Source organism: Blautia sp. HCN-1074 (assembly GCF_037890165.1).
GTDB lineage: Bacteria > Bacillota > Clostridia > Lachnospirales > Lachnospiraceae > Blautia_A.
On sequence record NZ_JBBKBP010000003.1, the window covers coordinates 115343 to 230685 of the forward strand.

Here is a 115343-nt window from a genome sequence, read left to right on the forward strand (position 1 = left end):
CAATCCGCCATCTTCCATATACACTCCTGATGGCAGTCATCACACTTATACCTTTTGCAGTATTTTTTGTTCCGAATGTCCGCGCCCAGTCCCTGCTGTTTATGGTTCTGATCCTGTTTGGAATTTCACTGGAAGCATTTATCAACGGACATTTTCTGGTAAAGATTTTTGATAACTATATTACAGAAGATACAGATTCCGAAAACACTGATTCACTGGATACTTTTAGTTCAGTTGAATCTGCTGCTACACCTGGAGAAAACATTTCCACAGAATCTGTAACTGCAACAACAGAAAATTCAACTACTGACACAAACAAAACTCTTACTACGGGAGATACTCACACAGTATGAGAAAGTGGGGAGAAAAGCCATATCACTCCCTGGACTATATGCTCAGGGAACGGTTTGGTGAGAAAGTTTATAAAGTTACATTAAACGGTGGCATGTCCTGCCCTAACCGCGATGGCAAAATTGGAACGAGAGGCTGTATCTTCTGCAGCGCAGGAGGCAGCGGTGATTTCGCCGCTGATGCTGCTCTTTCCATCACCGACCAGATTGAAGGTCAGATTGCTATTCTGTCACAGAAACGGCCGATTCACAAATATATCGCGTATTTTCAGGCGTATACAAACACCTATGCTCCTGTAGAATATCTGGAGAAAATTTTTACAGAAGCGATTACGCATCCAAAAGTCGTGGCTCTTTCTATCGGCACGCGTCCTGACTGTCTCAGCCCTGAGATTGTAGAACTCTTATCACGGCTTAACAGACAGAAACCGGTATGGGTGGAACTTGGTCTCCAGACAATACATGAAACAACAGCTCAGTATATCCGCCGGGGATATCCGCTTTCTGTTTTCAATGATGCTGTACAGCGCCTGCGAAAAGAAGGCATTGAAGTAATCGTCCATACAATTCTCGGACTGCCCAGAGAAAGTAATGAAGATATTCTTGCAACCATGGAATATCTGAATCAGATGGACATCCAGGGAATCAAGCTACAATTACTTCACGTGCTTCGCGGAACCGATCTGGCAGCTGATTATGAGGAAGGAATGTTTCAGACTTATGAAAGAGATGAGTATCTGTCACTGCTTATCGAATGCTTGGAGCATTTACGCCCGGATATCGTCATCCACCGTATTACCGGAGATGGTCCTAAGGATTTGCTGATCGCACCATTATGGGCAAGCCGTAAACGTGAAGTATTGAATCTCCTGCACCATCGGATGAAGGAACAACAGAGTTTTCAGGGCAGGCTATATAAAACCGCTCCAGACTCCAACAAACAGTAACTTCCGGGAAATTTTAGACAAGATATCAAATTCTCTGCAACTTTACAAAAGGAGGGAAACATGTCAACACCATTTACTATTTACAAACTGATCGTATTATATATGCTTCAGAACACTGATGATACGCTGACTAACTCACAGATTTCAGAGTTCATCCTGGATCGGGAGTATACAAACTATTTCCACCTCCAACAGGCAATCTCCGAGCTGGTGGAAGCAGAATTGATCACCATGGACACCCGTTCCAATACTTCCCATTATCGTATCACCGAAGATGGCAGAAAAACCCTCTCCTTTTTCCAGAAAGATGTCTCTCCTGAAATCAAACAGGAAGTCAGAGAATATCTGAAATCCACCGGATTCAAAGCCCAGGAACGCATCGTCACCCCGGCCGACTATTATATTACCAAGCATGGAACCTACTCCGTAAGATGTCAGCTTATTGAGAAAGGAAACTCCCTTATCGACTTAAACATCGCCGCCCCAAATCTCGAGGCCGCACAGTCGATCTGTAAGAAATGGTCTACGCACTATCAGGAAATATATGCAAAAATAATGGAGGAGCTTTTATAAAAGTTCCTCCATCTTTATAGAATTCTCATGTTATCATATAATCATTACAAGATTTATTATCTGATTTACTATAGGAGAACAAGCTATGGATTTATTTGAATATGCAAAATCAAAAACTCTGGATCAGGAGTCTCCTCTTGCTTCCAGGCTGCGCCCTACTACCCTGGATGAAGTAGTAGGCCAACAACACATTATCGGAAAAAACACCTTGCTCTACAGAGCAATAAAGGCAGACAAACTGACATCAGTTATCTTCTACGGCCCTCCGGGAACAGGCAAAACCACTCTGGCAAAAGTAATCGCCAACACCACAAGCGCTGAATTTACCCAGATCAACGCCACCGTAGCCGGCAAAAAAGATATGGAAACTGTTGTCAAAGAAGCACAGCAGAATCTCGGAATGTACGGAAAGAAAACCATCCTCTTCATCGACGAGATTCACCGTTTCAACAAAGGCCAACAGGATTATCTCCTTCCATTTGTAGAAGACGGAACCATCATTCTTATCGGCGCAACAACAGAAAATCCATACTTCGAAGTCAATGCGGCTCTTATCTCCCGCTCCATCATCTTCGAACTGAAATCTCTGGAAATTCCTGAGGTAAAAGAACTCATCCTCAGAGCCGTAAACGATAAGAAAAAAGGAATGGGAAACTATAAAGCCCAGATAGATGAAGACGCACTCGATTTCCTCGCAGACATGGCAGGCGGAGATGCCAGAAATGCTCTCAACGCCATCGAACTTGGTATCCTTACTACACCAAGAAGTGAAGACGGAATCATTCACATCACCCTTGATGTCGCTTCCCAGTGCATCCAGAAACGAGTAGTCCGCTACGACAAAAACGGAGACAATCATTACGATATCATCTCCGCTTTCATCAAAAGTATGAGGGGGTCAGACCCCGACGCTGCAGTCTATTACCTTGCCAAAATGCTCTACGCCGGAGAAGACGTCAAATTTATCGCCCGCAGAATCATGATTCTTGCCTCCGAAGACATCGGAAACGCCGACCCTCAAGCTCTCTGCGTAGCAGTAGCAGCCGCCCAGGCAGTAGAACGTGTAGGAATGCCAGAAGCCCAGATCATCCTCTCCCAGGCAGTCACCTACATGGCCTGCGCTCCAAAGAGCAATTCCGCCGTCAATGCCATCTTCGCAGCCATGGACTCCGTCAAGCGCACAAAAACCACCGTCCCGCCTCACCTCCAGGACGCACACTACGGCGGTCACGAAAAACTAGGTCATGGAATCGGCTACAAATACGCCCACGACTACCCCAACCATTACGTAGACCAACAATACCTCCCAACCGAAATCCAGGGAGAACACTTCTACAAACTATCCGAAATGGGCTACGAGAAAACCCTAAAAGAATACCAAACAAAAATCAAATCCCAATCTTAAACTAAAAAAGGGCAGCCTCCAAAGAGAGACTGCCCTTTTCATCATTTAATTCCCATAACCTCCATCTGCGCCAGAATCGCATCCACACACTTCTCAAATCCCAGTTTTCCTGAATTCAGGCACAGATCATAATTTGTCGCATCACTCCAGTCCCCGCCTGCAAATTTACGATAATAATCCTGTTTTCTCTTATCATCTTTGCGAAGGAACTTCTCAATTTCCTCATCACCACCGCTAATCTTCTCTCTGGACTTCTCAACACGGAATTCCCATGGTGCATGAATAAATACTCTCAGTGTATTCGGTCTGTCTCTGAACACATAATTCACGCATCGTCCCACGATTACGCATGGCTCCTTCTCAGCCAGATCATTCGCAACCTTTGCCTGATAATTAAAAATATTCTCATCAGAAATAAATCCCTTCTGATCCGGTGCTATCAGTGCCCCTTTATAAAGACCGGTCTTATTAAACAGTGACGCTTTTACTTTTGTCCCTTCTTCAACCTGACCAAATAACTTCACATCAATACCGCTCTCATCTGAAGCCATCTGAATGATCTCTTTACCATAAAAAGGAACTCCCAATCTCTTAGCCAACATCTGGCCAACTGTACGTCCACCGCTTCCATACTGTCTCGCAATGGTAATTACAAAATTCTCCATAAAACCCCTCCTGTTTATTCTCCAAGATAAGCCTTCTGAACAGACTCATCATGAAGAAGATCACTTGCCTTACCTTCCAGTGTAATCCTTCCGGTCTCAAGAACATAAGCTCTGTCAGCAATAGAAAGAGCCTTCTTCGCATTCTGCTCAACCAGAAGAACCGTTGTTCCACTCTCACTTACCTCTTTAATAATATCAAAGATCTCATTTACAAAGATTGGTGAAAGACCCATGGACGGCTCGTCCATCAGAATGATCTTTGGCTGACTCATCAGCGCACGTCCCATAGCGAGCATCTGCTGCTCACCACCACTTAAGGTACCTGCTGTCTGATTCTGACGTTCCTTCAAACGTGGAAAACGTTTATACACTTTCTCAATGGTCGCATCAATCTCATTTTTATCAGATCTTGTAAAAGCACCCATCTTCAGATTCTGAAGAACAGTCATATTTGCAAACACACGTCTTCCTTCCGGAACATGTGCCATACCCATTGTTACGATTTTGTGAGGCGGAACCTTTGTGATATCCTGTCCGTCATAAATAATATGTCCTGATTTTGCACGAAGAAGCCCGGTCACTGTATGCAGAGTAGTAGTCTTGCCTGCACCATTGGCACCGATCAGCGCAATAACCTCACCTTCATTTACAGAGAAAGAAACACCCTTCAATGCCTGAATCATTCCATAATAAACCTGTATGTCCTGTACTTCCAGTAATGCCATCTGTCTCTCCTCCTATTCTCCAAGATATGCCTTGATAACTTCCGGATCATGGAGCACATCTGAAGTCTTGCCCTGTCTCAGAACATGACCAAAGTTCAGCACAGTCAGTTCCTCACAGATACCTGAAACCAGCTTCATATCATGCTCGATCAGAAGAATGGTCATATCAAAGTTATCACGAACAAAACGGATGGTATCCATCAGTTCCTCAGTTTCATTAGGGTTCATACCAGCAGCCGGCTCATCCAGAAGAAGAAGCTTCGGCTTTGTTGCCAGTGCTCTAGCAATCTCCAACTTTCTCTGTTTACCATAAGGAAGGTTGGATGCAAGGATATCTGCCTCTTTGTCCAGATCAAACACCTTCAGAAGTTTCATGGCTTCCTCATTCATGGTCTTCTCAACCTTAAAGTATTTCGGAGTATGTACAATACTTGTAAAAAGGCTGTATTTATCATGATTGTGAAGTCCTGCCTTTACATTGTCCAGCACACTCATCTGATGGAACAGACGGATATTCTGGAATGTTCTGGCAATTCCCGCTTTGTTGATATCAATGGTACTCTTTCCGGTGATATCCTGTCCGTCCAGATTGATAATTCCCTCATCCGGCTTATACACACCTGTAAGAAGATTAAAGATTGTAGTCTTACCGGCACCGTTCGGACCGATCAGACCATAAAGCTGTCCTTTCTCGATGGAGACATGGAAATCATCCACTGCATGAAGACCGCCGAATGAAATATTTAAATGATTTACTTCCAGCAATGCCATAGCTTATGCCTCCTTTTTCTTAAATCTGCTTAAAAAACGCTCTCTCATCTCAATCGCCTTCGGTGCCCAGTTGATAAGCATCATAACGATCAGTACGATTGCGTAGAACAGCATACGATAATCGCTCAGTCCACGAAGAAGCTCTGGAAGGAGATTCAGAATTACTGCCGCGATGATAGAACCACGCATATTTCCGATACCGCCAAGAACGACAAATACCAGGAACATAATAGACATGTTATATCCGAAATTCTTCGGAAGTGCTGTTAAAGTTGCGAGGTTATGAGCATAAAGCACACCACCGATACCGGCCAGCGCTGCAGAAATTGCAAATGCTTTCAGTTTGTACTTTGTAATATCAATACCGATAGATTCTGCTGCGATACGGTTATCACGGATTGCCATGATTGCACGTCCGTCACGTGAATTGATCAGGTTCAGAACCACAAATAAAGTAACCAGAATCAGAACCACACCAATCGTAAATGTTGACTGTCTCGGTGTACCTGTGATACCCATAGCGCCACTGATGATCATCTTTCCGTCAGGTTCCATACCCAGAGACATCTGGTCTTTCATGGAAAAATGAATTCCGTTACTGTCGATTCCCACATAAAGAACATTGATGATATTCTTAATGATCTCACCAAATGCCAGTGTTACGATAGCAAGATAGTCACCTTTCAGACGAAGCACAGGAATACCGATCAGGAATCCGAAGATACCTGCACACACAGCTCCGATGATCAGAGCAATGAAGAAACGAAGCCCTGCATTTGTAAATGTGTCCATAGTTGCCTTTGTAAATGCTGCACTGGTGAATGCACCGATACACATAAATCCGGCATGGCCAAGACTTAACTCACCCAGGATACCAACCGTCAGGTTCAGGGAAAGTGCCAGAATAATATATACACAAAGGGGCACCAGCAGACCCTGCATCAGGTTGGAAAGCAGATTCCCTGCAATCAGTCCCTGTACGATCAGATATGCTGCAAGAACCATTCCGTATGTAATGAGATTGCTTTTTGTTGTTTTGTTTAATTTCTTCTTTTCCATGTCTGCCACCTCACACTTTCTCCTGAATGTTCTTACCAAGAATACCGGTAGGTTTCACAACCAGAACCACGATCAGAACACCGAATACAATGGCATCTGCCATCTGTGAAGAGATATATGCTTTACCAAAAATCTCCAGGATACCCAGAACAATACCACCGATAAAAGCACCCGGAATAGATCCGATACCGCCGAATACTGCCGCAACAAATGCCTTGATACCAGGCATGGCACCTGTATATGGTGTCAGGGACGGATATGCGGAACAGAGAAGCACACCTGCGATGGCTGCAAGTCCGGAACCGATTGCAAAAGTAACGGAGATTGTTTTGTTTACGTTAATACCCATCAACTGGGCAGCACCTTTATCCTCAGATACGGCAAGCATTGCCTGTCCTGTTTTTGTCTTGCTGATAAAAAGCATCAGACCTGCCATGATCAGGATACCGCCGATAATGGTTACGATGGTTACACCTGTAATCACGATAGAACCACCTGCAAGTTTCAGGGATGGAAGGCTGATCACGTTACTGAATGATTTGGTATCTGCTCCCCAGATTAGAAGGGCTACATTCTGAAGCAGGTAGCTGACACCGATGGCTGTGATCAGAACAGCCAGAGGTGAAGCTGCATTACGCAGTGGTCGATACGCAACGCCTTCGATCACAACGCCCATGAGTGTACAGATGATAATGGACAGCAGGATAGCTAAAATCGGATTTAATCCCATGCCGCTGACTGCGACATAAACTACATAAGAGCCGACCATGATAACATCTCCATGAGCAAAATTCAGCATTTTAGCGATTCCATATACCATGGTATAACCAAGGGCGATGATCGCATATACACTTCCGAGGCTGATACCACTGATAAGATATGATATAAAACTACTCATAGAAGTCTTTCCTTTCTTATATTTAAATAATTTTATTGTGTGTAAAACTGGCAGATTTGCCTTTAGCGAAATCTGTCTTGTTTATTTTGCCAAAAGTAAATCTGTCATTAACGCATTAATGTGATAACGTATTAGGCAACAGGGCTGTCTGGATAATTCAGACAGCCCCGTTGGCATACAAACCATTGTCCACTTTAGGAACAATCGCATTTTATTTCTTATGAAATCTTTTCAGTTATTCCGATTTCATTACTCCATTGCTGCGTAAGCACCATCTTTGATCTCTACAGCTTTCGGAGCTTTGTTTGGCTCACCGTCTTCTGTCCATGTGATCTCGTCACCTGTAACACCTTCCAGTGTGATCTCGGTCATGCCTTTTTCAAGTGCTGCACAGATATCTGCAACATCCATGTCTGCTTTTACATCTTCTTTTTCTGCTGCTGCTTTGATTGCGTATACTGCATCATAAGCATCTGCTGCGAACTGGTTTGGTGTGTCTTTGTAAGCATCTTTATATGCTTTTACAAAGTTCTGGGTTTTCTCATCTGTAGAATCTGCTGCAAATGGTGTAAGAAGCATCAGACCTTCTGCAAGAGATGTATCAAAGTTTTCTACACCAAGGATACCGTCCATACCATCGCATCCGAAGAATTTAGTTTCAAATCCCATGCTGTCTGCCTGTGCAAGGATCAGGGAAGCTTCTGTATAATAAATTGGAAGGAATACTAATTCAGCACCGCCGTCTTTTGCTTTCTGAAGCTGTACGGAGAAGTCTTTATTGTTATCAGCAGTGAATGCTTCAGAGGAAACGATCTCAATACCCTGATTAGCTGCTTCTGCTGTGAAGTTCTGTGTGATACCTGATGAATATACATCAGAGCTGTCATAGATAATAGCTACTTTTGTAGCAAGTTTATGCTCTCCAATGTACTGAGCCGCTGCAGTACCCTGGTTCGGGTCAGAGAAGCATACACGGAATACGTTCGGGTTAGCAACACACTCTGTTGCAGATCCGGATGGGGTGAGCTGGAACATATTGTCTGCTGCTGTTTCATTTGCTACAGCTACACAAGGTGTGGAAGTAACTGTACCAACCAGAATGTTCATTCCCCAGTCTTTTAATGCATTGTAAGCGTTCAGGGATTTCTCTGCATCGTTCTCATCATCTTCGAATTTGAACTCTACCTGATATCCATTGATTCCACCATCTTCGTTTACTTCATTGATTGCAAGTTCTGTTGCATTCTTTACAGCCTGTCCGTAGATTGCTGCTGCTCCGGTTACAGGTCCGATTCCACCGATCTTAAATGTAGCATCATCTGCAAATACAGATACAGGTGCAACTGTTGACATTACCATTGCTGCTGCCGCAGTAACACTAAGAATTTTTTTCAGGTTTTTCATAATAAAATCCTCCTTATTTTTGGCCAGCCCATTTATCCCTCTTACACCTCTGTTACAATCCGCCCCACTTTATTTCCGCAAGATCGATCATTATGTACAGGAACTGAAAATGTAACAAAAGCCAACTGGGTTCCCAGCCGGCCTTGGCTTTCACTGACGCTTTATTATGTTGATGTTTTAAATTATAACACTATACATTTTACCATGCAAGTGATATTTTATTAAAATTTAAGATTTGTTCCGTCTTGCATGGACACTTGACCGTATTGCGCATTCATTTTTTGTGCATTTTTACTCTTTTTAGTCATTTTGTCAATTTTTTTATTACTGTAACCGTACTTACCCAGATGGTATGATCTGGTTTTCCGGAAGCACAAGAAAGAATCCTGCCCGGAGGGCTTTTTTATGTTATAGGAACATTACGAAGTAATTTCCTATAACCATAAATAAAAAGGTACACATGAAAGCCTTAAGCTTCCTATGTGTACCTCTTCTGGTTTCTGATTCAGCTTATCAAATATAATTAAGCGATTGCTTTTTTAGCGATCTCAGCAAGTGCTGCAAATCCTTCTGCATCGTTTACTGCAAGTTCAGCAAGCATCTTTCTGTTGATGTCGATGTTTGCAACTTTAAGTCCGTGCATCAATTTGCTGTAGGATAATCCGTTCATTCTTGCTGCAGCGTTGATACGTGCGATCCAGAGCTGTCTGAACTGACGTTTTTTCTGCTTTCTTCCTGCATAGGAGCTAGCAAGTGCTCTCATTACAGACTGTTTAGCAACTCTATACTGTTTGGAACGGGCTCCTCTGTAACCTTTTGCCAGTTTTAATGTACGATTATGTTTCTTCTTTGCGTTTAATCCGCCTTTAATTCTTGCCATTTCTTAAATTTCCTCCTGTTCGTCTATCTCGATAAATACTTAGTTTAACCGCATTTTATAAATATGGTAATGCTTTCTTCATGCTCTTAACATTAGTAGAATCAACAACAGTAGATTTTCTCAGATTTCTTTTTCTCTTCTGAGATTTCTTTGTTAAGATATGGCTCTTATAAGCTTTATTTCTTACTAACTTTCCTGTACCTGTTTTTTTGAAACGTTTTGCTGCTGCTCTACAAGTTTTAATTTTTGGCATTGTAATTTCCTCCTTAAACTGTATCTCTATTATATTTAACGCTTTTCCGTTAAAAACATGGTCATGCTTCTGCCTTCAACCTTCGGTGCCTTCTCCACTGTTGCCACGTCTGCAAGCTGTTCTGCAAAATCATCGAGTACATGTTTGCTACTTGCCATATGTGCCATCTCTCTACCACGGAAACGTAAGGTTACCTTTACTCTGTCACCCTTGGAGAGGAACTTTCTGGCGGCGTTGACTTTCGTATTCAGGTCATTGGTATCAATGTTTGGAGAAAGTCGCACTTCTTTGACATCGATGGTCTTCTGCTTCTTCTTGGCTTCTTTTTCTTTTCTTGCAAGCTCGTAACGGTATTTACCATAATCGATAATCTTACATACCGGTGGTTTCGCCTGCGGGGCAATTTTTACCAGGTCAAGCCCTGCCTCCTGAGCTTTGAACATTGCTTCTTTCGCGGACATGATTCCAAGCTGTTCTCCGTCCGAACCGATTAAGCGTACCTCTTTGTCTCTGATCTGTTCGTTAATCATTAAATTGCTAATTGTAGTGCACCTCCATACCTGTTAGATAGATTCTAATGACTTCTCGTCGCCCTCATATTTACATAAAAAAAGCGTGGACAAAATCCACACCCAGTTATCACACCTGCTGATATCCAGATTCCCGACACAATCAGAATAAGCTCTGTGTCTTTATAAAATTCTAAATATCATAAATGCTGTGCAATATAAACCCAAGCCGCTGACTTAAATGCGCTGAGGTGAGAGTGAACTCTGCTTTGTTTTCTTACGTACTTCTATAAGATACCATGTTTCTTCTGTGTCGTCAAGTACTTTTTTATTTTTTTATTCCGAATATTTTTTTCAATCCGGGAGATTCTAATTCCTGAAAGCATATTACTGTCCGCTTCTGTTCAGTAATATAAAAGCTTTTCGGTTTTTTATTTCTATATTAAAGGAGGACTTTAAACCATGACAATTCTTAAATGTTCAGCAATCAAATGTGTCTACAACAAAGACCAGCTCTGCTCAAAAGGCAAGATTGATGTAACAGGTGAAAATGCCACAAACGCAAACGAGACAAGCTGTGGAAGTTTCCAGGAACGCAGCGGCAGCTCCATGGCAAACAGCTTTACAAACAGCTGCGGATGTGAAAAAATCCAGATTGACTGCAAAGCTCACAACTGTACCTATAACGATGACTGCAAATGTACCGCTTCCTCTATTCAGGTAGACGGCTCCAATGCCAAAGCTTCCTGCGACACGAAATGTGATACCTTCCAGTGTCATTGTGGTGCATAAAAGATAATATGAAAGGCATGTCCACATTGGACATGCCTTTTGTTATTTTCACATAATCATCTGTTAATTATCTATTTCTTAAGAAATCCGGAATCTGGATGTCTTTTTTCTGAACAGTGCTGGACGGAGTCTTAGTTGCTCCGAACGGTGTGGCATTCATAGTCGGAAGACTGAAGCTAGGCATGTTCATACTGCTTCCGGTTGTAGTTGTTGTTCCGGCTGTTGCTGTTCCTGTTGTGGAAGAAGGTCTTCTTGCACCAAAGGAAGAAGCCGTGCTTCTTTTTCCGAAAGGGGTCTGCTGAAGGTTCTCATCGTTCAGGCCTGTTGCAATTACTGTGATTCTGCAATAATCTGCAACTGTATCATCATACATAGCACCAAAGATGATATTTGCTTCCTCACCTGTAAGCTCCTGTACATAGCTTGCAGCATCGTTTGCATCCATAAGAGAAATATCTCCGGAAATGTTGATGATAACGTGTGTAGCACCCTTGATCGTTGTCTCAAGAAGTGGAGAAGATACAGCCTGCTGAACAGCTTCCATAGCCTTGTCATCTCCTCTTGCTTCACCGATACCGATATGAGCGATTCCCTTATCAGTCATAACAGTCTGAACATCTGCGAAGTCAAGGTTGATCAGTGCCGGCAGATTGATCAGGTCTGTGATACCCTGTACTGCCTGCTGAAGAACTTCGTCTGCCTTCTTCAGTGCTTCCGGCATAGTTGTTCTGCGGTCTACAACCTCTAATAATTTATCATTCGGGATAACGATTAATGTATCCACTGCTTTCTTCAGATTCTCAATGCCTGCAAGTGCATTGTTCATACGAGTTCTTGCTTCGAAACGGAAAGGCTTTGTGACAACGCCAACTGTCAGGATACCCATCTCTTTCGCTGCTGCTGCGATAACAGGTGCAGCACCTGTTCCGGTTCCGCCTCCCATACCACAGGTAACGAATACCATATCCGCACCTTCCATTAACTGTTTTACTTCCTCAATGCTCTCCTCTGCTGCCTTCTGTCCAACCTCCGGCTGCGCTCCTGCGCCAAGACCTTTGGTAATTTTCTCGCCAATCTGAAGTACAGTTGGAGCTTTGCACAGAGTTAAAGCCTGCTTATCAGTATTAACACCTACAAACTCTACTCCGCCGATGGCCTCTTCCACCATCCTGTTTACTGCATTATTACCGGCTCCACCTACACCGATCACTATGATCTTAGCAGATGATTCAGCCTCGTTTGACATGATCTCTAACAACGTACTTCCTCCTTTATTTATATCTGATATCCTTTTTCAGTGATTTATATCAAAGTTACATATAGATATATCATATATTTTTTTTGAAAATTAATCAACCACTAATTTTGTTTTTTTATACTTTTTTCACTCTTTTTCGGCAATGAAAACCTGTCCAGCCTCTGTATATGGCTGTTTTTTCCCTTTTTCCGGTTTCATCCGGCATTTTAATATGAAGTATCATCACCTGTATAATTTCCATATTCATCATAGCCGTCTGAGCTTTCCGTATCATAGCTGCTGTCATAACTACTATCATAACTGCCATTTTCATCCGCTGAGTAATCACTGCTTCCATCTCCGGAACTGTCAGAACTCTGACCATCTGAGGAACTGCCATCTCCCTCTTCAGAACTATCTCCTGACTCAGCAGCCGCTGCATCCAGAGATTCCTGTGTAGGTTTCGGTCCTACATAATTACCGGATTCGTCATATTCACCTGCTCCGGTGTAATCTCCTTCTTCGTCATAACCACCATTCCAGTTCTCAATAGCCTCATCAAGAGCAGTTTTCGGCTTAGGGCCTACATAGTTGCCGTCCTCATCATACTCGCCATCTCCGGTATAATTGCCATCTTCATCATAACCGCCATTCCAGTTCTCAGCTGTAATCTCTGTTTCTTCCTTTTCTTCCTCAAAAGTATTAGAATCCGTAGACACACTTTCCATATGAAGAATACCCTTTTTGCCCTGAATTTTAGGAAGAATCGCGATCACACGGTTCATCTTCTCTTCCAGGTCTTCGTCCTTTCCGAGATTCACCGTAATGTCACCATAGATCAGACTGATAGAATAGCTGTTATCAAACTGAATGTGATCAGGAATCATATCATTCTTCTGAAAAATCGTGGACAAAGCTACCGCTGTATTCAATACCGTATCGCCCTTGATATCCAGCTTCTCATCCATCACGATACTATTCACCTGAATTCCGTCAAAATACGGAACTGTCACATCTCTGTTCTGAGAGCCCTCTACGAAAATCCCGTTTCTGTCAAAATAAACATAACTGTCAAGGTATCGGATACATCCTACTGTTTTCTTCTCTTTGACACTGATGCAAATCGTATTACGATTTAACTGCGTAACCTTAAATCCATCCACGTATGCAATATCATCCGTATTTGTTGTGCTGTAAACCAACGGTGCAAGGACCGAGTTCGAAGCCAGCGGTCCCCGAAGCACCATACTCTTTACTTCTTCATCTGTATAATGATCTGTTCCTCTTACTTCTACAGAATCTACCTTATAATAAGAAAAGAAAACGATCAAAGCAGCAAGAATACCAACTCCTATCACTCCTGCCATTATCTTCTTTGTTTTCTTACTCATAGGAGGTCTTTTTCCATAATTACTTTTTCTCATAACTCTTCAAATCCTCTGCTGCCAGCCTGCCATATCCTGCAGCCCAAAGCCTGTAAATCTTCACAAATGTGCTCATATCCTCTGTTGATAAGCTCAGCTTCTGTGATACATGTTTCTCCCTCGGCCATAAGCGCCGCAATGATCAATGCAGCCCCGCCTCTTAAATCTCCGGCCTGTACCTGTGTTCCCGTAAGAGGTCTGCCGCCGCAAATCACAGCCTGATTACCATCTATCTTAATATCAGCACCCATTTTATTCATCTGAAAAGCGCTGCCAAATCTCTGATCAAAAATATTCTCTCTGATCGAACTTCGCCCCTGTGCCCCTGTCAGTACTGCCATTAAAGGAGCCTGAAGGTCTGTCGGAAAACCCGGATAGTTTTTCGTCTCCACAAGTGCGATTGGCTGAACTGCCCTCTTTCCATTGACCTCTAGTGTACCACCATTCGCTTGATATTGTCCACCTATTTTCTGATATACTTCCAGGAATGCCTGTAATTCCTGCTCCGGAACATTCCTAAGAGTAATCTCGCTTCTTGTCGCAGCTGCCGCACACAGATACGTCCCTGCCACGATTCTGTCAGGCGGTATGGTATAGTTTCCCGGCCCCAGTTCCCTGATCCCGGTAATCATAATTTCCTTTGTTTCCTCGCCTTTGATCAACGCTCCCATTGATCTTAAATATCTGCAAAGCCAGAAAACTTCCGGTTCTTTCGCGCAATTATGCAGCTTTGTCACACCCTGGGCCATCACTGCCGCCAGAATTGCCTGCTGCGTTGCTCCTACACTCGATTTTGTAAAATATATATCTTTTCCCTGAAATCTGCTACATTCTGCATCCAGATAAAACGTTTGCTCACTTATATCTGCGCCAAGCGTCCCGAGCGCCATAAGATGAAGATCTATCGGCCTTTTTCCGATGATACAGCCGCCAGGATAGCCTATCCGACACTTTTTATTCCTGGAAAGAACCGGTCCTAACAGAATAATTGAAGAACGCATTCTTCGTGTGTACGTCTCCGGAATCTCTGTTCCATCCGCATCAGAACAATCCAGATAAAGATCGTGGTCTTCCCACCAGGTTACTGCTCCAAGACTTTTCAGAACCTCTTCCATGCAAAAGACATCCGAAATCCTGGGACAGCCTTTCAAGACGCTTCGTCCTCTGTGCATCAGCGATGCTGCCATCATCGGAAGTGCTGCATTTTTAGAGCCCTGTATGAAAATTTCTCCGCTAAGAGAACATTTGCCCATCACATGGATCTCATCCAACCATTTCACTCCTAAAGGGCCTCTTACCTTATAGTGTATGTTCTTTCTTATTATATGTTACAGTTGCACGTTTTCTGTAATATCACTGCTACCCTTACCAGGCTGCCCCTTGATTTTCTGGCTAAACTACACCTATCATCCAACATTTTTCTATCTGTAAGGCAGCAAAAATTTCACTTATCTCAACCTCTGAGAATTACTTACACTCAAAGCAAGCCCCATCTCTCCAAGAAGAAACACGACCGAAGTTCCTCCATAACTGACAAATGGCAAAGTAATCCCGGTATTGGGAATCGTATTGGTTACCACCGCAATATTCAGGATAACCTGAATCGCCAGATGTCCCATGATACCTCCACAGATGAGCGCACCCGCCAGATCTTTTGCGCACATGGCAGTTACACCCAGACGCCAGAGCAGAATTCCAAACAGAAGAATAAGAAAGGAAGCTCCTGCAACTCCCATCTCTTCACATATGATCGAAAAGATCATATCATTCTGCGCTTCCGGAACAAAGCCCAGCTTCTGAATACTGTTTCCAAATCCCCTGCCAAAAATCCCGCCGCTTCCGATCGCATACAGTCCCTGAATCGTCTGGAATCCTTTCTCATATTTCTCAGGATTTTTCCAGATTGCCAGACGTTCCAGACGATAGCTCTCTGCCGCCAGAAAGATAGTAACAAATCCGATTCCTGCACTGCCAAGCCCGATAAACTGCATATATTTTGGATTTGATGCAAAAATCAGAATAACGCCTATTCCCAGTATGATAATGGCAGTACTCAGATTATTTGAGCCGACCAGGCCAACGATTGGAAGCAGACTAAGCATCGTCCTGCACATAAACCAGAAGCCTTCCGTTCTTTTTTTCGATCTGTCGATCTGCCATGCAAGAAACAGGATTACCGCCACCTTTGCAAACTCAGACGGCTGAAAAGACAATGGGCCCAGGTTCAGCCATCTCTTTGAGCCATTGATTTCCTGCCCGACCAGAAGTACTGCCGTAGACAAAATCATGGAAAGCAGATATGCCGCCGGCGCAATCCTGAGGAAAAAATGGTAATCCATATTAGAAACTGCATACATAGCACACAGTCCTAATGCCGTTGCAAATAATTGTTTCTTAAAATAATAGGCAGAGTCACCGAAGCGTACTCTGCCATTATATTCACTTGCACTGAACAGTACCGCAAGACCAAAGGCCGCAAGCAGTACTACCAGCACCAGCATTGTTCTGTCTTTTTTTGAAAAAACTGCCACTTTTTCAGGAGTCATCTGATTCTCCATCTATCTTCCATAGTCTTCCTGCCATTCAGCTTTTGGAATAATCCGATTTCCCATATCTGCCGGCAGATGACCATAGATTCTTTACTTATAGATATTCTACAGATTTCTCACATATTCCTTAAACATATCTCCGCGCTGCTCATAATTGTCAAACTGTCCCCAGCTTGCGCATGCAGGAGAAAGTAACACTGCATCTCCCGGCTGTGCTTTCTCGGCGCATACCTTGACTGCCTCTTTCAGATCCTCGCAAAGAATAATATCATGGAAGCCATGTTTCTCGGCAGCCGCTTTAATCTTCTCTTTTGTCTGACCGATCAGAACCAGATAGCGTACTTTTCCGTCAAAAGCTTCGATCCACTCATCATAGCTTGACTGTTTATCATATCCGCCGCCGATCAGAAGTGTCGGACGGTTCATCGCCTGAATTCCCTTGATTGCCGCATCCGGGTTTGTTCCCTTGGAATCATTGTAATATACAACGCCATTCTTCTCTGTCACATATTCGATTCTGTGAGCAACAGCTGTAAACTCACAGATACTCTTGCGGATGCTGTCCATAGAAACACCATCGTAATAAGCCATTGCAACAGCAGCCATTACATTCTCAAAGTTATGTTTGCCAAGAAGTTTCAGATCTTCTGTCTTAACTACTTCGATTTCTTTTGCTCCATCTTTGAGGATAATCTTGTTTCCATCCAGATAGATACCTTCATCCAGCTTACGTTCACTGGAGAAATATACGACTCTCGGAGTCAGATTCTCACCAAATTTACGAAGAACCTCATCCTCATAATTCAGCACACAGACATCCTCTGTCCCCTGATTCTGAGTAATCAGCTCTTTTACACGGATATACTCTTCCATTGTATGATGACGGTTCAGATGATCTTCTGTAATATTCAGGATCGCGGATACCTTTGGAGCAAACTCATCGATTGTTTCAAGCTGGAAGCTGCTGATTTCTGCCACAGTTACAGAATTCGGTTTCATTTCCAGTGCTTTGGAAGTATATGGAGTTCCGATATTTCCTACTACAAATACAGACTCACGTGCATCCTGCATAATTTTTCCAAGAAGTGCTGTAGTTGTTGTCTTACCGTTTGTACCTGTGATTGCAAGTACTTCTCCGTCTCCGACTCTGTATGCCAGCTCTACTTCTCCCCACACCAGAAGTCCCTGCTCATAGAAACTCTTTACGATTGGCAGATCTGTCGGTACTCCGGGACTTAAAACTACCAGATCAAGGCTCTCCTGTACTTCTTTCGGAAGTTCTCCCGCATATACAGTAACCGGATATGTTCCATCTGTTTTATGTACGACTGCCTCTTTATCAATCTCTGCATTTCCGTCATAAATGATCGGAGACGCTCCTACTTTTGCAAGAAGGTCAGATGCTCCGATTCCGCTTTTACCGGAACCGAATACCAGGACCTTTTTTCCCTGTAATTCCATAATAATTTTTCCTCCTTATCATCAGCACAATGCTGATTTTTCGGGTTGCTGTTACATTAATCTGTAACTGTTCAGTACTTCCACAGTTACATTACTTTTACAGTGCCAGCAGTGCGATCATGCACATAACTGCTGTAATAACTGAGAACACTGCAACCACACGTGTCTCAGACCATCCACATAACTCAAAATGATGATGGATCGGAGCCATTTTGAAGATACGCTTTCCATGTGTTGCTTTGAAGTAAGTAACCTGAATGATAACAGAAAGTACCTCAACCAGGTAGATCAGTCCAACGATCAGGATAAACAGTGGCATCTGCATTACATATGCCGTACCTGCAACAAATCCTCCAAGTGCCAGAGAACCTGTATCTCCCATGAATACTTTTGCCGGATATACATTAAACAGTAAAAATCCCATCAGACTTCCCACAACTGCGCATGTGATCGGCTCAATTCCGGATTTCATTCCGATAGAAACAACAGAAAAGAATACTGCTACGATCAAAGTTACACTGGAAGCAAGACCATCCAGACCATCTGTAAAGTTTACACCATTTACAGTACCGATTACTGCAAAGAACAGCACCGGAATTGCCAGCCATCCAAGGTTCAGAAAATGTCCACTCCAGAACGGAATTCTCATTGTCAAAGAAATATCTGTATACTTAACAATATAGAATACAAAAATCGCAGTCAGAACTACCTGAAGAGAAAATTTCTGCCATGGAAGCAGTCCGTCTGATCGTTTCAGTACTACTTTCAGGTAATCATCCAGAAAACCAATGATTCCAAATCCAAGTGTCAGAAACAGTACCGGGATAATCTTCGGATAGTCACCGACATAAAATAACGCCGTCACTGCAGTTGCGATTAGAAAGATCACACCACCCATTGTCGGTGTTCCGGCTTTCTTTAAATGGGACTGTACGCCCTCTGTTCTTTCTGTCTGTCCCATCTTCAGTTTCCTGAGAAACGGAATGATGATCGGGCCTAATACAACGCTGATTGCAAAAGAAATCAGCACAGGGATTACAACTTGAAATTCCATCTCACACCTCATTCATTCTTTCGTTTTTTCATTTTTTTCTGAAAGTGTTTTGTGCTCTTTCAGATTTCTTTTAGTATAAGGCTTTTTTATTTATTTATCAACCCTGGCGGCAGGATTTTCATTTACCCGGTAACAGGTTTATTCCTCTTCTGGAGTTTCCGTTTCAGTCTGGCTGATATCTTTTTCAATTCCCAGATATGGCAGGATATTTTCAAAGATACTCCGGATCACCGGCGCTGCAATCGTTCCTCCATAGTAAATTCCCTGCGGATTATGAATGATGCATAATCCCAGCACCTGTGGGTTCTCTGCCGGTGCAAATCCAAGGAATGATGAAATATAACGATTTGCACTTCTCGGAAGTGTCTGTGATGTAGCTGTTTTTCCACCAATAGAATAGCCTTCTATCTTTGCGTTCTTTCCGGAGCCCTGCGACACTACTGTCTCCAGGATTCCCCTTACTTTTTTCGAAGTTTTCTCAGAAACAATCCCCTCTTTTACGGGAAATTCCAGCTTCTTTCCTTCTGTGCCATCCGGATTTAAAACTGCTACCCCGAAATGTGGAGTTATGCGCCTGCCGCCATTGATCAGAGAACTTACCGTTGTCGCAAGCTGGACCGGCGTGATCTGAAATGACTGTCCGAAAGAGACGGTTGCCAGTTCTACTTCTCCCATATTTTTCTTCTGATGCATAATCGTACCTGCCTCTCCGGGCAGATCTATCCCCGTTTTGTCCAGAAGGCCAAACTGTCTGAAATATTTATAGTAACGATCAACTCCCAGCCTCAGTCCTACTTCAATAAACACTGGATTACAGGAGTTCTGCGCTCCCTCCACGAAATTCTGTGAACCATGCCCGATTCTTTTTGCACAATGAATTCGTCTGTCTTCTACCAACTTATATCCCGGACAATAGAAACGGTCATTCGGCGTTACAACTCCCGCTTCCAGTCCTGCAGACATCGTAATAATTTTGAATGTGGAACCTGGTTCATAGGTATCATTCATGCAGGGATTTCTCCACATTTGATTTAACAACTCCTGTTTTCTTTTCGACTTTGTCTTTGCCGCTATCTGTGCTGCTGTCTGTTCAGTTTCTTTTTCTATTGTCTGTTCTTCCCGCATATCTAACTTTGCCTGCAAATCTTCATTCAATGTAAACGGATCATTCAGGTCAAATTCCGGCACATTCACGCACGCGTAGATTTCTCCATTCTGCGGATTCATAAGCAGAATGGATACACGCTCTGCCTGCTTCTCTTCCATCACCTTCAAAGCAGCCTGTTGCGCATATTCCTGGATATTCGCATCGAGGCTGAGTATCAGGCTTTTTCCCTCTTCCGGGTCCTGCCTTGTCTCCCCAAGTTTATCAATTTCCACTCCTCTGGCATCTGTTGTCGTCAGGATTTTTCCGGGTTCTCCCTTTAATATGTCCTCATATTTTACTTCAAGACCGATAATTCCCTGGTTATCCCCTCCTGTAAAACCGATTACCTTTGAAGCCAGACTTCCGTATGGATAATAGCGTTTATAATCCTCGTCAACCTTCACACCTGCCAGATTACTCTCCCTTATTTCGTCCCCCACACTTTTCTCTACATTTGTTTTTACTCTTTCTATGGAAGAAACTTTTTCTACCCGTTTACGTACTGTCGCTTCATCCATTTTCAGTTTCTGAGTCAATAAAGCAATCACCTTTTCCGGCTCTTTGATCTGACTGTGGATCACAGAAATCGTACAGACTGTCCTGTTTGATGCCAGCACGTTTCCTTTTGCATCCAAAATCTTACCTCTGGCAGCCTTGATGTCACGTTCTCTCTCATGAAGATCTTTCGCTTTCTCATAATAGTGATCTGATCTGAAACACATAAGGTATACAAGTCTGCCAATCAGGCCTGACATCATCAGAATGCAGCATACAAATACCACCCATATCTTTTTCTTATGAAACGTCATATTTTTTTTCATAAAAAAGTCCCGCAGAGATTGTCACATTAATATATGACATTACTCTGCGGGGGTATGTTATTTTATGAAATTGCTATAGTTCCAGACAACAGCCATAAACCGTCATAAATAATTCCTTATTCCAGTCCGGCTTCTTCGTTTGTGATGCCATCACTCTCTGCATTATTATCCTGTGTTGTCTCCGCCTCATCATCTTCCAGCGGTGCAGGTGCATCCGGATTGGAAACTGCATCTCCGGAGGAGTCTGTATCTGTACTTCCTGCAGCAGAAACCAGATTTGTGGACATCTTATAATTTCCATTATCATCTAAAATATGATCTCCGTTAGCATCTAACAGATATCCATTTTCATCAATTCGGTTTCCATCCCAGTCAATAAGATTTCCATCTGCGTCTTCCAGGTTTCCGTCACTGTTCAGTGCGCCGCCTGAAACACTCTTTAAGTGTCCTTTAAAGCCTTCCCATAACTCTGTCTCCGGTACTGTTCCATCTTCTGATTCATCCGGTGTTACATTCAGATAAGGCAGGAGTTCAGAAAGAATTCCCTGTGCAATATACTGTGGATAAGTACTGTTTGCCTGATCATCAACATTCGGCTCATCGACTACTACATAGATTACAACTGCCGGATCATCGACAGGTGCAAATCCAATAAAAGAAACCAGATATTTGCCATTTCCTCGAGGATATTTCTCGGCTGTACCTGTTTTACCACCTGAACTGTAACCCTGTACTTTAGAATGGCGGCTGGTACCCTGCTGTACACTTAATGCCATGTAACTTCTGATATCACTTGAGATTCTTGAAGAAATCGTCTGTTTCAGAAGTGTTGGCGTAATCGTTTTTACTGTACTGCCATTGCTGTCCAGAATTTTTGTTACCAGATGTGGCTGATAATAATATCCGCCATTGATAACAGAACTCATTGCATTTACTTCCTGGATCATTGTGCAGGTAAATCCCTGGCCGAAAGCTGAGCAGGCAAGCTCTGTCTCTCCCATGGAATCTTTCGTATGGATAATGCCGGCGCCTTCATTTGGAAGGTCGATCCCAGTTCTCGTTCCGAAGTTAAACAGACTCTGCGCCTTGATAAACTGGGTAGCTCCCATCTTGGCGCCAATCTGCATCATCGCATCATTACAGGAGTTGGCGATTACTTCGCCCAGTGTTTCCGTACCATGTGCACTTGGATAAACCGCACATTTAATCATGGTATCTCCGAAAGTCTGAGAACCATCACACACGAATGTATCTGTCTCCTGAATTGCACCTTTTTCCAGTGCAGAAGCCATAACGATCGGTTTTACTACAGATCCCGGTTCATAGGCATCTGTCACACAGAAGTTGCTCCACATACCATTTAAAGCCTCAACCGTTTCCTCATCATTCATAGCTTTAATTTCATCTTCAGTATATACATTAGATAAATCTCGCGGATTATTCAGATCATAACGGTCACCGCCATCCATGGCAATAATCTCACCAGTGGAAGGATTCTCGACAATAACACCGATATTCTCGGCTCCCATTGCTTCTTTAAATCCATTGACATACTTCTCAACGATCTGCTGTGCCCCGATATCAATGCTTGTCTGAATACTCTTACCATTTACAGCAGGAATGATTGTCTGTTCTACGTCTGAATCATTATTGATATATCCATACTGTCTTCCATCCACACCTGTCAGCGTGCTGTTATAATATCCTTCCAATCCGATATCTGCAACATCTCTGTCCAGTGCAAACCCAACCGTATCACAGGCAGTTTCATTAAACGGATAACTTCTCAGGTAATCTTCCTCAAACCAGATACCTTTGATGTCATCTCTCTCTTTTGCCTGTGCAGCTGTGAGTCCCGAATCCTCATCTTCAGCCTTATATGCCTCAAATTCTTTCTTCTTATCCATAGATAACTGTTTCATCAGAATCTGATACTGGCTCTTGCTCGTTCTTGAATCTGACAGAAGAGAGCGCACCGTTTCTTCGTCAATTCCCAACACTTCGTTTAACGCCCGAATCGTCGGCTCTACGTAATCCTCATCGGAATTTACTGTTTTACAATCCAGGATCACATTATAAACTTTATTGCTGGTGGCCAGGATATTTCCGTTTTTATCATAAATATCGCCTCTTTTTGCCGGCAGTACCTGACTTTCATATTTCTGCTGAGCCTGGCTTAATACCTGTTTCTTATATTTTCTTCCATCAGTAGCATTAATAAATGTAATTCTTAGTATTAATACTACTAAAGCCAGTAATACTAGTCCAAATAGTATTACCAGCTTCTCTTTCATCTTTTGATTTATTTTTCTCTTAGGTTTTCTGCGGCCTCTTTTTCGTGTATTACTCAATTAATCACCTACTTTGAATCTGGTATATCCTGATACTGTCTCACATAGCTGTTGCCGGATGTAGAATAGGTTACTGTCTGATCATCTGATGGATATTTCATTCCCAGTCTTCCCAGTGCAGTCTGCTTGATCTGATTCAGATCCACATTAGATGTGACCTGACTGTAATATGCATCATTATCTTCTTTTAAGCTTGCCAGCTCTTCCTCAAGGGATGCGACTGTACTCATTTTCGCTGTGATCTCCGATTTATACCGCAGATACTTCACAGAGCAAAACAATATAGCTACACACATAACAGCCAGAAATGCTACAAATCCCCAGTTCATTGCTGCTGCTTTCTGTCTGTTCTTCTGTGCTTCTTTACTTAACTGATGTTTCTGCTTTGGTACCGGTGCCGGCTGGGCCTGCACCCTGCGGTTTCGATTCGGCTGCTGTTTTCCCGGATATGGTCTCTGCGGCTGTCTGGTTCTCTCCGGAACTTCCGCAAGTCGTCTGACCGTATTTCCCTCAACATACATTCCTCTGTTTACTCTGGCATTGTTCCTGCTTCTTCTAGCTGTTTCAGTCCTGGTCGTTTTCGCCATTTCATGCCTCTCTAATTATAATACTCTCTCAAAAATTCTAAGCTTTGCACTCTTAGAACGCGGATTTTCTTCCATCTCTGTCTCCCCGGGAAGAATCGGCTTTCTTGTGATCACTTTTCCCTTTGATTTCTTTCCACATACACATACCGGGAAATCTGAAGGACATGTACATGGATTCTCATTTTTTCTGAAAATCGTCTTAACGATTCTGTCTTCTAGTGAGTGAAAAGTGATGATGCAAAGTCTTCCTCCGTCATCAAGGATATCAATCATTCCATCCAGTGAATCTCTCAGTACATCAAGCTCCCTGTTAAGTTCAATTCGGATTGCCTGAAAAGTTCTCTTAGCGGGATGTCCTGATTTCACCTGCATCTTCATTGGGATAGATTCCCTGATGATCTCTGTGAGTTCTCCGGTCGTAGTGATCGGCTTCACCTGCCTTGCGGCAACTATATGTTTTGCGATGTTCTTCGCAAATTTATCTTCACCGTAGTCACGAATGATACGGTATAACTCTTTCTCTTCATAGCCATTGACAATATCACTGGCTGTCTGCATCTGGCGCTGATCCATTCGCATATCAAGCGGCGCATCTACCCTGTAGGTAAAACCGCGCTCCTCATTATCAAGCTGATAGGAAGATACTCCAAGGTCAAGTAGAATCCCGTCGACTTTGTTGATGCCTCTTGCTGCCAGTTCCGGTACCATGTAACAATAATTGCTGCGAATGACAGTAGCCTGTTTAAAGGGTGCTAACCTCTCACTCGCAGCAATTATCGCATCTTGGTCCTGATCTATGCCAATAAATCTCCCCTTGGCAGAAAGCTTCTTACATACCTCACGGGCATGTCCCGCACCTCCTAAAGTGCCATCCACGTAGATTCCGTCTGGTTTGATATTCAAACCTTCAATGGTCTCTTCCAGTAATACAGATTTGTGTTTAAATTCCATATCCGTCTCCTGTCTGGATTTACTCTGCAAGATACTTTAAACGATTCCTGATTAAATAGTGATTCCCAGGTCCTGCATGCTCTCTGCAATGCTGTCCATGTCATCATAATTACAGTTCTCGCTCCACTTTTCTTTGCTCCAAACTTCGATCCTGTTCAGATTACCAGTCAGAACTACATCCTTCTCTAAACCTGCAAATTCACGCAGAGTCTGCGGTACAAGGATTCGCCCCTGTTTGTCCAGTTCGCATGTAGTTGCTCCGGCAACAAAAAATCGTGAAAAAGTTCTCGCATTTTTATTTGTAAGTGGTAATGCTCTGAGTTTCATTTCAAAGGATTCCCATTCATCCATCGGATAAATAGAAAGACAGCCATCAAGTCCTTTTGTCAAAACAAACTCTTCCCCTAAGAGTTCCCTGAATTTAGAAGGAATGATCAGGCGCCCCTTCGCGTCGATCGTGTGGTTATACTCTCCCATGAACATGTTACTCACCTACTCTCACGAAATCTGATTCTCCCCTTCAGATTTCTCAGGTGGTAATGGTCTTCTCTGCCATTATTCCCCCATTCACCACCACTATTCACCACTTTCTACCACTTATGTGTTTATTCTAAACTATTTAGGCTGAAAAAACAAGGGGGAGAAACAGATTTTTGAAATTTAGAACTCTGTTAACATTTATGAAATAACCTTATTTTTAAGAAAAAATATAAATTTTATACGTAAAAAGTGGGATGAAATACCACTTTCACCCCACTCAACTTTCAGATCTGTTGTTTTTTATACATCTTCTTTAGAATTTGTGGGAGAATTTCCCACATGTTGCCTCCACTCTTCTGGAATATGTGCATATTCTGAGTTTTCCCAGTTCACATTTTCATCCGAATCTTCTGATTTTTTTTCAGCTACTTTTGTCTGCGTTTCTTTTTTATCAGCATTTTTATTCTTCTCAAGCTGATCATTTATCTCTGATGGAATACTCTGCACATCTTGCTTCTGTTCTTCTGGTAGATTTTGTATTTCCTGATTTCTGTCTGCATCCGCCTGCATCTTTGTCTCTGATTCTGCATTCTTACTTATGTCTGTATTCTCATCTATATCTGCATTCAGATGTTCCTTATTTAACTTCAACAGGCTGACCTCTTTATCAGTACCTGACTGTGCTTTTATTTTCAGTTCGGTACTGACTTCAGAAGTATCTTTCTGCTCCTCATTCTCTTTTTTCCGGATTTCATCCAGCAGAAAACGTTTTCTCCTCCGCCTGCGTATGGCATCTCTTTTCTGTGTCATCACTCCACGCACGATCACTACCGGTGTGCAGATGATGAACAATGCCGCAGAAATTATCAGAGAAATTCCCAGTTTTGTTCCCGGAATATAAAGTTTATCTGTTCTGAGCCATTCGAAGAAGAATCTTCCGAGACCATATCCTGCCAGATAGATCATAAATAATTCCCCCTCAAATCTTTTCTTCCTTCTAAGAGCCAGTAATAACAGCAATAAAATCAGGCACCACAGACTTTCATAGAGAAAAACCGGTTGTACCTGAATATATGAAATCCCATCTACAGTCAGCAGATTATCACGCATATTTCCGGAAACTTCCCCCGAGCGCACAGCAGAAAGTGGAAGCTGCATTACCCATGGAAAATCTGCATATTCTCCAAAGGACTCTCTGTTAAAAAAATTTCCCCATCGTCCGATTATCTGCCCCAGAAGAATTCCCAGACTTGCAATATCCGCTGCCCGCCAGAATGACATCTTTGCAAGTTTGCAAAATACTGCCGCTGCACAGCAGCCGGCAAGCAGGCCTCCATAGAAAGCATATCCACCATTTCGAAAATCCAGGATTTCATTTAAATTTCCCTTATAAAGTTCCCATGAAAAAGCCACATAAAACAGCCTGGAACCGACCACAGAGAACAAAAGCGAAATAATCGTCATATCCAGATATTTATTCTGGTCTTCCCCACTTCGTTTCGCCTCAAGTGTCACAAGCCCCATCCCCAGAAGTGCACCGATTGCGATCAGCACACCATAAATGGTAAACTCCATTCCAAATATCTGAAATGAACGGGGCACATAACTCAAAACCAGGTCAAGTCCCGGAAAACGTATCGACATTTCCATATATCACCCGTTTATTATACATTGAAACGGAATAAAATTACATCTCCATCCTGTACAATGTATTCTTTACCTTCCATTCTTACAAGACCTTTCTCTCTGGCGCCTGCATAGGAACCGCAGTCCAGAAGATCCTGATAATTTACAACTTCAGCTTTGATAAATCCTCGCTCAAAATCTGTATGGATCTTACCTGCTGCCTGAGGAGCTTTTGTACCGATCTTAATGGTCCATGCTCTTGTCTCATCTTCACCGGCAGTAAGGAAACTCATCAGTCCAAGGAGATGATAACTTGCTTTTACAAGTTTCTCAAGACCAGATTCTGTTAATCCAAGATCTTCGAGGAACATTTTCTTTTCATCTTCATCCAGTTCGGAAATCTCTTCTTCGATCTCTGCACAGATTACAAAAATCTCACTGTTCTGTTCTGCCGCATATTTGCGTACTGCCTGTACATGCGCATTATTCGCACCGTCATCAGCCAGATCATCCTCTGCAACATTTGCCGCATAGATCACTGGTTTCCATGTGAGCAGATTGTAAGTAGCCATCCAGCCTTCTTCATCTTCGCTCTCAAGTTCCATAGTGATTGCCATCTTGCCATCTTCCAGATGAGCTTTTACTTTCTGAAGGAAATCAAGTTCCTTGGCAGCCTCTTTGTCCATACGTGCTGTCTTTGTAACTTTAGCGATTCTTCTCTCAAGAATCTCAAGGTCTGAGAAGATCAGCTCAAGGTTGATTGTTTCAATATCACGAAGAGGATCAATACTTCCATCTACATGGATGACATTTGAATCCTCGAAGCAACGTACCACATGAACGATTGCATCTACCTCACGGATGTTTGCAAGGAACTGGTTTCCAAGTCCTTCACCTTTGGATGCTCCTTTTACAAGCCCTGCGATATCTACGAATTCAATCACAGCAGGTGTCACTTTTTTAGAATGATAAAAATCACCCAGAAGTTTCAGTCTCTCATCCGGCACAGTAACGACACCTACGTTCGGGTCGATCGTACAGAATGGATAGTTTGCGGATTCTGCTCCTGCTTTTGTCAACGAGTTAAATAATGTACTTTTTCCAACGTTTGGTAATCCAACAATTCCCAGTTTCATCTCTTTAATATTTCTCCTTTTAATGTACTGATCTTATGATAATCGCATCAGATCAAATTGTATGATGGCAAAGGCAAAAGAGCCCTTTACTTTTGTCATCTTTTATATTTTTACACAAATACTTTCATTATTTTATCATAACCCCTTATGATGTGCAAGTTGCTGTTCACTGCACATGTGACAATATCGGCGATACAAGAGATATGAAAAATAAAATGAAGCAGGGGACTTACCTGATTCGGTTAATCTCGCGACATAATCATAAGAAGTGTCCCTGATTCGTAAGTTACTTTTGCATATTCCTCACTGATTTCATTGCTGACTGTCAGTCCGCTGTCAGCAGTTGTCAGGTGGTATTTATCCAGAGGATATTTAAATCCTTCCAGTGTCAGACCTGTCACATCTCCTCCCAACGGGAAAAATGACACGTACTTTCCAAACTGTTCTGCTTTTTTAAGAATTGTTCCGCTGGGGATGAGCTTCATGTAATTATAGCGATCTGCCAGTGCCACCTCTGTGTCCTGTTTCTGCGCCAGGATGAGCAGACCGAAATTCGCCATCAGATGATCTACTCTGTTTCCTGTCACGCCGAGGATCACAATTTCTTTCGCGCCATTTTGGATTGCATAGTTCATTGCAGACTGTGTATCGGAATCATCCTTCTCAGGACGCAGACGCACGACTTCGACTACTTTTCCTTCACCTTTTTGCAATTTCCACTCCAGCATCCCACCGTATGGAATATCTTCGTTTTGCATTTCCAGAAAATTTTTTCCATCCTCCGAAAGGCTGTCAAAGTCTCCAATCACTACATCCGGTAAGATCAGATAATCCAGAAAGAACTCCAGACCGCGGTCCGCCGCGATCAGACGTATATTTTCTCTTCCGGCTTTTTCTATATTCTTTTTTAAAAAATAGAGGGCAAAATCACTCTGGATATTGCCCCCGCTTACAATTATCGTATCTATCATGCTGTTCCTCAGTCAATTTTTCTTATGATCTCATCCATCTGTTCTTTTGCATGTTTTACATTTTTCTCCAGATTGCCCTTGAAAACATAAGAACCGGCTACCAGCAGATTTGCACCTGCTGTCAACACTGTTTCCATTGTCTCATCATTGATTCCGCCATCAACCTGAACATCTACATCCAGATTCTCAGCTTCGATCAGTTCACGTACTTCCTTAATTTTCTCTGTGCATTCATCCATATATTTCTGTCCGCCAAATCCCGGCTGTACAGTCATAATAAGAACCATGTCCACATCCTGAAGCATATGACTGATGTCATTTACAGGCGTAGCAGGTTTGATAGAAATTCCTACTTTCACACCGGCTTCACGGATCTGTTCAATTGTTCTCTCTAAATCTTCACATGCTTCTGCATGCACTGTAATAGAATCTGCACCACATTCAACAAAGTCTCTGATATATCTCTCAGGCTCAGTCACCATAAGATGTACATCAAAGAACATCTTTGATTCCTTTCGAATAGACTTGATCACCGGCATTCCAAAAGAGATGCTTGGTACAAAATCACCATCCATAACATCAATATGGAGCCATTCGATCCCTTCCTTCTCCAGAATTTTAATCTGTTCGCCCAAACGGTTAAAATCTGCCGATAAAATAGAAGGGCACAACTGATACATAATTAGAATCTCCTTTTCTCTTTTAATTCGTCATAAAGTCCCAGGTAATCTTCATATCGAAGCTGACTGATTTTGTGTTCAGCCAACGCTTTCTTTACGCCACAGTCCGGTTCATGGATATGCCTGCATCCCTGAAATCTGCACTGATCTTCATATTTACGAAACTCCGGAAAATAATCTTTAAGCTCCTGTTCTTCTATATCCGTAAGGTATAAAGAAGAAAATCCAGGCGTATCCATCAGATAGGTGTCATGTCCTACCGGAATTACCTGCGAATGGCGTGTCGTATGTTTTCCACGCTTTAACTTCTTACTTATTTCCCCTGTTTCCATCTGTACATTTTCCTGCAATGCATTAGTAATTGAGGATTTTCCCACACCTGAAGGACCGGCAACTACTGTTGTCTTTCCCTGGAGAATCTCCCGGATTTCATCCAGTCCGTCTCCGTTGAAAGTGCTGGAAAAAATCACATGATATCCACAACTCTTATATGTCTCATACAAAAGTTCCAGTTCTTCCTGTTTTGCGAGATCTTTCTTATTAAAACATATCACTGCCGGAACTTCTTCCTTCTCCATCATGATCAGGAAACGATCCAGCAACATAAAATTAGGTTTCGGATTCTCCATTGCAAAAATCACAAACGCCTGATCTACATTGGCAACCGCCGGACGGATCAGTGAATTTTTTCTGGGAAGGATGGCAGTTACACTGCCCTCCTTCTCCTGTTCATCCAAAACTTCAATTTCCACGTTATCCCCGACAAGAGGTTTCTGTTTATCTTTTCTGAATATTCCTTTGGCTTTGCATTCATAAATCTCATCATTCTCTGCATAGATGTAATAAAATCCTGCAATCCCTTTAATTATCTTTCCCTGCATGGATTACTCTGCCTTAGCGAACGTAATGGAATAATTTCCAAGTTCCTGATAAGTTCCGTTAATCTGCTCGGACAGATATAAAGTACCTTCACTGATACCAGGTGCTCCTGTGATATCCAGATCATATGGGAACTGTATTACCTGATCTTGCAAAACAACAGATGCTGTCGGTGTTCCATTTACATTCTGAATCAGTTCCAGACGGACCGGGCCACCTGTATATCCTGCCGGAGTATTCAGAGTCTGGGTACATTTCCACACTTCTCCTGCTGCCACAGCCGCGCTGTTATCTGTTGATGCAGTATCAGTTGTCTGTGCTGCACTGTCTGATGTACCTGCTGCATTTGCAGTATCCGTATTCTGCACAGATGCAGGATCCTGATCTCCCGTACTTACTGTGATCACAACATTAACTGTATCCGGATCTTCCCAGTTGCCAGCTTCCGGTTCCTGAGAGATTACCTCTCCGGCAGCTACATCTGTACTTCTTTCCTCTTTTACTTCTACATTGAGGAATTTACCAAAAGTAGTAACTGCATCATTCTTTGTCATTCCGACAACACTCGGAACTTCTACACTGTCACCATAGTCAACACCCCGGCTGACAACCAGTGTAACTGTATCACCTGCTGAAACAGATGCTCCGGCATCCGGAGTTGTAGAATATGCATATCCAGGATCAACAAGCGGAGTGCCATCATCATTTAATTCGCTGTATTCTTTCTGAACATTAACGGTCAATCCCATATCTTCAAGAGTCTGCTGTGCATCCACACCAGTCTGTCCATCTACATCAGGAACTGTGATCTGCTGCGCACCCTTACTGATATAATATTTAATGGTCGTATACTGTTCTACCTTACTTCCCTGTGGAATATCCTGGGAAGAAATCGTTCCCTTCGCCTGAGTGGAAGCTTCCTCACCCATCGGCTGGATACCAAGTTTCATATCTTTTGTGATATTCTTTGCCTCATCCTCTGTCTTTCCTACGAGATTCGGTACAGTAACCATTCCGTCATCGTCAGTTTTCGATGTATCTGTTGTTTCTGTCTTTGTCTCTGTCTGACTCTTGCTTCCAAGTAATCCGGATGCTTTTCCTGCAACGAGGATGATTGCAATAAGAATCACAACTCCCAGAAGAAGCACTGCGATCGTCAATCCATGACCGCCGCCTTTTTTCTTCTTCTCAGTCTTTCCTGATTTCTTTCTGCGAGACTTCTCTTCCGGTTCATCATCATAATCAGTCTCATTGATTTCTTCTTCCAGAGCTTCCGGTTCTGATTTCGCGATCTGCTTTGGCATATGCTTGATCTCGCCGAGCTCTTTATCTGAAATTACAACAGTTTTTGCTTCATTATCTACTGATGTCAGAGTTACGAAATCCCCTTGTGGATCAATAAGAGAATGTTTCAGATCTGCGATCACATCCTCCATATTCTGATAACGGCGGTCAACACTCTTCTGTGTACATTTCAGAATGATCTGTTCCAGACTGTGTGGCAGTTCCTCTGTGTAGACACTCGGCGGGACCATCTCTTCCTGAAGATGCTTGATAGCGATTGCTACTGTTGTATCCCCGTCGAATGGAACCTTGCCGGTAACCATCTCATACATGGTGATACCAAGTGAATAAATATCGCTCTTCTCATCGCTGTATCCGCCACGTACCTGTTCCGGTGAACTATAATGAACAGATCCCATTACATTAGAGCTTATCGTATTAGAAGATGCCGCTCTCGCAATTCCAAAATCTGTAACTTTTACCTTACCATCCATAGAGATGATAATGTTCTGCGGTTTCACATCACGGTGTACGATTCCATGACTGTGTGCTGCCTCAAGTCCCATAGACACCTGAATCGCAATACTTGTCGCTTCTTTTACAGAGAGTTTCCCTTTCTTGGAAATATACTCCTTAAGAGTAATTCCCTCTATCAGTTCCATAACAATATAGTAAACGCCGTTGTCATCTCCGACATCAAACACGTTGACTATATTTGGATGTGTCAGAACTGCTGCCGCCTGGGCTTCACTTCTGAATTTGCGGATAAATGTTGTATCCTCACGAAATTCCGGCTTAAGAACTTTTACAGCAACAAACCGATTCAGCTTATGGTCTTTTGCTTTGTATACGTCCGCCATTCCGCCGGTACCAATTTTACCTAATATCTCATAGCGTTCGGCTATGATCGTTCCCGTTTTTAACATGCTTTCACCTCATCTGCGAATGGTTCTATCAAAACAATTGCAATATTATCCTTGCCGCCGTTACGGTTTGCTTCTCTGATAAGTATCCTGCCTTTTTCATCCAGATCTGTATCAGTGTCAGAAATGATTTCCAGCATCTGACTGTCCTCAACCATATTGCTCAGTCCATCCGAACACATCAAAACCACATCTCCTGGTTCCAGTTTCAGATCGAAGAAATCAATATCTACTGTCTTTTCCGCTCCAAGCGCTCTTGTAATGATATTTTTCTTAGGATGTTTTCTTGCCTGCTCTGCATCAAGTTCTCCCATCCTTACCATCTCCTGCACCAATGAGTGATCTTTTGTTATCTGTTGGATCTGTTCGCCGACTACATAAAGTCTGCTGTCACCTACATTTGCCACATAAGCATAATGTCCCACAATCGTAGCAGCTACCATTGTAGTTCCCATTCCTCTCAGTTTTTCATCCTGCTGTGCCTGAGTAAGAATTTCGGTATTCACACATTCAATGGCATGACGAATCACCTTGATTGGATTAAAATCCGCATCCTGGCGGATCTCCTCCACCATAGATGTAACTGCATGGGAGGATGCATAATCTCCTGCATTATGACCACCCATTCCGTCTGCAACGACAAACAGATTCGGAAGATTCCCAACCGGCTCAGCGGAGGCGAACACATAATCCTGGTTCATCTTCCGCTTTTGTCCGACATCAGTAGCTGAATATATCCTCATGTCACTTCTCGCTTTCTGTTTTTTCCATATAACTTTTTCTTAACTGTCCACAGGCACCGTCGATATCACTGCCCATTTCCCTTCTAATAGTAACATTTATTCCACATTTTTCAAGTTTTATTTTGAAATTCTCCACCGCCTGGCGGGTTGAACGCACATAGGAACGTTCCTTGATCGGGTTTACAGGAATGAGATTTACATGACAGTTGATATCTTTGATTCTGCCGGAAAGCTCTCTGGCATCCTCATCACTGTCATTTACTCCCGCTACCAGACTGTATTCAAATGTGATCCTGCGCCCTGTTTCTTCAAAATAATGACGACAGGCCTGCAAAACCTCATCCATACTGTATTTATTGGCAATCGGCATCAGTTCCCGGCGTTTTACATCATTTGGCGCATGAAGGGAAAGTGCAAGTGTCATCTGAAGTTTCTCTTTTGCAAGATCATAAATCTTCGGAACCAGTCCACAGGTGGAAACAGTCAGGTTTCTCTGACTGATATGAAGCCCGCCATCTTCTGTCAGGATATGTATAAACCTAAGAAGATTTTCATAATTATCAAGGGGTTCTCCTGTTCCCATCACTACAACATTTGATACTCGTTCTCCTGTCAGCGCCTGTATCCTGTAAATCTGATCCAACATCTCTGACGGCAGAAGGCATCTGGTCAGACCACCAATCGTAGATGCACAAAATCTGCATCCCATACGGCAGCCTACCTGCGAGGAGATACAGACAGAATTTCCATGTTTATATCTCATCAGAACACTCTCGATCACATTTCCATCACTGAGGCGAAACAGATATTTCTGTGTGCCATCAATCTTAGATGTCTGTACATCCACCACCTCAAGTGCTGTGATCGGGTACTCTTTCAGCTTCTCTCGCAGACTTTTGGAAAGATTCGTCATCTCATCATACGAAGTCACAAGATGTTCATGTAGCCAGCTGTATATCTGCTTAGCCCTAAACGGCTTGTCACCCAGAGCAGTCATCAGTTCCTTTAATTCATCTATTGTCATTGACTTAATATCTGTCATTATTTATTTTCTCCTGAATTTCGCAATAAAGAAGCCGTCCGTTTTGTGTACTCCCGGCAAAAGCTGAAGATATCCAAGCGCTGTCGTCTCTGAATGCAGTTCTTCCGGCAGATATGGATCAATACTCTCCAGTTTAAATGGATGATTATTCATAAACCACATCATATTCTCTTCATTCTCTTCCTTCGCAATCGTACAGGTACTAAAGATCAGCGCTCCACCCGGTTTCACGTACTCAGCGGCACGATCCAGGATCGTCCTCTGTAAGATTACAATCTCTTCCTGCTTCTGCGGAGTTACCCTGTATTTGATCTCCGGCTTCTTGCCAATCACTCCATATCCGGAACATGGAACATCTGCAAGAACAATATCCGCTTTCAGCTCTGAATCCACATCAAATACTGTGGCATCCATCACATGTGCCTGTACATTGATAGAATCTGTTCTGTGAATGTTTTCTTCAATCAGGTCTACCTTATACTGGCTTACATCTCTGGCATCTACGGTTCCATAATCTCCCATTTTATCTCCCACATGGAGACTTTTTCCTCCAGGAGCTGCACACATATCGATAATGTAGTCACCTTTCTGTGGATTGGCAACTTCTGCAACCAGCATAGAACTTACATCCTGCACCTGGATTTTTCCATGGATAAAGGCATCCAGCGCCAGAATATGGTTATAATTTGAAATTTCATATGCATATGGAAGATACGGTGCCGGTTTTACCTCCACTCCCTGATCTATAAGACTCTGATAAATCTCTTCCTGTGGGAATTTATGTGTTCTGCATCTCACAGTGATTGGCTTCTCTGTCAGGAAATCTGCAAGAATTTTCTCTGTCTTCTCTTCACCGTAATCCGCAAGCCAGCGGTTTACCAGTGTTTCCGGCATGGAATATCTGACAGATAAATATCTGACCAGATTCTCCTCCCTGGACGGAAGCTTCAGATTCTTCCATTCTCTTGCAATCGTCCGAAGCACTCCGTTGACAAACGGTTTCAGGCTGTAAAAACCTTTTCTTTGTGCCAGCTTCACAGCCTCATTACATACGGCACTGTCTGGTACGCTATCCATAAAACGGATCTGATACACAGCACTTCTTAAGATTTCCCTGATTACGGGTTTCATTTTATCTACAGTTACTTTTGAATAAGAATCAATTATATAATCTATTAAAATACGATATTCCAGAGTTCCCTCACATACTCTGGTGATAAAAGCTCTCTCCTGTCTTGGAAGGAACTGGTATTTGGAGAGGGCATTACGAATCGCAATGTGACTGTGTTTTCCCTCTTCCTCAATTTCCAGTAAAATCTGTAATATCAGTTCTCTGGTATTTATTCCATTAGTCACGGTCTCTTCCTCCGGCCAGTATGATCAATCTTAAAAGCTGCAGAATAGATGCAGCAAGCGCAGCAACATAAGTAAGTGCTGCTGCTGTAAGAACTTTCTTTGCTCCTTTTACTTCATCTGTTCCAAGCATTCCGGAACTTCCAAGCATTTTCAGCGCTCTGGAAGAAGCATTAAATTCTACCGGAAGCGTCACGAGCTGGAAAAGAACTGCAAAAGTGAACAGTATGATTCCAAGAGTTAAAAGTGGCCGAATAGAGAAAATCAAGCCTGCCAGAAATAATGGCCAGGAAAGTGTTGATCCAATATTCGCCACCGGTACGATCGCAGAACGCAGGTTCAGCGGTACATAGTTTGTTGCATCCTGGATCGCATGCCCGCATTCATGGGCCGCAACTCCAATAGCAGCAACGGATGTTCTGTCATATACATCCTGCGAAAGTGCCAGTCTCTTATTTCTCGGATCATAGTGGTCCGTCAGGCTGCCTGATATCGGCACAACCGTAACATCAGTGATTCCGGCCATATGAAGAATCCTTCTGGCAGCTTCCGCCCCTGTAAGTCCTGATGCACTGCGCACCCTGCTGTAAATAGCAAATGTACTCTTTACCCTTGCTGATGCAGCCAGAGATAACAGCATTCCTATGACCAGTAAAAAATAAGTAGGATCAAAATAATATCCGTACATCTAATCACCCCTTATGATCTGTAAAACAAGTTCCGTTTTCAATATGATATCCACGAAGGAAAGCCTCTGTATCCATACGTTTCTTTCCTTCTAACTGTACTTCTGTAAGAATCAGCGCCCCCTGTCCACATGCGGCATGAATTCCATCTTTATCTGTCAGAAATACCGTTCCCGGTGCAGCATCTGTTTCTTCTGCACTGACCTTACATTTCCATACTTTCAGAGTTTTTCCATTAATAAAAGTATAAGCACTCGGCCATGGATTCAGCCCGCGTACAAGACGTTCCAGCTCTTCTGCCGGTCTGTTAAAATCCATATGTCCCATCTGCTTGGTGATCATGGATGCGTATGGTGTCGGACTCTCCTGTGGCTGTTTCTCAAATTCTGCTGTTCCCTGCTCAATGGATGGCAAAGTTTTGATAAGCAGCTCTGCTCCCGCCTGTGCAAGTTTTCCAAACAGACTTCCGCCTGTTTCTTCCGGTGATAACGGAATCACGATCTTTGAGATCATATCTCCGGTATCAAGGCCTTCTCCCATCTGCATGATCGTAACACCGGATTCTTTTTCTCCGTCAATTACTGCCTGCTGAATCGGGGCTGCACCTCTGTATTTCGGAAGAAGTGATGCATGAATATTAATGCATCCAAACTTCGGAAGTTCCAGAACTTCTTTTGGAATAATCTGTCCAAAAGCAGCAACAATGATGATATCCGGATTGATTTCTTTCAAAGTCTCCAGAAATTCCGGATTATTTCTTACCTTCCGCGGCTGATATACAGGAATCTCATGCATAAGAGCCTCTTCTTTTACAGGTGTCGGCAGTAATGTCTTGCCTCTTCCTTTTGGTTTATCAGGCTGGGTTACTACTGCTGCAACCTCATATCCGGCTTCCACCAGTGCACGTAATGGCGGCACTGCAAAATCCGGAGTTCCCATAAATACTGTTTTCATAATTATATGTCACCTTTTCTTTCTGCTGTGTATTCATACTGACGTATATTTGCATTATTATTGTGTGCCGACAAGTTGATTCTTGAAACAATCTTGCAGGATAAATTTTTTATTTCAAGGCGGAGGAGAGGGGCGTAGCGGTGGCTACGGCGACCGACGACAACGCAGAAATAAGAAATTTAAACGTAAGGTTGTTCAAGAAATCAACTTGTTGGTATACTAGAAATCCGATGCGAATTTATGCAATCAGAATATTATTCCTCATCTTCATCATAAGAAACATGGTGAAGTTCTCCCTCTACCAGCTCTGTATACATATGTCCATCCAGATGATCCAGTTCGTGACAGAATGCACGTGCAAGGAGGCCTTCTCCTTCGTATTCTACCTCATTCATATCCTCATCCTGTGCTTTTACCTTTACATAATTCGGACGTGTTACCTGTCCTGCCATTCCAGGAACGCTTAAGCATCCCTCGTCACCAGTCTGCTCTCCGGATTTCTCAATGATCTCAGGATTAATCAGCACGATCGGGCCTTCTCCTATATCAATTACAACGATACGCTTGAGAATTCCCACCTGCGGTGCAGCGAGGCCAACACCCATCGCATCATACATGGTGTCAAGCATATCTGTAATCAGATCATGGATTCTTGGTGTCATTTTATCCACCGGTCTGCTGACCTTTGTAAGTACTTCGTCGCCTTCTACTCTGATTGTTCTAAGTGCCATTTCTTCATTCTCCTTTTCTTCTGCTTCGTTAATTAACTAAAATCAAACTGTATATATATATTCCTGAAACCGGAATTTATCTCTATATATTTTTCAAGCTGGTCTTTGATTCTGACCAATACCTGATAATCTTCGTGTTTTAAATAAATCACCTGTCTGTAAATATCCTTCACTTTTCCAACTGCCGCAAACGCCGGTCCTATTACATGAAGGTCGTTTTCTTTGTAAATCCTTTGTATGTACAGTTTCAGATAATGCATTGCCTGAACCAGAATCTCATCTGACGGACTCGATCCAAGAACTGCCATCATATGTGCAGCCGGCGGATAATCCATAAGCGTGCGATAACTCATTTCTTCCTCATAGAAAGCCTCATAATTCTGCACCGCTGCTGCCTGGATACTGTAATGATCCGGATGATACGTCTGTATCACTGCTTCTCCCGGTTTCTCACCACGGCCGCCACGTCCTGCTGCCTGACACAAGAGCTGGAATGTCCGCTCTGCGCACCGATAATCCTCTGCATTCAATGACAAATCTGCCGCAACAACACCTACCAGTGTCACATCCGGAAAGTCATGACCTTTGACGATCATCTGCGTTCCAATCAGCACATCCGCCTCATGTCTGGCAAAAGATGCCAGAATCTTCTCATAACTGCCCTTCGTTCTTGTTGTATCAAAGTCCATTCTAAGCGTACGGACTCCCACAAAAGTCTCTCTTACCACTTTCTCGATCTGCTGCGTTCCGGCCTTGAAGCCACCGATATAAGGTGATCCGCATACCGGACATGCCTGAGGTTTTCTGATCTCATATCCACAATAATGGCATAAAAGTCTTTCATTATTATGTTCTGATAACGAGACATCGCAATGCGGACATTTCATCACATGTCCACAGGAACGACAGGAAACAAACCCCGCATATCCCCTGCGGTTCAGAAAGAGTATCACCTGCTCTTTCTTCTCAAACCGGAGTTTCATCTTTTCCCTCAATTCTCTGCTGAGTACAGATCTGTTGCCGGCTTTTAATTCCTCTCGCAGATCTACGATAGATACCTGCGGCATAGGTCTGCTTCCATATCTGGCATTTAATCTGACAAGACCATAAACACCTTTCATTGCCTGACTGTAAGCTTCCACAGATGGTGTTGCCGATCCCATTACGACTCTCGCATTCTCCAGACTGGCTCTCTTAATGGATGTTTCCCTTGCATGGTAACGTGGACTGCTTTCACTCTTATAACTAGGCTCATGTTCTTCATCAATAATGATCAGCCCCAGATTGCCAAACGGCGTAAACAATGCTGATCTTGGCCCGATCATCACCTGAACTTCTCCCCTTTTTGCACGTTTAAACTGATCATAACGTTCTCCCTGGGATTGTCTGGAATTGATTACCGACACCTTATCGCCAAACCTCGCGTAAAATCTGCGCACAGTCTGATAAGTAAGCGCGATCTCAGGAATCAGGACTATTGTCTGTTTTCCCTGGGCGATCGTGCTCTCGATCAATTTCATATATACCTGGGTTTTCCCACTTCCTGTCACGCCCTCAATCAACATTGGACGGGGAAATGGCTTTTCCCACTCTTCCAGAATCTGTTTTACCGCTGTTTCCTGTTCATCCGTAAGAGGCAGTGAATCCTCAGCCACGATATCGCCGGTATTTAATGAATTTCGCATTATTTCATCATATTCTATGCGTATAACGCCCTGCTCCTGCATTTTTTTTACAACAGCAGATGTAGCCCCCAATTCCTTTGAGGCAAAAGTAAAATCCAGTCTCTTCTTCTCAAGAAGTTCCCTCAGGAGTCTTGTCCTTGCCCGGAATCTTGTCTTCTCAAGATCCGCAAGCAGTTTATGCCCCTCCTCTTCCGGAATGTCCAGGCAGATATATTTCTTCTCTTTTGCCTTTATCTTCTCCTGAATGGGAAGTACCGTTTTTAAAGCCTGGATCATAGTAGAACCATAGTTTTCTCTCATCCAGGCTGCCAATGCGATCAGACGGGATTCTGTCGTCTCTTCGCCACTGCTGATCTCACAGATATCTTTTATTTTTTCAGCGTCGATCTTAGGCTCTCTTGATAATCCTGTCACATATCCCTTACGTGGCTGGCTGGCGTTTCCAAAGGGGATGGATACTACCATCCCCACCTTTATCTCCTGCTCTAGTCTTTCCGGTACACGATATTGAAAGCTCCGGTCCAGTTTATCACTGGAAATATCAATTATTATATCAGCGTATATCATGAACTCTTTCCTGTTATTATTTTCCTGCAAGAATATCTGCGATCAGAACACGTTCATCCATCGGATATTTCTTTCCTTTGATTTCCTGATAGTCCTCATGTCCCTTACCTGCCAGAACAATGATATCACCAGGTTCGCCATGATGGATGGCATAGGCGATTGCTTCTTTTCTGTCAGCGATCTCCACATATTTTCCATCTGTTTTTGCCATGCCGACTTTGATATCATCAATGATTGCCTGAGGTTCTTCATCACGTGGATTATCGGAAGTGATAATCGTAAGGTCTGCAAGCTTTCCTGAAACTTCTCCCATTTCATAGCGGCGAAGCTTTGACCTGTTGCCTCCGCATCCAAACAGACACACCAGTCTGTGCGGATGATATTCTTTCAGCGTTGTCAGAAGACTCTCAAGTGCCATTGCATTGTGAGCATAATCAATCATCAGTGTAAAGTCATCAGAAACTTTCACCATCTCGATACGGCCTTTTACTTTCGCTACCTTTAAAGCTTTCAGGATATTCTCCTCTGAAACTTTGAAATGGCGGCAGATTGCAATTGCTGTCAGTGAATTATAAATACTGAACTTACCTGGAATATCAATTTCTACGTGGAAATCCAGAAGTCCTTTTAAATGGTAGGAAATTCCCAGATAACCTTTTCCTCCGACCAGTTTTGCATCTTCTGCGCGAAGGTCTGCTTCCGGCGAAAATCCATAAGTCTCCAGACTGCATGTATGACCTTCTATAAGCTTCTCGAAATGTTCATCATCCCTGTTTACGATTCCAACTTTGCACTGTTTCAGCAATAAGGATTTGCATCTGAGATAATCATCAAAATCTTTGTGTTCATTCGGTCCGATATGATCCGGCTCAATATTTGTAAAGATACCGAAATCAAAGATAAATCCCTGCGTTCTGTGAAGCATCAGTCCCTGAGAAGAAACTTCCATAACAACACAGTCACATCCAGCCTCTACCATCTCATGGAAGTATTCCTGGATCATATAGGATTCAGGAGTTGTATTCTTCGCCGGAATCACTTTATCACCAATGATTGCCTCGATAGTTCCGATCAGACCTACTTTATATCCGGCATTTTCCAGAATGGATTTTACCATATAAGTAGTAGTCGTCTTTCCCTTAGTTCCTGTAATACCGATTGTTTTAAGTTTCTCCGCCGGATGGCCAAAATATGCAGCGGAAATAAATGCCATTGCATATCTTGTATCTTTCACAAGAATAACGGTTACATCTTCCGGTGCTTCTACAGCTTCCTCTACAACCAGTACCTTTGCTCCTTTTGCGATCACATCCGGAGCAAATTTATGACCGTCCACTACCGCACCTCTGATACAGATAAAAAGAGAACCTTCTTCGACTTTTCGGGAGTCGTAAATAACATTCTTTACTTCCTGGTCTGTACTGCCTTGAAGGCATGTATATTCCAGTCTTTCTAATAAGGATACTAATTTCATTTTAATCCTCCATATCATTTCCTGCCAACCCGAAATCTCAGAAGGATTCGGGCGAAGTTTTTTATGATACCAGGATTGCGGGAGCAGCACAGCTGCGGAGCAATCCGTGATATCAAGTTAGGGTCAAAAAACCTTTTGACCCTAACATTATTCTATATAAGAATAGCACACCTCCTCACCCGTTTCAATGTCGTTTTTGGCTTCTCAGATAATAAAACGCACTGATTCCTGACATCACTGCAAAAATCCCCAATACGATATACAATGCTATTTCCGTCTCATCTCCTGTCTTTGGTTTACTTGCAGCGGAATATGCACCGGCAGACTTTGACGCATAGCCATATCCATCGCTGTAAGTCTGCACTGTTACAGGTGTAGGCTCCGGTGTAACGGTCGCTGTATTTGTATTCGTTGTCAGAGTAACATTTGACTGGGATTTCATGATCCGGCTGCCTGTCTCATCAGAAATTACCGTCACCTCATTGACAAGTTCCTGGCTTGTAAAATACTGTGGAATCGTCACTGTCGCATAAAGTGCAAAAGCTTCTCCCGGTGCAATCTGTGGAATCAAGGCCTGTGTTCCATTATTGCTTAATGTTACCCCTTCCTTCTGCACAAATTTCGCCAGAATTCCGGCATTTTGAAATCTCTCTGTGCTAAGAACCGAATGCAGTGTCCGCTCTCCTGTATTTCTGATACAAATCTGATAAGTAATCGTATCTCCAGGATATGCCTGTGTTCTGTCCGCTGTCTTTTCCACTTCAAATGCAGCTTTTAATTCCTCTACTGCCACTTGCGCATCTGTCTGACAACTGATCTCCTCATCTTTGCCCGGATATCCGGTTTTCAAAGTCACCGTATGGATCAGTTCTCCTGACTGATTCTCTGTAAGTTGCAAGTTCATGCGAAGTTTCTTTGTCTCACCAGGCTGTAAAGCAGTAATTACTCCCTGTGCGCTATCTGCCACAAATCCATCCATCTGTTCCCAGGAGGCCTTTATATTCTCCATAGAAAAAGAGCTGCGTACCTCAATATTTTCCAGAGAAAGTTCTCCTGTGTTACTTACTGTTAATACATAAGAAATCTTCTGTCCAGATCGTGTTTTATCCACTTCCGGCTGCAATTCTGCCTCAATCCCTGCCTTTGCCTCTGCCACCTGTAGAGAAGCTGCGTCACTCACTGCAAGCACCTGAGCATTATCCTCTGCCTTTTTCCAAACATAAGCGCCTGGTGTTTCCTGTGTCTGTTCTTTCAAAGACAGTTTATCCTGGCACACCGGATAGGATACCGAAACAGGAGAAATCCGATATTTCTCCCTCAGTGAAACCGGTATTTTAAGACTGAATGTATCTGCTTGTGCATCTTTAACTGGTACTTCGCAGGTAAGTTTCGTAATTTCTGTTTCCTGGCCTTTCTGATTCTGAATTTTCACAGATTCCGCCTGCATATCATACTTCAATCCTGTTTCATCCACCTGAAAATACTCGGATATGTATGCCGTAAGAAAGTATCTGACATCCGAAGCCTGCTGGCTGCTTTCAGGATTCTGACCATCACTTGTTCCCCGACCTTCCTCTTCCGGCTGTTTATGTTCTTCTGCCTGTCCGTTTTCTCCGGCCTGATCATTTTCTTTCAGGTAAATATCTTCCTCACCGTAAACATCTTCCTCATGAGTATCTTCGTCATAAACATCTTCGTCACCTGACGGAACATTTTCCTCCAACTGCATTTCTTCTTCCGCCTGGACCTTTTCATTCATATAGCCATCTTCATCAAGCTGTTCTGTTTCAACTGCCTGTTCGTTCTGTCCGGTCTGCGCATTTTGCTGTTCAGAAATGATATTTCCACTTTTAGTTATTTCTGCATACAGTTCTTTTAACCCACTTAATTCCAGACAAACTTCTGCCTGGAAATTCTTCTCATCTGTCCATTGAGCACTCTGTTTTAACAGAACTTTCTGCTCCTCCTGTGCACTAAATTCCGACGCCGAAGCCACACAATTTCCCACTATTCCTGCCAGAGCAGCGAGTACAGCTGCTTTTTTTAACTGATTCCATATTCTTTTTTTCATAGTCTCAATCTCCTGAAATTCTGTCTCATTTTTTATTCTTATCCAGCGGATATTCACACAAAAATTTCCGCCAATCCATTCCTTATAACATCATTTCATCTTTTGAGTGGTATTATAGTTTACTGTTCACGCGCTTTAATCCTGCAAAGCGCATTACATAAAGCAGCGTAAACAGTAACATATTATGGGTACAGACATACACATTCCCCCTCTCCCAATTGCACAAATAAGAAATCATTTGAAATCATCGCACCGACCCGATGCCTGGAAATATTGCTGTTCCTTTAAACAGCCGTAAGAATGTCACTGTTTACACTGTAAATCAGCAACGTAAGAATATCGGTTCTGCGGAATGCAGAAACAGATCTCACACTACATTCAGTAATGTAACTCTACTTTAGCATGTATCTGACCGGAAAACAAGATACCACTTTTTCTTTTTCGTTTTTGTTTATAATTCTTTTAGAAATTTACCATTTCTTTCAGAGATTCGACATACTTTGAACATATTTTACCCATATAATAGGTCTTGGATAGATGAAAAACCACTCTCTATCTCCCCCCTCAAAAAAATACAACAGCCCTCGCAGCAATGCGGGGGCTGTTTGTAGTTACTGTTTATATTCAATGACACTTTTCTATTGCAATTCTTCTGCCAGTCTTTTATAATGTATTTTATCAATGTGATTGAATATTTAGACAACACGTTACTGTTTACTCCATTCTCAGTAACGCACAAAAATTTCACAATATTAAAGAATCGAGGTATTTCCCATGAGCGAGAAAATTACAGTAGTTGCACTGGGCCACAGAGCATTAGGAACCACCTTGCCAGAGCAGAAAATTGCTGCAAAGAAAGCAGCCAAAGCGATTGCAGACCTTGTAGAAGCAGGAAACCGAGTTGTGATCTCACACAGCAACGGTCCACAGGTCGGAATGATCCACACAGCTATGAATGAATTCGGAAAGGCACATCCGGATTATACATTTGCACCTATGTCCGTATGTTCAGCTATGAGTCAGGGTTATATCGGATATGACCTTCAGACTGCTATTCGCGCAGAGCTGATCTCACGTGGTATCTACAAACCTGTTGCAACTATTCTTACACAGGTTGTAATTGATCCATATGATGATGCTTTCGCAGAACCAGAGAAGATCATCGGACGTGTACTCACCGAGGAAGAAGCAGAAGCAGAAGAGAATAAAGGAAATTTCGTCACCAAACTTGAAGACGGAACTTATAAGAGAATCGTAGCAGCTCCGAAGCCGCAGAAGATTATAGAACTTGAAACAATCCGTACTCTTGTAGATGCAGGACAGATAGTAATCGCTGCTGGCGGTGGCGGTATCCCGGTTATGGAACAGGGAATCGACCTTCATGGTGCAAGTGCGATCATCGAGAAAGATCTTTCCAGCGGACTTCTTGCAGAGGAATTAAACGCAGATACCCTGTTGATTCTCACAAGTGTAGAAAAAGTCAGCTTAAACCTTGGTCAGGACAATGAAGAATATCTTGACACCATCACCGTAGATGAAGCAAAGAAATACATGGATGAGAACCAGTTCGCACCAGGTTCCATGCTCCCTAAATTTGAAGCAGGAATTGCCTTCATTGAAAAGGGTGATGGCAGAAGAACTATTATCACAGATATCTCTCATGCAAAAGACGGATATTATGAAAAGACCGGAACTATCATTAAATAATAAAATATAGAATCCATCATATAAAAAACCAGGGAGTCTTGCAGATAATTTCATTTGCAAGACTCCCTGGTTTTTACTTTCATATTTTTTATATTTACATAGATTTACGTTCCGCAATCTCTGCCATCTTAGCTTCATTCAGACGTGTATCACCATGCACACGGCTGTAAGAGAGATATCCATTCATACGGTCAATCTTAGTCAGGTTCTTGGAACCGCAAACCGGACACACATCCATCTCAAGCTCCTCATGTCCACAGTCGTCACAGTAAGCAAGAGAAAGGTTAACTCCTTCATAATATCCCAGAGACATCGCTCTGCGGATCAGTGTACGGATTGCTTCACGATTATAACCGATTGGATAACGTACATACTGAATCTTACCGCCATTACACAGTTCCCAGAAACGTCCCTCCAGATCCTGTTTCTCGATCGGGGTTACATCTTCGGTTACATGACAGTGGAAGCTGTTGCTCACATACGGACGGTCGGAAACGCCTTTGACAATACCGTACATCTTACGGAACTGTTCAACTTGCAGACCACACAGACTTTCTGCCGGTGTTCCATAAATTGCATAAAGATAACCATCTTCCTCTTTAAACTCATTTACCTTCTTATTGATATATTTCAGAACATCCAGTGCAAACTGTCCGTCCTCAGCGATAGATTTACCATTATAAAGCTCCTGAAGCTCATTCAACGCTGTGATACCAAAGGAAGCTGTCATCGGCTTCAGAATCTTTCCAATCTTCTCATTCGGTTTCAGATGTCCACCATAAAAACCACCCTCGCAATATGCCAGTGGGTTGGTAGAAGCTCGCATCTGTCCAAGATAATCATACGTACGGATATGAAGATTACGGATCATCTCAAGATAGAAATCCAGTACCTCATAGAAATCTCTGCTCTCTGCTCTCGCTTTCGCAAGAATCATCGGAAGATGAAGACTTACCGCACCAATGTTAAATCTGCCTACAAATACAGGCACATCCTTGTCATCTGCCGGGTACATTCCGCCACGTTCATACCATGGGCTTAAGAAAGCACGGCATCCCATCGGGCTGATAACCTTTCCATACTGCTTGTACATACTGGAAATATATCCTTTTCCGGACATAGAAAGCCAGTCCGGATACATTGTCTTGGCAGAGCAGTCAACGCCTGCCTCGAATACATCCTCACTGATCTTGCCTTTTCCATGAATGTTCTCGTCATACAGAAATACGATCTTCGGGAAAAGCACCGGTTTCTTACGTCCTGTTTTACCCTGTCCGCCTTTGTGCACTTCAAGAAGAGATACACTTGCCATCTTCTCAAACTGCTTAGTTCCCAGTCCAAGAGTTACTGTCACAAACGGATAATCTCCTCTGGAAGATCCCACTGTATTCAGCTTATACTCGATTCCCTGCCATCCCTGGTCAAAGTCTCTGCGGACTTTATCAAGTGCATACTCAATCGCACGCTCCTCACGTCCGGTCCAGCTCTCATCAGAGTACTTCATAAATTCCTGAATATATTTATCATAGCTCTTCTGTGCATACGGAGCAAGAATCTTATCCACTTCAGGTACTGTAAATCCGCCATACTGCTGTGCAGCGGTGCTCAGGATGATATCCCCCATAACGTCAAACGCTGTATCCAATGTCTTCGGCTCGTTGTACCATACATTTCCCATCTCGAATCCGCCGCTTAATACGGATGCCACATCAAACAGGCAGCAGTTCATGGTATCAAGACGTGCTGACTGGTCATGGATATAAATATAACCATCTTTACAAGCCTGAAGTTCATTACGGTTCATGAAGAATTTACGATAAAGCTCTTTATTCAGTTCATTAAAAATCAGGCTTCGCTTCGTAGCAACCAGTGCGCTGTCTGTATTTGCATTACTCTTATCACCGATATAACGGATTGCCTGACTCTTCGTATATACATCATCCATCATATGGATAAAGTCAAGTTTGTAATTTCTGTAGTCACGATAACTCTTGGCTACAGCCGGATTCACTCTCTCAAGTGCTCCTTCCACAATATTATGCATCTCCTGAATCTGTATCTCATTCTTGCCCAGTGCTTCTGCATGTTCTTCCGCAAAATGGCAGATAAATTCTTTCTCTTTGTCAGAAAATGTATATAAGATTCTGGCCGCCGACTTATTTACTGCCGCTACGATCTTCTGTGAATTAAACTCTTCTCTTGTGCCATCTTTCTTTATTACATATATCATACTTTTCGCTCCCATATACAAGATATAGTATTATTTTCTTTCGTTGTCCACAATTTATTCTATATGTGGTACGTTTATCAAGTATAGCACAGACTCTGGTAAAAGGGAAGAGCAAAAAAATTATTCGTCATATTGCTGAATTTTATATAATGCAAGATAATTCTCTTGACCGTCCAGAGATACCGCAGTAACCTCATCCCCTACATGTAATTCCATTCTCTCCTGCTGTCCTGCTTCGTCAAATTTTACAGTTTTCTTCTTTCCAGTAGTGTACTTAATCTCCAGTGCCACCTCTTCCCAGCCGGATTTAATCTTATATTCTCCCGGCTCAATTAAAAATTCATACTCTATATCCTCTAAACCATAGATGCCTTCTTGTGTCTTTATATAATTCTCTCCAACCACATAACTTTCTCCCGCGAAAATATAAGTATCCGGTTCGGTGCCCTGAATATTCTCGGTTGATTCCGCAACCTTACTGACTTTATTATCCCAGTCTTTTGTCTCTGTTTCCCCATCATCGCTGTCGCTGCCTGAAAAAACACTGCCGGGATTTATTCCAAACTCATCATTGATAAACGACTCAATTCTATATCCAATACTATCCCAGTACTCTTCGGTCTGTGCTGCAACACTCAGTAAAATTACAACAATGATCCAGAATACAGTTGCTCCCTTTTTGCTCTTTTTCTTCTCTTTCCGCTTCTGTACGGGATTTCGATTCGTGGTATATGTACGAGTGCCGACATTCTGTCCTGCCGACGCTTTTTTTACTGAAGTCTGCACTTTTTCTGTTTTTGCCTTCGGCACTGTCTTTTTTACCGTACTGGTTTTCGAAGACTTATTTGCCGTTTTATTTCTGTCCGGCAGTGGTATCTCGCTCTCGGCCATAGCCTTTCTTACTTTCGCCGATGCATGGCGATAATGCTCTGACCGATCTTCATTCAGATGATACAGTTCCAAATCATTTCTATATGGCATTCCACAATATTTACATCTTCCATTTACGACCGGCCCGTCACAAACCTGGCATCTCTTTCCCATATATCTTCCCCCTGTATTCTATAATTATCCGTAGTCCGTTTCATAATCCGATTTTCTGTCATTTTTATTGTAACATTTTACACTAATCTTGCAAGGTGGAAATTGTCAAACAGATATTTTCCTGTTATAATAGCGAAGTGAAAGATTGTGTTACTGAGAACTGAATGAACCGTAACAGGATTGTTGCCATTCACTTAGTAATCTGTAACAAATGGTTAATGGATATTCATCAATAGCTGAACAATAAAATAATGTAGAATATCTATAATATTTTATTGTTTTGCTATGGAATATGCAAATACAGAATTGTAGGAGGATTCCAATAATGGATCAGATTAAAATTCCTGACGGGTATCAGTCAGCTTTAAATCTCCACGATACCCAGATTGCCATTAAGACTGTGAAAGATTTCTTCCAGCAGACGCTCTCCCAGAAGCTCAATCTGCTGCGAGTTTCCGCTCCGGTATTCGTAAATCCGTCATCCGGTCTGAACGACAACTTAAACGGTGTAGAACGCCCGGTAAGCTTTGATATCAAAGGACAGAAAGAGAATGCCGAGATCGTACACTCTCTTGCCAAATGGAAAAGATACGCATTACAGAAATATGGTTTCGCTCATGGTGAAGGTCTTTACACAGACATGATCGCCATCAGAAGAGACGAAGACCTGGATAACATCCACTCTGTATATGTAGACCAGTGGGACTGGGAAAAGATCATCAGCAAAGAAGAGCGCAACATGGACACACTTGTATCCACAGTACGCGCGATCTACAGCGTTCTTCGTAAAACAGAGAAATATATGGCTGTTCAGTATGATTATATCGAAGAAATCCTTCCAAGAGAGATCGCATTTGTCAGCACACAGGAACTGGTTGACATGTATCCGGATCTTACCCCTAAGGAACGTGAATACAAAGTCGTTAAAGAAAAAGGCGCTGTATTCCTTATGCAGGTTGGTAAGACATTAACTAACGGAGAACGCCACGACGGACGTGCGCCGGACTATGATGACTGGGAATTAAACGGTGATATCCTCGTTTATTATCCGGTTCTTGACATCGCACTGGAACTCTCTTCCATGGGTATCCGTGTTGATGAAAACGCCCTTGACAAACAGCTGACTATCGCAGGCTGCGACGACAGACGCGAGCTTCCTTTCCAGAAAGCAATCCTGAACAAAGAACTCCCATACACCATCGGTGGTGGTATCGGCCAGTCCCGTATCTGCATGTTCTTCCTCAGAAAAGCTCATATCGGTGAAGTACACGCTTCCCTGTGGCCGGAAGAAGTTATGAAAGAGGCTGAGGCCAAGGGTGTACAGCTTCTGTAAGAAATAGCTGTATCATCCGAAGCATAAGCATGCTGACCGACAATTTCAGATATTGATTCGTCAGTATATCTATATCAGATAATCACATATGCCCAGATATATCTGCGCATATCGCAATGAATGTAGCGGGGTAAATACACAAGTGAATATTTTGTTTTTCTTAACACCAAAAAGCGACGTAGCATATATATTTGAAGATGAAACACTCCGCCAGACACTTGAGAAAATGGAGCACAGGAAGTTCTCTTGTATTCCACTTCTGAGTCTGGATGGAAAATATAAAGGAACCATTTCTGAAGGTGATCTGCTCTGGGGGATGAAAACTTTAAATGTCCCAAATCTGAAAACAGCCGAGGGCATTTCAATCATGGCTATCCCACGCAGGGCAACCTACAAAGCAGTTCACGCAGACTCCGATATGGAGGATCTGCTTGATAAGGCCATTAACCAGAATTATGTTCCGGTTGTCGATGATCAGGGATACTTTATCGGTATCATTACCCGTAAAGAAATCATCAAATATTGCTACAAAGAACTTAAGAAATATGTAGCGGCTTCAAATGCAGAGAAGACTGAATCGCAGATTGATTCTCCTGAGAATTGAGAAGCAGATACCTGTCTCTTCTTTCGCAAAAAACATATTCCAATGCTGATAATATAAACAGGGACTGTAAGCTGATTGATATTTTATATCAATTTCTGCTTACAGTCCCTGTTTTACATAGTACGAATGCAACTCACTCTATAGCAGTTCTCATACTCTTCTGTGCCAGCAGCTTTCCAAACAATGCCGCCAGCACCTGCTGAAACAACGTCCCGATCATAACTGGAAACATCACCTCTCCCGGAAAATATGCAGCCGCTATCACTGCTCCTGCGCTGATATTTCTCATTCCTGTTCCATACATCATCGAAACCGCTGTACTTCGGTCACGTCTGAACACATGAGCCACCAGCCAGCCAAGCGCATATCCTGATGCAGCCAGCACCAGAATTGCCAATGCCACTTTCACCCTCTGCATATTCATATTCCTGATATACGGCGCCACTTTAGATGAATTAGAGGTCACCACAAACATCAATGCCAGCTTGGAAAAAGGTGCCAGTTTTCCCGGCCATGTCTTCATCACTTTTCCATCTGTAACCTGGTTCAAAGTCATCGCAGCGATAGCCGGAAGTGCCACCATAAATACCAGCTCCCGCATCATTTTCGCCGGATCCATCGTCACTGCGGAACCCAGCAGAATCCGCAAAGTAGCCGGAATCAGAAACGGTGCCAGCACCGTATCCAGAACCACAAGTGACAACGATAACGGGCTGTTTCCCTCATAAATTGTCACCCACATCAGGCTTACTACTGCCGTAGGAACTGCAAATTCCAGCACCATTCCTGTGATCAGATCCATATTATCGCCAAAGAAAATATGCCCTGCGCCACAGGCCGCTGCCGGTATCACAACATGAAGCAAAAGCATAATGATAAGCAGCGCCCCCGGATGGCGAAACACATTCGCCACGTCACGGAAACGCGATTTCAGCGCCCCCGCAAATGTTATAAATGCAAATACGGCCGGCACATAAGGCAGACCGCATTTGGCAATATCAGGAAAACACACGCCCACCAACAGGCATGTCGGTGTTACCAGTGCCATCCATTTCTCTATAAAACTGTTAAATTTTTTCAGCATTATAATTCCCTGTTATAAAACTTTTGAAAGGAAGTCTCTCAGTCTCTGATTCTTCGGATTCTCGAAGAATTCTTTCGGTGTGTTCTCCTCCTGAATCTTACCATCGTCGATGAAAATAACTCTTGTCGCTACTTCTCTGGCAAATCCCATCTCATGAGTAACAACAACCATGGTCATACCGGACTGTGCAAGCTCCTTCATCAGCTCCAGAACCTCACCAACCATCTCAGGGTCGAGTGCGGAAGTCGGCTCGTCAAAGAGCATTACATCCGGGTTCATAGCCAGAGAACGGGCAATAGCAATACGCTGCTTCTGTCCACCGGAAAGCATATCCGGATATGCATTGGCTTTGTCCGGAAGTCCTACACGCGTCAGAAGCTCATCCGCTTTCTTAGACGCTTCTTCCTTTGTCATCAGTTTCAGTTCTACCGGCGCCAGCATAATGTTCTGTTTTACCGTTTTATGCGGAAAAAGATTAAACTGCTGGAACACCATTCCGATTTTCTGACGGTGTCTGTTGATATCGACCTTCGGATCTGTGATATCTGTTCCCTCAAAGAGAATCTGTCCGCCTGTCGGAACCTCCAGAAGATTTAAAGATCTCAGGAAAGTAGATTTACCGGAACCGGAAGGACCGATGATCGCTACTACTTCTCCCTGACAGATATCTGTTGTAATTCCGTCAAGAACCTGATTACTGCCAAAAGCTTTTTTCAGTTCTTTCACCTGGATCAGTACATTCTTATCGCTCACTGGTTCTCAATCTCCTTTCCAGTTTATTCATACCCCATGTAAGGATTCCAACAATCACAAGATAGATCGCTGCTGCCGCCATCAATGGCCAGAACGCATTATAGGTACGGCTCTGAATCAGCATAGCACCCTTTGTCAGGTCCATCATACCGATGTAACCGATGATAGATGTCTCTTTAATCAGCACGATAAATTCATTTACCAGTGCCGGAAGTACATTCTTAAATGCCTGTGGGATAATGATCAGGCGCATCGTCTGGCTGAAATTCAGTCCCAGGCTTCGTCCTGCCTCTGTCTGTCCCTGATCAATAGACATGATACCGGAACGGACAATTTCAGCTACATAAGCACCAGAGTTGATACCAAAGGCAAGTCCGCCTACGATAATCTTATTGATACTTACAGAGCCAAAAATTACAAAGTTCATAATCAGCAGCTGGATCATGGTTGGTGTTCCGCGGATCACAGTCAGATAAACTCTGCAGATTGCATTGAGAATCTTAAAAGAGCCTGACTTATCATGTGCGGAACGGATGATAGCTACCAGAAAGCCGATGATCAGACCCACGATTACCGCAAACACTGTGATAATAAGGGTTGTTTTCAGACCATCTACCAGCCAGAGATAACGATCATCTTTAATAAAGTTCAGATAAAAATCTTCTTTTATACTTGCTAATATCATAGGATTATTCATAAAAACCTCTGTCCCGAAAAGAGAGCTGTTGGCAGATCGTCAACAGCTCTGTTGCTTTGTTCCAATATTTATTTCTTTACAATGATAACCTGGCTTGCATCTGCATATGTATCTGTAAAATCAACGCTGGATTTACGGTCTTCTGTTACAGTCATACCTGCTACACCGAAGTCAGCCTTACCGGACTGTACTGCCGGAAGGATGGAGTCGAATTCCATATCTTCAATCTTCAGTTCATATCCAAGTTTATCGCAGACCGCCTGAGCAATGTCTGCATCAATACCAACAATGTCATCACCTTCGTGATATTCATATGGCTCGAACTCAGCGTTAGTAGCCATTACCAGTGTTCCGTTAGAACGGTCAACATCTTCCGGTGATTCATATGGAGTCTTACCGGCATCCTCACCAATGTAATTATCCATGATGCTGTCGATAGTTCCATCATCTTTGAGTTCTTTCAGAGCTCCGTTGATCTTGTCAAGAAGTTCGTCATTACCCTTCTTTAAGCAGATTGCGTATTCTTCTTCTTCAAATGGCTCATCCAGGATCTTAAGGTCATCATTATTCTCTACGAATTTCTGAGCTGGCTGTGAATCAATGATCACACAGTCAATCTGACCTGCTTTTAATGCCTGAACAGCTTCGCTTCCTTTGCTGTAACGTTCTACTGTAGAACCGTCTTTCTCATAATCAGATGCATCAAGGTCACCTGTTGTACCAAGCTGAACACCGATTGTTGCTCCTGCAAGGTCATCTTTTGATTCAACTTTCTGAGCTGCGGATACGCTTCCTGCCATAGAAACTACCATAATCGCACTAAGTGCAAGAGTTGCAAATCTCTTCTGATCTTTCATCTTTCTTCCTCCTCGCATCCGAAAGTATAGATACTGCTGCTGCCTTCTCTCTTCATACAGCAACGTATAATTATGCGTTTCGGTTGTATATTTTTGTTTTTTATTTTAACATACTTTCTATAAAATGCAAGGTAAAACTTGAATGACAGAACCATTTTCCATATAATGTATAATATGATTTCGTTAGAATCATTGCGTTTTTCACTTTTTCATAACGTTTTTCCTTTATAGTAACAGATATTGGAAAATAAGAGGTGTATAAATAATTATCATTTTATTTTAAATAAGAGGAGGATTTGTCGATGAAATTTACTAAAATGCACGGAATTGGAAATGATTATGTATATGTAAACTGTTTTGAGGAAACTGTGGAGAATCCATCCGCGGTAGCCAGATATGTCAGTGACCGCCACTTTGGTATCGGTTCTGACGGACTGATTCTGATCAAACCGTCAGATGTAGCCGACTGTGAGATGGACATGTACAATCTGGATGGTTCTCAGGGCGCTATGTGTGGAAACGGTATCCGCTGCGTTGCCAAATATGCTTATGACTACGGCATCGTAAACAAAAAACATATCTCTGTCGCAACCAAGAGCGGCATCAAATATCTGGATCTCACTGTCAAAGATGGTAAAGTATCTCTGGTAAAAGTAAATATGGGTTCTCCGATCCTGACAGCAAAACAGATTCCTGTCGTATCCGAGAAGGAAGAAGTTATCAATGAGCCGCTTGTCGTAGACGGAGAAACTTATTACATAACAGCTGTTTCCATGGGAAATCCTCATGCGATCGTCTATATGGCGGATATCGACCATCTTGATATCGAAAAAATCGGTCCATCTTTCGAAAATCACGTAGCATTCCCGGATCGTGTAAATACAGAGTTTGTAGAAGTGATTGATGAACACACACTCAAGATGCGTGTATGGGAACGTGGTTCAGGTGAAACACTTGCCTGCGGTACAGGAGCATGTGCAGTTGCTGTTGCTTCTATTTTAAATGGTCACGTAGATGGAGACAAATCTGTTACTGTGAAACTGCTCGGCGGCGACCTGCAGATTTTCTGGAACAGACAGGAGAACCTGGTTTACATGACCGGTCCTGCAACTACTGTTTTTGATGGTGAGATTGATGTAAGCTTCCTGAAATAATATGGTTTTCTATTTATCCATACGTCCTACACAGACATGACACGTTCATATTACTGTTTAGGACTTTCACAAAAAACGGATATGTGTCATATTCCATTCACATGACACATATCCGTTTTTTAACCGAATCAAATAAGTAACATCAACTTTGCTGATAGCTCATACTAAAGTTGATTCGGATTATCCACATCTACATCGAAAATTCCAGAACTCTTTCCACAATAAAGACCGCCGCGCATGCGAATAACGCAACCGTAAGGAGGCTTCTCTCTTTATATGCCGCAATCAGCGCCACAATAAATCCAGCTGCCGCAGAAATCACACTATCTGTTGCAAAAAGAATTGCCGGGAAAGTCATCGCTGCCAGACACGCATAAGGCACGTAATACAGAAATGACTTAATAAACGGACTGGTAATTTCTTTTCTCGAAAGTGCCAGAGGAAGCATACGGATCAGATATGTAACTGCCGCCATTACCAGAATATAAATATAAATGTTATGATTCATGAGCCTTTTCCTCCTCTTTCTCTCCCTCGATCGGACAGAAATATGCCGCCGCGCCTGCCACGATCAACGTTGTGATAATAATTACAAATCCCGAGGAAACCTTTGATAACAGCGGAATCACTTTAAACAGTGTGCTCATCACCATCGCAGCCACAACAACTGCCAGCACTGCTTTATTCTGCTTCGCAGGTGGAATAATGATTGCAAGGAACATTCCATAAATGGCCACACTGAGTGCACTCATCATAAAGTCCGGAAGAAGATTTCCTGAAATCGCACCTGCCAGCGTTCCAAGTACCCAGCCAGGAATTGCTACACACATTGCTCCATAATTGTAAAAGGCGCTTACTTTTCCCGGCTGACTTGCACTGATTCCAAAAATTTCATCTGTCACGCCAAATGCCGCAATATAACGATGAACCGGTGATTCATCCCTTCTGAATTTCTGTGCAAGGGAAAACGACATCAGACAATATCTCAGGTTAATGATCAACTGTGTCAGCGCCATTTCCCAATAAGAGCCACTCATTACCATAATGTCAAGTCCCGCAAACTGCCCCGCGGATGTTACATTTGTCAATGAAATCAATACCGCCTGCCAGATACTCAGCCCGTCAGCAACCGCCATCATACCAAACGTAAATGATACGGCAAAATATCCCAGTCCTATGGGGAGACCGTCTTTTAAACCCTTTCTGAAGCTTTCACTTCTCATATTGCTCTCCTCCTGTCATAGTTTTACGCCAGACCTTTTATCATCTTTTTGCATATATCCTGAAATGTCATATACAAAACGCAGATAACCCGGAGGACACATCTTCGGCCTCCGGGCTTTATAATATCTTGAAAATGCTCATTTCACAAGTTTACATCATCTGATAAAAACAGTCAACCTTCAATCTTTATCCATAACCCCCACTGCTTATCGCTCTTCGCAATTGAAGCAGGTGACTTACCTGATTCGGTTAAAAACAAACTTTTAATATATTGAATAATAGCATACGCTTTACCTACTCGGCGTTTTCGTGATCGCCAGGTTTACATTCTTTACATATTCCGTACAGAATAGAATTCTTACACTGCAATGTAAATCCATGACTTTCTTCGATATGATGAGAAATCTCCTCCATAAAATGACATTCCAGATGAATAATCTTTCCACATTTCACACATTTCAGATGCAGGTGCTGTTCGCATCCACGTCCCGGTTCTACATACTGATAGGCCGCCTGACATCCTTTCTCAGCCACGTATTTAATCACTGTGCCATCCTTCGCAAGTTTATCCAGGTAACGGTAAATCGTTGTGATATTTACCTCGCTGTCATGCTGTTTGAGATATTCGTCCACATCCGCTGCTGTCACCGTATGATCATTGCTGTTCTTCAGATATTCAAGTATTTTCCTGCGGCTTGCCGTCGCATAACTGCTTCCCGCCATAATTCCTCCTAAAATACGATTCCTGCAAATTCAATAATAATTCCCCAGAATACACCCAGTCCGTAAAGAGTTCCGATAATTTTCAGATTCTGAGCTCTGTCGTGATTTAAACGGAACAGGATCAGAAGTCCGACTCCTGCATTCACCAGAAGTCCCGCCATCATCGCACCCGCTCCGATAATGTGATCCAGGTATAACTGAGTAATCACTACAGAAGAAGCACAGTTCGGAATCAGACCTACAAGAGCCGCCATCATCTCACCCACGATCGGTGTCCCTGTAAAAAATCCTGCCAGTGTTTCTTCTCCTGCCAGTCCAATGATAATATTTAAAGCCAGAGAAATCAAGAAAATATATACAAAAACTTTCAATGTGTGGGATGCCGCTGAGGAAAGCAGTCCATGCTCACAATGACAGCGCTCCTCCTCACAGATCTCATGAATATCCATATCCTTTTCCTGCTTCTTCAAAATATGCGTATAAACATATTCCACAACCATACCGGAAAAGATTCCAATTGCCGCCTTGCAGGCCAGTATTTTCACAATCGTAACAGCCGGCACAGCATTAGAAATCATGATTGGAAGCATCTCATCTGAAGTAGACAGATACACTGCGATCAGTGTTCCCACAGTAATCACACGACCTGAAAAAAGACTGGATGCCGCAGCCGAGAAGCCACACTGTGGAATTACACCCAGAAGCCCTCCCCATACCGGTCCAAGCTTCCCTGCTGTGCGGATTCTGTTGCGCGCCGCTGAACCTGTCTTATGTTCCAGCCATTCCATGAATAAATAAGTAAGAAACAGGAATGGAAGCAGCTTAATACTGTCTATTGCTGAATCTAATATAATCTCTGACATATACCCTCCTGATATCACACAAAATTATTTCTATAGAAATTTCGCAGATACATCCAAATTATCTGCCTCGTATCTTCTAGTGTGCCGACAAGTTGATTCTTGAAGCAATCTTGCAGGATAAATTTTCTTATTTCAAGGCGGAGGAGAGAGGCGTAGCGGTGGCTACGGCGACCGACGACAACGCGGAAATAAGAAATTTAGACGTAAGATTGTTCAAGAAATCAACTTGTCGGCACACTAGCTTCTCCTATCTGATTAATGTTGTGATATTTGCAACTTGTTCGTATTTGCAATCTGTTTGTATTTGCAACTTGTTTGCATTTTTGTATTATATCGTATTTTCATCATTTGTCAAGTCCCCACCCACTGTTTATTGCTCTTCGTAACCTCCGCAGGGGACTTGCTTGATTCGGTTAAAGAATAGAATCACATAAAAAAGACCATCTTCCGGATATAGGAGGATAAAATCCGGAAAATGGTCTTCTTATCACGTTATTCTATTCTTGCAATAATTAAGGAGGCATATGCAATGATAATCGAAAATACTACTTATTTACTTGTCAATCGGATATTCGCAATCCGCTTTCGCTACTTGCTCATAACAGAATAACTGCTCCGCAGTTTATCAGGAGGGGTACAAGCCCCTCCTGATACAAGCAAGTCCCACCCACTGCTTATTGCTCCTCGCAATTGAAGCAGGGGACTTACTTGATTCGGTTAAAAACCATCGTAACTGTTCAGTACCTCGCGGGATAGCAGACTGCTAAACAGCTACAAACCATTCATTATTCAGCAACAGCTTTGAATGCTTCGTCAAGGTCCTGAATAATATCGTCAACGTTCTCTGTACCGATAGAAAGACGGATTGTGTTTGGTTTGATACCCTGATCAAGAAGCTCTTCTTCTGTGCACTGGCTGTGTGTTGTTGTAGCCGGATGGATAACAAGAGATTTAACATCAGCTACATTGGCAAGCAGTGAGAACAGTTCAAGGTTATCAATGAAGTCTTTTGCTTTCTGTGCATCACCTTTAATCTCAAATGTAAAGATAGAACCGCCGCCGTTCGGGAAGTATTTCTTGTAAAGTTCCTGCTGGCTTGGATCTGTGGATACAGATGGATGATGAACTTTCTCTACCTGTGGGTGATTGTTCAGATACTGAACAACTTTCAGTGCGTTCTCTACATGACGCTCTACACGAAGAGACAGTGTCTCAAGTCCCTGAAGGAAGATGAAAGAGCTTACCGGAGAGATTGTAGCACCTGTGTCACGAAGAAGGATTGCACGGATCTTTGTAACAAATGCTGCAGGTCCGCATGCTTTTGTAAAGCTTACACCATGGTAGCTTGGGTTTGGCTCTGTAAGAGATGCGAATTTACCTGATGCTTCCCAGTCAAATTTACCACCTTCTACGATGACACCACCGATTGTTGTTCCATGTCCACCGATGAATTTAGTTGCGGAATGAACAACGATATCTGCACCATATTCGATTGGTCTTACAAGGTAAGGTGTTGCAAATGTGTTATCTACAACAAGCGGAATCTTATGTGCATGAGCAATCTTTGCGATAACTTCAATATCAACTACATCAGAGTTCGGGTTTCCAAGAGTCTCGATATAAACAGCCTTTGTGTTATCCTGGATTGCATTCTCTACTTCTTCAAGGTTGAATACATCAACAAATGTTGTCTTGATTCCGTAAGCCGGAAGTGTATGTTCCAGAAGGTTTGTTGTTCCACCGTAGATATTCTTAGCTGCTACGATGTGGTCACCCTGCTGTGCAAGGTTCTCGATTGTATATGTGATAGCTGCTGCACCGGATGCTACAGCAAGTGCTGCGGAACCACCTTCAAGTGCTGCGATTCTCTTCTCAAATACATCTTCTGTCGGGTTTGTAAGACGTCCGTAGATGTTACCTGCATCTGCAAGTCCGAAACGAGCTGCTGCGTGATCACAGTTTCTGAATACATAAGAGGATGTCTGATAGATCGGTACTGCTCTTGCATCTGTAACCGGATCCGGGGTTTCCTGCCCTACGTGAAGCTGTAATGTTTCAAATTTGAAATGTCTGTCTTTTCTTGCGATTTTCTTGCTCATGTGTTTGTCCTCATCTTTCTCTATAATTATAATTCGTTATGGTCTTTATTATCAGATTCACTCTGATCATATAACTCTATGATATGTATCCCGGAACTTCAACTTCTTATATCCGGAAAATTCTCAGGATTTCTATTTTAATATGTTCTGTCTTCTCTTAGATCAACAACACAGACACATTCGTTTCTCTTCTATACAAATTCGATTCTGGCTTTTTAATACTCTCATTTTCTAAGCCTCTTCTCTTTCTACATATTTCATATCTGTTTGATATGATTTAGCATAGTTGTATATTATCACCCTATTCCTAGTATGTCAATAGGAAAACGAAAGTTTTTTCCTGATAACCTTATCTTAGAATTTTATAGCTTTTAATAGTTAATAACTATATGTCTATCATTCAGATTACAAAAACATTTCAAAGCAAAGCAATTCGCAAATATAAGACAAAAAAGTGTACCGACAAGTTGATTTTTGAAACAATCTTGCCGGTACACTTGCACTCCTGATTTTCAACTTCCTGTTTATTTAATGCAGCTCTCGATCACGCCGCCGCCGACAACGATATCTCCGTCATAAAGAACAACTGCCTGTCCTTTTGTGATAGCTCTCTGTGGTTTGTCGAAACGCACATGAAGAACTCCATCCTCTGTCTGCCATGCCACTGCATCCTGCTCCGGATGACGGTAGCGGATCTTCGCTTTCAGCCTCATCGGCTCTTTCAGGGATTCGCAGGAAATCAGATTTACCTTTGCAGCTGTCAGTTCCGAATGAAAAAGATCCTCGTTACTTCCAAGAACTACCTGATTCAGCTTAGGTGAAATCTCACATACATACAGTCTGGAAGCAGCCGGAATACCAAGTCCTCTTCTCTGTCCAAGTGTATAATGAATGATTCCTTTGTGCTTACCGAGAACATTTCCCTCTGTATCCACGAATTCTCCCGGCTTTGATTTACGTCCGGTGTACTGTTCGATAAACTTCGCATAATCACCGTCCGGTACGAAACAGATATCCTGGCTGTCATGCTTTCTGGCATTGACAAAGCCATTCTTCTCTGCGATTTCACGAACTTCTGTCTTGCGCAGTCCGCCAAGCGGCAGGGAAATGTGCGCCAGCTGCTCCTGTGTCAGCATGTACAGCACGTAACTCTGGTCTTTCGTATCATCTACCGCTTTCTTTAATAAATAACGGCCTTTCTCCTCATCATACTCTATGCGGGCATAATGACCTGTTACGATATAATCGTACTCCAGTTCACGCATTCTCTGTAACATCTTGTCAAATTTCAGATAGCGGTTGCAGTCGATACATGGATTCGGCGTGCAGCCATGTTCGTACGCATCCACAAAACGATCCATGACATCTTCTTTAAATCTCTCTGAAAAGTTAAAGACATAATATTTAATTCCCATTCTGTAGCAGACACTTCTCGCATCCTCCACGTCATCCAGAGAACAGCAGGTATTTTCTCTCTTAACTCCTATGTCTTCATTGTGATACAATTTCATAGTAGCACCGATACACTCGTCGCCCGATTCCTTTGTCAGCAGAGCTGCCACAGAGCTATCCACTCCGCCGCTCATTGCGATAATTGCTTTTTTCATTTTTATTCCATCCTGTTCTATGATCCGATTACCCGGAATATTATTGTTTATAATAATTTTATTTATAGATGTCAGGGGCAAAAGGTATTTTGCCCCTGATATTTATTCTAACACATTTATGTAAAATAAAAAAAGCCCTAAAAAGGGCTTTTTACATTTTACACAAATAATGGAGTAGAATAGTAACGGTCACCGGAATCCGGAAGAAGTGCTACGATTGTCTTTCCTTTGTTCTCCGGTCTCTTAGCCAGTTCGATTGCTGCATAGAGAGCTGCACCAGAGGAAATACCAACCAGGATTCCTTCATGTTTAGCGATCAGTTTGCCTGTTGCAAACGCATCTTCGTTCTCTACCGGAATAATTTCATTATATACATCTGTGTTTAATGCTTTCGGAACAAATCCTGCACCGATACCCTGAATCTTATGCGGGCCGCTCTTTCCCTGGGAAAGTACCGGAGAAGTTGCAGGCTCTACTGCTACTACTTTTACATCTGGGTTCTGGGATTTGAGATATTCACCAACACCAGTGATAGTTCCGCCTGTACCAACACCTGCTACAAAGATATCAACCTGTCCATCTGTATCTCTCCAGATCTCCGGTCCTGTAGTTTTTCTGTGGATTGCCGGGTTTGCCGGGTTCTCGAACTGTCCCGGTATGAAACTGTTCTCATATTCAGCTGCCAGTTCATTTGCTTTCGCGATTGCACCGTTCATACCTTTTGTTCCGTCTGTTAAAACAATCTCTGCACCGTATGCTTTCAGAATGTTTCTTCTCTCAACACTCATTGTCTCCGGCATGGTAAGGATTACTCTGTATCCTTTGATTGCTGCAAGAGAGGCAAGACCAATTCCTGTGTTTCCTGATGTAGGCTCAATGATTACTGCGCCAGGTTTCAGAATACCTTTCTCTTCTGCATCTTCGATCATGCTCAGTGCGATACGGTCCTTAGCACTTCCTGCCGGGTTAAAGTACTCAAGTTTAACAAGAACCTTAGCTTCCAGACCAAGATCTTTCTCAATATTTCCAACCTCAAGGAGAGGTGTATTTCCAACCAGTTCTGCTGCGTTCTTATAAATTTTACCCATGAGTTCGTCCTCCCTGTTTTATATTTCATAGTAAATATATATGAATTATATGTTATATACATAATATGCCATAAAGCCGCTATTGTCAAGGGGTAAATTCAAAAATTTCCCGGTGCATATCCTTAGAGTGTGTTTGAAAAAGGCTTTCTACAAGATGTGCGTCACAATTTGTGGGAGATTTTGTCTGATTGAGGGCGGCGTAGCGGGCTACGCCAACCGAAAGAAGGCAAAATATACCGCAAAGTGGGGCGCACAGATTGCAGGAATGATTTTTCAAACACACTCCAGAACATGTTTGATGTCAAAACAGCCCCGCGATTGCACTTTCAAATCGCAGGGCTGTTGATAATCTGCTTTATACATCTATCGGTGTAATAACTCAGATCCGTTATTTATTTTTTCTCTTTCTTACCACTACCGTCGTGATAACCAATGCAGATGCTGCAAGAAGCAGAAATCAGATCACGTAGTCATTTCCCATCTGTTCATACCAGTCTTTGAGATCCTGGAGTGTTACTTTATCCAGTACACTCTCCATTGCCTCATCCAGCATCTTCCATAAGCGGAGTGTTACACACTCTCCGGCTTTGCTGCATTGGTTTGGTTCATCTTCCAGACAGGCTACCGGTTTCATGCTGCCCTCTGTCAGGCGCAGGATAGTGCCTACAGTGTAAGTCTTAGGCTCTCTGGCGAGCATATAACCGCCCTGGGCTCCTCTTAAACTCTTAACGTATCCTGCTTTCTTTAATGATGAAATAATCTGCTCCAGATATTTCTCGGAAATACCCTGTCTTGCAGCAATGTCTTTAATCTTGACCAGCTCACCTGTGTTATGCACAGCAAGGTCCAGCATCAGTCTTAACGCATATCTTCCTTTAGTAGATATCTGCATATTCCAAAACCCTCCTGATTTTATATTTCCCGGGTATCTGAAATCTTACTCTAACCCGGCATTATATTTATAGAAACTTTTATCTATTATTATCTTCTTCCAATTATATAGTATTCCTAGTTATTTAGTCAAGATATATTTTTATTTCCTATATGAATATAGCGGAATATAGGCTGCTGTTCACATGCTGCTATTTTATGATACTTTTTGTCATAATAATATGCCAAAATCCCATGACATTGTTATTATTCTTTACAGTCAAAAAATCACAGGACTCAACAACAAGCCCTGTGATTCTCATCCTTCTCTGTAATTATAGTAAATCCATAAATAATGCAGTATTTTATTGACTTGCCATAATATCTGCTGTCTCTTACTTCTCCAGTTCGTCTGCTGCTGAAAATACCTTAAATCCATTATTCTTAAGTACGCTCTCTGTCACTGTGATATCCTCGGAATGAAGGATCACTACTGGTCTGAGGTCTTTTCTGTGGAAAGAAGTGTAGATGTAGTCAAGACTTACATTGCTGTCTGCCATAATTTTCAGAAGTTCATCCAGACCGCCTACCTGATCCTTCATATCTACTACGATTGCCTGTGTGATACGGTTCATATATCCGCTCTGATTTAAAATAATCTCTGCCTTATCCGGATCGTCACAGATCATACGGAAGATTGCAAATTCCGGTGCATCGAAGCATGCAAAACCATAAATGTTAATGTTATTATTGGCAAGCAGGCCCGTCACTCTCTTAAGACTTCCTGCTTTATTTTCTACAAATACAATGTTCTGTTTTATCATATTGATTTCTTCCTCTCATTCTTACTCTACTTCCCCTGCATAAGGCATCAATAAATTTTCTTATTTCAAGGCGGGGCGTGCAGATTGCCGGAATGATTTTTTCAAACACACTCTGGTGTTTACATCTCTTCATCCACATATCTCTGAATATTAGACGCATTTACATACTTCGTCATATGCTCACCATCCGTGATAACCAGCGTCGGTGCCTGCATGATTCCGAATTCCTTTGCCATCTCCGGATTCTTCTCCGCGTCGATGATCTCCAGTTCTTCGCCCTCGAGCATCTTCTTTGCCATCTTACAGTTCGGGCAGGTGCTTGTTGTAAACAAATATTTATGTGATGTCACCGGCTCAATCTTCACATCATCTTTTGTCATGGTAACCATGCTTGTGTGTACCGGCTGCATTTTCTTGATATCGGAATGCATCACATCATAGAGTGTACGGTTCTTATATTCCTGAGCCTTACCGTCATTCCAGTTCTGTACCGGTCTGTAATATCCGGTGATACGGCTGTAAACTTCTGCCTTCTTGCCACATGTCGGACAGGTGAAATGCTCACCACTGATATATCCATGTTCCTTACATACCGAATATGTCGGGGAAATGGTGTAATACGGCAGTTTATAATTCTCTGCAATCTTACGCACCAGTGCGGCTGCTGCCTTCCAGTCAGGAAGCTTCTCACCGATAAATGCATGGAATACAGTTCCTGATGTATACAATGTCTGCAGTTCATCCTGAATATCCAGTGCATCAAAGATATCTGTCGTATACTCAACCGGAAGATGAGAACTGTTTGTATAGTAAGGAGTATCTCCTTTCTTTCCGGCAGTCTTGATGTCCGGCCAGCGCTTTCTGTCGTGTTTTGCCAGACGATATGCGGTAGATTCCGCAGGTGTTGCCTCCAGGTTGAAAAGCTCGCCCTCGTATTTCTCCTGATAATCGGAGAGACGTTCTCTCATATGAAGCAGAACTTCTTTTGTAAATTTCCGGGTGTTCTCGTCGGACATATCTCCGCCTAACCAACGTGCATTCAATCCAACTTCATTCATTCCTACCAGACCAATCGTTGAGAAATGATTGGAAAAGCTTCCCAGGTATCTCTTTGTGTATGGATATAATCCCTCATCCAGCAGTTTACCAATGACTTCTCTCTTGATATGAAGAGAACGTGCGGAAATATCCATCAGACGATCCAGACGGTTATAAAATTCCTCAGGTGTCCTGGAAAGGTATGCGATACGCGGCATATTGATTGTTACAACGCCGACAGATCCGGTACTCTCTCCTGATCCAAAGAATCCACCGCTCTTCTTACGCAGTTCTCTTAAGTCCAGACGCAGACGGCAGCACATGCTTCGGATATCGCTTGGTTTCATATCACTGTTGATATAGTTTGAGAAATATGGTGTTCCATATTTGGATGTCATCTCAAAGAGCAGACGGTTATTCTCTGTATCAGACCAGTCAAACTCTTTCGTAATGGAATAAGTCGGAATCGGATACTGGAATCCGCGTCCGTTGGCATCACCCTCGATCATTGTCTCGATAAATGCCTTATTGATCATGTCCATCTCTTTCTTACAGTCTTTGTACTTGAAGTCCATATTCTTACCGCCCACGATAGCAGGAAGCTCTGCAAGGTCATCCGGTACGGTCCAGTCCAGTGTGATATTGGAGAACGGTGCCTGTGTTCCCCATCTGCTTGGAGTATTTACTCCATAAATAAAGGATTCAATGCACTTCTTCACTTCCGGATAGCTTAAATTGTCTGCTTTAACAAACGGTGCAAGATACGTATCAAAAGAAGAGAATGCCTGTGCACCGGCCCACTCATTCTGCATGATTCCAAGGAAGTTGACCATCTGGTTACAAAGAACGCTTAAATGCTTCGCCGGTGAAGATGTGATCTTACCTTCGATTCCGCCAAGTCCCTCCTGAATCAGCTGCTTCAGTGACCATCCTGCACAATATCCGGTCAGCATGGACAAATCGTGGATATGAATATCTGCATTTCTGTGCGCCTCTGCAATCTCATTGTCATAAATCTCAGACAGCCAGTAGTTAGCAGTAACTGCACCGGAGTTGCTTAAGATCAGACCACCGACAGAATAAGTAACGGTAGAGTTCTCTTTTACACGCCAGTCCTCAACTTTAACATAGCTGTTTACGATTTCTTTGTAGTCAAGAATCGTTGACTTCATATTGCGGACTTTCTCTCTCTGCTTACGATAAAGAATATATGCCTTGGCCACATCTGAATAACCTGCCTGGATCAGTACGTTCTCTACGCTGTCCTGAATCTCCTCTACTGTAATCTTATTATCTGTGATTTTGTCCTGAAAATCAGAAGTAACACGCAGCCCTAAGAGATCGATCATCTCTTCGCTATAATTTTTCTCTTTCGCATCAAAGGCTTTATGGATTGCGGCTGTAATCTTGCCAATTTTAAATTCGTCCATCTCGCCGTCACGTTTTACTACCTGAAACATAACTATTGCCCCCATTTTCTCTTGTTCATATGTCCTGTTACGGACACTTGCCGTTTACCGTTCACTCCGTTCCCGGCAAACGCTGTAGGTTTATTGTATCAGAGTATCTATCTTTCGTCAACACGCAAAAACACCACATAATGTTCCCTATCTCTCGAAAAAGTACAATATATGGTGTTTTTCAGGTTTTTAAATTTTTTATTCTATTGAAGCGCATACGTCGGTTTATTGCTTTTATGCCAAATTCAAAAGTTTCATCCCGAAAAGCTCATTCCAGAATATATTTACACAACTTTAGGATAAATTTCCTTCGGCACTCTGGCCTTCACAGCGATTCCCTCATCTGTGTATTCTTCCGAGATCAGCTGGCCATACTCACGTATAAGCTGAATCTTTCCTGCTTCGCTGTATGGGAAAAGGCGCTCTACATAAATCTGTTCTTCTGCCAGAAGCTTCTCCAGCAGGTCATTGAGATCATCCAGTCCCTCTCCTGTCTTTGCAGAAATCTTCAGCGTATAATCAGACTTAAAATCTCTCAGCACAGAAGCGCCAGGCGCATCCTGCTTGTTAAAAAGTGTGATGATCTTCTTTCCCATCACGCCAAGCTCGCGTAGTGTCTCATATACAACATGCATCTGCATCTCAGCCTGCGGATTCGAGGAATCCACAACGTGGATAATGTAATCCGCATATTTCGCCTCTTCCAGTGTACTCTTGAATGCCTCTACCAGATGATGCGGCAGTTTATGAATAAATCCTACCGTATCCGTCAGCAGAATCTGCTGCCCATCTTTCAGATTGAGCAGTCTGGTCGTCGGGTCCAGTGTTGCAAACAATTTATCTTCGGACAGGACATCAGAACCTGTCAGTTTATTTAACAGTGTAGACTTTCCTGCATTCGTATATCCCACGATTGCAGCAGTCTTCATATTGCCTCTCGCACGACTGGAACGAATCAGCTCTCTGTGCTTCTCTACCTGAGACAGTTCCTGTTTCAGTGCAGAAATTCTGGTACGGATCAGGCGTCGGTCTGTCTCCAGTTTCTTCTCACCAGGACCTCTCGTTCCGATTCCTCCGCCCAGACGGGAAAGAGATTCTCTCAAACCAACCAAACGTGCCGCTCTGTAGCGGAGCTGTGCAAGCTCTACCTGAATCTTACCTTCACTGGTGATAGCGCGTGCCGCAAAGATATCCAGAATCAGCAATGTTCTGTCCATTACCTTGCAGTCGAGCTCACGCTCCAGGTTATTTAACTGTGCAGGAGAAAGTTCATCATCACAGATAATACCAGTCGCATCCATGGCATACACCAACGCACGCACTTCCTCGATCTTACCTTTACCGATATAGGTTCCCGGATGCACTGCTTCGCGATTTTGTATGATCTTACCTACTGTGACAGCTCCTGCAGTTGAGGCAAGCTCTTCCAGCTCATCCAGTGATTCCTCTACGTTGTCGTTATCACCTGTCTGAACCCCTACAAGAACTACCCGTTCCTCCAGCTTTCCAAATTCTTCCATAACATCTCCTTAATCAGACAATTGTGAATCAGCACTGCTATCTTCCCCACTTACACGGGTCTTCAGAAAAGCCAGCTCTTTTTTCACTGTCTTATCATCCGGATACAGTCCCAGATATTCGTTCGCTTTCTGCAGCGCAGTCTGGAAGTCCAGCTTCTTCTCATATACAGCAATCTCATTAAACAGCAGACTCTGCATATCTTCTGCATCTGCCACATGGATTCCACTTGATATATTAGAAAGAGCACTGTCGTAATCTCCGTCCTCTATATCGCATAATGCAAGCCCGTTGAATCCTTTTGCCCCATTCTCAGCCTGTGATACATACTGCTGGAACATTGTCCTCGCATTCGCGCTGTCTCCCTGATCCATGTATACCATTCCAAGAAGTGCCAGAGCTTCTGTATTATCACCGTCTATGGCCTGTTTCAGCTCAGCTGTCGCGTTTTCATAATCATCCATGTAATAATAAACACGGCCTCTGTCACAGTGATCCTGCGCATTCTTCGCATTTCCGGATAATGCCGCTTCCAGATAACGGGTTCCGTCTGCTTCCATATCCTTGTCCAGATATGCTCCATAAATCTGGAGTGCTCTGTCATAGGTCGCATCCTCGCCATATGCCTGCTCGAAATTAGAGGAAGCTTCTTCATAAGAATCCATAGCCAATGCAGTCTCACCTGTCAGAAAATACAGATCAGCATCCATATTGTAAGATTCCGCCAGCGCCTGACAGTCTGCCATTGCCTCTTCATATTCTTTCAGTTTCAGATAAGCCGCCGCCCTGTAAGAAAGGATATCTTTCCTTAATGCCTTGCCAACTTTGTCACAGTCAAGGGCATTGCTAAAATATGTTACCGCCTCATCATAATTTCCCAGTTTCAGCTGAGCCACTCCTGCTCCCCTGTATGACTGGGCAGGCTTCACACCTGCAGATATCGCAGCCTCATATTCTTCCAGTGCAACCTCATAATTTCCATCTTCCAGATCCTGGGCTGCCTGCTTATAATTCTTCGTACTTTCTGCACTGCAGCCTGTCAAGAGTGTAAGACTCAGACAGGCTGCAGCCAGAAACAATCCTGTTTTTATGTTATTCATGCAATTCCTTTGCCTGCAGATCAGTCAACGATCAGACCTTCTGCTTCCATTACTTTCACTACTCGCTCAACATTCTCGCGGCAGATCTCATCAGTTCCGGCTTCCACCATAACACGGATCAGTGGCTCTGTACCACTCTCACGTACAAGGATACGTCCATCGCTGCCAAGACTCTTGGCAACTTCATTTACAACTTTAACCACATTTTGATTCTCTCTTGCCGTCTTTTTATCTGCTACGCGCACATTTCTCAGAAGCTGTGGATAAACTTTCATCTCTTTTGCGAGATCACACAGAGTTGCTTTCTTCTCTACACATGCCTCCATCACCATCAGAGAAGTAAGGATTCCATCACCCGTTGCGGCATAACGGCTGAAAATGATATGTCCGGACTGCTCACCGCCAAGACTGTAATCATTCTCCATCATATTCTCGGCAACATATTTATCACCTACGGCAGTCTGCTCATACTTCATGCCTTCTCTTTCCAGAGATTTATACAGACCAAGGTTTGACATAACAGTTGTTACTACCGTGTTGCCATTTAGTCTTCCCTGCTCTTTGAGATATTTTCCACATACATACATGATCTTATCACCATCAATCACATTTCCTTTGTGATCGACTGCGATACAGCGGTCAGCATCACCATCATAGGCAAAACCGATATCCAGGCCATTATCCACCACATATTTCTGAAGTACTTCAATATGAGTAGAACCGCAGTTCGTATTGATATTTGTACCATCCGGCTGATTATTGATCACATAAGTCTTTGCCTGAAGTGCATCAAATACACTCTTTGCGATAGCGGAAGAACTTCCGTTTGCACAGTCAAGACCTACCTTGATTCCCTTAAAATCACGGCTTGGGATAGAAATCAGATGTCCGATATAACGGTTTCTTCCGGAAGCAAAGTCTACGGTACGTCCGATATCCTCTTTCGTTGCCAGAGGGAGATCCTCGATCAGACCATCAAGATATGCCTCGATTCTTGCCTCTACCTCTGCTTCAATCTTCTGTCCATTGCCGTTAAGGAGCTTGATTCCATTATCATAAAATGGATTGTGGCTTGCAGAGATCATGATTCCACAGTCAAAATCCTCTGTACGTACTGCATAGGAAACACTCGGAGTAGTCGTTACATGAAGAAGATATGCATCTGCACCGGATGCAGTCAGACCTGCAACAAGTGCATACTCGAACATATAGCTGCTTCTTCTTGTATCTTTACCGATTACGATCTTGGCCTTATGGTCTCTTCCGTAATACCAGCCTACATAACGTCCTACTTTAAACGCATGGTCTACTGTCAGTTTGACATTAGCTTCTCCTCGAAATCCATCTGTTCCAAAATATTTTCCCATAATATAACTCTCCTTTCACTTACACAGTTGTATACATTTATCTTTTTTACAACTATTCAGCCCTCTGCCATTGCAGTTACTCTTTTATTTATAAAGTCCCTGCGGATATACACCTGCATCTGTGAGATTTTTAAATGCTTCCATCACTGCTTCTTTATCTTCCTGATAAGTTACGCCAAACCAGGTATCCTTTGTCTCCAGGACATCCACGCTGGCGCTGCCGTTCTTGATCAGCTGATCTACCAGAATTGGAAGCAGATATTCTTTCTTAATATCATCCGGAGCCAGGCTGCTTAAGAATTCTACGAAACCCTTCTCAAGGATTTCCATAAAGTCCGGGGTCAGACCCCACATGTTCATGGAAACCAGATCCTTTACATCAAGTTTTCGTACGCTTCCATCTGCATTTCTTGCCTCAGCGCCATCAGCAGTCTTAAATATATCATGTGTTTCATCCACACCTGTAAGCTGTCCATTCTCAATGTTGCAGATTCCTCTTGTAACACTTCCGTTATCACTTAATGTGTTGCCAAGTCTGAAACCTGCCATGCAGATATGAATCCTGCCGTCTTTTGGCTGTTCCTGAATAAGGTAATCATGAACTTTTATATAGGCTTCCTTTCCATAGTAGTCATCTGCATTGATTACGATAAATGGCTCATCCAGTACTTTCTTTGCAGCAAGTACGGCCTGGCCGGTTCCCCATGGTTTCGTGCGGTCAGCTGGTTTGGTGAAGCCTTCCGGCAGATCATCAAGTTCCTGGAATACATATTCTACTTCTGTGATCTTCTCGATACGCTCACCGATCACTTTGCGGAATTCTTCTTCCAGATCCTTGCGGATGATAAATACTACTTTGTTAAATCCAGCTTCCAGTGCATCATGGATAGAATAGTCCATGATAATCTCTCCGCACGGTCCTACCGGCGCAAGCTGTTTGATTCCCTTTCCAAAACGACTTCCGATTCCTGCCGCCATAATTACAAGTGCTGTTTTCTGCATAAATATTTTCCTCCTGTTTACCTTCTCCCCAAAATCTATTCTTCATCCTGCAGGTTACTTAATTTAGCTGCCTGATCTGCCGCGATCAGACTGTCAATAATCTCATCCAGGTCACCATTTAAAATATTCTCAAGTCTGTGCAGTGTCAGTTTGATTCTATGATCGGTCACACGTCCCTGTGGGAAGTTATAAGTTCTGATCTTCTCGGAACGGTCACCTGTCCCGATCTGGCTTCTTCTTGCCTCAGCCTCAGCGTCATGCTGTTTCGCAAGTTCCATCTCATACAGACGGGAACGCAGGACTTTCAGCGCCTTATCCTTGTTCTTAAGCTGTGACTTCTCATCCTGACAGGAGATAACGATTCCTGTCGGAATATGAGTCAGACGTACCGCAGAGTCTGTAGTATTGACACACTGTCCACCATTTCCTGATGCACGGAATACGTCAAATTTACAGTCATTCATATCCAGATGGAAGTCGATTTCCTCCGCTTCCGGCATGATCGCAACTGTACAGGTAGAGGTATGGATACGTCCGCCGGATTCTGTCTCCGGAACTCGCTGTACACGATGCACACCGCTCTCATATTTCAGTCTGGAATATGCACCCGCACCTGTGATCATGAATGTTACTTCCTTGAAACCACCGATTCCGTTCTCATTAAGACTCATCATCTCTGTTTTCCAGCGGCGGGATTCTGCGTATTTTACATACATACGGTAAATCTCCGCTGCAAAAAGAGCTGCCTCGTCTCCACCGGCACCTGCACGAATCTCAACGATAACGTTCTTGTTATCATTCGGGTCCTTCGGCAGAAGCAGGATCTTAAGTTCATGTTCCAGTTCCTCTACATTCTTCTTCGCATCAGATAACTCTTCCTTGAGCATCTCACGCATATCTTCGTCCTTCTCCTCCTCAAGCATGGAAAGACTATCCTGAATCGTCTCTTTATTCTTCTTATACTCGCGGTAAGCATCTACGATTGGCTGCAGGTCACTCTGTTCCTTCATCAGCTTCTGAAAATGCTCCTGATTATCTGTAACACCAGGCTCTCCAAGCTCATTAAGCACTTCTTCAAAGCGAATGAGCAGATCGTCTAATTTATCAAACATATTTCTCCTCCTGTAGTTTCTTTCGTCCAAGAACCACGCGGTCCAGCCCGCAAAGGTCCTGCCTTATCTCAATATCTTCATAGCCTTCTTTTCGTAAAAGGTCAGCCACATCTTCTCCCTGGCTGCATCCGATCTCATATAAGAGCCAGCCACCCGGGGCAAGATAATTCTTTGCCTGTCTGGTGATGGTCCTGTAGAAATAAAGACCATCCTCCAGGCCATCCAGAGCCATTCGCGGATCATGAAGCCTCACTTCTTCCATCAGCCCTTCAATCTCTGCGGTAGGAATATATGGCGGATTTGATATAATCATATCATAAGCTATGCTATGATTTCCATTGCTATTTTTATGTTCAGCATATTTTATTATATCTTTTTCCGAAACGCCCGCTTCATGTACTATGTTTTGCATTTCAGAATTCACTGCCTGCACTTTATCTGTATCTGAACCATTTTGTATACATTCCTGCCTCTCCTTAAAAAAAGCAGAAGAAAACAGATCACCCTGTATAAACTCAGCTCTGTCAGCCACCTCCAGTGTCCGGGCATTTCGCTCTGCCACTTCCAGTGCCAGTTCTGACAGATCCACGCCTGTTCCACAGGCCTTTGGCATTTCTTTCAGAATGCTTATCAGGATACAGCCTGATCCTGTACACATGTCCAGTATATGCAGCTCTTTGTCGGCTTCTGCTGTCTTCGCACATTCAAGTGCTGCTTCCACCAGAGTTTCCGTGTCCTGTCTCGGCACCAGCACGTTTTCATTTACATAAAATTCATATCCCATAAAAAAAGCCTGATGCGTCAGATGCTGCAGCGGTATGTGCTCAGCACGTCTGCCAATCAGTTTCAGATATTGATCAGCAGTCTCTTCTGAGACATTCTCTTCTCCGTGTGCAAAATAATACGCCCGGCTTTTTCCTGTTGTATATTCCAGAAGGAGCCAGGCATCCAGCCCGGCTTCCCCAATCCCTGCCTTCGCAAGGATATTCTGTCCTTTTTTTAATAACCCTGTCAGAGTTTCACTGCTCATGGAGTCATACCTTTCTCTTTATTGTTCAAATATTTCAATCATTATTGGCACTGTTCCTTATAATATACAGAATTTATGTTACTGTTCACACTCCACTATCCCGCGAGGTGTTTTGGCATGGATATGCCAAAATCCCGAGACATACAAGCCAAAATTCCATTGCCGCAGGCAATCTGGAATGAATTTTGGCTGCGTTACTGAGAACGGAGTGAACAGTAACGAATTTATATTATTTCTCACTCTGCTTTTTTCTGAGCAGCATTTTCTGAAACTGTATTCCCAGATACATTTTCAGGTTCAACCTCAACGCCAAACTCTTCTTTCAGGTATGCTCTCCAGTCAAAGACTGCCTCAACAGCTTTGATTGCAACTTCTGCCATATCTGCTGTCGGTTCCTTGGTTGTCAGTTTCTGCATTGCCAGACCTGGTTTGCTGAAGAAATCAGCGATCTTGCTGTCTGATCTGCCTGCCCACTGGATGATCTCAAATGAAATTCCGGCAACGACCGGCACCATGAGGAGTCTTCCGAAGAGTCTCACCCAGTAAACCGGAACCAGTACAAAAATAAAATGCAGGAAAATGCTGACAAGCATAACCAGAAACAGAAAGCTTGTTCCGCAGCGTTTATGCTGTCTGGAACTTGCCATGACATTCTCTACGGTAAGCGGCAGTCCATGTTCCACGCAGTTAATACATTTGTGTTCTGCGCCGTGATACATGAAAGTTCTCTGAATATCCTTCATTCTGGAAATCAGAAGCATGTATCCCATAAATAATGCCAGTTTCACAAATGCCTCCACTACGGTAACTACGAACTCTGAAGCACCGACTTTCCTGCAAAGACTTGCAAGCGCATATGGCAGTAACATAAATGCCGCAATCGATACTACAATTGAAATCGCAACTGTCACATATAACAGCCATTTAAACTGCTTATCTTCCTTTTCTTTCTTCGCCTCGCGCTCTTCCTCGGAAAGTGCTGCGTTTGCTTTTGCCTCTTCTTCATCCTCTTCATCTCCCGCAATCTCGGCAGAGTACATCAGGCACTTCGTGCCGACTACAAGGGAATCAATGAAGCTGACCACACCACGGATCAATGGGTACTTAAGAAATTTCGCATTTCCCAGTACAGATCTGTAGTCTTCTACTTTTAATTCAATCTCATTGTCTGGTCTGCGGACAGCAATGGAATATTTGTCTTTATGACGCATCATAATACCTTCCATTACAGCCTGACCACCGATATTTGATGATCTCATTCTTCTCTCCCGAAAGAAATTTAAGAAGGCTTTTCTTATTTCAGAGAAACTTTCGCGCTACCAGACTTCTAAATGAAGCGTAACTCTTTTACAACTTCTCCAGAAAACAAGAAAGGTTGAGATTTCCCAACCTCAACCTTCTCAATTTCTACTATATTCTGATTATTTGTTCAGGCCGTATTTCTTATTGAACTTATCGATACGTCCACGAGCCTGAGCTGCTTTCTGCTGACCTGTATAGAATGGATGACATTTAGAGCAGATTTCTACGTGGATGTCCTGTTTTGTAGATCCTGTTACGAATGTGTTTCCACAGTTGCAGGTTACAGTTGCCTGATAATAATTAGGATGGATTCCTTCTCTCATGATTTTCACCTCTCTGTAAAGATTCTATTTTCTATTCGTATTCATTTGACGAATTTACTATTAAACAGCTTTATGAGTATAACATATTGTCCTGTAGAATGCAAGATATTTTAAAATTTATTTAATATATTTTTTAGAAATTTTGTAGTTACTGTTCACTGATAATATCCCGCGAAGTGTTTTTGCATGAAACTGGTCAATCGGATAAAATCATCCGCTTTCTAAATAAATTTCTGCTTCTTGACTGTCTGTACAAACTCTTCATTATTTTTGGTGCGTGCAAACATATTCAGAATCTGCTCGACTGCATCTTCAGACTTCATACCGTTGAGAGCTTTTCGCATAATGTATACGGCTTCCTGCTCTTCTCTGGACAGAAGCAAGTCTTCCCTTCTCGTACCGGATTTCTGAATGTCAATAGCCGGGAATACTCGTTTTTCCTGTAATTTACGGTCGAGAACGAGTTCCATATTACCGGTTCCCTTGAATTCTTCATAGATTACATCATCCATCTTACTTCCTGTATCTACCAGAGCTGTCGCAAGAATCGTAAGACTTCCGCCCTCTCTCATATTTCTCGCAGCGCCAAAAAATCTCTTAGGCATATGAAGTGCCGCCGGGTCAAGACCACCTGAAAGGGTTCTTCCGCTTGGCGGGATGATCAGGTTGTATGCTCTTGCAAGTCTTGTGATAGAGTCAAGCAGGATCGTAACATCCTTTTTGTGCTCTACCAGACGGCGCGCACGCTCTACAACCATCTCAGATACACGTTTGTGATGTTCTGGCAGTTCATCAAATGTAGAATAAATAACTTCTACATTATCACCACGAATCGCCTCTTTGATATCCGTAACCTCTTCAGGACGTTCATCGATCAGAAGAATGATCAGGTGCATGTCCGGATTATTTCGCAGAATCGATTTGGCAACGTCTTTTAAAAGAGTTGTCTTACCTGCTTTCGGAGGAGATACGATCATACCTCTCTGGCCTTTACCGATAGGGCTGATCAGATCCACGATTCTCATCGCAACTGTTCCACCCGGTCTTTCCATTTTAAGTCTCTCGTTTGGAAAAATCGGCGTCATGTCCTCGAAATTATATCGTTTCTGACCTTCACTTGGATGGAATCCATTGATGGAAGTGACATATAAAAGGGCGCTGAACTTCTCACCCTGTGTCTTAATACGGATATTTCCTTTGATAATGTCTCCTGTTTTCAGGTTAAATCTGCGGATCTGGGAAGGTGATACATAAATATCATTTTCTCCCGGCATATAATTCTCACAGCGGATAAACCCATATCCGTCCGGAAGTACCTCCAGGATTCCATCTGCGCGTTCTCCGCTGTCAAGCTGCGCTGTCTCTGATGGAGCATGATACTGCGGTCTTTCCTGCATGCGCTCCTGATTTCTGTCCTGTACACGCTCAAACTGGCGTTCCTGACGCTCCTGATTTCTGTCCTGTGCACGTTCCGGCTGACGATCCTGGCGTTCCTGATTTCTATCCTGCATGCGCTCCGGCTGGCGGTCTTGCTGTCTGATATACGGCTGTGGTCTGATGTACTGCTGCGGTCTGGCATACTGCTGTGGTTCTTCATTTACGCCCGCACTGTCGGAAATATTTTCTTGCTGCGGCTTTTCCTGCATTGTTTCCTGTGATTTTGAAGCATTCTCCAGTTCATCTTCGTGAAGCATTCTCTCGATCAACTCTGGTTTTCTTAATGCAGAAACCCCTTTTAACCCTCTGGCCTTTGCCAATTCTTTTAAAGTTGCCAGTGATAATGATTCATACTTTTCTCTCATAAAATAATCCTCTGCCTTTTTATCCAAAAATTAATAGTCACAATTATTTTGATTGGTTTTTTCAAATTCTTATGTATCTTAATGGTCTTTCTTAACAATGTTACTTATTAATGTTTCTTCGCAATTTTTCTTAATAGTGTTTCTTATGGATGTTGTTCTACATTCTTTTTCTATAACAGTTAATGGGATAATCTGTCCGAAACGACATGAATATCAGATTATGTTACTGTTCACTCTGTGCACAGTAACCAGATTATGGCAGCGTCCAAAGCCACAATATTCACATTTATCTTAGCACATCTTCTACGATTCTGACAATACTATATTATTCCAAAACGTATTTCCTGGCAAGACAATTTTAACGTCAAAAAAGTTCCTGTTTCGATTTTCCGCCAGAAGCGGCACTTACCAGGTATGCTGTTATCAGCAGATTGACGGTTCCCAGTACGCCGCTCTCTTCGCAGATACACTGGAAGTTTACAACTATGTAGTCCGGAATCTTACCTACGATTATGATCTGGCCGACAATGTCGAGGCCGGTTACCTGCCCGATGTGGATGCAACCCTGAAATCCAAAAAGGAATCTGTTTTGACTATGCTGCCCTGACCACAGCCATGCTCAGAGCACGTGACATTCCCTACAAACTACAGATTGGATATGCCGGCACCGTTAAGCATGCCTGGATCAATGTCTATATCCGCTCCAAAGGATGGGTTGATAAAGCTGTTGAATTCAGCGGTGACTCCTGGTCGCGCATGGATCCGACTTTCGATTCCAACAGTCAGGATGAAGAAACTATTCAGCAATACATAGGGGACGATGATAATTACAGCGTTCAGTTTACACGTTAACAGGAGGCATCACTCTCGTGAAGGACATATCATTACGTTGGAAGATCCGCTTGAGTACCTGCACCGGCATGACAAATGCATCGTCAGTCAGCGAGAAATCTGCACGGATACGGAGAGTTATCTGGTTTCCCTGCGTGCTACCCTGCGCCAGAGCCCGGATGTGATTCTCCTTGGTGAAATGCGTGATTACGAGACGATTCAGACTGCCATGACTGCTGCCGAGACAGGACATCTCGTTCTCTCCAGTCTTCACACCACCGGAGCAGCAAACACGATCGGTCGTATCGTAGATGTATTCGAACCAGCCCAGCAGAGACAGATTTCCATCCAGCTGTCCATGGTACTGCAGGCTGTTATTTCCCAGCAGCTTGTCCCGGATGTGAATGGACATACGATTCCTGTCTTCGAGGTTATGCGCCTCAATCCGGCGATCAGAAATATGATCCGCGATAACAAAGTACATCAGATTGATGGGGTTATCGCCTCCTCGGCGCATGAGCATATGCGCTCCATGGATCAGAGCCTTCTGGAACTTTACAAACAGAAAAAAATAACAAAAGAAACCGCATTGAAATTTGCTTCCAATGCGGATATGCTGAAACGTAAATTACTGTAAAAAAACAAAAAGTAGTTCTTCTGTTAAACTATAGCAATCCTCTAAAATAATGCATCTTAATCCAGCCCATCAGAGTGTGAAATCCTGCGTCAGATATCTTTGCCGTGCGTCAGCACGCCTGCAGATATCTTCCTTGTCTTTCGCACTCTGCTGAACTGTCTTAAATGCATTATTTACGAGGATTGCTATAAACAGTTGAACTACTTTTTTAATCAGGCAGATAAAATCATCCACTACGTGACTCTATATCGAATAACAGCTTTGCAGTTTATCAGAAAGGGCTTAGCGACGGACTTGCCTGATTCGGTTAATGTACCATATTTCCCACTAAGCCGTAAGAAACGATATACATAATCACCGTTGCCATAATGATTCCACAAAGAATCGCCAGAGATGATTTCTTAATATCAATCTCCAGAAGTGACGCGATCAGTGATCCGGTCCATGCTCCTGTTCCCGGAAGAGGGATTCCCACAAACAGCATCAGGCCCCAGAATTCGTATTTCTTCACCTGATCACTTTTTCTCATCGCACGGTCTTCCAATTTTATGATCAATCCTCTGAAAATCTTTGTCTTTTTCAGCACTTTGAAAATCTGCTTGATAAATAACAAGATAAACGGAATCGGAATGATATTTCCCACAATACATAATGGAATCGCCTTTGCCGCAGAAATCTTCAGAAGAGACGCTGCCAAAAGCCCTCCTCTGAGTTCCAGAAGCGGAATCATGGAAATAAGAAAAACCGCGCCCTCCGGCGAAATATATTGTGACAGATTCTGCGAGAACCAATGTACCAGTGCTTCCATTAAAACCTCCTAAATTTTATTTCAGATAATCCTTCAGAAAATCAATAAACTTCTGCATTTCTTCCTTTGTTCCAATCGTGATACGAAGGAAGTTATCAATTCTGTCCTTTGGGAAATAGCGGACATAAATATGCTGCTCTCTCAGTGCTTCGAAAAGCTCCGCTGCCGGACAGGTTGCATGAGTGGCAAAGATAAAGTTAGACTTGGAATCCTGGAAGGAGAATCCCAGCGCCTTTAATTCTTTCTTTGTCCATTCTCTCGTCTCTATGATTTTATTACATGTTTCCTCAAAGTATTCCTTGTCCTCCACTGCTGCCACACCCGCTGCAAGTGCTGTACGGTCCATCGTGTAGGAATTGAAAGAATACTTCACATCGTTCAGGAATTTGATCAGTTTCTCATTTCCGCATGCAAAGCCAATTCTCATACCTGCCATGGAACGTGATTTGGAGAATGTCTGCACAACCAGAAGGTTGTCGTATTTCTCAATCAACGGAAGTGCTGACTGACCGCCGAAATCCACATATGCTTCATCCACAATGACAATGACATCCGTATTATGACGGATGATATCTTCCACATCCTCTAATGGCATTTCCACACCCGTCGGTGCATTTGGGTTCGGGAAAACGATTCCGCCGTTTTCTTTGAAATAGTCTTCCTTCTTTATATGAAAGTTCTCATCCAGAGCCGGTCTTTCATATGGAATACGGAACAGATCTGCCCATACGTCATAGAAAGAATAGGTAATATCAGGAAAAAGAACCGGCTTCTCTGAGTTAAAGAATGTCAGAAAACTCATGGCAAGAACATCATCAGATCCTACTCCCACAAAAACCTGCTCATCTTTCAGATGGTAATTCTGTGCGATCGCATGTACCAGATTTCCCGCTGTCGGATCCGGATAAAGTCTCATGGTATCGGTATTCATACCCTTAAGTGCCTTCTCCACTCCAGGTGCCGGAGGATATGGGTTCTCATTTGTATTTAATTTGATCATATCCGGCTGGTTTGGCTGCTCACCTGGTGTATATGGTATTACTTTACGGACGTTTGCTTCCCAATTGCTCATTTGTCTAATTCCTTTCCTGCTTGATTCGCTCTGCTCTGTCAAATTCGATTTTGTTTATGCACTACTGCAATCCGGCAGAGACCGCTTATCTGCTATTGTAAGCATCCTCAAACTATTTGTCAATTATATTTGATGTAAAGCCGTACCGAATATCTTGTCTTTTAAGCATATTCACGCTCAATAAAGTCACGTTTACGCTGGCATTTTACACCATCTAATGAGTATGCCCCGATACTTGAAATTAACAATAATAAGAAAGAGCAGGGGCTGTTTTTAGTCCCTGCTTTCCTCTTCGTAACAATACAATGCTTGTAGTTACAAATTATTTATTCTCTTCCTGAACTTCAATCTTACGGATAGTCTTATTCTTGATTTCTTCTTTGATTGCTGCAAGGAAGTCGTCAAGTTCTTTCGTTCCTTCATCGCCAAGGTAACGGCTTCTTACAGAAACTTTGCCTTCTTCTTCCTCTTTAGCACCAACGATGAGCATATATGGAACTCTTGCAAGACGTGCTTCACGGATCTTGTAGCCCATCTTTTCGGAACGCTGGTCAACGGAGCAGCGGATTCCGTTTTCTTTTAACTGTGCTTCAACTTTGGCAGCATAGTCGTGAAATTTCTCGGAAATCGGAACGACACGAACCTGTTCCGGGCAAAGCCATGTCGGGAACATACCTGCATATTTCTCAATCAGCCATGCCAGTGTTCTCTCATAACATCCCATGGATGTACGATGGATGATGTATGGACGCTGTTTTTCGCCGTTTTCGTCGATATAGTACATATCGAACTGTTCAGCAAGAAGAGCATCCCACTGGATTGTGATCATTGTGTCTTCTTTTCCGTATACGTTCTTGGCGTTGATATCAACCTTAGGTCCGTAGAATGCAGCTTCTCCGACATCCTCTGTAAATGGAATATTCAGCTCTTCAAGCATCTGGCGGATATGGCCCTCTGTCTCTTCCCATACTTCCGGTTCACCAATATATTTTTCTCTGTTATTCGGATCCCATTTGGAAAGATGGTAAGTTACATCTTCTTCTACGCCGAGAACCTGCAGACAGTACTGAGCAAGTGCAATACAGTCTTTGAACTCTTTCACCATCTGGTCTGGTCTTACAATCAGATGTCCTTCAGAAATCGTAAACTGACGTACACGTGTCAGACCATGCATTTCGCCGGAATCCTCGTTACGGAACAGAGTAGATGTTTCACCGTAACGAAGTGGCAGGTCACGGTAGCTGTGCTGTTCAGCTTTGTATACATAGTACTGGAATGGGCATGTCATTGGACGAAGTGCAAATACTTCTTTATCTGTTTCTTCATCTCCGAGGACGAACATACCGTCTTTGTAATGATCCCAGTGACCGGAAATCTTGTAAAGATCACTCTTAGCCATTAATGGAGTTTTAGTTCTTACATAGCCACGTTTTGTCTCTTCGTCTTCAATCCAACGCTGAAGTTCCTGCATGATGATGACACCGTTTGGCATGATAAGCGGAAGTCCCTGTCCGATTACATCTACAGTTGTAAAGATTTTCATCTCACGGCCAAGTTTGTTGTGGTCACGTCTCTTTGCTTCTTCCATCTGCTCAAGATGCTCTTTCAGTTCATCTTTGGAAGCATAAGCTGTTCCGTAGATACGTGTCAGCATTGCGTTCTTTTCGCTGCCTCTCCAGTAAGCGCTGGAAGAAGAGAGAAGCTTGAATGCTTTTACGCCTTTTACGCTCATAAGGTGAGGTCCTGCACAGAGATCTGTCCAGTCTCCCTGAGAATAGAAGGAGATTTCTGCTCCATCCGGAAGGTCTTCCACGAGTTCTACTTTATATGGCTCGTTTTTCTCTTTGAAGTATGCAATGGCGTCTTCTCTTGATTTTGTGAAACGCTCGATTTTTGCGCCTTTTTTGATGATCTTCTTCATTTCTTTTTCGATTGCATCCAGGTCATCACGGGAAAATGGAGGACAGTCGAAATCATAGTAGAATCCTGTATCGATAGAAGGTCCGATAGCAACCTTTGCATCCGGATATAAGGTCTGTACTGCCTGAGCAAGTACGTGAGATGCTGTATGACGAAGAACTGCAAGTCCCTTCTCATCTTTGGCTGTGAGGATGTTTAATTCGCAGTCACTGTCAAGAACTGTTCTTAAGTCAACAACTTCTCCGTTTACTTCTCCTGCACAGGCTGCACGTGCAAGTCCCTCGCTGATGTCGTAAGCGATGTCGATTACTGATTTAGCTTCGGCGTATTCTTTTTTTGAGCCGTCTTTTAATGTTACGATCATGGTCATTATCTCCTTTTTATAATTTGTTTTTATATTTTTCAGATGCACACTGACTTATAGTACAGCATGCCAATCCGAAATATATAGCAGAATTTCTTAAAAAATTTCTGCCGGTGCTTTTGTACTGCAAAGGGGCAAAAGAAAGAAATAAAAAAAGTCCCCTACAGTACGGTTAAATACTGTAGGGGACGAGATATCATATACTCGCGGTTCCACCCCGATTGTTCTGTCTTATCAGAACCACTTCATTTGATGGTAACGGAATCACCGGACTGTATTAAAGTCACTCAGAGGTGGTCTTCGGCTGGTTCGCGATAAAATGCTTGCACCAAAATGCATTTCTCTCTGTAACGTTTCTCAGCGTACTCTTCTCTTCAGCGTGTTGGTCTTTCTTATCTTTTCTGCCGCCTATTATAAACTTGAAGAATAAATTTGTCAATCATGAAAATGCTAAAAATTACACTAAAAATTACTGTTCTCACGATTCCGTGATATACAATACTCCTTAGGTTTTGCACAAAGAGATTCATATTTTTACATTACAAAGCGTCTTGCTGCAAACAAAGTGAACAATAAAGATATAATACAAAAAGCTGCCCGTCCACATACATTTTCATATGTGAACAGGGCAGCTCCTCATGTACTTTTTATGATATATCTCAGTTCAATTACCTTATAATCTCAATGTCTGGCGGATATTTGTAATCCGCTTTCGCTATCTGGTCCTATACCAGATAACAGATTCGGCTAATTTCCTCGTAAAAATCAGATCTCAGCCAGTTTCAGCAGATCCGGGATCTTAGATTCCCAGCCAAGTGCCATGATATGTACACCCTGACAGTATGGCTTGCACTCTTTGATGATACGTGCGGCGATCTCAACACCTGTGATACCTGCTTTTGTCTTTTCTTTGTCGGCTTTGAGTTCCTCGATCATCTCATCCGGAACGTGGATACCGGCAACGTTGTTGTTCATGAATTTAGCCATTCCAGCGGATTTCGGAATGATGATACCAACCTGTACCGGTTTTCCGAACTGTTTTGCTTTCTCCATGAATTTGATGAATTTCTCCGGTTCAAATACAGCCTGTGTCTGGAAGTAATCTGCACCTGCTGCAACTTTTCTTTCCATCTTTGCAAGCTGCGCATCAACGGAGTCGCTGCATGGAGATACAACAGCACCTTTGGAGAATTTAGGCGGCTCACCAACCAGTTCATTTCCGCCAAGGTCTACACCGGATTCCAGAAGCTTCACTGTGTGAAGAAGGGATACGGAATCAAGGTCAAATACCGGTTTTGCCTGTGGGTGGTCACCCATCTTTGTATGGTCACCTGTCAGGCAGAGAATATTCTCAATACCAAGCATTGCTGCACTTAAAAGGTCAGATTCCAGAGCGATACGGTTTCTGTCACGGCATGCAAGCTGGAAAATCGGATCCATACCGGCATCCTTAAGAACCTTACACATAGCAAGAGATCCAAGACGCATAACAGAAGACTGGTTATCTGTTACGTTAACTGCATGAACATCTTTGAGATAAGTTTTGGCTTCTTCTACCAGCTCATCCACATGGATTCCTTTTGGCGGTCCCACCTCTGCAGAAACTACAAATTCACCACGATCGAATAATTCTTTCATTTTCATTGTACATTACTCCAATCAATATAATTAATCTTGAATACTGTCCACTCCATTTATATACATTCCACAAAACATAACTACAAAGCATATCTGCACTACTCATACAATGCTCAAATATTCCGGCCTTATGCCCTGTATATAAATCCGCGCTGCAATTCTAAGTGAACAGTATCGTAACTTATGCTTCTATATTATTTCACATCATCATCTGTTGCGAAATTATGAATCTGTGTCGGGCATTTCAGCAGATCAAGGCGTCCGATCTCTTTCAGACGTCTGTAGATGCGCTCCCATCCACATTCCATATCGCTGTCCACTTCGCATTTGCCATTCTTGGAACCGCCGCACTGGCCGTTTACAAGACTCTTGGAACATGCTGTGATCGGGCAGATTCCGCCGGTAAGGTTCAGATAACACTCACCACACTGATCACATTTATACTCTAACGGTGTCACGCCCTGGAAACCAGGTACCGGATATGTATCGCAGGCTGCGCATACTTTCTTGTCATCCAGATATTCTGAAATGGTCTGTACACCAACACCGCAGGAGAATACTAAAACAAGATCAGACTCTTTGATCTTATCCATATGTTTCTTAAGACGTAACTGCATATTTTCCGGATTACAGATATAATCCGTTGTCATAATTCCTGTCACATTTCCTTCAGCGGAGAGCTCCTTCTGAAGTTCGACAGCTTCTTTTTCCGGAAAACGAACTTCTTTACATCCATGGCAGTTAATGATGAAAACTTTCTTTCCAGCTGTCAGTGATGTGATAGTTTCTTTTGCTTTTAACTGGGTTATTAACATATTACTTCATCCCCCTTACTGCATTTTTTCCGGCTTTGATACTGTTAATGATCGGAATCTTGGAAGAACAGATATACTGACAGCATCTGCACTCAACACAATCCATAACGCTCATGTCTTTCATAGCCTGCCAGTTCTCTTCCTTCGCATATTTCACGAAATACAGTGGAGAAAGTTCCATCGGACATACATCCACACAACGTCCACACTTGATACATGGCTGCTCTTTCGTCTCGTCTGTATCGATCGCGATAATACCGTTGGAGCCCTTCATCATAGGAACTTCCAGAGTACTCAGAGGGAATCCCATCATAGGTCCCCCCATCTTAACAAGTACATCATCATCTGTAAATCCACCACAGTAATCGATCAGCTCTTTTACGCTGGTACCGATCTTGATGATAAAGTTGCCCGGGTTCTTAATCTTCTCACCTGTTACAGTTGCAACACGCTCAACCAGAGGCATACCTTTCTGGATCGCATCGGAGATTGCTTTTACGGTACTGATATTATCTACTACAACACCAACATCTGCCGGGAGACCGCCGCTTGGAACCTTTCTGCCCATAACGCGCTTGATGAGAGTTTTCTCAGCGCCCTGCGGGTATTTGGTTCTTGCAACAAATACTTCCATATTTCCGATATTGGCAACTTTTTCCTGCATTAATTCGATGGCATCCGGCTTGTTATCCTCGATAACGATGATACCCTTCTCGGCACCTGTTGTCTTAAGGATTGCTTTCAGACCAAAGATGATGTCATCTGCAAACTCAAGGAGAACTCTGTGGTCAGCTGTAAGAAGCGGCTCACACTCACATCCGTTGAGGAGAATGGTATCAACCGGTTTCGCCGGTTTCAGTTTGACACATGTCGGGAAACCTGCGCCACCCATACCAACGATTCCTGCTTCACGGATGATGTCGATAATCTCATCCGGAGTCAGGCTGTCGAGATCACCATGTGGCTGTACGGATTCGTGCAGAGTATCTTTTCCATCCGATTCAATAACAACAGCCATCACTTCACTGCCTCTTGTGCCATGCATACGAGGCTCAACAGCAACTACGGTTCCGCTTACGCTGGAATGTACCGGAGCACTGATAAATCCGGCAGCTTCACCAATCTTCTGTCCGACTTTGACAGTGTCACCTACCTGAACGATCGGGTTCGCCGGTGCGCCCAGATGCTGTGACATGGAGATTACGAGTGTCTTCGGCTCAGGGAATCTCTTAAGTGCGATATGCTCGCTTAATTCCTTGCGCTCTGACGGATGAACACCACCATAATATCCATTCAGTCTATCGTCTCTGATTGATTTCACATAATCGTTGATCACTTTGAAATTAACTTTAGAGAAATCACGAACCTGTACCGGCTGATTAAGGAATTCCTCGAGACGGCCCTGTTTTGCCAGTCTCTGATAAATCTTCTCCCATGCACAGTCTTTATTCGGATCTACTTCACATTTGCCATTCTTAGCTCCGCCGCACTGTCCGTTGACAAGACTCTTAGAACAGTCGACGATAGGACAGACACCTCCGGTAATATTCAGATAGCACTGTGCACATGCGTCACAGCTCTTCTTTGTAAGTGCCATGCCATGATGTCCTCTGTAATTCAGAGTATTGCTTGCTGCAACAACCGGCTTACCAGCCAGATCTGCAACTGTCTGAATACCAAGACCACAGGAGATCACTACTACATTCTCTGTACCTTCCGGTATCAGATCCTGTAATTTTCTCTCTGTGTGCATCTTGTTACATAAGAAATCAACTTTCGCACTACCTGTGACAGTTTTTCCCTCTGCTGCGGCAAATTTCAGGAACTCATCGCAATCCGGTTCGTCAACTGTCTCAAATTCCTTGAAACACTTATTACAGGCAATTACGAACAAATTGTCCTTACCGCTCAGCACTGATGAAAGTTCATCACTGCTTTTCAGCTTGTACTTAGTATAGTTTTCCAATTGCTCACCTTCCTTATGATTAAGATTATATCCTTATGGTTATCCGCTCTTATCCGTTCCCTCCTTCTCTGCACTCAAAAAAAGAACCAATAAAACCAGATAAATAAGTTCGTAAGTATTACTTATTAAATGTACCACAAAATGGGTAGATTATCCAGTTTTATTGGCTGTTTTTATAAAATTATTTTATAATTTTTCAATAATTCATCTATCAATCAGTAATTTACCCTTTTGGAGAACATATTTTTATGATAATCCAATTTCACCTTTCTTTTATGGCGTTTTTTCATTCATGGGGACTCTTGCATTTTTATAGATCTTTTAGAGCTAATTTATTCTTTTTAGTTGTACTTCATAAGGTCTGACCAAAGGTATTATAGGCGATTGCACTATAGAGCGGAAATATCCGCTCTATAATATCGGATTTAGGTGCTCTGAATTTCCGGAAAAGATGCACTACTTAAATGGAATATACAGAAAGAATGCAGAACCTCTCCAAACGTTGTGATTGTTTCCTGATTTTGTCTTGCCATGAGTGTGCCTCCTTAAATATACGGTTTGTCACAGTATATTGCTCCAAATTTGGACGGTTTTGACATTCTGTTTTGCGCCCTATTCTTCACCAGCAAACAAGGCATTTATATTCATTACAGGTAAGATTACAGAATCAAATCCTGGTTGAGATGTTAACAGTGTTAACTGACTTCTAATATATGGAAACAATATTGCAACCGTATTAGTTAACAGCAAACTTTTCCCTATTGCTGAATCCACTTCCACCCTAAAGAAACCGGCCATTGTAACTTTTATATTACATACATCATTAGAATTGATATGAACACCAACTGTAACTTTATACAAACTTTCATCTATTTGATTCAATTGTTTAGAAAAAGAAATTTCGGAATTATTATCTATTTTGCTTTTCTCATTGTTAATTCTTTTAAACGATAAATCTTCAACTATTATCTTTTCAAGTTGAAGACTGCTTTTTTTATTTTCGATACCTTTCATTAATTACGCTCTCCTTATGCTGCTTCAGGGATACAATTGTCGGCTACTATACTAAATTTATCAAAAGAAAAGCACTTCTCCACACTTATTGTTTCCTCATAAGGAATAAAAAGTTCCTCTTCAAAAACTGTATCAATTTTTTTTATTATATTATCTGAATCAGCATAATATAATCCACCCTTCTGTGAATCATACTGAATTTCTATACCGTAAAATTTAGCTAATTCTTCAAACAACTGTTTTCTCATACTAGCCACTCCCTTTCTATTACTTCTTTATTTATGATATATTCATTTCCGGACACACATATATATGTCTCAAGAAACGGTAATCCAAAATATTTTTCAAATCCAATTACTTTTTCTGCATATTGGGGGTTATCTTTTGCAAATGTCTTTGATACAACCTTATACCCTTTTTCTTCTTTAAATAAATCCAAGAAAAAACATCTATATGTTAATAAGGCAACATTTTTAGATTTTCCTTTTATAACTAATTCAATCCCCTCTTTTTCCATTTTTTGATATAGCTGACTGCAGAATTTACGAAATTCATTCAAATTTTTAACTTCATCCAAATTTAAAAATTCACTATCTGTAACATTAATCTCAGCAACTATCGTTTTAATGTCTTTTTCATGGTCTAACATATCAATATTCCTGAAAGCCATATCCAAATTATCAAAAAAATATATTCCTTGACCAAGCCAATGTTTCTCATTTTTTCTATATTTGAATCCATTAGTGATAATATCCTCAACATTATCACTTTCTGTATTATGATATCCTATAATTTTCATTTATATTTCCCACAAAACAGATAAATTAATACTTGTCCTATATAATTTAATCTTGTTTATTCTATCTTTTTTCAGAATCCTGCTATTCACCACAGAAAGGTAAATGGCTTACATAGTTACTATCCCATGACTCCAGTATATCATAAATCAGAAAACAAATCACCCTGTACAAATCTTTTTTCTAGTATTCCTTATTCATATATTTTATCTATAAGATAGTCCCGCATTCTCCTGCCATATAATTCAGGATTCTCTCCACTCTCAGTGAGCATATGTCCTCTTATCTCTTTTGTCAACAAACTTACACTATTATTTCCTGCCAAATTTTCTCTGGCTTTTTTCTTCTCTTTCCACTCTATTTCCGATTTTATAATTCTTTTATAGATCTTTTAGCTCTGCTTTATCCTTTTTAGTTGTACTTCATAGGGTCAGACCACGGAAATCTATCATCTATGTCATATCTCGGCAAGGAAATTTATATTTCTTTTATACAACTTATAGAACTGTTTCATTCTTTTTATTAGTCTGTCATGAGGTCTGACTCCAATGTGTATTATCTCTTTTGTCAATAAACTCGCACTATAATTTTCAGATAATTTTCTCTGGCTTTTTTCTCCTCTCTTTCCACTCTATTTCCGATTTTATAATTCTTTTATAGTTCTTTTAGCTCTGCTTTATCCTTTTTAGTTGTACTTCATATGGTAAGACCCAGAAAACTTGACATGAATAGTTCCAACAACACCGCAGAGGCATGCAAAATCTCACCATAACGATAAGTGCATATATTGTCTTCCACCCTGACCATATAATGGTATCGTAATTTAAGGCACTTTAAGAGACATTTCTTAATGAATCTGATATACTGTAAACACTACAGAAAGAAGGAGCGTTATTATGTCTCGAACAAGAAGAAATTTCTCTGCCAAATTCAAATCAGAATTAGTGATTGAACTGCTCAAAGGAGAAAAAGACTTAAATACAATCGCAACCGAAAACAATATTCTAACACCACAGAATTATAAGGTGTAAGTTTGTGCGAAACGCAAGAATTATAAAAACTAAGGCCAAAAGTAAAGGATTATTGTATAATAATCCTTATAAAAATTCAGGAGAGGAATGATGTAAATGGATATAGATAAAATTTTTAATGCAATTTGGGAAGGAAAAGAATGGATTTTTAGTGGAATTGGTGTAGTGGCATTAGGTTTTATTAGAAAATGCATAATAGGAAAAAAGTCTGGTGAGAATTCAGATACATATACAGTAAAATCTAAAATGCACGATAATAACAATGTTTTAGGTGGAAACAATATTACAGGTAAGAAAAATCAAATTATTCAGAATGATAATAGTAATGCGATTTCTGTAAAAGGAAATGGTAATGTGGCTGGAAATGGAAATAATATTACAAATAATTTTATTTATCCTAACAATGACAATAATTTGAAAGAAAATGTTGATTCATGGTTTTCTGAAAGGTTTAATGTACTACTTTCGCTTTTAAATGATGCAAGAGGTTTTTTTGAAAAAGAATATACAGTTGAATATGTAAGTTCTCTTATTGGGTTAAAAAATGTAGATGAATTAAAAGTTTATTTAAATCAAGGAAAAGAGCCAGATGATGAATTTAAGAAGAAATTTGTTGATATATTTGGCATAAATGAAGAGTGGATGGTACATGGCAGGGGTGAATTTCCATTTGCATCAAATATTAAATTTTTATATGATAACCCAATGGATATATTGAGAAGAGAAGATTTGAAAGCCATCAATAAATTTATTGTTGTTATTGGAGATGTAGAAGGAAGAAGACACGCATGTATTATAAGAAAAAGAGATGAATTATGCTATGAATTATATCCCAAGTATTTTGTTTTAAATTCACATGTTGGCGGAGCAGGAACAAGACAATTGGTTGGTTTGTATAGATTTTTACGAGAAGCAGATAGAATAAAAAAACTTGCTGGTGTTGTGTATGATGCAAGCGAAGAACAGATGGAAAAATTAATGAAGGGTGAGTTTCAGCCAAAGAAAGTGGAACAATTTAAAGTGGCAAGTAATTTTTTCGATAGTTTTATGTGTATAAGTGAAAAGGAAATAAAAAGAAATAAGAATTTTGGGGATGAGGAATTTATTTTAGTACAACAAATAATTGCTGCAAATATTAAGGATTGCGATAGAATTAATCAGGAGTATGATTTAAAACTTATTAAGAAAAATCTTGGAGAAGATTCTCAGGACAAAGAGGAAGAAAGTAATGATATAGATTTGTTTGATTCTTCCACTCCATTTTTTGATTACAGATTTGGAAAGGCTTTTCCAGGGGTACGAGGAATAAAAGAATTTACAAATGCTAAAGAATGCGTTGATAGGTTACAGATTCTCTTGAAAAAACCACTTAATGGGAAAAAACTAGGAGGACCTATATGGTGGATTAGAGGTAGTGAAAATTGTGATATTAGCAGATTTGAAAGAGTGACAGATGATAAATTTTTAATGGATGGTGATGAGATAAAAGTAAAAAGGATTGTTGTATATGCGGCAGCAGAATATTATAAGAAATTTGTCTATGTAGAAACTTATCCAGAAGAAGAAACAGGTTTATATACAAAAGACGATGCCCTTGTAGAAGAATGGACAGATAGATATGGATATTATTATGAAGAGTATGCGGAATATGAGAATAAAAAAATAACAAGGGCGGAATATGATGATGGTGCTGCTGTGATTGATGGTAAAGTTGTTGATTTAAATGGAAAGGCGAAATTAAGAACTCGCTATCTTACACCATATAATTTTATTATATGTGCACATTTTAATCCAATGAATAGTAATGTGTATGATGATATGTTGGAAAAACTATTAAATGGAATTTTAAAAGGTAAGAACTCTGTTGAAGAAATCGTAGAGGCTATTAAAAAAATGCCTAAACATAGAAGAGAAATGTAAGATAAAATCGGTTGTAAATGTGGTAGGATTGTATACAGCCGGTGGATTTTGAAGGGGAAAATGGTCACTAAAAATGTTTGATTAATATTCATAATAGGGTACAATACAAGTAGCAAAATAAAATATCGCACCAGCGGTGCGAGAAATAATGCAAATGGGGTATGAAAAATGGCAAGAGACACATTGCTTTCTGGAGAATCAAAAAATATTGAATACAAAGTTACTTTACCAGATAAAAGTGAAAAGTACATGAAAACAATCGTAGCTTTTGCCAATACCCAGGGCGGAAAGCTGATTGTAGGCGTAGATGATAAAACACACGATTTTCCCTTTTAAGAAAATTTGAGGCTGTAAAAAATCTTGTGTCTTTGGTGTTTTTTGCAAGACCTTTTTGCATAAAATTGCAAAAACTTTTTGTAGGTAGTTGCAGCTGCATTTTGTAGGTAATTGCAAGCCCGGCTGGCAGTCATGGTACCTGCCAGCTATTTAAAAGGGCATTGCAGACATTCTGTGAACTTCCAGTTTTTTTCCACCTAAATCGAGTGTCGCTATATCTGCGACTCATAATAATTCTATTTTTCCGTCTTTTCTCCATCTGATCCTGCATTCAAAAAGTTCATGATCTCCTCATATGACCGCCCACTTTTTACAACCGCTGACAGGATCTCTTCTTTTCTTATGGCATCCCGCTTGTCTAACAGTTCTTTCAGATTTGCTGTTGCCTGGTCATACTTTTTCTTCGCTGCGATCACATCAGCCTCTGCTTTTTCAATCTTTTCTTCCAATGCTTCCTTACTTGTTTTTCTTGTTCTTGCCATCTTTATTTTCCTTCCTTATTCTGCTTTTTTCAGTTCCTTACTCAGCTCTGATGCAAAATATTTTATACTGTTCGCGTCCAGTCCAAAGGCTTTCAATATTACTTTCTGGTTCGCTGTTACTGCATGATCCAGACGGTATATATTGTCTAACTGACGTACCATTTCTATTTTTTCCAGCTCTTTTATTGCCGCCGGTACCGTCATATAGTTCGGTTTCTTATCCAGTTTTTTCATCTCTTCTTTTAGTTTTATATACATCTTGCAGCGCACTATCATGGCTACAAATTCAACAAATATCTTCGCTCTTGCTGATTCTTCTGAATACACCCGGATGCTCTTATTCCCAAGATATGATTTGTCTCCACGGAATAGTTTCTCCGATACATCCCTGCTCTTATACAGTTCGATTGCTTCCTTCGCACTCATCTTTTCCGATGTAACGATACAAAAATATCCAGCCAGATCCAGATCTCTTTCTACCACACTGCACCGTTCTTCCGGTAGTATAAAAGCCTGGCTCTTTTCATCATAATGAAGGTTAAAATACTTCTCAAATCCAGGGCCGAATTCCTTTACTTTATTCTGGTACTTTTTCAGATACTGCGTCATCTGGTTAATCCGGTTTTCAATCTCTATCCGTTCTGCGCTTTCTTTTGAAATGCTATGATACAGATGAAAATAACGCTCTTTTTTATCACTTGCATACAGTTTGTGCCGTATTGTCTTTCCGTAAACTCCATATTCATAGATATTGTTCACCCGCTTATTTTCGAATGTCCCTTTATTTTCCAGGATCAGTTCATTCACAAGGGCAGACATCCCTTTCACCATGATAACAAAACTATACCCACATTTATCCATATATTGTATGTTCTCACAGCTGAAATATCCCCTGTCCAGAATGAATCCGATCTTCTTATAACCATATCCGGATGCTTTATCCAGCATGAACTGAAGCTGAGAGATATCGTTCAGACTTCCTGGATATTTTTCATAAAATAATGGTTCCTGATTATGAGTATCATACGCAACTGCATAATTAAATACCGGCTCTCCCATATCTACTTTCGGATGTCCAAATTCAACCATTTTTATATCTCCAGCCTGACAGTTTTTATTCGTTGAATCATAAGAAATATAAATCTTTTCACGGTAATTCCGTGACTCATTCCATGTATTCAGAAAGCCTGTACTCTGGTCATCTGTTACTGAATTCAGGAAATCTGATACGGTTGAATCGCTGTATTGTTTCATCTTTTCCGTAAAAAGTGGATGGTTGTATGTATAATCCGGATAGTACTGCGCTGCATTGTTTTCTGCTATGATCGAATAAACAGCCAGATCTAAAAACAGACCCATATCACGTGATCCAAAATACTTTCCAAGGATATCTTTTAAACTGCATTCTTCTATGAGCTTACGCAGTACAAAGTATGCTCCTACCCTGAGACAGCTGCTTCTGGAAGTCCTGTTTTTGCTTTCCGGAAGTTCTGCATCGGGGAAATATTTCAGGAAATTTTGATTCGGTTTCATGAGTTCCGGATCCGTATCTGACAGTTTTCCGATCGTTACTCTTTTGGGAAAAGTATACTTCCGGGATGGATCATAAACCCGGTCATACTCATACTCTATATATACAACATTTGACTTTTTTCTCCATGTGATCTTGCCTTTTACGGTTGGTACTTTCACCAAAAAATCCAGATACATAGTGCCCTCCTTTTAGGCGGTTATCCGCCTAAATTAATTGTACTATATTTCCCGGCTATCTGCAATGAAAAACCGCAGAAAACCGGGATTTTTTATGATTTTATTTCGTTCTTTTTTCTTTAGGTGGAAAAATTACTGGAAGTTCACACTAAACAACGGGTTGTTCTGAACTTCTCTAAACAACTCCAAGTTGCTCTACATACTATTCATGACTGCTTCGTGAGCAGGGTATTCCATGGGGTCTACCCCTTGTGGGGCTCATATGAGCTGGAACGTTGGCGGACAACAGAAAAATCAGTCTTAAAAAGATGAGGGAGATTACAATGCCGAGGCACTGCAAGCTCCCTCTATCATCTTATTTTATATCCCTTAATTCTTCAATTAACAATCCAACCCGGCTTCCCACTGAATGTTCTAATTCTTCAATATCTTCGCAATAGTTCTTTTCATTTTTGATTGCTATATCAATCCGATTCATAAACCAGTCAACATCATAAGAAGACTTTGTATACCCAGTCATTCTTTTTCGCAGTTCCTGTTCCGTATAGCGGCGTTTCGCAGTTATTTTCGGATTATGGAAAAGCTGTATTTCATCCAGTTGTTCCACGTCATCAAAGTGGAGCAACAGCCAAAATTCAAAACATGGATTTGTCAGATATAATCCAAAACCATTTTCCCTGCATTTTTCCAGAACATATTTATACTGATTGTTTTCCTCATGTGCAACAAAGCTCTCTCTGTCACGATCTACGACAAAGCATATTTTATCAAATCCTTCCGCATAAGTAATCGCCCGGTTTCGGATAATGCGTGGCACATCATCAACAATCTGTTCATATCCTTCTTTATCCTGAAAATATTCAGCAAGCATCCTGCATGTTTCTTCCAGATCTGTAACAGGCTCTGTAAGAGTGATCTGCAGTTTTTCGCTGCATATCCATTCCAACGTCTGCCAAAGACTTTTGGCTTTTGCTTTGCTGTTTACCAGTATCTTTTCTTCATACAGATAATCCATGAACCAGTTTAAAAGAGTTTCATACGAAACAGTGCCAAGTCTGCTTTCTTTCAGATTCAAAAGCATACGGTCCACAATCTTCTTTGGATTACTCCATCCTTCTTCACTGTAGCTCCTTACTACAGGAACCAGTTCGATCAACGGATTGATTCCGATCATGGAACGATTCTGGTTTACACCTTCAAAATAAATCTCCTCTGTTTCTTTTCCTTCATATACAAGAAAATACTTTTTCCGCACTTCGTCTGTATTCCTTGTTCTGGTTCTTTGGGCAAATGTCTTTTTTTCTCTCATACGCTATGCCCTCTCAACTGGAAAAATGGTGCTGAAAATAGGAATACCCCCATACCTTCCCTCCAGATATGCCTTGTCAATCTTCTGGTCAAATCTGGCATTATATTCTTCCAATGAATAGATATCCGACTCTCCGTTTTCCTTTTTATCCACGAACCATATCTCATCCCTGCGGAGAAGATCGAAATCCATCAATCTCGACTCATGGGTTGTAACGATAAGCTGGATATTCTTCTCAGCCGCAAGGTTTAAAAATGTCTCCACAAACTTATAACTGAGACTTGGATGCAGACACCGATCCAGTTCATCTATGACATAAGTTTTTCCCTCGCCGGACAATAATATCTCCAACAGATCGAGAATACGCACTGTTCCATCCGATTCTTCTTCCAGATTAAATAACACATTTTTTCTTCCATGACTGAACTCGATCGTCTGGCATTTCACAGTATCGCTGCCATCTATCATAATAATAAACAGATCCGCAAGCGTCCTTAATATCATATTGATTCCCTTGATCTGCGGATGGTTTCTTACTTCAACCTGTTTCTGCTCGATATTTGACAGAATTTTGTCCTGCAGGTTCTTCGACAATCCATGTAGCACTTTCTCAACTGGAACATCCACTAAAGCGAAATCCGTAATCCCGGTTCCAAATGCAGATATAATCCGGCAAACCTCACTGACTTTATCTGCCTGGGCAAGATAAGAGTAATCAGAGATCGGCTGATTCGGATAATTGATATCCAGTGAATCTTTTATCCACAAAAAAACATTTTTCAGAATCGCAGCCGTTTTATGACTCTCGTACAGATTTTTTTTATTTTGATTCATGACTGCCAAAAACAGGACACTGCCATCTCCACGAATATCATCTGCATAGACATCCAGTTTTTCCTTTAACCCTTTACGTGCAAGCATACCACACAGTTCATACGTTCCGTTTGCAATGTCTCTTGTAAAAAGTATTTTCTCTGAATTATCAGCATGAAGTTCCACCAGCCACTCTGAAATAAACCTGCTTTTGCTCAGGATAATTTCAAAACCATAAGAATAATATTTACCATCTAACAGAATCTCTACTTCAAAATAGCTTGGCTTCATAGCATTTTCCGGATTTACTTTGCAGTATTTTTCTGTATGTCCATCCGGCAGACCACTGACCACTACCTGTTTCATAAAATCCATTGCCTTTACCAGATTGGATTTTCCGGCAGCATTCGCACCATAAACTGCCGCAAATTTCAGCAGTTTGATCTTTCCATCATCATACAGGTGTTCCTTTTTCCCCCGAACACGTCCTGCAATCATAGAAAATTCTTCAGACATGTTATCTTCTCTTGATGCAAATGACAAAAAATTTTTTACACTAAACCGTATCAGCATCTTGACACCTCCTGTACATTTAGGTTATACGTTTTTTTCGTATATGTCAAGATTATTATATTTATTATCTTGTTAAATTATGATTTTATGTGATTTTTTCGTATTATGATTCAATTTCGATCTTAAAAGCAAACTAAAAATTAAGCACTTACTTTTCTTGCGATACTTGCGATATTTCTCCTTTCATTTCGTTTTTTATTCTCAATAATACTATCATTTATGATTATCCTAAAATAAAAATCTGTCAGTCATCACAGATTTTTATTTCAATATGTTTTCCAAGTGCATTTGCATATTTCTCCAATACAACCAGCGTTGGTACCCTTTCGCCACTCTCAAACCGGGCTATATTTGACGGTTTTATCCCTGTAATATCCGCTATTTCTTGCTGCGTCATTTTCTGGCGGTGTCGCTCCTCCACTAACTGCCGGATTGTTTCCGAAGATCTGCTCAACACCTTTTCCTGGATCTTCTCTATATATACTTCCAGTCTCTTTTCCCTGGATTCCTTTTCTGTCAGGTATTCTTTCATGTTCTCCTGCATTTGCTTATCCCTCTATCCCATCTCTGATATCTTATTTACGAGATTTTATCACTCGTGATAAGTTTTTGCAAGATATTTTATGTTTCTTTTACAGATCTTTTAGTTCTGTTTTATCTTCTTTATCGGTATTTCATGGGGTCTGACCCCAAATGTGTGTGAAAAAGAAATCCTGCAAGCAAACACCCCAGCATACATCCAAATCCATTGTGTATCATATCATCAAACTCAAAAAGTCCCCGACATAACACAAATTGTAAAGTTTCTATAACCGTTGATAACAGAATACCTATAACTAATCCTTTCCACCAGCTCAATCTTTTATAAAAAGCAAATGGAAGCACTAAACCAAATGGGAAAAGCAATGCAATATTCAAAAGATTTTCCTTAATCATTGCCTTACTATGATATTTAATTACACTTTTCCATGACCAAAACACTTCCAATTCATATGTATGATAGCCTTGACTTTTTCTCGTAAATACTGTTGATTCTAAAACAACACAAGCATATGTAAATAATACAAGTCCCGCTACAATTTGAACTTTATTAACTTTACCACGTTTATATAGATAAATATAGGCCAAAAGCAACACTACCAATATGCTAAAATAACACGTAATTTCAAAACCACTCCATGGTCGATTGTGTTCTGTAAAAATCTGATATAAATCCATCGTATCCTCAAAAATTATATCTACAAATATTGTAAAAAAATCAGCGATGCATTAAATTGCTACTGACTGATAATATGTAATATTTTTTTAATACTATTAATTATATCTTTCATATTAAAATAGGTGTGAACTCTGCAAAAAAGTTACACTAAATCCGCTACACCGCATAAATACTAGAGTTTCATGGATGATTTTAGTGTAACTGTTACACTAAAACCAATTTGGGGAAAATGGCTTGTTTTCAAGCTTTTTATCCATTTAGTGTAACTTTTATGAAAAGTTCAGAATAGGAATGATACACTATAAATCATCTTGTAATTCTCGTATATTAATTGTAAACTTCCAGTTAATTTACAACTAAAGTCATCTGCCTACATACATACTGAATTACCTGTGAAAATACAGGTTAAATAGTAGGGTCGTAAATACACATTAATAAAATCACAATCATGCCATATTCTCAAAAAAGTTTGAAATTATATGGCATTTATATATTTAACACCAGTTTACAACTTTATAAATAATAGACTTGTTGATGAATCAGCTGTTTGAAGGCCTTTGTCATGGCATTTGATTTTATATGTGTTTCGATATTTTTCACGAAAGTGGCAAAAAATATCTGACTGCGAATGCCCTGACTTAATTCAAAACGAAACTCCTGTACGCTTTTTGTACGGTACTCAGAAAAATGTTCGTTCTGATAGGGCAGAATCTTCATGGCACAGTAACTGATGTTAATCAGATTGACCAGCATTTCAATCTCTTTGCAGCTTCGCACCATATAGTTACAAAAAGACCAGAACGTTTTCTGTTCATAGTAGCTTGTTTCAATATTCCATATGCCGATATTTTAGAAATGCCGATAAATTTTCTATAAGATTCCATGCCTGACCCGATGTCAGGCACGGTAATAAACTATCGGCATTTATTTCAATCCACAAAGCCGTTTGATAGTATCTTCGTCATTGGCATACTTGAACACCACATCATCCTTAAAGACGGAACTATCACTATCGCTAAGCTTATGTGGTGCTTCCTTCTTCATTGCTTCAGTAACCTTTGCATAGAAACGAGTCATTTCTATGTTCGAATGACCAAGCCATTCAGATATAGTAGGAAGTGGCACTCCTGCCTGATACAGGTGCATTGCCCTCGTTCTTCTGAAAAGATGTGAATGCAGATGGACTAGCTACAGTGATAACTGGTTACATCTCTATAGTAAGAAATGCCGATATATTTATAAGGTCCTATAAATCTAATATTTCAGAAAGTCAAAAGTCGGCATTTCTAAAATATCGGCATATGGAATATTATGCCGATATCGGCATAACAGGCCAGCGTAACGAATATAGCAACAGTGGAATGTATTTCATACGGTCACTTCCGGTCTGGTTCAATGGTGCTTTTTCCTGCCAGGCACAGAAAATCTGCAGATCTTCCGGGAAAATGGTACTGAAAAACAGTCGTTTTGTACCATGTTCTTTTTGATTATCCCGGTGCTCTCTGAGCCACCTGTCCGGACTTTGAGCACCGGAATAATCACCTTACACGAATCACAGATAAACATCATACATATCGTCTGGAAATGAACGGTATAAATATGCGTGAAACAGAATGATATCATCTAGCAGTACTTCGTACCGTTAAAAATGGAATAGCCGTTCCGCAGTAGTGGAACTGGCATTCCGTTTGAGCGTAATTTGCAATCTGGCGATTTTCCTTAAGTTGACACTAAATTGACCACATTGCGGTCTGACCCCGACATTCCTCCAAGATTCATAATTCAACCAGACGTTTTACGAATGGTATTTTTCTCATAGCAAATACACAAATGGACGATATTATCAGTACAGCAAAGAAATAAACAAATGACATACCTAAAGAATCTACAAATACGAAATGCTGAACCACCCTCATCACCAACGGATGAGTAAGATATACCCCCATTGTAATTGGAGCAATATTTTGAATTAGACTCTTAACATTCGTATCCAAAGTCAAACCCAGTATAAAATAGAATATCGAAATCAACCATATAATAGTTAAAGCACTGTCATAGAAATATTCAGCATATGAATTATGTAGAAAAGTTTTTCCCATTACATTTTGATACACGACAATTGATAGGTTCATTAAAATACATACAACGGCTCGTTTCCAAATTGAAACTTTCTCTTTGTTATTATGACTTCCAATTAATCCGCCGAGCACAAAATACTGTATCCAAGACCACAGTCTAAATGTCTGAATAATATATCTTTGAACAGGGATGCCAACAATATATGATGTTATTTGTATTAACACTCCAACAAACGCAGAAATTATCCAAATCAAAGTCAAACGTTTTCTATATCTCATTAACAACGGATATATTGCGTATATAATAATCAAAGCTCCCATATACCAAAAATGCCATAGATATCCTCGCTGAATTAACCCTCCAAAAAATGTTTTGGGAAGTACTATTAAAACTTGTAAGTTTAATTCATTCTTAATAACTCGCCAAAACAGATAAGATATCGAAATCAGCAGTGACCAAAGGAAAACAACATGGAGAATTTTCTTGATTTTATTCCAACTATAATTATTATGTACCCCATCTCTATTTAATAACACATAACCCGTAGACATGAAAAAAGCTGGTACGGCAAATCCACAAATATAGTATAAAGATTGATTGACAATCGATATATCCTTGTGTAACGTATGAAGTCCAACAACTGCTATACATGCTAAGATTTTTATTAAATCAAGGTTATAATTTCTGCTTGCTTGCTTGCTTGCTTGCTTGCTTGCTTGCTTGCTTGCTTGCTTGCTTGCTTGCTTGCTTGCTTGCTTGCTTGCTTGCTTGCTTGCTTGCTTGCTTGCTTGCTTGCTTGCTAAGATATTATTGTTCATCCCGTTCTCCTTTGTCAATACCAATTATTCAAATTCTTCTTCTGCACATTCCAACACAGAAGCAATTACTACATCCATATCATAGTACTTGTATTCTCCGAGTCTTCCACCAAAAATGACATTTTCTTCCTTATCTGCTAATTCCTTGTACTTCTTATACAAAGCACTATTCTTTACATCATTGACTGGATAATATGGCTCGTCCCCCGGTTTCCACTCACTAGAGTACTCTTTGCTAATAACCGTCTTTGGCAGATCATTTCCCTCTTCATCCTTACCAAACTCAAACCATTTATGCTCAATAATCCTCGTCCATGGTGTTTCACGATCAGTGTAATTCACTGCTGCGTTTCCCTGAAAGTTTGGAATGTCCAAAACTTCATTCTCAAAACGAACAGAACGATATTCTAGATTTCCAAGGCAATAATCAAAATAAGCATCAATTGCTCCAGTATAAACCACTTTTTCGGCAAGCTGGTCATATTCCCGCTTTTTCGCCAGATAATCTTCATTTAATCTGACCTCGATTCCTTCCAGCAGGTTCTCCACCATCTTTGTGTAACCACCCACCGGAATCCCCTGATAAAGCGCATTAAAATAATTATTATCGAAGGTCAAACGTACAGGAAGCCTTTTTATGATAAAAGCCGGCAACTCCTTACATTCACGTCCCCACTGCTTCTCTGTATATCCTTTTACCAGCTTCTCATAAATATCACGGCCAACCAGTGAGATTGCCTGCTCTTCCAGATTCTTTGGTTCCCCTGTGATTTCCTTCTTCTGTTCTTCAATCTTCGCAGCTGCTTCCTCCGGTGTCACCACACCCCACATTTTATTAAATGTATACATATTAAAAGGCATGGAATAAAGCTCACCCTTATAATTCGCCACCGGTGAATTGGTAAAACGGTTAAATGTCGCAAAGCGATTAATATAATTCCACACTTTTGCATTGTTTGTATGGAAAATATGCGCACCGTATTTGTGGACATTAATTCCCTCTACCTTCTCTGTAAAAACATTTCCTGCAATATTCGGTCGCTTATCGATCACCAGAACAGACTTTCCTGCTGCCTTCGCCTCATGAGCAAAAACTGCTCCATACAATCCTGCACCTACTACCAGATAATCATACATTTTATTATTCCCCCTTCGTCATACACATATCTTAAATAATTCTACTTTATCATACCTTTAAGTTTGGTAAATACCTGATTTTCGATTTCCCACACAAGCGGTTCTTTCAATACAGTCAGAACAATCGCATATCCGCCAAAGAAAAGAACCGCAGACATCAGCAACGTAGCAAAATTCCCCATTTCTAGTGTCTTAACCCATCCAGAACTTGCCACGCCAATTACTGTTGCCAATAAAACTTTCCCATAACGCACATTCTTGTAAGCCGGTGTAACCTCTTTTCTCAATGCCGCAAACTGCACGATCCACACCACACATTCTGCAACAAGCGTACCAATAGCCGCACCGACTGATACCAGACGCGGAATTAATAATGTATTTAAAATTAGGTCAACAATAGCTCCTGCAATCTCCGAGTACAGGACTACTTTCTCAAGTCCCATTGGAACCAACATCTGAATTCCCATAATGTTCGTCAGACCTATGAATATGATTGTCGGCATAATAATCTGCATAGGAAGAACTGCTGGCATATACTCATTCCCCGAAAGAAATAATATTCCTTCCTTCGCATATAAGATAAAATAACATGTAAGCGGCACTGCAATCAGGAAAACAAAATTGATTGCCTTTTTCGTAATCCGTCGAAATTCTTCCATTTCATGATGCTCAATATAATAAGAAGCTCTAGGTAACAGCACTGTTCCTAAGGAAGTAACAATTCCTAACAATACACTTTTGATCTTTACTGCAGCATTATAATATCCTACATCAATATCTGTCTTAATAAAGCCCAGCATGACTGTATCCAGATTAGTGTAAATCGTTGTAGCACATGACATTGCAAAAAAAATCATAACCGGTTTCAAATGCCGCCAGAACTGATACTTTCCTACTGGCCTGATCTGGATATATTGATGGACATTCACTAAATTGCAAATATTAGAAGCTGATGACGCAAAAATGGAAATGCCACCATAAATGACATAGTCACTCTTCTGATGAATTAATGCAAACATCGCAAGAAGAGCGATAAATTTAAATAAAAGCGATCTAACTGTAATATATGTATACTTTTCCAAACCACGATACAGCCAATCCAGCCCCACTGCATTAAACAACAAAGTAGTGCTCATAATCAGAAACAGCGGTCGTTCTGTCTGTAACCGTGGCACATATACTAAGGTTATTCCAAATGCAATATAAGTTATCACTGTCATAACCATATTAATAATAAATATTTCCTGCACTGTCCTAGACAGTTCCTCTTTGTTATCCCTCACCTTCGCACAGGCACGAATCCCATAAGTCGGAATTCCCAACTGCGCAAACAATGCAAAATATGCAATTACCGAATTAGCAAAAGACACCTTACCGGTGCCTTCTGGTGATAAAATTCGAGAAACATATGGAAATGTAATTAAGGGAAAAATAAATGATGACATTGTAAGTAATGCATTCATTATGAAATTTATCTTGATAGAAGTCTTTTTCACATCCGTTCTCCTCATGTATATTTCAACATACTATATATCCTTCTCTAATAGAAACTTTATAATTTTTTACTGTATTTTTCCAATTATTTTATCTTCTTTACTCCACCTTTATAGGATCCCCATGCTCCACTCTTCATTAGATAGACTCTAAATGACTCACAATATGTTTTAAATTAATTTTTTGTCATTCTACAACACAATTTATAACCAATAAATCCTGTTTTTCTCATTATCTTCATCTTTTTAGATCTACACTTATCATATAAAAATTTAAATCTATTTTTTATAGTACTATCAAATTCACGAATTTCTTTTTTATTATTTTGTTGTTTTCCAATTAAAAAATAAATTTTATATTGATTCTCTATCATATAATTTGTTCTTTGAATTAATAATTCTTTAATCTTCTCCGACCCACTATATTGCGCACAAAACTCAGATAAAATCAAACATATTTTTTCATGTTCTTTATAATGCTTTATAAGACCTTCTGAACTCACACTCTGCCCAACTCTACCCAAGCGATAACAATATATATCTTTTTCAAAGTAGCTTACACTTTTTACTTTAGAAACAGCTTTTACCATTAATTCAACATCTGTATAAAAACAATGCTCTTGAAGTCTAATATCTTTGATCAAAGATGTCTTAAAGCATGATGAATGCATTTCCATATAGGGATAAAATTTTGCAACATCCTCCATAGATAGTTTCTTTTGCATATTTTGAATTTGTGGATAACTTATTCTAGAAATAGTCTCTCCAGTATCATCGCTAAATGAATGAAATGGAGATATTATCAGATCAGCTTCCGAATTTTCCAAAAACGTAATAAATTCTTTCAAATTTTTTTTATTAAACAAATCATCCCCATCAAGTTGTTTAAAATATTTTCCATGAGAATTATTTATCCCACAATTAACTGTCGATCCCCATCCACCATTCTTTTTAGATATAACTTTAAAAGTATTAGAATCTTTATTTACATATTCTTTAGCTATCTTAGCGGTATTATCTGTGGATCCATCATCAATTATTAAAATTTCAACTAAACCAGTTCCTATTATGTTGGTAAAAGAATCTAATGTCTCTCTAATATACTCCTCAACGTTATATGCAGCAATTGATACTGTTAAAATATAGCTATGCATTCCTTTTCTCTCTATTCTTTTTAGTGTATATTCAACAAAGCTCTTGATTTAATAGCTTTGTCGAACAGTTAATAAGTTACCTATAACTATAACAATCCAATAAATTACTGCACATAATTTCACTAATGGAAACAATTCCATTTCTTGCATTCTTTTTCTAAATAATAACCTGTACTGATTTTTGTATAATATATCTTATTCCAATCTTCAATAATCAATTTTCATATTGTATTATGCAGCATAATGACCGTATATTGACTTTATCACACCCTTTACACTAAAAAGGATACGTTATTAAATCTGATTGTTATAGTAAATATTCTTCAGCGACTATCACACCTATCTTTCTCAATGCTCCAAGTATATGACACCCCACATATAAATATAATAAAGTATGGTGTCCAAAAAAGATACGGCCTTTGATATAGACTGGCAATTGTTATTAAAATATAAAAAAGCATCCTTCTATTCTTTAATCGTACTGCTTCTTTTATAAATACAATTAGTATCGGAAAAAAAATTACTATAGTTCCAAATATACCAAAATTAACTATATATGATTTGATTGATGCCAATCCTTGACCATTTCCAGTTCCATAAATTTCTGCATACCCTGCACCATATCCAAAATATATTTTACTACTATGAATTGTACTTTCATATAGGCTTTCAAAAAGCTGACCGTATCTGTTATCCCCCTCCAATCCTTCACTAGTAATAACCATACGATGCAATACATGGTCTATCGAACTGTTTCCCGTTTGAATATTAGGAAGTACAAACAAATATACTATAATTATAACAACTAACCAAAGCCATCTCTTCCAATTAGATAAATTAATAAGAAAATAGTAAATAACAAGTAGCATGATAAAGGCAAGCGAAAATGTGAGAATACCTGCTACTAGTATAATAATATTTTCTTTCTTTTTTAAATTTAATCCATCTGCACACAAATAAAAAGCTGCCCAAGTTCCAAACCATCCAGGTTCTTCAAAAAGCCCGCAAAATCTGAGCATGGCATTATAATCATATGCACAATAACAAACTTTAAAATCAATAATTTTATATGCCCTACCACTTCCTGAAATCACATCATATGGTATTCCAATTGGTATAAAATATGAAATATAACATATAATACCTATAAATGATACAATTACCATAATATATTTAAAATACTTAAATATATATGTCCTAATATCATTTGATACATAACAAAATAACAGTCCAATAAAAATACTTGTTATCCCTATACCTTTATAGTCATATGCATAAAATATATTTATCGCACGATAAACCAATATAGCAATAGCTGCTGTAATCTCAAAATAACTAAATTTTCTTCTTTTAGGACATACCAAAATAATCCCTACTCCGCAGAATAATACTAAATAGTTCAACACTCTACGCTGTCCACTTGTAGCAAGTGGGTGGTTCTCCATATATGGCGCCCACGATAAAATAAATAAAATGGCAACACTAAACATTACACTAATTTTTATGTTATCAATTTGAGTTTTTAATTTCATATTTCAATACATCTTTCATGTTTCTACATATCAATCATACTTCTGAAACTTAACTACATTATTCTTTTATAAAAAATACAATTATCTATTTCGATAATTCAACCATAAATTTTTCCGCACAAATTTCGATTGCTCTATTTTTCACCGTCAGCAGGCCATTTTTAATCAAATTTTCTCTTACATTTTCATTTTCAAATATCTTGACTACAGCATCAGCCAATGCCTCTCCATTTTTTACTGGAACTAAAAGAGCATTTTTTTCATCTTCAGCATACTCTAATACTCCCTTAAATCTACTGGAAACTAAAGCACATCCGCACGCCATAGCTTCTAAGCCAGGAAGCCCAAAACCTTCTTCAATACTAGACGATAAAAAAACTACTGCCTGATTATTTAATTCTGATATTTTCTCACTAGATAAATTATGTACATACGTACATGAAGCAGGTATATTGTTAGGTTTTTTCTTTTTAATTCCAATCGCAGTTACACGAAGATCAGAATACTTTTTTTCTAAAATTTCAATAGCCTTAATCGCATATTCACATCCCTTGCATTCCTGCTCTCTATAATGAAATACAATACTATGACTATATCTTTCACTAATAGGAGTATCCATTTTAAAAATATCTAAATCTATTCCATTGGGAATCAATCGAGATTTCTCTTTACTATATAAATCAACTTTATCCTTAAGCCACTGTGAAATCACAATATTTCTTAGTCCCAATTTATATGTATTGTAAACATAGGCATCTGGTTGATTCCAATTTTCAAATCCTTGAATAAAATAAAACTTTTTTCCATGATAAAATTTCAAATCAGCAACGGGTTTTGCAGTCCTAACAGCAGTTGCAATAATAATATCTGCATCAGGTATTTCTTCCTTAAAAAAAACAACTTCTTTTTTTATATCTTTATTTAAGGGAAACCATGTCGGTATAAATAAATTTTTGATTTTAGCATATGCTTTCTTTACAGATACAGGGATATAATTAGGTAGAACAGTTAAAGTTCTATCTGCCAAAAAAATGATTGTGACACTATTCCCATGATTCTGAAGATAATTTGCATATTGAAATATTACCTTATATCCTCCACTTAATTGATTACTGTTATTTCCTAATACAAAACTTATATTCATATTGTCCTCATTTCTTAAACATACTCTAAATTAAATCTTTTTATGTCTTCTTTTTTTTATCGCTAAGTCTATCCTATAAGGATTATGAATCAAAGGACAAATCTGCTTAATAAACCCTTCTTTCCATTTTGCATTTCCATAATCTTTAAAAAATTGAACGGGATTTTTTATATATTCTCCCTTTTTTTGCACTTTTGCCATACAATAATTTTTTTCTTCTTCATATGGTAAATCAGCAAGCAATTTTGCCTGTTTTAGCGTTGGTTTATATGCCAATCTTTTATAAGCAGCTACTGCATCATTAGGCTCTATATATACTTCTCTAAGAGGGCTAGATAAATAATCTTTAATAAACGTCATCGCACCTTGTTGAAACTGATTAATCTTGGAAAAATCCTTCATTTCACATTTATTATATATTGGACTTATATAAGTTTCTTCTTGTCTATATCCTATTGTCGTGCCTATTTGGGGGAATAACATTGCTTCTAGTATATTAACAATTGCTAAGTATGGTAAAGCATCCTCTTCTTTATCATAATCAAACCAATATCCAGACATATTCATTTTATTAAAATTTTTTCTTTTTGTATTACCAAAATAAAATCCCATAAAACTTTTTCGGCAAATTTTTTCTAGCGCATTTTGCGTTGTCCCATGCCATCCAATATCAACTAATGCATCTCTTTTATCGTCAAAAAGAGAATATTGTTGCAAATATTGCAAAGTCAAACTTGTTTTGTTTTTCAAGATATCCAAAGCCATATTACCCAACTCATTAAACCATACTGGCAAGCTACACGGATCAATTTGTGTATGTGCATTTATCGAATATTTCTCTATAATTGCAAATTCACATATCTCTTTCCACTCAATAGACAATGTGTTCAGTAACTCTATCAATAAATATTTTTTTCGTGTCATAGTATCAAATATGCTATTGAAATTTCCAGATGCAACAATATAGGCCGAGCGTAAGCTTCTCCTAGATACTTCCAGATAATAAATATTCTCTTCACCATATATTTTTCTATAAATCTGCTCTACTAAATTCATATCGCGAGCCAAAAAAAATACTCTTTCAATATTATTTTCTACCACCTTTTTATGGACCCACATACAAAACCCTAATAACAATGGTCCAAAAGCCTCATATCCCCATTTAAACAAGTCACTATTATTATTATATTTATATAGATTATTACTAATAAACCTATGTGTCATCGATTGGGGAATATTATCCTTGCATATAATCTGTTCAGTATTTTGAATATTCGGGGATATATAAAAACTACTTATGCCTTTCAACCTAGGAATAATATTATCTGTCTTTCTCCTATCACCAAAATGAATCATTTGATTAGGCTTAATATCTAAATCTTTCAAAACATATTCAAATAATTTTCCTGTCCTTTTCTCTACCCCAACTTCTGACGATATATACAATTTTTCAAATTTTGATATATTGCATTTTTTTAATATCTTCCTAATTATCAATTCAGGAAAATACATATCTGTTATAATAATAACCCGTTTTCCATTAGAAATACATTGATTAAAAAATTTGATAACAGGATAATTAGGTTCACATATTTCTTCTTCTATTGCAATCTCAATAGACTTTAAATCATTCCTATTTGGCAAATTAATATGTTCATATATTGCATCAAATGTAATCTCATAACCAATATTTTCTTTTCTAACTTCTCTTTCTGCATTAATTCGTATGTCTTTAAACTTCAAATCTATACCATGCATCTTTTTATATTTATATTCAACCAACTCAAAAACATCTCTAGGATTTGGAACATTTCTTTTTACAAGAGTATCATAAATATCAAAAGATATAATTTTTTTATTTTTTGATAACATTTCAGCCAATTCATAATTAAAAGTATTCATTTTATCCTTATCCGTAATAAACATTTAAACATACTACTTAAAACTATATTCCAAACAGGAAGCTTCAAACAATTATTCTAGTGCTCTTTGATCTACCTGTCTGAACTACCAACCTTGTCGCACTGTAATATTCAATTTAAACATAGCACTTTTCATCAACAACATATATTTTAATCTTACATTCGTTTCTACTGAATATCTCTCTTGTCATTTACTTATCAAGTATATATTCCAGATTATTAAGTATATCCAGAACCTTTTCCATTATAATTTTCAAAACAATCATTGAATCTATATCACCATTAAATAGTTGCTAATACATTTATCCATTATTTGCCTTGTAAAATAGCTAATGTATTTTCAATCCCTAAATCAGCTGAAAAAGCTTCTATCCATCCTAAAGCTTCAAGCTTCTTGCTACAAAGAACCTGCTTAACAATCGGAGTTCTATTGATAATATCTGTAGCCGATGGATTCACAAAAACCACTTTCCTACCTGATTTTTTTGCAATAATATCTGCAAGTTGAGCTATCGTTATTCGTACTTTAGGATTTGCTATATTATAGGCCTGACCTGCTTCGCCATTAAAAAGTACTGTAAGTATTGCTGACGCACAATCTGCAACATAATTATAGCTTCTTAACTGAGTGCCAGCACTTTTCATCACAATGTCTTCACCATTTAAAACATTCCTGAAAAACTGAGCATTTGCGCGACTATCAGTCATAGTAATACCCGGTCCATATGTATGGCAGGGTCTCACAATTAAAGTCTCCAACCCATATTGACTATAATAAGATGCACAAAGATTCTCTACTGCTCTTTTACTTGATGGATAGCATGATCGTGGCGATAATATATCAATATACCCCGCATACTTTTCTTCAAATTCTTCTACTGATAAATCGCCTTGTCCATACACCTCCCCTGACGATACATAAAGAAATCTTTTTCCTTTACATGATTTACAATACTCCAATAAATTGTAAGTGCCTTTTATATTCCCCCAGATAGTCCCGACTGGATCTCTATTAAACGTTGTGGGATGTGCATTACCCGCAGCATGAACTACATAATCCACTGAAACGTCAAAACTAATATCTTTAAACATGTCATACTCAAAAAAAGATAAGTTTTTATCATTCCAAAAAGAATACTGTTCTATTAATTTATCCAAATTCCTACTCGTTACAACAACATTTATTCCTAAGCCAATCGTCTGATTAGCTCTCAGAAACATATCCGCAATAAACGATCCAATTGTACCAGTTGCCCCAGTTACCATAACTGTGGAACCCGCAAGACCTTCTATTCCTATAGAATGTTCAATAGCAATATCTAAATCATTAATATATGTATGACTATCCTGTACTCTCATAGATATTCTCCCTCATTTAAGCCAATCAGAGCGTTTTTCTACCAATAGTGCTTTGAAAATATCAATATCTTCAACCGTTGTTAACTTGATATTTTTTTCAGATCCCATTGAAAAATATACTTGCTCTCCCATTTCTATCTTTAAGGTACAAGAAGCAACTGAATTATTAATCCCAGCTTTAAGTGCTCTACGATGAAGATTACAAATATCACTAATATGAAAGCCCTGCGGAGTTTGTGTCCTTCTTAAATGGTCTCTTGGATAACTACCTACAGAAACATTTCCATCTTCTGTTTGAATCATTGCTTCTGCACAAGGAATAGCTGTAATAGCGTTACCCTTTTCCTTTGTCACTCGTATGCAATCAGAAATAATATCCGCTGAAACCATTGGACGAATTGCATCATGAATCAAAACAATATCACTTGGCAAATAATGTTTTTCAAGTTCATACACTCCATTTCGAATAGATTCTTGTCCATTTTTCCCACCTGGAATGATATGTCTCATTTTTGTAATATTGAACTGATTTGCATATGCCTGAAGAACAGATTCCCATCCTTCAATACATACTACTGCAATTGAATCAATTTCTGGATGTTTCTGAAATATTTCTAAAGTATAAACAATAACTGGTTTCTCATTAACAGTTAAAAACTGTTTAGGTATACTTTGACCCATTCTACTTCCGGAACCACCAGCAATCAGTAATGCTATATTCGTCATTGTTATTGCACTCCTTTTTTCATCTACACTCTATCAACTTACCACTGTTTTACTCTTCCTTACGCTTTGCGCTAAAGTCATTCCATAACCATTCAGCAAACTCAAAGTCAATAGAATCTCCTTTTCTCTTAAATTTTTTTGGATATAGCACATTTTTTCTTTTTTCCCAAAATTGTTCAAATGTGCTAATCTTTTTAGCTGGAACACCTGCATATACATATCCACCTGGTAAATCTTTATTTACCAAGCTACCAGCTCCTATAATTACCTTTTTACCAATATATACATTAGCTAATACAATAGTATTAGCTCCAACAAATACATCATCATCTATCTTAATACAACCAATTTGTTCCTGACATCCCCCACATGATCCTGCCCCCCCCCCGAATATTATTAAGCATAGCATGTGCCATATCATGGGGAACAAGCAATACATTTGCAGCTAAACGAACGTTATCTCCTATATATATCAATTCTGGATATAACGGTATTTTACGTGATGCATATGTGCTATTTTTACCAAAATATTCAAATATATGTGCTCTTCGAAGATATTTTCCTTTATCATTCGATAAATTTAATCTAATGGTCCTCCATAATCTTTTAAAGTCCATTTTTCCCCCTCATCATTATATCATTTTCATATTCTATGTAACTTTTATACGGATCGATTGCAACATACGTATGATGAACCACTTGTTCGCTAATCGGGGGCATTTTCATATAATCTCCATATCTTTTTTTCATATATTTTTCAGGCTGTGTTGCCCCGTTAAAATATAGTCCTTCAAATTCAAGTTTTTGCGGCTCTCCAAACCATTCTTTAGGATACGTAATCGCATTTAATAACGATATATCTTGTCCATAATAATCTAAAATTTCATCACCTTTTACGTTACACAAATGTCTTTCTATTTTTTTAATTGTATTTATTCTTCTTTTTTCTGAATAACTATTAAGAACCATCTTAGAAACAACAGCTATTATCTTACCATGATTTACTGGAGGGCGGTTATTCACAAGAATTTTCATCAAATGCGCATAAACTATATCTAGTTTTCGAAGTAATTTATTACTTGAACATTCATAATAAGGATAAATATCAACATAAATTCCCTTTTTTATGTTTAAGGCAACTTCATCACTTTCAATACATGTTGTTTCACAATCTCTAATTCTCATTGCAATTGAACGATAGTCTGGATCTGTCTCTTTACTTTGAATAAAATATCTACTTCCAAACTGATCTTGTAATTGGATCAACTTCTTGGCATCATCATACGGCATCAATACATCTATATCATCATCCCACGGTATAAATCCCTTATGACGCAAAGCTCCTAAACAGGTGCCAAATGCAAGATAGTATTTCAACTCATTATGTTCACATACTTCATCAAGTTTTTTTAGAATATTAAGTTGTATTCTTCGTACATCTTTGCGTAAAACATCTTCATTTCTCATATCTTTTCTCTCTATTGCCTATATATGTAACCAAATCAATTAATGCATAAATTGTATTTTCAGCGCAATCGTTTTTTTCGCTATACAATCCATCCTCGTTCTTATAATAAATCTCTCTCATCCCAAGCTGCCTAGGAGCCTGAAAGTCTTTATTCAAATTATCTCCAACATAAACAATTTGCTCAAAAGGTAATCTCCAACGATTCTGTATTATTCTAAATGAAATATCATTTGGTTTACGAAACTGAATCCCACCAAGTTCATCTGTAATAATTATATCGTCAACAAGTTCTTCCAAACCCAGAGCTTTAATTTTGTTTCGTTGACTTTCTGGACGCCCATCAGTTATTATTCCGACTTTTATTCCTTTGCGCTTAAGGTTTTTTATTATTTTATCAACTCCATCATATAAGTTAATTTTCGGAAATTGATTTCTATATATAGACAAACACTCTTTCTTTTTCTCAGATTCTGCAATATCTTCAAGATAACAATCTATGGCCGGTTTGTCAGCTTCGAAATATTTCCAAAGCGTTTCAAACGCTTCATCTCTTCCAAGGTAATCCGCTATTTTTTTATAACCACTCATAACGTACTCTTTCTCACTATAAAGAGTATCATCAAGATCAAAAATCACCCCTTTTATCGGTTGTGTATCATCCCCCTCGGAAATACAAACACTCTGATCAAAGCGACTATAAATAGCCCCATTACAACTACTATTTCTTTGATATTCTACTCTTTCACCGCAAAGTAACCTCAATAATGCCTCTGCACTTCTGGCGCCAGATTTCATGCTAAGAGGTGCTCCCCCACCATATCGGGGATTAATTTCTATATAATAGTTCTCTCCTGTGTTTTTATCCTGAATCAACTGAACAGTCATGGGACCACACGGTTTGAAAGCTTTGCACAATACTTTCGCCTCGTTAATCATGGTATCATCCATATAAATCTGTGTCTTAAGAACCTCTCCGGCTCTGACCTGAATACGTTCTCTCGGAGTGATATAAATAGGATTTCCATCAAAATCGCAAAAAATATCTATCGTAAACTCTCTCCCCGAAATAAATGGCTGAATAATATAGTCTTCAATCTGTCCTGCATACACAGATAATTCTTCTTCATCTTCCACTTTAAAAGCATTAATAGAACTGCTCCCATCTTTAGGCTTAATAAAACAAGGATACGGACCAAAATACTCTTTATAATTGTTATATGTTTTTGGGGCTTTTAAGCCACATGATTCAAAAAACTTACCCGTATTATTTTTATCCCTGCAAATTAATATCTTATCTAATTTACTAATTAGAACTTTGGTTCCAATACTTTCAAAAACTTCTA

Annotated in this window: 105 protein-coding genes, 1 pseudogene and 1 other annotated feature (2 of these 107 running past the window's edge); of the genes and pseudogenes, 16 read left to right on the forward strand and 90 right to left on the reverse strand. The window is 40.7% G+C overall.

Annotated features, from left to right (window positions below; genetic code table 11):
* From WKT11_RS04395 to WKT11_RS04410, 4 genes are all read left to right on the forward strand, one after another.
* On the forward strand, window positions 1-353 hold the 3' end of the coding sequence (locus WKT11_RS04395; protein WP_117674393.1) for a YesL family protein. 439 nt of this gene lie to the left of the window's left edge; only the last 353 of its 792 coding nucleotides appear in the window; the start codon falls outside the window, past its left edge; the stop codon is at window positions 351-353.
* Complete coding sequence (locus WKT11_RS04400; protein ID WP_118247013.1) at window positions 350-1297, forward strand: TIGR01212 family radical SAM protein; 948 nt, start codon at window positions 350-352, stop codon at window positions 1295-1297. The genes WKT11_RS04395 and WKT11_RS04400 overlap by 4 nt, the downstream gene beginning before the upstream one ends.
* A 60-nt stretch (window positions 1298-1357) precedes the next feature.
* Window positions 1358-1870 (forward strand): DUF4364 family protein, encoded by a 513-nt coding sequence (locus WKT11_RS04405; protein WP_117674391.1) that lies wholly within the window; start codon window positions 1358-1360, stop codon window positions 1868-1870.
* Window positions 1871-1955: 85 nt separating this feature from the next.
* Entirely contained in the window at window positions 1956-3275 is a 1320-nt protein-coding gene (locus tag WKT11_RS04410; protein ID WP_118136475.1) for a replication-associated recombination protein A, read from the forward strand.
* Between the two features lie 41 nt (window positions 3276-3316).
* Here WKT11_RS04410 and WKT11_RS04415 read toward each other — a convergent pair whose 3' ends face one another.
* The 9 genes from WKT11_RS04415 to infC all read right to left on the reverse strand — a co-directional run bounded on the left by WKT11_RS04415 (window position 3317) and on the right by infC (window position 10460).
* The gene (locus WKT11_RS04415; RefSeq protein WP_117674389.1) at window positions 3317-3940 is read right to left on the reverse strand and encodes a cytidylate kinase-like family protein; all 624 of its coding nucleotides are present in this window, start codon (window positions 3938-3940) and stop codon (window positions 3317-3319) included.
* Between the two features lie 14 nt (window positions 3941-3954).
* Window positions 3955-4665 carry an ABC transporter ATP-binding protein gene (locus WKT11_RS04420; RefSeq protein WP_020993607.1) on the reverse strand — a complete coding sequence of 237 codons (711 nt, stop codon included), beginning with the start codon at window positions 4663-4665 and terminating at the stop codon, window positions 3955-3957.
* Between the two features lie 12 nt (window positions 4666-4677).
* The gene (locus WKT11_RS04425; RefSeq protein WP_025578122.1) at window positions 4678-5436 is read right to left on the reverse strand and encodes an ABC transporter ATP-binding protein; all 759 of its coding nucleotides are present in this window, start codon (window positions 5434-5436) and stop codon (window positions 4678-4680) included.
* A gap of 3 nt (window positions 5437-5439) precedes the next feature.
* Window positions 5440-6495 (reverse strand): branched-chain amino acid ABC transporter permease, encoded by a 1056-nt coding sequence (locus WKT11_RS04430; protein WP_117674483.1) that lies wholly within the window; start codon window positions 6493-6495, stop codon window positions 5440-5442.
* Window positions 6496-6505: 10 nt separating this feature from the next.
* Complete coding sequence (locus WKT11_RS04435; protein WP_117674388.1) at window positions 6506-7393, reverse strand: branched-chain amino acid ABC transporter permease; 888 nt, start codon at window positions 7391-7393, stop codon at window positions 6506-6508.
* Window positions 7394-7642: 249 nt separating this feature from the next.
* Window positions 7643-8797, reverse strand: a complete 1155-nt coding sequence (locus WKT11_RS04440; RefSeq protein ID WP_118629289.1) for an ABC transporter substrate-binding protein — start codon at window positions 8795-8797, stop codon at window positions 7643-7645.
* Window positions 8798-9320: 523 nt separating this feature from the next.
* A complete protein-coding gene (gene rplT / locus WKT11_RS04445; protein WP_117674386.1) occupies window positions 9321-9677 on the reverse strand; it encodes a 50S ribosomal protein L20 in 357 nt (118 codons plus the stop codon).
* Between the two features lie 55 nt (window positions 9678-9732).
* Entirely contained in the window at window positions 9733-9930 is a 198-nt protein-coding gene (rpmI, locus tag WKT11_RS04450; protein ID WP_019162770.1) for a 50S ribosomal protein L35, read from the reverse strand.
* Between the two features lie 35 nt (window positions 9931-9965).
* Window positions 9966-10460: a translation initiation factor IF-3 gene (gene infC, locus WKT11_RS04455; RefSeq protein WP_117844126.1), complete on the reverse strand. Its 495-nt coding sequence runs from the start codon at window positions 10458-10460 to the stop codon at window positions 9966-9968.
* A 441-nt stretch (window positions 10461-10901) separates the two neighbouring features.
* Between infC and WKT11_RS04460 the strand changes: the two genes are divergently transcribed.
* Window positions 10902-11231 (forward strand): DUF1540 domain-containing protein, encoded by a 330-nt coding sequence (locus WKT11_RS04460; RefSeq protein ID WP_117844127.1) that lies wholly within the window; start codon window positions 10902-10904, stop codon window positions 11229-11231.
* Window positions 11232-11298: 67 nt separating this feature from the next.
* On the opposite strand, the gene ftsZ is transcribed toward WKT11_RS04460, so the two are convergent.
* The 26 genes from ftsZ to WKT11_RS04590 all read right to left on the reverse strand — a co-directional run bounded on the left by ftsZ (window position 11299) and on the right by WKT11_RS04590 (window position 44098).
* Window positions 11299-12477 (reverse strand): cell division protein FtsZ, encoded by a 1179-nt coding sequence (ftsZ, locus tag WKT11_RS04465; RefSeq protein ID WP_117674482.1) that lies wholly within the window; start codon window positions 12475-12477, stop codon window positions 11299-11301.
* Between the two features lie 218 nt (window positions 12478-12695).
* Window positions 12696-13859: a cell division protein FtsQ/DivIB gene (locus WKT11_RS04470; RefSeq protein ID WP_117674481.1), complete on the reverse strand. Its 1164-nt coding sequence runs from the start codon at window positions 13857-13859 to the stop codon at window positions 12696-12698.
* 29 nt (window positions 13860-13888) lie between these two features.
* Entirely contained in the window at window positions 13889-15172 is a 1284-nt protein-coding gene (murA, locus tag WKT11_RS04475; RefSeq protein WP_242986668.1) for a UDP-N-acetylglucosamine 1-carboxyvinyltransferase, read from the reverse strand.
* Between the two features lie 168 nt (window positions 15173-15340).
* Window positions 15341-16450, reverse strand: a complete 1110-nt coding sequence (locus tag WKT11_RS04480) for an FtsW/RodA/SpoVE family cell cycle protein (protein WP_243098804.1) — start codon at window positions 16448-16450, stop codon at window positions 15341-15343.
* A gap of 96 nt (window positions 16451-16546) precedes the next feature.
* A complete protein-coding gene (murD, locus tag WKT11_RS04485; protein WP_340282851.1) occupies window positions 16547-17902 on the reverse strand; it encodes a UDP-N-acetylmuramoyl-L-alanine--D-glutamate ligase in 1356 nt (451 codons plus the stop codon).
* Between the two features lie 97 nt (window positions 17903-17999).
* Complete coding sequence (gene mraY / locus WKT11_RS04490; protein WP_117674383.1) at window positions 18000-18956, reverse strand: phospho-N-acetylmuramoyl-pentapeptide-transferase; 957 nt, start codon at window positions 18954-18956, stop codon at window positions 18000-18002.
* Between the two features lie 138 nt (window positions 18957-19094).
* Window positions 19095-20924, reverse strand: a complete 1830-nt coding sequence (locus WKT11_RS04495) for a peptidoglycan D,D-transpeptidase FtsI family protein (RefSeq protein WP_118590486.1) — start codon at window positions 20922-20924, stop codon at window positions 19095-19097.
* A 116-nt stretch (window positions 20925-21040) separates the two neighbouring features.
* A complete protein-coding gene (locus tag WKT11_RS04500) occupies window positions 21041-23218 on the reverse strand; it encodes a peptidoglycan D,D-transpeptidase FtsI family protein (RefSeq protein WP_118590488.1) in 2178 nt (725 codons plus the stop codon).
* A gap of 65 nt (window positions 23219-23283) precedes the next feature.
* A complete protein-coding gene (locus WKT11_RS04505) occupies window positions 23284-23862 on the reverse strand; it encodes a hypothetical protein (RefSeq protein WP_178761100.1) in 579 nt (192 codons plus the stop codon).
* A 15-nt stretch (window positions 23863-23877) separates the two neighbouring features.
* Window positions 23878-24813: a 16S rRNA (cytosine(1402)-N(4))-methyltransferase RsmH gene (rsmH, locus tag WKT11_RS04510; protein ID WP_117674380.1), complete on the reverse strand. Its 936-nt coding sequence runs from the start codon at window positions 24811-24813 to the stop codon at window positions 23878-23880.
* Between the two features lie 51 nt (window positions 24814-24864).
* The gene (mraZ, locus tag WKT11_RS04515) at window positions 24865-25296 is read right to left on the reverse strand and encodes a division/cell wall cluster transcriptional repressor MraZ (RefSeq protein WP_117674379.1); all 432 of its coding nucleotides are present in this window, start codon (window positions 25294-25296) and stop codon (window positions 24865-24867) included.
* Window positions 25297-25593: 297 nt separating this feature from the next.
* Window positions 25594-26937, reverse strand: coding sequence for a prolipoprotein diacylglyceryl transferase (gene lgt, locus WKT11_RS04520; protein WP_243009304.1), 1344 nt, complete (start codon window positions 26935-26937; stop codon window positions 25594-25596).
* A gap of 20 nt (window positions 26938-26957) precedes the next feature.
* Window positions 26958-28055 carry a redox-regulated ATPase YchF gene (ychF, locus tag WKT11_RS04525; RefSeq protein ID WP_117674377.1) on the reverse strand — a complete coding sequence of 366 codons (1098 nt, stop codon included), beginning with the start codon at window positions 28053-28055 and terminating at the stop codon, window positions 26958-26960.
* A gap of 242 nt (window positions 28056-28297) precedes the next feature.
* The gene (locus WKT11_RS04530) at window positions 28298-29026 is read right to left on the reverse strand and encodes a thiamine diphosphokinase (RefSeq protein WP_340282861.1); all 729 of its coding nucleotides are present in this window, start codon (window positions 29024-29026) and stop codon (window positions 28298-28300) included.
* Between the two features lie 8 nt (window positions 29027-29034).
* The gene (gene rpe, locus WKT11_RS04535; protein ID WP_178761097.1) at window positions 29035-29706 is read right to left on the reverse strand and encodes a ribulose-phosphate 3-epimerase; all 672 of its coding nucleotides are present in this window, start codon (window positions 29704-29706) and stop codon (window positions 29035-29037) included.
* Between the two features lie 2 nt (window positions 29707-29708).
* On the reverse strand, window positions 29709-30587 hold the full coding sequence (gene rsgA / locus WKT11_RS04540; RefSeq protein WP_117674374.1) for a ribosome small subunit-dependent GTPase A: 879 nt from the start codon (window positions 30585-30587) through the stop codon (window positions 29709-29711).
* 3 nt (window positions 30588-30590) lie between these two features.
* Window positions 30591-32795 carry a Stk1 family PASTA domain-containing Ser/Thr kinase gene (pknB, locus tag WKT11_RS04545; protein WP_340282863.1) on the reverse strand — a complete coding sequence of 735 codons (2205 nt, stop codon included), beginning with the start codon at window positions 32793-32795 and terminating at the stop codon, window positions 30591-30593.
* Window positions 32789-33535 (reverse strand): Stp1/IreP family PP2C-type Ser/Thr phosphatase, encoded by a 747-nt coding sequence (locus WKT11_RS04550; RefSeq protein WP_117674372.1) that lies wholly within the window; start codon window positions 33533-33535, stop codon window positions 32789-32791. Before WKT11_RS04550 ends, pknB begins: the two co-directional genes overlap by 7 nt.
* A 1-nt stretch (window position 33536) precedes the next feature.
* Entirely contained in the window at window positions 33537-34577 is a 1041-nt protein-coding gene (rlmN, locus tag WKT11_RS04555; RefSeq protein ID WP_117674371.1) for a 23S rRNA (adenine(2503)-C(2))-methyltransferase RlmN, read from the reverse strand.
* A 3-nt stretch (window positions 34578-34580) separates the two neighbouring features.
* A complete protein-coding gene (gene rsmB / locus WKT11_RS04560) occupies window positions 34581-35933 on the reverse strand; it encodes a 16S rRNA (cytosine(967)-C(5))-methyltransferase RsmB (RefSeq protein WP_118516567.1) in 1353 nt (450 codons plus the stop codon).
* Entirely contained in the window at window positions 35926-36618 is a 693-nt protein-coding gene (locus tag WKT11_RS04565) for a zinc metallopeptidase (protein WP_117674369.1), read from the reverse strand. The genes rsmB and WKT11_RS04565 overlap by 8 nt, the downstream gene beginning before the upstream one ends.
* Before the next feature lie 4 nt (window positions 36619-36622).
* A complete protein-coding gene (fmt, locus tag WKT11_RS04570; RefSeq protein WP_117674368.1) occupies window positions 36623-37570 on the reverse strand; it encodes a methionyl-tRNA formyltransferase in 948 nt (315 codons plus the stop codon).
* Between the two features lie 254 nt (window positions 37571-37824).
* A complete protein-coding gene (def, locus tag WKT11_RS04575; RefSeq protein WP_117674367.1) occupies window positions 37825-38301 on the reverse strand; it encodes a peptide deformylase in 477 nt (158 codons plus the stop codon).
* A 32-nt stretch (window positions 38302-38333) separates the two neighbouring features.
* Window positions 38334-40553, reverse strand: coding sequence for a replication restart helicase PriA (priA, locus tag WKT11_RS04580; protein ID WP_340282870.1), 2220 nt, complete (start codon window positions 40551-40553; stop codon window positions 38334-38336).
* Window positions 40554-40569: 16 nt separating this feature from the next.
* The gene (locus WKT11_RS04585; protein WP_118590491.1) at window positions 40570-42027 is read right to left on the reverse strand and encodes a UDP-N-acetylmuramoyl-L-alanyl-D-glutamate--2,6-diaminopimelate ligase; all 1458 of its coding nucleotides are present in this window, start codon (window positions 42025-42027) and stop codon (window positions 40570-40572) included.
* A gap of 184 nt (window positions 42028-42211) precedes the next feature.
* The gene (locus WKT11_RS04590) at window positions 42212-44098 is read right to left on the reverse strand and encodes an LPXTG cell wall anchor domain-containing protein (protein ID WP_147421026.1); all 1887 of its coding nucleotides are present in this window, start codon (window positions 44096-44098) and stop codon (window positions 42212-42214) included.
* A 774-nt stretch (window positions 44099-44872) separates the two neighbouring features.
* On the opposite strand from WKT11_RS04590, the gene arcC reads away from it, so the two are divergent.
* Window positions 44873-45805, forward strand: coding sequence for a carbamate kinase (gene arcC, locus WKT11_RS04595; RefSeq protein ID WP_117674363.1), 933 nt, complete (start codon window positions 44873-44875; stop codon window positions 45803-45805).
* Between the two features lie 94 nt (window positions 45806-45899).
* On the opposite strand, the gene nrdD is transcribed toward arcC, so the two are convergent.
* Both nrdD and WKT11_RS04605 read right to left on the reverse strand, forming a co-directional pair.
* Window positions 45900-48035: an anaerobic ribonucleoside-triphosphate reductase gene (gene nrdD / locus WKT11_RS04600; protein ID WP_117674362.1), complete on the reverse strand. Its 2136-nt coding sequence runs from the start codon at window positions 48033-48035 to the stop codon at window positions 45900-45902.
* 120 nt (window positions 48036-48155) lie between these two features.
* Entirely contained in the window at window positions 48156-49079 is a 924-nt protein-coding gene (locus WKT11_RS04605) for a hypothetical protein (RefSeq protein ID WP_117674361.1), read from the reverse strand.
* Window positions 49080-49404: 325 nt separating this feature from the next.
* On the opposite strand from WKT11_RS04605, the gene asnA reads away from it, so the two are divergent.
* Window positions 49405-50412, forward strand: coding sequence for an aspartate--ammonia ligase (gene asnA, locus WKT11_RS04610; protein ID WP_117674360.1), 1008 nt, complete (start codon window positions 49405-49407; stop codon window positions 50410-50412).
* Window positions 50413-50554: 142 nt separating this feature from the next.
* A complete protein-coding gene (locus WKT11_RS04615) occupies window positions 50555-51016 on the forward strand; it encodes a CBS domain-containing protein (RefSeq protein WP_117674477.1) in 462 nt (153 codons plus the stop codon).
* Window positions 51017-51149: 133 nt separating this feature from the next.
* Here the strand turns inward: WKT11_RS04615 and WKT11_RS04620 are convergent, their stop codons facing one another.
* The 4 genes from WKT11_RS04620 to WKT11_RS04635 all read right to left on the reverse strand — a co-directional run bounded on the left by WKT11_RS04620 (window position 51150) and on the right by WKT11_RS04635 (window position 54407).
* Window positions 51150-52100, reverse strand: a complete 951-nt coding sequence (locus tag WKT11_RS04620; protein ID WP_117674359.1) for a bile acid:sodium symporter family protein — start codon at window positions 52098-52100, stop codon at window positions 51150-51152.
* Window positions 52101-52112: 12 nt separating this feature from the next.
* Complete coding sequence (locus WKT11_RS04625) at window positions 52113-52853, reverse strand: amino acid ABC transporter ATP-binding protein (protein WP_117674358.1); 741 nt, start codon at window positions 52851-52853, stop codon at window positions 52113-52115.
* On the reverse strand, window positions 52843-53550 hold the full coding sequence (locus WKT11_RS04630) for an amino acid ABC transporter permease (RefSeq protein ID WP_178761092.1): 708 nt from the start codon (window positions 53548-53550) through the stop codon (window positions 52843-52845). The genes WKT11_RS04625 and WKT11_RS04630 overlap by 11 nt, the downstream gene beginning before the upstream one ends.
* 68 nt (window positions 53551-53618) lie before the next feature.
* On the reverse strand, window positions 53619-54407 hold the full coding sequence (locus WKT11_RS04635; protein ID WP_117674357.1) for a transporter substrate-binding domain-containing protein: 789 nt from the start codon (window positions 54405-54407) through the stop codon (window positions 53619-53621).
* Between the two features lie 302 nt (window positions 54408-54709).
* Here WKT11_RS04635 and dapF point away from each other — a divergent pair, with 302 nt between their 5' ends.
* Window positions 54710-55561, forward strand: a complete 852-nt coding sequence (gene dapF / locus WKT11_RS04640) for a diaminopimelate epimerase (RefSeq protein ID WP_117674356.1) — start codon at window positions 54710-54712, stop codon at window positions 55559-55561.
* Between the two features lie 190 nt (window positions 55562-55751).
* Here dapF and WKT11_RS04645 read toward each other — a convergent pair whose 3' ends face one another.
* The 8 genes from WKT11_RS04645 to WKT11_RS04680 all read right to left on the reverse strand — a co-directional run bounded on the left by WKT11_RS04645 (window position 55752) and on the right by WKT11_RS04680 (window position 63421).
* Window positions 55752-56069: an AzlD domain-containing protein gene (locus WKT11_RS04645; RefSeq protein WP_117674355.1), complete on the reverse strand. Its 318-nt coding sequence runs from the start codon at window positions 56067-56069 to the stop codon at window positions 55752-55754.
* Entirely contained in the window at window positions 56059-56784 is a 726-nt protein-coding gene (locus WKT11_RS04650; protein ID WP_117674354.1) for an AzlC family ABC transporter permease, read from the reverse strand. The genes WKT11_RS04645 and WKT11_RS04650 overlap by 11 nt, the downstream gene beginning before the upstream one ends.
* 295 nt (window positions 56785-57079) lie before the next feature.
* On the reverse strand, window positions 57080-57508 hold the full coding sequence (locus WKT11_RS04655; RefSeq protein WP_117674353.1) for a Fur family transcriptional regulator: 429 nt from the start codon (window positions 57506-57508) through the stop codon (window positions 57080-57082).
* A gap of 8 nt (window positions 57509-57516) precedes the next feature.
* Window positions 57517-58371, reverse strand: a complete 855-nt coding sequence (locus tag WKT11_RS04660; protein ID WP_117674352.1) for a putative manganese transporter — start codon at window positions 58369-58371, stop codon at window positions 57517-57519.
* A gap of 785 nt (window positions 58372-59156) precedes the next feature.
* Window positions 59157-60470, reverse strand: coding sequence for an O-acetylhomoserine aminocarboxypropyltransferase/cysteine synthase family protein (locus WKT11_RS04665; protein WP_117674351.1), 1314 nt, complete (start codon window positions 60468-60470; stop codon window positions 59157-59159).
* Between the two features lie 524 nt (window positions 60471-60994).
* The gene (gene mnmA, locus WKT11_RS04670; protein ID WP_117674350.1) at window positions 60995-62077 is read right to left on the reverse strand and encodes a tRNA 2-thiouridine(34) synthase MnmA; all 1083 of its coding nucleotides are present in this window, start codon (window positions 62075-62077) and stop codon (window positions 60995-60997) included.
* Between the two features lie 158 nt (window positions 62078-62235).
* Window positions 62236-63165: a cysteine synthase A gene (cysK, locus tag WKT11_RS04675; protein ID WP_117674349.1), complete on the reverse strand. Its 930-nt coding sequence runs from the start codon at window positions 63163-63165 to the stop codon at window positions 62236-62238.
* 85 nt (window positions 63166-63250) lie between these two features.
* Window positions 63251-63421, reverse strand: a complete 171-nt coding sequence (locus WKT11_RS04680) for a DUF6783 domain-containing protein (RefSeq protein WP_334295132.1) — start codon at window positions 63419-63421, stop codon at window positions 63251-63253.
* Here WKT11_RS04680 and WKT11_RS04685 point away from each other — a divergent pair.
* A complete protein-coding gene (locus WKT11_RS04685) occupies window positions 63353-63511 on the forward strand; it encodes a DUF6783 domain-containing protein (RefSeq protein WP_334295133.1) in 159 nt (52 codons plus the stop codon). The two genes, WKT11_RS04680 and WKT11_RS04685, sit on opposite strands and share 69 nt — an antisense overlap.
* 111 nt (window positions 63512-63622) lie before the next feature.
* Here the strand turns inward: WKT11_RS04685 and WKT11_RS04690 are convergent, their stop codons facing one another.
* The 12 genes from WKT11_RS04690 to rho form a co-directional block, all read right to left on the reverse strand.
* Window positions 63623-64057 (reverse strand): RrF2 family transcriptional regulator, encoded by a 435-nt coding sequence (locus WKT11_RS04690; protein ID WP_117674347.1) that lies wholly within the window; start codon window positions 64055-64057, stop codon window positions 63623-63625.
* Between the two features lie 373 nt (window positions 64058-64430).
* Window positions 64431-64859: an amino acid-binding protein gene (locus WKT11_RS04695; protein ID WP_117674346.1), complete on the reverse strand. Its 429-nt coding sequence runs from the start codon at window positions 64857-64859 to the stop codon at window positions 64431-64433.
* Window positions 64860-64978: 119 nt separating this feature from the next.
* Window positions 64979-67357: a ribonucleoside triphosphate reductase gene (locus WKT11_RS04700; RefSeq protein WP_117674345.1), complete on the reverse strand. Its 2379-nt coding sequence runs from the start codon at window positions 67355-67357 to the stop codon at window positions 64979-64981.
* Window positions 67358-67641: 284 nt separating this feature from the next.
* Window positions 67642-68877: a GTPase HflX gene (hflX, locus tag WKT11_RS04705; RefSeq protein ID WP_117674344.1), complete on the reverse strand. Its 1236-nt coding sequence runs from the start codon at window positions 68875-68877 to the stop codon at window positions 67642-67644.
* Window positions 68878-68886: 9 nt separating this feature from the next.
* On the reverse strand, window positions 68887-69975 hold the full coding sequence (locus WKT11_RS04710) for a tetratricopeptide repeat protein (RefSeq protein ID WP_117674343.1): 1089 nt from the start codon (window positions 69973-69975) through the stop codon (window positions 68887-68889).
* A 20-nt stretch (window positions 69976-69995) separates the two neighbouring features.
* Window positions 69996-71342, reverse strand: coding sequence for a phosphoglucosamine mutase (gene glmM / locus WKT11_RS04715; protein WP_117674342.1), 1347 nt, complete (start codon window positions 71340-71342; stop codon window positions 69996-69998).
* A gap of 84 nt (window positions 71343-71426) precedes the next feature.
* Window positions 71427-72344, reverse strand: a complete 918-nt coding sequence (locus WKT11_RS04720; RefSeq protein ID WP_117674341.1) for a nucleotidyltransferase family protein — start codon at window positions 72342-72344, stop codon at window positions 71427-71429.
* Window positions 72345-72379: 35 nt separating this feature from the next.
* Window positions 72380-73456 (reverse strand): peptide chain release factor 1, encoded by a 1077-nt coding sequence (prfA, locus tag WKT11_RS04725; RefSeq protein ID WP_117674340.1) that lies wholly within the window; start codon window positions 73454-73456, stop codon window positions 72380-72382.
* Window positions 73449-74486, reverse strand: coding sequence for a N5-glutamine methyltransferase family protein (locus tag WKT11_RS04730; RefSeq protein WP_117674339.1), 1038 nt, complete (start codon window positions 74484-74486; stop codon window positions 73449-73451). Before WKT11_RS04730 ends, prfA begins: the two co-directional genes overlap by 8 nt.
* 236 nt (window positions 74487-74722) lie before the next feature.
* Entirely contained in the window at window positions 74723-75745 is a 1023-nt protein-coding gene (locus WKT11_RS04735; protein ID WP_117674338.1) for a DUF1385 domain-containing protein, read from the reverse strand.
* 162 nt (window positions 75746-75907) lie between these two features.
* Window positions 75908-76111: a 50S ribosomal protein L31 gene (gene rpmE, locus WKT11_RS04740; protein ID WP_020993628.1), complete on the reverse strand. Its 204-nt coding sequence runs from the start codon at window positions 76109-76111 to the stop codon at window positions 75908-75910.
* 221 nt (window positions 76112-76332) lie between these two features.
* A complete protein-coding gene (rho, locus tag WKT11_RS04745; RefSeq protein WP_117674337.1) occupies window positions 76333-77913 on the reverse strand; it encodes a transcription termination factor Rho in 1581 nt (526 codons plus the stop codon).
* Window positions 77914-78528: 615 nt separating this feature from the next.
* Between rho and WKT11_RS04750 the strand changes: the two genes are divergently transcribed.
* A complete protein-coding gene (locus WKT11_RS04750; protein ID WP_242986664.1) occupies window positions 78529-78765 on the forward strand; it encodes a hypothetical protein in 237 nt (78 codons plus the stop codon).
* 16 nt (window positions 78766-78781) lie between these two features.
* Window positions 78782-79381, forward strand: a pseudogene (locus tag WKT11_RS04755) (type IV pilus twitching motility protein PilT); the annotation flags it as partial.
* 307 nt (window positions 79382-79688) lie between these two features.
* Here the strand turns inward: WKT11_RS04755 and WKT11_RS04760 are convergent.
* From WKT11_RS04760 to WKT11_RS04800, 9 genes are all read right to left on the reverse strand, one after another.
* Window positions 79689-80189 (reverse strand): COG2426 family protein, encoded by a 501-nt coding sequence (locus WKT11_RS04760; RefSeq protein ID WP_118247038.1) that lies wholly within the window; start codon window positions 80187-80189, stop codon window positions 79689-79691.
* A 16-nt stretch (window positions 80190-80205) separates the two neighbouring features.
* Complete coding sequence (gene hisC, locus WKT11_RS04765) at window positions 80206-81261, reverse strand: histidinol-phosphate transaminase (protein ID WP_340282897.1); 1056 nt, start codon at window positions 81259-81261, stop codon at window positions 80206-80208.
* Between the two features lie 322 nt (window positions 81262-81583).
* Window positions 81584-83545, reverse strand: a complete 1962-nt coding sequence (gene thrS, locus WKT11_RS04770; RefSeq protein ID WP_117844160.1) for a threonine--tRNA ligase — start codon at window positions 83543-83545, stop codon at window positions 81584-81586.
* A 181-nt stretch (window positions 83546-83726) separates the two neighbouring features.
* Window positions 83727-83932, reverse strand: a binding site (T-box leader).
* 378 nt (window positions 83933-84310) lie between these two features.
* On the reverse strand, window positions 84311-85189 hold the full coding sequence (locus tag WKT11_RS04775; protein WP_117674333.1) for a methylenetetrahydrofolate reductase: 879 nt from the start codon (window positions 85187-85189) through the stop codon (window positions 84311-84313).
* A gap of 188 nt (window positions 85190-85377) precedes the next feature.
* Window positions 85378-85998: a methylenetetrahydrofolate reductase C-terminal domain-containing protein gene (locus WKT11_RS04780; protein ID WP_117844161.1), complete on the reverse strand. Its 621-nt coding sequence runs from the start codon at window positions 85996-85998 to the stop codon at window positions 85378-85380.
* Window position 85999: 1 nt separating this feature from the next.
* On the reverse strand, window positions 86000-87964 hold the full coding sequence (gene rsxC / locus WKT11_RS04785; RefSeq protein ID WP_117674331.1) for an electron transport complex subunit RsxC: 1965 nt from the start codon (window positions 87962-87964) through the stop codon (window positions 86000-86002).
* A 612-nt stretch (window positions 87965-88576) separates the two neighbouring features.
* Complete coding sequence (locus WKT11_RS04790; RefSeq protein WP_117674330.1) at window positions 88577-88978, reverse strand: protein-export chaperone SecB; 402 nt, start codon at window positions 88976-88978, stop codon at window positions 88577-88579.
* Between the two features lie 14 nt (window positions 88979-88992).
* Entirely contained in the window at window positions 88993-89226 is a 234-nt protein-coding gene (locus tag WKT11_RS04795) for a hypothetical protein (RefSeq protein WP_117674329.1), read from the reverse strand.
* On the reverse strand, window positions 89223-89777 hold the full coding sequence (locus WKT11_RS04800; protein WP_117674328.1) for a hypothetical protein: 555 nt from the start codon (window positions 89775-89777) through the stop codon (window positions 89223-89225). The genes WKT11_RS04795 and WKT11_RS04800 overlap by 4 nt, the downstream gene beginning before the upstream one ends.
* A gap of 894 nt (window positions 89778-90671) precedes the next feature.
* Between WKT11_RS04800 and WKT11_RS04805 the strand changes: the two genes are divergently transcribed.
* The 3 genes from WKT11_RS04805 to WKT11_RS04815 all read left to right on the forward strand — a co-directional run bounded on the left by WKT11_RS04805 (window position 90672) and on the right by WKT11_RS04815 (window position 93062).
* The gene (locus WKT11_RS04805) at window positions 90672-90806 is read left to right on the forward strand and encodes a hypothetical protein (protein WP_278277934.1); all 135 of its coding nucleotides are present in this window, start codon (window positions 90672-90674) and stop codon (window positions 90804-90806) included.
* A gap of 96 nt (window positions 90807-90902) precedes the next feature.
* Complete coding sequence (locus WKT11_RS04810) at window positions 90903-92726, forward strand: hypothetical protein (RefSeq protein WP_117844162.1); 1824 nt, start codon at window positions 90903-90905, stop codon at window positions 92724-92726.
* Between the two features lie 168 nt (window positions 92727-92894).
* Window positions 92895-93062, forward strand: coding sequence for an AlbA family DNA-binding domain-containing protein (locus WKT11_RS04815; protein ID WP_340282906.1), 168 nt, complete (start codon window positions 92895-92897; stop codon window positions 93060-93062).
* A 236-nt stretch (window positions 93063-93298) separates the two neighbouring features.
* Here WKT11_RS04815 and WKT11_RS04820 read toward each other — a convergent pair whose 3' ends face one another.
* The 8 genes from WKT11_RS04820 to WKT11_RS04855 form a co-directional block, all read right to left on the reverse strand.
* Window positions 93299-93544 (reverse strand): hypothetical protein, encoded by a 246-nt coding sequence (locus WKT11_RS04820; RefSeq protein ID WP_008704376.1) that lies wholly within the window; start codon window positions 93542-93544, stop codon window positions 93299-93301.
* A gap of 15 nt (window positions 93545-93559) precedes the next feature.
* Window positions 93560-95254, reverse strand: a complete 1695-nt coding sequence (locus tag WKT11_RS04825; RefSeq protein ID WP_340282910.1) for an IS1634 family transposase — start codon at window positions 95252-95254, stop codon at window positions 93560-93562.
* Window positions 95255-95609: 355 nt separating this feature from the next.
* Entirely contained in the window at window positions 95610-96563 is a 954-nt protein-coding gene (locus WKT11_RS04830) for an RloB family protein (protein ID WP_118591786.1), read from the reverse strand.
* A 3-nt stretch (window positions 96564-96566) separates the two neighbouring features.
* Complete coding sequence (locus tag WKT11_RS04835; protein WP_340282914.1) at window positions 96567-97949, reverse strand: AAA family ATPase; 1383 nt, start codon at window positions 97947-97949, stop codon at window positions 96567-96569.
* Between the two features lie 244 nt (window positions 97950-98193).
* Complete coding sequence (locus WKT11_RS04840) at window positions 98194-98493, reverse strand: helix-turn-helix domain-containing protein (RefSeq protein WP_117844166.1); 300 nt, start codon at window positions 98491-98493, stop codon at window positions 98194-98196.
* A 119-nt stretch (window positions 98494-98612) separates the two neighbouring features.
* A complete protein-coding gene (locus WKT11_RS04845) occupies window positions 98613-99167 on the reverse strand; it encodes a VanZ family protein (RefSeq protein ID WP_340282916.1) in 555 nt (184 codons plus the stop codon).
* Between the two features lie 514 nt (window positions 99168-99681).
* On the reverse strand, window positions 99682-99948 hold the full coding sequence (locus tag WKT11_RS04850; RefSeq protein WP_445291929.1) for a hypothetical protein: 267 nt from the start codon (window positions 99946-99948) through the stop codon (window positions 99682-99684).
* Between the two features lie 144 nt (window positions 99949-100092).
* On the reverse strand, window positions 100093-100347 hold the full coding sequence (locus WKT11_RS04855; RefSeq protein ID WP_278278650.1) for a tyrosine-type recombinase/integrase: 255 nt from the start codon (window positions 100345-100347) through the stop codon (window positions 100093-100095).
* Between the two features lie 122 nt (window positions 100348-100469).
* On the opposite strand from WKT11_RS04855, the gene WKT11_RS04860 reads away from it, so the two are divergent.
* The gene (locus WKT11_RS04860) at window positions 100470-100655 is read left to right on the forward strand and encodes a hypothetical protein (RefSeq protein ID WP_340282918.1); all 186 of its coding nucleotides are present in this window, start codon (window positions 100470-100472) and stop codon (window positions 100653-100655) included.
* A 288-nt stretch (window positions 100656-100943) separates the two neighbouring features.
* On the opposite strand, the gene WKT11_RS04865 is transcribed toward WKT11_RS04860, so the two are convergent.
* The 12 genes from WKT11_RS04865 to WKT11_RS04920 all read right to left on the reverse strand — a co-directional run.
* Window positions 100944-102065 carry an acyltransferase gene (locus WKT11_RS04865; protein WP_340282921.1) on the reverse strand — a complete coding sequence of 374 codons (1122 nt, stop codon included), beginning with the start codon at window positions 102063-102065 and terminating at the stop codon, window positions 100944-100946.
* Between the two features lie 24 nt (window positions 102066-102089).
* Entirely contained in the window at window positions 102090-103202 is a 1113-nt protein-coding gene (gene glf / locus WKT11_RS04870) for a UDP-galactopyranose mutase (protein WP_119245502.1), read from the reverse strand.
* 41 nt (window positions 103203-103243) lie between these two features.
* A complete protein-coding gene (locus tag WKT11_RS04875; protein WP_119245501.1) occupies window positions 103244-104713 on the reverse strand; it encodes a flippase in 1470 nt (489 codons plus the stop codon).
* A gap of 158 nt (window positions 104714-104871) precedes the next feature.
* Window positions 104872-105849 carry a glycosyltransferase family 2 protein gene (locus WKT11_RS04880; protein WP_119254018.1) on the reverse strand — a complete coding sequence of 326 codons (978 nt, stop codon included), beginning with the start codon at window positions 105847-105849 and terminating at the stop codon, window positions 104872-104874.
* A 323-nt stretch (window positions 105850-106172) separates the two neighbouring features.
* Window positions 106173-107381, reverse strand: coding sequence for a hypothetical protein (locus tag WKT11_RS04885; RefSeq protein ID WP_119254019.1), 1209 nt, complete (start codon window positions 107379-107381; stop codon window positions 106173-106175).
* An 85-nt stretch (window positions 107382-107466) separates the two neighbouring features.
* Window positions 107467-108525 (reverse strand): glycosyltransferase family 4 protein, encoded by a 1059-nt coding sequence (locus tag WKT11_RS04890; protein ID WP_340282928.1) that lies wholly within the window; start codon window positions 108523-108525, stop codon window positions 107467-107469.
* Window positions 108526-108555: 30 nt separating this feature from the next.
* Entirely contained in the window at window positions 108556-110427 is a 1872-nt protein-coding gene (locus WKT11_RS04895; protein WP_340282930.1) for an HAD family hydrolase, read from the reverse strand.
* Between the two features lie 329 nt (window positions 110428-110756).
* Window positions 110757-111806 carry an NAD-dependent epimerase/dehydratase family protein gene (locus tag WKT11_RS04900; RefSeq protein WP_119245539.1) on the reverse strand — a complete coding sequence of 350 codons (1050 nt, stop codon included), beginning with the start codon at window positions 111804-111806 and terminating at the stop codon, window positions 110757-110759.
* A gap of 12 nt (window positions 111807-111818) precedes the next feature.
* Window positions 111819-112532 carry an IspD/TarI family cytidylyltransferase gene (locus WKT11_RS04905; RefSeq protein ID WP_119245540.1) on the reverse strand — a complete coding sequence of 238 codons (714 nt, stop codon included), beginning with the start codon at window positions 112530-112532 and terminating at the stop codon, window positions 111819-111821.
* 49 nt (window positions 112533-112581) lie between these two features.
* Window positions 112582-112941 carry a hypothetical protein gene (locus WKT11_RS04910; protein ID WP_181991624.1) on the reverse strand — a complete coding sequence of 120 codons (360 nt, stop codon included), beginning with the start codon at window positions 112939-112941 and terminating at the stop codon, window positions 112582-112584.
* 197 nt (window positions 112942-113138) lie between these two features.
* Window positions 113139-113999 (reverse strand): LicD family protein, encoded by an 861-nt coding sequence (locus WKT11_RS04915; protein WP_119252914.1) that lies wholly within the window; start codon window positions 113997-113999, stop codon window positions 113139-113141.
* A protein-coding gene (locus tag WKT11_RS04920; RefSeq protein WP_119245406.1) for an HAD-IA family hydrolase crosses the window boundary here: on the reverse strand, window positions 113989-115343 show its 3' portion. The gene runs 280 nt beyond the window's last position; the window shows 1355 of its 1635 coding nt (coding positions 281-1635); the start codon falls outside the window, past its right edge; it ends in the stop codon at window positions 113989-113991. The genes WKT11_RS04915 and WKT11_RS04920 overlap by 11 nt, the downstream gene beginning before the upstream one ends.

Excerpts from the sequence above, each read along its gene's own strand:
- WKT11_RS04400 (WP_118247013.1), top strand. The coding sequence starts at position 350 with ATGAGAAAGTGGGGAGAAAAGCCATATCACTCCCTGGACTATATGCTC.
- WKT11_RS04405 (WP_117674391.1), top strand. The coding sequence starts at position 1,358 with ATGTCAACACCATTTACTATTTACAAACTGATCGTATTATATATGCTT.
- WKT11_RS04410 (WP_118136475.1), top strand. The coding sequence starts at position 1,956 with ATGGATTTATTTGAATATGCAAAATCAAAAACTCTGGATCAGGAGTCT.
- WKT11_RS04415 (WP_117674389.1), bottom strand. The coding sequence starts at position 3,940 with ATGGAGAATTTTGTAATTACCATTGCGAGACAGTATGGAAGCGGTGGA.
- WKT11_RS04420 (WP_020993607.1), bottom strand. The coding sequence starts at position 4,665 with ATGGCATTACTGGAAGTACAGGACATACAGGTTTATTATGGAATGATT.
- WKT11_RS04425 (WP_025578122.1), bottom strand. The coding sequence starts at position 5,436 with ATGGCATTGCTGGAAGTAAATCATTTAAATATTTCATTCGGCGGTCTT.
- WKT11_RS04430 (WP_117674483.1), bottom strand. The coding sequence starts at position 6,495 with ATGGAAAAGAAGAAATTAAACAAAACAACAAAAAGCAATCTCATTACA.
- WKT11_RS04435 (WP_117674388.1), bottom strand. The coding sequence starts at position 7,393 with ATGAGTAGTTTTATATCATATCTTATCAGTGGTATCAGCCTCGGAAGT.
- WKT11_RS04440 (WP_118629289.1), bottom strand. The coding sequence starts at position 8,797 with ATGAAAAACCTGAAAAAAATTCTTAGTGTTACTGCGGCAGCAGCAATG.
- rplT (WP_117674386.1), bottom strand. The coding sequence starts at position 9,677 with ATGGCAAGAATTAAAGGCGGATTAAACGCAAAGAAGAAACATAATCGT.
- rpmI (WP_019162770.1), bottom strand. The coding sequence starts at position 9,930 with ATGCCAAAAATTAAAACTTGTAGAGCAGCAGCAAAACGTTTCAAAAAA.
- infC (WP_117844126.1), bottom strand. The coding sequence starts at position 10,460 with ATGATTAACGAACAGATCAGAGACAAAGAGGTACGCTTAATCGGTTCG.
- WKT11_RS04460 (WP_117844127.1), top strand. The coding sequence starts at position 10,902 with ATGACAATTCTTAAATGTTCAGCAATCAAATGTGTCTACAACAAAGAC.
- ftsZ (WP_117674482.1), bottom strand. The coding sequence starts at position 12,477 with ATGTCAAACGAGGCTGAATCATCTGCTAAGATCATAGTGATCGGTGTA.
- WKT11_RS04470 (WP_117674481.1), bottom strand. The coding sequence starts at position 13,859 with ATGAGTAAGAAAACAAAGAAGATAATGGCAGGAGTGATAGGAGTTGGT.
- WKT11_RS04480 (WP_243098804.1), bottom strand. The coding sequence starts at position 16,450 with ATGGAGAATCAGATGACTCCTGAAAAAGTGGCAGTTTTTTCAAAAAAA.
- murD (WP_340282851.1), bottom strand. The coding sequence starts at position 17,902 with ATGGAATTACAGGGAAAAAAGGTCCTGGTATTCGGTTCCGGTAAAAGC.
- mraY (WP_117674383.1), bottom strand. The coding sequence starts at position 18,956 with ATGGAATTTCAAGTTGTAATCCCTGTGCTGATTTCTTTTGCAATCAGC.
- WKT11_RS04495 (WP_118590486.1), bottom strand. The coding sequence starts at position 20,924 with ATGAAAAAAAATATGACGTTTCATAAGAAAAAGATATGGGTGGTATTT.
- WKT11_RS04500 (WP_118590488.1), bottom strand. The coding sequence starts at position 23,218 with ATGAAAGAGAAGCTGGTAATACTATTTGGACTAGTATTACTGGCTTTA.
- WKT11_RS04505 (WP_178761100.1), bottom strand. The coding sequence starts at position 23,862 with ATGGCGAAAACGACCAGGACTGAAACAGCTAGAAGAAGCAGGAACAAT.
- rsmH (WP_117674380.1), bottom strand. The coding sequence starts at position 24,813 with ATGGAATTTAAACACAAATCTGTATTACTGGAAGAGACCATTGAAGGT.
- mraZ (WP_117674379.1), bottom strand. The coding sequence starts at position 25,296 with ATGTTCATGGGAGAGTATAACCACACGATCGACGCGAAGGGGCGCCTG.
- lgt (WP_243009304.1), bottom strand. The coding sequence starts at position 26,937 with ATGTCGATACGTTTTCCGGGACTTGACCTGGTTTTGAGTTATGTGCCC.
- ychF (WP_117674377.1), bottom strand. The coding sequence starts at position 28,055 with ATGAAACTGGGAATTGTTGGATTACCAAACGTTGGAAAAAGTACATTA.
- WKT11_RS04530 (WP_340282861.1), bottom strand. The coding sequence starts at position 29,026 with ATGATAGATACGATAATTGTAAGCGGGGGCAATATCCAGAGTGATTTT.
- rpe (WP_178761097.1), bottom strand. The coding sequence starts at position 29,706 with ATGTATCAGTTGTGCCCTTCTATTTTATCGGCAGATTTTAACCGTTTG.
- rsgA (WP_117674374.1), bottom strand. The coding sequence starts at position 30,587 with ATGCAGGGAAAGATAATTAAAGGGATTGCAGGATTTTATTACATCTAT.
- pknB (WP_340282863.1), bottom strand. The coding sequence starts at position 32,795 with ATGTTAAAAACGGGAACGATCATAGCCGAACGCTATGAGATATTAGGT.
- WKT11_RS04550 (WP_117674372.1), bottom strand. The coding sequence starts at position 33,535 with ATGAGGATATATTCAGCTACTGATGTCGGACAAAAGCGGAAGATGAAC.
- rlmN (WP_117674371.1), bottom strand. The coding sequence starts at position 34,577 with ATGACAGATATTAAGTCAATGACAATAGATGAATTAAAGGAACTGATG.
- WKT11_RS04565 (WP_117674369.1), bottom strand. The coding sequence starts at position 36,618 with ATGTACGGATATTATTTTGATCCTACTTATTTTTTACTGGTCATAGGA.
- fmt (WP_117674368.1), bottom strand. The coding sequence starts at position 37,570 with ATGAAAACAGTATTTATGGGAACTCCGGATTTTGCAGTGCCGCCATTA.
- def (WP_117674367.1), bottom strand. The coding sequence starts at position 38,301 with ATGGCACTTAGAACAATCAGAGTAGAAGGCGACGAAGTACTTACAAAG.
- priA (WP_340282870.1), bottom strand. The coding sequence starts at position 40,553 with ATGATATACGCTGATATAATAATTGATATTTCCAGTGATAAACTGGAC.
- WKT11_RS04585 (WP_118590491.1), bottom strand. The coding sequence starts at position 42,027 with ATGAAATTAGTATCCTTATTAGAAAGACTGGAATATACATGCCTTCAA.
- WKT11_RS04590 (WP_147421026.1), bottom strand. The coding sequence starts at position 44,098 with ATGAAAAAAAGAATATGGAATCAGTTAAAAAAAGCAGCTGTACTCGCT.
- arcC (WP_117674363.1), top strand. The coding sequence starts at position 44,873 with ATGAGCGAGAAAATTACAGTAGTTGCACTGGGCCACAGAGCATTAGGA.
- nrdD (WP_117674362.1), bottom strand. The coding sequence starts at position 48,035 with ATGATATATGTAATAAAGAAAGATGGCACAAGAGAAGAGTTTAATTCA.
- WKT11_RS04605 (WP_117674361.1), bottom strand. The coding sequence starts at position 49,079 with ATGGGAAAGAGATGCCAGGTTTGTGACGGGCCGGTCGTAAATGGAAGA.
- asnA (WP_117674360.1), top strand. The coding sequence starts at position 49,405 with ATGGATCAGATTAAAATTCCTGACGGGTATCAGTCAGCTTTAAATCTC.
- WKT11_RS04620 (WP_117674359.1), bottom strand. The coding sequence starts at position 52,100 with ATGCTGAAAAAATTTAACAGTTTTATAGAGAAATGGATGGCACTGGTA.
- WKT11_RS04630 (WP_178761092.1), bottom strand. The coding sequence starts at position 53,550 with ATGAATAATCCTATGATATTAGCAAGTATAAAAGAAGATTTTTATCTG.
- WKT11_RS04635 (WP_117674357.1), bottom strand. The coding sequence starts at position 54,407 with ATGAAAGATCAGAAGAGATTTGCAACTCTTGCACTTAGTGCGATTATG.
- dapF (WP_117674356.1), top strand. The coding sequence starts at position 54,710 with ATGAAATTTACTAAAATGCACGGAATTGGAAATGATTATGTATATGTA.
- WKT11_RS04645 (WP_117674355.1), bottom strand. The coding sequence starts at position 56,069 with ATGAATCATAACATTTATATTTATATTCTGGTAATGGCGGCAGTTACA.
- WKT11_RS04650 (WP_117674354.1), bottom strand. The coding sequence starts at position 56,784 with ATGAGAAGTGAAAGCTTCAGAAAGGGTTTAAAAGACGGTCTCCCCATA.
- WKT11_RS04655 (WP_117674353.1), bottom strand. The coding sequence starts at position 57,508 with ATGGCGGGAAGCAGTTATGCGACGGCAAGCCGCAGGAAAATACTTGAA.
- WKT11_RS04660 (WP_117674352.1), bottom strand. The coding sequence starts at position 58,371 with ATGTCAGAGATTATATTAGATTCAGCAATAGACAGTATTAAGCTGCTT.
- WKT11_RS04665 (WP_117674351.1), bottom strand. The coding sequence starts at position 60,470 with ATGAGCAAGAAAATCGCAAGAAAAGACAGACATTTCAAATTTGAAACA.
- mnmA (WP_117674350.1), bottom strand. The coding sequence starts at position 62,077 with ATGAAAAAAGCAATTATCGCAATGAGCGGCGGAGTGGATAGCTCTGTG.
- cysK (WP_117674349.1), bottom strand. The coding sequence starts at position 63,165 with ATGGGTAAAATTTATAAGAACGCAGCAGAACTGGTTGGAAATACACCT.
- WKT11_RS04690 (WP_117674347.1), bottom strand. The coding sequence starts at position 64,057 with ATGCAGATATCTACTAAAGGAAGATATGCGTTAAGACTGATGCTGGAC.
- WKT11_RS04695 (WP_117674346.1), bottom strand. The coding sequence starts at position 64,859 with ATGATAAAACAGAACATTGTATTTGTAGAAAATAAAGCAGGAAGTCTT.
- WKT11_RS04700 (WP_117674345.1), bottom strand. The coding sequence starts at position 67,357 with ATGTTTCAGGTAGTAAAACGTGACGGCGAGATGGACGAATTTAAAATT.
- hflX (WP_117674344.1), bottom strand. The coding sequence starts at position 68,877 with ATGGAAGAATTTGGAAAGCTGGAGGAACGGGTAGTTCTTGTAGGGGTT.
- WKT11_RS04710 (WP_117674343.1), bottom strand. The coding sequence starts at position 69,975 with ATGAATAACATAAAAACAGGATTGTTTCTGGCTGCAGCCTGTCTGAGT.
- glmM (WP_117674342.1), bottom strand. The coding sequence starts at position 71,342 with ATGGGAAAATATTTTGGAACAGATGGATTTCGAGGAGAAGCTAATGTC.
- WKT11_RS04720 (WP_117674341.1), bottom strand. The coding sequence starts at position 72,344 with ATGCAGAAAACAGCACTTGTAATTATGGCGGCAGGAATCGGAAGTCGT.
- prfA (WP_117674340.1), bottom strand. The coding sequence starts at position 73,456 with ATGTTTGATAAATTAGACGATCTGCTCATTCGCTTTGAAGAAGTGCTT.
- WKT11_RS04730 (WP_117674339.1), bottom strand. The coding sequence starts at position 74,486 with ATGAGCAGTGAAACTCTGACAGGGTTATTAAAAAAAGGACAGAATATC.
- WKT11_RS04735 (WP_117674338.1), bottom strand. The coding sequence starts at position 75,745 with ATGAGATCATCAAATATCGGTGGTCAGGCTGTAATGGAAGGTATTATG.
- rpmE (WP_020993628.1), bottom strand. The coding sequence starts at position 76,111 with ATGAGAGAAGGAATCCATCCTAATTATTATCAGGCAACTGTAACCTGC.
- rho (WP_117674337.1), bottom strand. The coding sequence starts at position 77,913 with ATGAGAGAAAAGTATGAATCATTATCACTGGCAACTTTAAAAGAATTG.
- WKT11_RS04750 (WP_242986664.1), top strand. The coding sequence starts at position 78,529 with ATGCTCAGAGCACGTGACATTCCCTACAAACTACAGATTGGATATGCC.
- WKT11_RS04760 (WP_118247038.1), bottom strand. The coding sequence starts at position 80,189 with ATGGAAGCACTGGTACATTGGTTCTCGCAGAATCTGTCACAATATATT.
- hisC (WP_340282897.1), bottom strand. The coding sequence starts at position 81,261 with ATGAGCAATTGGGAAGCAAACGTCCGTAAAGTAATACCATATACACCA.
- thrS (WP_117844160.1), bottom strand. The coding sequence starts at position 83,545 with ATGATCGTAACATTAAAAGACGGCTCAAAAAAAGAATACGCCGAAGCT.
- WKT11_RS04775 (WP_117674333.1), bottom strand. The coding sequence starts at position 85,189 with ATGAAAATGAAAGAATTATTCGATCGTGGTGAATTTGTAGTTTCTGCA.
- WKT11_RS04780 (WP_117844161.1), bottom strand. The coding sequence starts at position 85,998 with ATGTTAATAACCCAGTTAAAAGCAAAAGAAACTATCACATCACTGACA.
- WKT11_RS04790 (WP_117674330.1), bottom strand. The coding sequence starts at position 88,978 with ATGAAAGGTATCGAAAATAAAAAAAGCAGTCTTCAACTTGAAAAGATA.
- WKT11_RS04795 (WP_117674329.1), bottom strand. The coding sequence starts at position 89,226 with ATGAGAAAACAGTTGTTTGAAGAATTAGCTAAATTTTACGGTATAGAA.
- WKT11_RS04800 (WP_117674328.1), bottom strand. The coding sequence starts at position 89,777 with ATGAAAATTATAGGATATCATAATACAGAAAGTGATAATGTTGAGGAT.
- WKT11_RS04805 (WP_278277934.1), top strand. The coding sequence starts at position 90,672 with ATGTCTCGAACAAGAAGAAATTTCTCTGCCAAATTCAAATCAGAATTA.
- WKT11_RS04810 (WP_117844162.1), top strand. The coding sequence starts at position 90,903 with ATGGATATAGATAAAATTTTTAATGCAATTTGGGAAGGAAAAGAATGG.
- WKT11_RS04815 (WP_340282906.1), top strand. The coding sequence starts at position 92,895 with ATGGCAAGAGACACATTGCTTTCTGGAGAATCAAAAAATATTGAATAC.
- WKT11_RS04820 (WP_008704376.1), bottom strand. The coding sequence starts at position 93,544 with ATGGCAAGAACAAGAAAAACAAGTAAGGAAGCATTGGAAGAAAAGATT.
- WKT11_RS04825 (WP_340282910.1), bottom strand. The coding sequence starts at position 95,254 with ATGTATCTGGATTTTTTGGTGAAAGTACCAACCGTAAAAGGCAAGATC.
- WKT11_RS04830 (WP_118591786.1), bottom strand. The coding sequence starts at position 96,563 with ATGAGAGAAAAAAAGACATTTGCCCAAAGAACCAGAACAAGGAATACA.
- WKT11_RS04835 (WP_340282914.1), bottom strand. The coding sequence starts at position 97,949 with ATGCTGATACGGTTTAGTGTAAAAAATTTTTTGTCATTTGCATCAAGA.
- WKT11_RS04840 (WP_117844166.1), bottom strand. The coding sequence starts at position 98,493 with ATGCAGGAGAACATGAAAGAATACCTGACAGAAAAGGAATCCAGGGAA.
- WKT11_RS04845 (WP_340282916.1), bottom strand. The coding sequence starts at position 99,167 with ATGGATTTATATCAGATTTTTACAGAACACAATCGACCATGGAGTGGT.
- WKT11_RS04850 (WP_445291929.1), bottom strand. The coding sequence starts at position 99,948 with ATGGTGCGAAGCTGCAAAGAGATTGAAATGCTGGTCAATCTGATTAAC.
- WKT11_RS04860 (WP_340282918.1), top strand. The coding sequence starts at position 100,470 with ATGGAATATTATGCCGATATCGGCATAACAGGCCAGCGTAACGAATAT.
- WKT11_RS04865 (WP_340282921.1), bottom strand. The coding sequence starts at position 102,065 with ATGAACAATAATATCTTAGCAAGCAAGCAAGCAAGCAAGCAAGCAAGC.
- glf (WP_119245502.1), bottom strand. The coding sequence starts at position 103,202 with ATGTATGATTATCTGGTAGTAGGTGCAGGATTGTATGGAGCAGTTTTT.
- WKT11_RS04875 (WP_119245501.1), bottom strand. The coding sequence starts at position 104,713 with ATGAGGAGAACGGATGTGAAAAAGACTTCTATCAAGATAAATTTCATA.
- WKT11_RS04880 (WP_119254018.1), bottom strand. The coding sequence starts at position 105,849 with ATGCATAGCTATATTTTAACAGTATCAATTGCTGCATATAACGTTGAG.
- WKT11_RS04885 (WP_119254019.1), bottom strand. The coding sequence starts at position 107,381 with ATGAAATTAAAAACTCAAATTGATAACATAAAAATTAGTGTAATGTTT.
- WKT11_RS04890 (WP_340282928.1), bottom strand. The coding sequence starts at position 108,525 with ATGAATATAAGTTTTGTATTAGGAAATAACAGTAATCAATTAAGTGGA.
- WKT11_RS04895 (WP_340282930.1), bottom strand. The coding sequence starts at position 110,427 with ATGAATACTTTTAATTATGAATTGGCTGAAATGTTATCAAAAAATAAA.
- WKT11_RS04900 (WP_119245539.1), bottom strand. The coding sequence starts at position 111,806 with ATGAGAGTACAGGATAGTCATACATATATTAATGATTTAGATATTGCT.
- WKT11_RS04905 (WP_119245540.1), bottom strand. The coding sequence starts at position 112,532 with ATGACGAATATAGCATTACTGATTGCTGGTGGTTCCGGAAGTAGAATG.
- WKT11_RS04910 (WP_181991624.1), bottom strand. The coding sequence starts at position 112,941 with ATGCTATGCTTAATAATATTCGGGGGGGGGGCAGGATCATGTGGGGGA.
- WKT11_RS04915 (WP_119252914.1), bottom strand. The coding sequence starts at position 113,999 with ATGAGAAATGAAGATGTTTTACGCAAAGATGTACGAAGAATACAACTT.